The organism is Bacillus sp. SRB_331 (assembly GCF_003264175.1).
GTDB classification, from domain to species: Bacteria; Bacillota; Bacilli; order Bacillales; family Bacillaceae_G; genus Bacillus_A; species Bacillus_A mycoides.
Window position 1 is genome coordinate 1 of the sequence record NZ_NADV01000011.1, and the last position, 113,837, is coordinate 113,837.

The following is a 113,837-nucleotide window of genomic DNA, read 5'->3' on the forward strand; positions in this document are numbered from 1 at the left end:
TTTATAGGGTACAGTTCAAAAGGAGCAGTAGCTTTTTTATTTTAGGGAAATTTGGATCTAGACATTATTTCTTCAAAACCGGTATCCAAATTTCACTTTTGAAGTGTGGAGAAGTTACATCTTTCTGTTCATTCCACAATATTTCCGGTCCTTCTGCTAGTTCATAGTTCGAAGAAGGGAACCATTCAGAATAAATACGCCCCCATACATTTTGCAATGCATCAGGAAATGGACCGACAGCTTCAAATATAGCCCATGTCGAAGCAGCGACTTCAAGTTGTGTGAACTGCTCAGGGCAATCTTTCTTTGTTGCTACTCCAATATAATGATCGAGTTCGCCTTTTTCCTCCATTCTTCCTTCAGAAAAATTAGTAGAAGCACTAATGATTCCAGTTGGTTCCACATTTGAAAGCATTTTTAATGTTTGAATGGACTGTGGGTTTAAACTTTTCCACATAGAAGCAATTTCTTCATTTACACCATTGAAAACAATTGGTACTCGTTTTGTTATACCTATAATTCGAAATGAGTCTTTTTCTTCAATTCGATAGTTCATTTCACTTCCGTTGCCAAAAATTTATAAAAATCTATAAATCCTGTTTATTTCCCTGTTCTACGAGTCCAATTTTGCCGAAGCTACTTTTGTTTGCTATAACTCTCCGAGGGCTTAAATTCGGATACAACGAATCCTACACATTGACGATAACTTTTCGATGTTAATTCGCCAATTTATAATTTGCTAAATTGCGACTGGCATTTAAGTCTCTATCTTGCTTATATCCACAAGAACACTTATATACTCGGTCAGATAGTTTTAAATCTTTTTTTATATTGTCGCAGTTTGAACACATTTTAGAAGACGGATACCATTTGTCAGCTTCTACAAATTCAATTCCATATTTTTCACACTTATATTGAATTTGCCTTTTAAATTCATATAATCCTTGCTTCCCAATCGCTTTTGACAAGTGTTTGTTCTTCATCATACCTTTGATATTCAAGGTTTCCATCACAATTCTGAAAGGCTTGGTTTTCACGATTTCAGTTGTCGATTGATGAAGGTGATTATTCCTGATATTTGTTAACCGTCTATGTAGTTTTCGTATCTCCTTTTCAATTTTTATAACGTTACTTGTTTTGACAAATCGGACTTCCTCCTTATTCATTTCATATTTACGAGAAACTTGACGTTGTAACCTACATAGGCGTTTCTCTAACTTTTTTACTTCTTTTGTTTTGTTGATATTTAGATAAGTTTTTTCGTTGGAACATACCGCTAACTCCTTGACTCCAACATCAATTCCAATTGAAACATCCGTTAACTTTTCTTTCCGAAATTCCTGTTCAGCCCCAACAGATAAGTACCAATATTTTCCGTCAAAACTAACTCTTGGATTACTATATTTACAATTCATAAATAGTTGCTCAGAAGTTTTTACCCAACCAATCTTTTTAAGTAACACTTCATTCTTTTTCACTTTCATCTTCGCATTATCGTTGTAAAAAGAAGGTTTTGAATTTCTTCTACTCTTAAATCTTGGGAACTCAGAATATCCTTTAAAAAATCTCTTAAAAGAATCACAAGCGTCTTTTACCGCCTGTTTTGCTACATTATTAGACACATCACCCAACCATGATAGCTCGTTTGTCTTTTTGAGCTGGGTTAGTTCTTTTCTCAAGACTCCATTTGGGATGAATTTTTCGCCACTCTTATAGTTTTCTTGTTGACGATTTAAAGTCCAATTGTAGATGAATCTCGCAGTACCAACGGACTTCCATAACTTCTGTTCCTGTTCTTTGGTCGGTTTTAATCTTACTTTCTGCGCAAGAATCATCTACCATCACCTCAATGATATTGTAACCTGTTCTAATGGATGGATCTGTAAAATTTTTGTAAATTTATATAGATAATTGCAGATTTTATTCAACTGTTATACTCCTCCTTGAATGGATAGTTGGAAGGTCATTGGTGAATAAGCCTTCAAAGAACGAATTGTACTTCGAGCTTCTGAAGGCGTTATGCCGTGTAAATTTTGAAATGCACGTGTAAAAGCATCTGGTGAGTTGTATCCATATTTTATAGCGACATCAATGACTTTTGCATTGCTATCTTTTAGTTCAAAGGCAGCAAGGGTAAGACGTCTACAGCGAATATATTCTGATAGTGATATGCCAGCTAAAAAAGAAAACATTCTTTTGAAATGATATTCGGAGCAGAAAGCTATTTTTGCGACTTCTTTAAAATCAATTTTGTGTGTAAGGTTGTCTTCAATATACTGCATTGCCGCATTCATATTTTTAAGTGAATCCATTATATGACCTCCTCTATAAATAGAATATCAGGAACAAAATAGCTCCATCCGACATTTCATGCACAACTTTGTAGGGGGCACTTTTAACCTTACAAAATTGTAATGTTCCTGTAAGGAGAATGAATGGATGGCATGATATCCCAATGTTATAGTAACAAAGTACTTTAGTACATTAGGTTAAATTTTGATTTCTCCGCTTATGTGCCTTACATAACTGTCATGTTTGTGTAAGAAACATCGATAGTGGCAAGAGTAGAGAGTGTATATAGTTGAAAATAGAGAATAGAAGAAATGAGGGATGTCGAGATGAAAACAGTGTTAGAAGCAAAAAATATTGAAAAAGTATATGACACAGGTGGGAATAAATTTGCAGCTTTAAAAGGTATTAACTTACAAGTAAAAGAAGGTGAGTTCGTTGGAATTATGGGACCTTCTGGTTCTGGTAAGACGACGCTACTAAACGTTCTTTCTACAATTGATAATGCGACGAACGGTGAGATTTTAATTGATGGAAAAGACATCGTGAAGATGAACGATGATAAGCTAGCGTTATTCCGCCGTGATCATTTAGGGTTCATTTTCCAAGATTATAACTTATTAGATACGTTAACGGTGAAAGAGAATATTGCGTTACCTCTTGCGTTATCGAAGGTGAAAGCGAGTGAGATTGATCGCCGCGTTCTTGAAATCTCAAAGAAATTCGGTATTGATCATATTTTAAGTCAGTTCCCATATCAAGTATCCGGTGGACAGAAGCAGCGCTGCGCAGCATCGCGCGCGATTGTTACAAGTCCTAGTATGATATTTGGGGACGAGCCGACTGGAGCACTTGATTCTAAATCAGCGACAGATTTATTAGAAAGTATGAAGTCGTTAAATGAATATGATAACTCTACAATTTTAATGGTAACGCACGATGCATTTGCGGCGAGTTATTGTAAACGAGTTATTTTCATTAAAGATGGTGAGTTATATAAAGAATTACACCGTGGTGAATCAACACGTAAACAGTTCTTCCAAAAAGTCGTTGACGTAATGTCTTCTATTTCTGGAGGTATGGCTGATGACCTTATCTAGCATTGCCCTCCGCAACATACAGCGGAACTTTAAAGACTACTTTGTATATTTTGCATCTATGATATTTAGCATCGTCATCTATTTTACATTTAAGGCGTTGCAGTATAATTCACAAATGGAAAAAGCTGCGGAAGGTTCTAAAAAAATTAGCGGTGCATTTCAAGTTTCAAGTGTCATGCTAATCATCTTCGTAGCGGTGTTCATTATATATTCGAACGGTTTCTTTACACGAAAACGTAAAAAAGAAGTTGGGCTATATTCGTTACTCGGTATTCGTAAAAAACAAATCGGTAAAATGCTCTTTTATGAAAATATGTTAATGGGATTAATGTCTTTAATTATAGGGATTGCGATTGGTAGCGTCCTTTCGAAACTATTCCTTGAATTATTAGTAAGCATGATGGGATTAAACTTAAATGTTCATTTTGAAGTACCGATGGCTGCAATTGTGGATACAGCAATTATTTTCTTTGTGATTATATTGTATACATCACTTCAAGGGTATCGTTTAATTTATCGATTTAAGCTAATTGAACTTTTCCGCGCAGAACGTGAAGGAGAAGAAATGCCAAAAGGATCATTTATTATGGCATTAATTTCAGTTTTCTTAATCGGTTCAGGTTATTTCTTAGCATTAATGTATGTGAAGGCACTTAAGTATGCAGACTTTATGGTAGTCGCACTTTACATTTTACTTGCGACAGTAGTAGGTACGTACTTACTATTTATGTTCTTTACAGTATTCGTATTAAAACGTGCAAGAAATAATAAATCATCGTTTTATAACGGTATGAATATGGTAACGACGTCACAGTTACTATATCGTATTAAAGGAAATGCAAAGTCACTTGCGACAATTTCTATTTTAAGTGCAGTGACATTAACAGCGGTTGGTACGTCAGTTACGATGTATTACAACACATTTACGCAATCAAAAGTAGCTGCGCCGTACAGTTATTCTTATGAGAAAAAAGATGAAGAGCTTGATAAGAAAGTAAATGCGATTTTTGCTGAAGAGAAGGCGAATCACCCTGTCAAAGATCAATTTGAAATTGAGACGGTTCCTGTAAAAGGGAAGTTTGAAGGGGATAAAGTGGACTTCATTCTTAATCTAAACTACACGATTTCAGAGAAATATCAGTTTATGTCTCAGTCCGAATTTAATAAACTTGCTAAAAAAATCGATGCAGAAACAGTGAATGTAGCTACTGGTGAAGCATTTATATATGATAGCTCTTATATTGAAGGGTATGAGTTTAGCCCTCAATATAAAGGCAATAAAGCAGTATTCCAAATTGGCAATGAAACGAAGACATTAACGATTCAAGGTGCAAATAATACAGCAATTACGAACTTAGGTGAATTAGTGATTGTCGTTTCAGATGAAATGTATGAACAGGCGAAGCAAGCATTTGGAACACGTACTGTAAAAAATATTGATGTAAAAGATGAAAGAAACAGTAAAGTATTAACAGAAAAGTTAGCAAAAGTGATGCCAGCTGGTGAATCAGAAATGGTACCACTATTTAGAGATTTCTATACTGGTTTCCAGATGGGGCTTGAAGGAACGGGACTCATGATGTTCATCGGAATGTTCTTAGGACTTGTATTCTTACTAGCAACAGGCTCTATTATTTACTTTAAGCAATTAACTGAAGCAAATGCAGATCGTGAGCGTTACGTTGTACTTCGTAAAGTTGGTGTAACGAAACAAGAAATGAAAAAAGCTATTGCAAAACAAGTAAGCTTTATCTTTGCGATTCCGTTAGTAATTGGAATCCTGCACAGCTTATTTGCACTAAAAGGTTTAGCAAACTTATTACCATTCGAAATTATGATTCCGCTCCTAATTAGTATCGGAGTATATGGCGTCATTTATATCGGATATTACTTCTTAACAGTTCGATCTTATTATAAGATTGTGAGCGCGAAGTAATAGATGGTAGCTGTAAGGAAATAAGAACTATAAAATAGTGATTCACCTGATTTTTTAGTCAGGTGAATCACTATTTTTTGTTTTGATAAGTGCTAGTGAGAGATAAAGTTTCACTATATATATAGAAGAAATAAAGAGCGGAAAAAGTTTGAACAAGGGATTGAGTATACGGATATTATTAAAGGTTATCCCATTATTATGAAGTCTTTCGTAGAGATGGATCGAGAAGTTTCGAGGGTTTTATTGCCTGATGAAAGAGGGATTCTTCCTACTATGCTAGAGTGTGATGAATATTATAAGAATCAATTGGATGATATTGAGGAAAGTTGATAAAAAAGAGCTTGAAACCATTCAAACTCTTTTTTATTACTATTTATGTTCTAAAATATGCTCAACCTCATGCACACTTAATTTACTTGCCTTAGCAATCGTTCCAAGTGGTATACCAAGATCATACATATTTTTAATCATTTGAATTTTCACCTGCTGAACCCCTTCTTTTCGACCCTTTTCAATGCCTTTTTTAATCCCTTTTTTTATTCCTTGTTCCATTCCTCTTTTTATTCCTTCTGTCTCTGCGTGGGCGAATTTTGCTGCTTCATCCATTAAAACTTTCTCCCTTGCGTCATAGGCTTGTCGGAAAGAAGAATCTTGACTCATACGTTCCCATTTATTTATTGCTTTTTGTAAAATAGGATCTTGGTTCATAGCAATATCCTCCAATGTTTTAGTTAAGTGCTCATCCTCATTTGCTGAAAGTAATAAAAGCCAACGAACAAATGGATCTTTCCACGGATTTACTTTTTCTTCATGCCATTGTTCTGTTAACTTTGGAATTTCTACAATGTGAATTTCTATGTCGTGACTTAGGAGTTTCTGTTGTTGTGTATTCCATAATATACTCGTTGAATGGAAGGCGTTTTGTTCTGAAAACATTATGAAATTTAATAAATTTATGGTGATGGTTTTATGCAGTGAGCTATATGGCATGCCCTTTTGTAATTGGGATGTGTATAATTTTCCCCAATAATATAAACTACGTTTTATCATATCGTGATTATTATTGAGCTGTATTTCTACATTTATTTTTGTTCCTGTGTTTAATGTCGCTGAAATGTCTAAAATAGATAACTTATCCTCTTCATATTCCCGATGCAAATGTGGATCTTCTAGTTGTAGAGAAGCAATGGGCGACTCTAAAGACTCTTGTAACATAGCGTTTAAAAATGCAATTAGAATATCTTCACTACCATTCGTACCAAACAATTGTTTAAATGCAAAATCAATGCGTAAATTAACTAACTGTTGGTTGAACACAGCTTTTCCTCTCCCTTGTATCAGGTTGTTTCTTTCATTGTACCTAAAAAGAAATAGGCCATGCAAACAGGCCCTTCTGCTATTTTGTTAGTAGTATTATTAGAAAATGAAAGGCAAGTATGTCTATGTTATACTCTAGTGAAATTGGATGGATTTTGAGTGTGAATGAAATTTAAAGGATAGGAGAACTCATAATAGATGAAAAGAAGAAAAAAGTCCGGAGAAAAGATACAAATGAACCGATTTACATTCCCTTTATGTTACGGAAGTGAAGCACCATCTTATTACTACGAGGTAGCGGCTCATGAAAGAGAGGGACGCTTCCATTTAACATCAGATCTTTGTGTAATGGACGATGAACATTATTTTATTAGAGGCTGTTTAGAGATTCCTATAATTGATTACCACGAAAATTTCATCTGGACTGTGTGGGTATCACTTAGTAAAGAAAGTTATGATAAAGTACTAGAAGAGTGGGATGAGAGAGGACGAGAGAATAGTGATCCTCATTTTGGCTGGTTATCTGTAGAAATACCAGTTTATCCAGAAACACTAAATTTAAAGACAAATGTACATATAAGAGAAGTTGGAATGGCACCGTATGTTGAATTAGAGCCAACCGATCACCCTTTAGCGATAGAACAAAGAAATGGAATTACTTTAGAGAGAGTTAAAGAAATACAAGAAATTATACAACGACATAATTAGATTAGAAGAAAAAAACGAGTGATATCACTCGTTTTTTTCATTACACAACATTAGGATTATAAATCATCGTAAAGTGCGCTTGTAACAACTCAATATGACACGGTGTATGTAGAGAGCTTTCACCATCTGTATCTACTTCTTTTTCTTCTTCTGTTTCAATATGAATGGATTTAGCTTTGACGTGGAAGATGTCATTTTCATTTGAGTCTTCAAATAGTTTCTTTCCGATATAATCTTTAAACGCTTGAATGCCTGTTGATTTGACTACGAAAATATCAAGTGTTCCGTCATCACATTTTACGTTCGGAATAAAGGATGGGATACCCCCGAGATATTCACCGTTTCCAACCATAACAAGGACAGCTTCATCTTCATACACTTGTCCGTCGTAAGTAATTTTTACTGGGAATGGTTCAGCATTTTTTACAGTTCGAATGGTGCTTAAATAGTAACCAATTTTACCAAGCTTTGCTTTCTCTTCTGCATCAATATTGTTTGATACTTCAGATACGAGTCCAATGCCCCAGAAGTTTAAGAAGTGTTGTCCGTTTGCTTTTGCAACATCAATTGGTTTTACATGTCCTTTTGTAATGAGTTTCGCTGCTTCTGCAATATTTTGCGGAACACCAAGTGTGCGAGAGAAGTCGTTGCAAGTTCCACCTGGAATGATTGCAAGTGTAGGTCTAGTTTCAAGAGAGGCTAAGCCGTTTGTGCATTCAAATACAGTTCCATCACCACCAAAGACGATAATTAAATCTACTTTACTAGCAAACTCTTGGCAATATTTTGTTGCATCACCTTGTTTTTTCGTATGAAGGATATGTAGGTCAGGAAAAGCTGCGGCAAGTGGTGGTACGATTTTTGTTAAGTTCGTATGTAAATCGCCTTGTCCTGCTTTCGGATTTACGATGAGGAGTACTTTTTCAAATTTTGTTTTTGTCATTCTTCATCTCTCCCTTTGTTTTTATAAATTACGATAGAAATAAAACTTCCACCAATAATGCATGGAAGCTTATTTGATCCCGCTATTTGCGGGCCGATAATCATTGGGGATGGACAAAAACCCCACTGATTAAGGTTTCACTTTATTATATTATTCCGTTACAACTGAAGCGATAAATGGTAAGTTACGATATTTTTCTGCGCAGTCGATACCGTAGCCAACGATAAATTCGTCTGGAATTTGGAAGCCAACATACTCAGCTTTTAAGTCCACTTTACGGCGTTCAGGTTTATCAAGTAACGTACAGAATTTCAATGCTTTTGGTTTATGCATGAAGAAGTGATCTTTTAAGAAGTGAAGTGTTAAACCAGAATCGATAATGTCTTCTACGACAATTACGTTTTTTCCAGTAATGTTTACATCGATATCTTTTAATAGTTTTACTTTTCCAGTTGTTTCTGTTTGATTTCCGTAGCTAGATGCAGAGATAAAGTCGATAGTTACTTCGTTTTTAATATGACGAATTAAATCAGCAGCGAATACGAAAGATCCTTTTAATACAGCGATTACAACGATTTCTTCTCCTTCAAAATCACGTTCGATTTGAAGCGCTAGTTCTTTTACTTTTTCTTGTAATTGTTCTTCAGAAATTAAAGTGTCTTTTATTTCAATTTTCATTTGAATCCTCCTACAGTGTAAAACTTGTGAACATTTCGACTGTAAAGGATAGAAAGAAAAAAGTCAAAGAAGATATAAGGTTTTTACAGAAATCCCCACAAAATAGTCAGGTGATATGATATACTGATAATATTAAGAAAACGCTTCCAAAAAGGGTGATTATGATGAAAAAGAAACAGTATACAAGTGTAACATTTATAAAAGCATTGCTTTTAACAATTGTTCTTGGTATGTTGGCTTACATAATTGATGTACCTGCAATTCGCATTTCACTAATTGGAATGACTTTAGTATTAGGCGCAATTTCCCATGGTATGATGTCGCAGCTGCAAGAGGCTGGACTTGATGATATGAAAGATTCTATAGATAAGAAATGAGAAACCTTCACGTATATAGAGTGAAGGTTTTTTCGTTTCTTACAAAAATGTAAGGTGATTTGTAAGACAAATCGATAGTTGCATAGTAGTGTTTTGGATAAACTATAAGTGTAAGGTAAGAGGCAAGCATATTTTAGGTAAATTAAGTTTTAGGCACTCTATATGTGAAAAAGGAGTAGGAGGGCATGGAGAAACATTGGACGACCTTTTCTTTTTTAGCAACTAGTAACACCGTAATGCTAGCTGGAGAAATGGATTTTTTGCAGATGTTTGATCGAGAAGACGATCATTCTTCTTCTAAATTTACAATGAAATGGAGTAAGTGGAGCGATAGTTGTAAATTGGAAGAAGAGGCCCCTAACGAAAGGCAAAAAATTATTTTAACAAATCCTATTAAAGCATGGGTCGTTCAATGTCGTAAGTGTAACGTCAAAAATCACTTCAAGAAAACTGAGCCGAGACAATTAGTTATCACTCCGGCCTTTTCTACTTCTCACTCACGCGAAAGTAACAAATAAATATCGAGACACACACCCGAAAAAACATCGTATATATTACGGTGTTTTTTTATTTTTCTAAAATGAAATCTTTAAATGAAATATATTTCATCTGCATCTTATATTTACATCTGTTGTTTATTCTAGTAATACATCCGATGCGACGTGATGTAAAACGTATAAGAGGAGAGAATGAAAATGAAAAAAAAACTATTACCAATTTGTGCAATGGCACTTTTAACAGTAGGATATTCTTCAGTAGCGAGTGCTTCTACTGGAACGTTAACAAAAGAAGAAGCGGCGCAAGTGCAGCAAGATGCAGCTAAAAAAGAAGAAGCAATTAAGGTACAGCAAAAAAATGATGTAGAGAAAAAGGAAGCGGCACAAGTACAAGAAAAAAGTGATATGGCTAAAAAGGAGGAAGCAATAAAAGCCGGGCAAAAGAATGATACGGCTAAAAAAGAAGTAGCGCCACAAGTGCAAGAAAAGGAAGCTATTGCAAAAAAAGAAGCAGCAATTCAGGCCGGGCAAAAGAATGATGTAGCGAAAAAGGAAATAGCAAAACCAGCTGTAAAGGGAGAGAAATTACCAAATACAGCATCAAATAATGTAGCAATGATGGCATTAAGTGCATGTCTTGTAGCAATAGGCACATTATTTGGATTGAATCGTCGTAATAAAGTGAAGGCATAAAAATAAAATCTTTATTAGCCTATAAAGAATGGGATAATTTCATATATTAAAAATGGTAGGATGTCCCTACCATTTTTTGCATGGAGGGATTAACAGTGACGATTCTAAATCGTATTGGGTTTACGTTAATGATAGTAGGTCTATTAATGGGAGCTTTTTATTCTTTTGAATGGTATAAAGGAAAAAGTTCTGCACAAGATTTGACGACGGAAGAGATTGAAAATTTTGAACAGCAAACAGCCAAGCAGCATTCTAGCGAAGTACCAGTAAACGCGCAAATACCTTCTTCTCAAATACAACATAAAGAAGGAGAAAAGGTAGCAATGTTAAATATACCGAAAATAAAGAAGAAGTTTTCTATATATTGGGGAGCGAATGATGCAACTTTGAAAAAAGGAGTTGGTATGTTCGTTAGTGATTTAACGACAACGCCATCTGGAGGAGGACAAACTGTACTGAGTGGGCATCGAGATACTGTATTTACAGATTTAGGGGAGTTAAAAGAAAAGGATAACCTTATTTTGGAGTATGATAATAAAACTTACACATACGAAATTCAAAAGAAATGGATTACACATGCGGATGATCGCACTGTTATTGTTAAAAAAGAAGAACCGACATTAACATTGACGACTTGCTATCCATTTGATTATATAGGGGATGCACCGGATCGATATATTATCGAGGCAAAGTTAATTACGAGCAATTCAAAATAAAATTATAAAATGCTAGCTAATTAAAATGGGAGGGGAGGCATAGAGTATGTCAAAAAACATTCTAATTGTTGAAGATGAAGATATTTTACGTGAAATATTAAAGGATTACTTTTTGAGTGAACAATATAAAGTGCTTGAAGCGAGAGACGGAAAAGAAGCTTTAGTCTTATTTGAAGAAGAAGAGGTCGATTTAGTTATACTTGATATTATGTTGCCAGAACTTGATGGATGGTCCGTTTGCCGAAGGATTCGTAAGACGTCCGGGGTTCCAATTATTATGTTAACGGCACGTGTAGATGAAGATGATACGTTACTTGGGTTTGAGCTTGGGGCAGATGATTATGTTGCGAAACCATATAGTCCGCCTATTTTATTAGCGAGAGCGAAGCGATTATTAGAAAGTAGAAAAGTTATGCAAAAATCTACAGAGAATGAAGATGACACATTAGTTATTCGTGGAATTTGTGTCCACTTCCCATCGCGTACTGTCACTGTTGATGGAGCGCATATTACTTTAACACATACCGAGTTTGAAATATTAGGGTATTTCATGAAAAACCAAGGAATTGTTCTAACAAGAGAGCAATTAATTTCAAGAATTTGGGGATATGAGTTTGCTGGGGATGATCGCACAGTAAATAGTCATATTCGTAATTTGCGAAATAAATTAGGAGAGAAAGCAAAGTACATTATAACTGTAGTGCGAACCGGTTATAAATTCGAGGGGAACATATGAGAAAAGGGATTGTACTTAAATTATTTACCCTTACAACAGCTCTATGTATGTTGATTTTAGCGACGATATTTATTGGACAAACGATATTTTTTAAGCAATATTATGCGAATCGAAAAGTGGAAGATATTAAAGTGAATTTAAATTCTTTTGAAAAGAACTATTTAAATTATGCAGGAAGTGCAGATGGAATTCAGAAGCTGGAGCAAGACTTTTTAAGAGAAAATAATACGTGGATTACAACATTAGATCAGAATGGGAATTTAAAACATGCGGATGATTTTTATGTGGAGATTACTTTAGAGCGTTTGGCAGAGAAACAATTTGGACAAAAAACAATCACTATTCCTCTGTATAACCTCATGAATATAGATGAGATTGAAAGTAGGATACTACCTAGTTTGGTAGGAAAAAAGGTTTATTTTAGTGGTTTGCTAAGAAATGACAGTTTCATCACATCATATTTACAGTCAGCAGAGGGGAGTTTGAGTTGGGCTAATAAACCACTAAGTAAGAAGTTAGCTGAAAGAGAACTTAAGGCAAGTGAGGAAAAGCCAAAAGTAGCACAAGATTTAATCGGTGAGGAAAGAAAAAAAGTTGCTGGGAATTTGAGTGATTTGGAGAAGAAGAGGGTTGCTCAAAATTCCGATTTCAATATAAATGGGACAATTACGAAAGTGCAGCCTTCTGATGGAACAGTTCCCGTAAATCCAATTTATAAAAACAATTTATTTTTGGATAATATAAAAGAATTTCAAGCTGATTTATTACTAAAAGAAAGCAATCAAATAAAATATGCAACACAAACAATGGACTATGAAAAAAATGATATAAAATATAAATTATTAATCAAACCAATAAAAGAAAAAGATGGATCGGTGACATACATATACGCGATGGCTTCTTTACAGCCTGTCGATGAGGCTGTGCAAATGGTGCAAGATTATTACATTTACATTGTTGCGTTTGTAGTCGTTCTTATATTTCTAGCTTCGTTCTATTACTCAAAACAAATCGCAAAACCGTTATTAAAAATAAATGATACAACGAAGAAAATAGCGCATTTAGATTTTACAGAAAAAATTCCGATTACTTCAAAAGATGAAATTGGTGATTTATCGCAAAATATTAATACATTATCTAATAAACTACATTCACATATTGGACAGTTAGAACAAGATATTGAAAAAGAAAGAAAGTTAGAAAACACAAGGAAAGAATTTATTGCGGGTGTATCGCATGAACTAAAAACGCCGCTGAGTATTATGAAAAGCTGTATTTCTATTTTAAAAGATGGGGTAGCTGAACATAAAAAAGATTACTATTTTCAGGCGATGGAAAAAGAAGTAGACAAGATGGATATACTAATTTTGGATATGCTTGAATTAGCTAAATTTGAGTCTGGCACATACAACATGAAGATGGATTCTTTCTATATCGATGGAGTGATTGAAGAAATATGTGAACAGCTTTCATCAGAGATAGAGAAAAAAGAACTGAGTGTGCACAAGCATATATGTCCAGCTGAAGTGGTTGGGAATCAAAATAGAATTGAACAAGTCATCGTGAACTTCATTACGAATGCAATACGTTATACACCACATAAAGAAGATATTATTATTTCCGTAATAGATGAGAAGAATCATATAAAAATGTGTATTGAAAATAAAGGTGCTCACATTGAAGAAGAACAATTAGATAAAATTTGGGATCGTTTTTATCGTGTGGATGCGGCACGGAAACGTTCACAAGGTGGAACAGGGCTTGGCCTTGCAATTTCAAAAAATATTTTAGAACTACACAATGCTGAATATGGGGTGAAGAATACCGAAGATGGTGTGTTATTTTACTTCTATTTACCGAAAAAAGCGTAGACAATACTATCTACGCTTTTTTAATTTATTTTCATATTATCTTTACCTAATCTTTATTTCTAAACAGTATACTTTGAATAGAAAATGAGGTTATGTAAGGAGTCGATGAACCGTGCATAGCAATTGGCTAAGTATAATGGTATTTATTTTCTTTTGTGCATTTATTGTATTTTTAATTGATATTACGATGTGAAAAAAGAGCGCTAAGTTAAGCGCCCTTTTTTTGTGAATTTATTTGATAAGCACTCATGCTTTTGAATAATCTTGGTGAAGTGATAAATAAAAATATAAGTAAAACGGTACATAGAATATAGGAACCAATCATTGTGCTACCGTTAAATATTAAAGAATATAGAATAGCTGATTGACCTTTCGGTGCATATTGTCCCCAGAAAATAATACCGGCAATAAAGTGACAGAAGTAACGAGCTAGACTACCGATAAAAGTAGCAATGATAATGTATCCAATTACTTTCTTTCCTTGGTTTTGTTTTGATGAAGGCTTATCTTTACGGCTACTTAAGTTTGATTGTTCGTTTCCATTCTTATTAGATGCTAGAAGTGCTTTTTGAATTGGACGATAGAATAAACCAGCAAATCCAATGAATGCGAAAGCAACGAAGTATTCAATGATTACTTGAATTGGTGTGACGATAATGGCATCGCCTACGACAATTTGTAATAATCCCCAAATTAAGCCTCCTAAGAAAGCCATTTTGAAGCCCCAGCGGTATGCGATAATAAAAATAGGAATCATAGCGAATGAGATGGAACCGCCTGTTGCTGATATTTTGATTGAAAGTGGTAAAATATCGATGACCAAGGCGAAGGCTGCAAGAATAGCAGATTCGATCATCGCTTGTAAATTGGTGTTACGCATATTGTCTCCCCCTATATCCAAGTTGCACAAAAAAGAACATTATCATAGGAGGATACGAAATACGTAAATAAAAAAAGAGGTGTGTATTTCGGACGTTTGCACAATTCCTGCGTTAGCATTAACTAACAGGTTCAAAGGGTCGGAACGAATTGTTCCCTCTCAGCGGTAAGGCTCCCCCTGTGATAACGAGATTCTTTATTTGTTATTGTTTATTGTAAGTGAAATGGATGAGAATGGCAAACATACTTTGTATGACAATTATTGAAATATAATTGTATTGAAATGTTAATAAATATGAAGCAAAAAGATATAGTCCAAGTGAAATAGAGTATGATATAATTTTTTTGAAAATAATTATCATTCTCTTCTGAGGGGGAAGGTTATGAGCTTAGTAGATATTAAAATTGGTGAGAAAGTGTTAGTAAAAAGTATTCAATCGTTAGATCAGTTATTAAAGCGGAGACTAGCTGCTTTTGGTCTGGCGGAAGGAAGCGAGCTTCGCATAAAACAGAAGGCGATGTTTAAAGGTCCTTGTACATTGGAGTGTCGTGGGCAGTTAATTAGTATTCGTCATTGTGACGCGAAAATGATAAAGGTGGAATTAGCGTGAATAAGGTTGCTTTGCTAGGGAATCCGAATACAGGGAAAACATCATTATTTAATGCACTTACTGGTTCTTATGAATATGTAGGAAACTGGAGCGGTGTAACAGTAGAAAAGAAGGTTGGTAAATTAAAAGATAAGCAAGGAACATTAATTGATTTACCAGGCGTTTATGATTTGAATCCAGTTTCACGTGATGAAGGTGTCGTTACGAATTTTCTACTAACAGACGAATTTCATCATATGTTAAATATAGTGGATTCTTCGCAATTCGAGCGAAATATGCATTTAACATTGCAATTACTTGAATTTGGTAAGCACGTTTCAATTGGTTTAAATATGGTTGATGTGGCAAAGCAAAGAGGAATTGTAATTGACGTAAAACGATTATCAGAACTATTAGGTGTAACAGTCGTTCCTGTCATCGCAAGAACCGGAAAAGGCTGTGAAGAATTACTTACTACTCTTCATGAAGAGAAACAAAAAGAGAAAAAGCCATTCATTATTTCATATGGTTTACAAATGGATGAAGGGATTGGAGAGATAATCGCTCTTCTAGAGAAAGCGAATTACGAGCATCCGAGATGGTTAGCCCTTCAATTTTTAAGCAATAACGAAGTAGTAGAAAAAGAAATGAAAGCATTACCAATTTATAAGGAACTTATATCCATTCGATCTCGTTTAGGTGGAAAACTTGATTGTACGTTGGAAGAGCATATTTACAAGACTCGTGAAGCGTATATTGAAAAGTTAAAAACAAATGTTATGAAGCATGAGAAAGAAGGAAACATTCCTTTTTCGGAAAAAATTGATAGGTTAATTACACATAAAATTTTAGGACTTCCAATCTTTTTAGCAGTTATGTTTTTTATTTTTCAGGTTACGTTTACGTGGATTGGTACACCTTTATCGGATATGCTTGATGGATTTTTTGGCGGACAACTTACTGATTGGGTTACAGCTGGGCTCACAAGTGTTGGCGCTTCTGACTTTATTCAAGCACTCGTTACAGAAGGTATTATTGCCGGCGTTGGTGCGGTATTAGTATTCGTTCCACAAATCTTTGCACTATTCTTCTTCATTTCATTATTAGAAGACTCAGGATATATGGCACGAATTGCAGTTGTTATGGATAGAATTATGGAGTTTTTCGGTTTAAACGGAAAAGCATTCATTCCGATGATTATCGGCTTTGGGTGTAACGTTCCAGGTATTATGGCAGCGAGAACGATTGAACAGGAAAAAGAACGTTTACTTACAGTTTTAGTAACTCCATTTATGTCTTGTTCAGCACGTTTACCTGTATATGCATTATTTGCGGGAGTGTTCTTCCCTCATAGTCAGGCGACTGTTGTGTTCTCTTTATATATCGCAGGGATTGTTCTTGCATTACTCGTTACAAAAATTATGTCTCTTACTATTTTAAAAGCAGAAAAATCTATTTTTGTAATTGAGCTACCACCTTACCGTGTGCCGCAAGCGAAAACGTTATGGCTCAGCACGTGGGAGAAAGGTAAAGGATTTGTTCGTAAAGCGGGTACATTCATCTTCGGTGGTTCTGTTGTCATTTGGTTATTAAACTATGCAGGTCCATCAGGATTTGGTGTTGATATGGGAGACAGTTTCTTAGCGATGATTGGTGGATTTATTGCACCACTTTTTGCACCGCTCGGTTTTGGAACGTGGCAAGCTGCGGCATCCCTTTTAACAGGATTTTTAGCGAAAGAAGTTGTCGTTTCTACGATGGCAATTATTTATGCGGTTAAAGAAGATGTGCTAGGAAATGTAATGGGAGCACATTATACTGCGCTATCAGCCTATGCATTTATGTTCTTTATTTTATTATATGTTCCGTGCTTAGCGACAGTAGCTGTTATTAAACGTGAAACAGGATCGATGAAATGGACAGTTTTCTCTGTCGTTTATCCGCTCGTTGTTGCTTATGTATTAACGCTCATTATATACCAAGTTGGGTCCTTACTCGGATTCTAGAAGGAGATGTATTGCAATGATGGTCAATATTATAATTGGAGCTATCATTTTTGGTTATGCAGCATATACGTTAGTTAATTTTGTAAAGAGAAGTAAAAAAGGCAAATGCGCAGCATGCTCTATAAGTAAGTCATGTCAGTCACAAACTTGTAGTCCAGATATGGAGCAAATTGCTCACAAGTAGAAAAAAGCTTTGCGAATTTCGCAAAGCTTTTTTATTATTTCTTAATTTTTACAAGTTGTGCTCCTTCTACACCATTTTTTCCAGGGAATTCTTTACTAGGGTCTTTATCAAATTTTAATACACCCACAGATTTTTCTTCACCTTTTACATTGCCGTAAGTTGCATCATCAACAATCGCGAACATATCTGCATATGCACGGCCACTACCAATAATTGTGTTGCCTTCATATTTTAATTTCGCACCATCAATTGTAGCATTTTCTACTTTATTTTTTGCGAATAACACGCCTTGTTCTGTTGTTACAGCTGGTAATTTATCAAGTGGTTTCGTGTCGTCTTTTTCATCAACTTTTTGTAGTAATTCTTTTTTAACAAGTTCTTCACCAGTTTTCTTATCCATTACAAGAACTTTTTTACCCTCTAATGTTGTCATTTTCATTTTATAGAAGTCTTTTTCTTTCACTTCTTTTTTATTTTTATCTGCAATTTGCTGAACTTGCTCTTCTGTTCCGTATAATACAAAGCCGTTCGCTTTTTCTCCTAATAAAGAACAACCTGATAATGCTCCGAATGAAATTGCTGCTGCTAACCCGATTCCTACTAATTTTTTCATGATGATTTCTCCTTTTTATATGTTTTATAGTAAATACAGTTTTTGTATTAGTCCTTACAGTATGAGAAGCTTTTTTGCTATTCCGTTGCTTCTGGTATTAGTGTATAAGAAATATTGAAACGTAACTATCGAGTTAGCTTACAGTAACATTACAATTATGTAATTTAGTGAAATCGCGCAAAAATAAGTTAATTTTGGAGGCAGAAATAATAAGGATATAGTAGGAATACAATATTATATCTGGAATGTCATATTATATTAGTTGTATTTTGGAAATAACATGTAAGGACATCTTAGTTTTGTTATAATAAACACATAGGTTGTAAAAATGAATATTCTTACTGAAAAGGGAGATTTTTAATTTTCCAAGTAGTGAATTTGAAATATGAGGTATATCATAGGAGGAATTTGGATGTCTGTATTTAAACGATTAAGAGATTTAACAATGTCGAATGTGTATTCATTAATTGAAAAAGCTGAAGATCCAGTTAAGATGACGGATCAATATTTACGCGATATGCAAGCGGATGTACAAGAAGCTGAGAAAAGTGTAGCAGCTCAAATCGCACTTGAGAAGAAATTCAAAGTATTATTTGAAGAGCAAGAAGCACTTGTGAAAAAACGTGAAGAGCAAGCTCATATGGCTGTTCAAGCAAGCAATCTTGACCTTGCGCGTCGTGCTCTTGAAGAAAAACAAAATGCAGAGCAAAAGATGAATGAGTATAAAGCGAGCTATGAGCAAAACAAAGCAGCTGCTGATAACCTTCGTCTTAAGCTAGAAGAAATGCGTAAGCAATTAACAGAGCTGAAAAATAAACGTGAAACACTTGTTGCACGTGTAAATGCAGCGAAAGCACAAAAGAATATTAATCAGGCGATGTCTGGATTTGATTCAAATTCAGCAAAAGCTGGTTTAAGCCGTATGGAAGAGAAAGCACTTCAATTAGAGGCTGAAGCAGAAGCAAGCGGTGAAATTTACAAGAAAGAAAAGTCGTTAGATGATGAATTCGCAAGCTTAAACAAAAATTCTGTTGTTGACGATGAATTAGCTCGTATTATGAAGCAGTACGAGAAATAATATAGAATAGACAAAGAAACCGACATGTCTGAAGAGAATTCATGTCGGTTTTCTATTACTTTTTTAGAGGAGGTTTTGTAATGACGTGGATGAATGTTTTAGCTATGCTTGTATGGACTGGAGCGAGTGCGGTACTTTTATTTGCAATTATGTGGGTTGATTCGATTTTTACAAAATACAATGATTTAAAAGAAATGAAAAATGGAAATACAGCAGTGACAACGCGTTTCGTTATGAAATTATTTGCGCAAGGGTACATTTTATCTCAATCTATAACGAAAGCGAATGACTTATGGCAAGCGCTTCTTGCCTCAGCAGTTTCATTCGTTATTTTATTAATTGTAGAAATGTTCATTGAGTTTGTGTTAAAGAAAATGTCTGGTTTAGATTTAGAAGAAGGAACGAAAGAAGGCAGCTTAGCACATGCGTTGTTAGCTGGTTCATTACATATCGTTGGTGCACTTATTTTAGGTGCTTGTTTATAAAGAGAAAAGGAGGGGTAGATTGTGAGTTTATTTAAACGTATTAAAAATATAATGAAGAGTCCGGAGCCGCCGAAGCCAGAAAAGAGTCTTTTAACGTTGGCTCCTGGCGATATGATTGAAGTCTCGTTAGTCATGTACGAATTAACTGGGAAAACGAGCATGCATTCTCGCAAGGAGATTATTTTAACTTTGCAGGATGGGAAAGATATTCGTTATTTGAAAATTGAAGACCGTGAAAATACGTATTACAAATTGTATACACCGATTGATGGTCGTTTAGATTCAATCGATGAAATTCCGACGACGATTGAAATGGATGATATAGAGTATCATATGGAAGAACAATATAATGGACGTGTTGTTGTTATGGGTAAAACACCATTCGCTGCTTCAGAAGAACAGTACGTATGGGAATTCCAATCCGATAACCGCAAATTATTACGTGTTGAATGGCAAAATGGTCGCACAATGATGTATGAGGGAGAAGTAATTATTCCTGCTGATGTACAAATCATAAGAGCAACATAAGGGGGGCGTAATCATGTCAAACCGATTGTTTACCATGATTAAATCGTTCGTGATCCCTATACTTGCTATCGTTACATTACTTGTTATTGCCGGTTATGCTTTATCGGGCTGTCAAAGTGGTCAGGCGAAGTCAATTCAGGACCGTTACCCACTAGAGTCTGTCGCAAAGGATGGTAAACAAGAATCTTACGTGTATAGGGCCGCCAATCGGTCAGTTCCTGAAGTTGCAAAGGAACTTATAGCCGAAAGGAAACCGAAGCAAGCATCTAAAGAAGACGAAAATCAAATGTTCCTCGTTTATTCTGATAAAATGTATAATTTACAAAAGGATAAAGAGAAACCATCTGATACGTTAATTGAAATAAGCAATGAAGAATTTGTCCGTCAAAATTACCAACCATCCTTCTTACAAGGATATATCATGGGGAGTATATTAAACGATATATTCGGTTCACGCAAATCATCATACGGTGATTATCGCGGATATAATGACAGACAAAATCATAAACCGGTGATCCCGGAAAGACCACCTACGAAAGAGGAAAAGAAAACCCCGCCTCCAATTACGAAGGAAGGGAAAGGATCTATTATTAAGCGAGGCGATAATGTAGATCCGAAATCATCTGTAGGTGATAAAGGAAGTATTACGGAAAAAGGAAGTAAAACGACGCCACCGCCTTCTACCGGAAGCAAAGGGAAAATTACGAAAAACCCGGGTGGCTCGAGTGGATCTGATGTGAAGCCGAAATCATCCATTAAAACCCCACCAAAGAATACGTCGCCCCCGAAAACAAGGGTTGGCGGTTCAGGGAAAATTATGAAGAGAAGATAGTATAGAGACTGAAAAGTGGAATTTGCTTTTCGGTCTTTTTATTATGGGGATTAATTCCTTATAGCTGGTACAATTAAGTTATAAGGAGGAGATTATTATGAGTATATATAAAAGGTTTAGTTTGATTATGTTCCTCGTCTTATTCCTCAGTTTGTTTATTAGCACAACGATGAAATTTCACTTTATCCCGCATTAACGGGCAGTAAAACTCCCACCTCAAAATTCGGCTGGAGCAAAGAAGTTAGGTGGGAGATCAACTGCCCGTAAACGCCCGATTGGTTCAACTAATAATCAGTGGGGGATGAACAAAACCCCCACTGATTATAGTTTCACTTTATAGTAGGTATTCTATGGATACTGTGTACATGTACTCTCTTTCTATATGTTCCGCTTCGCTTTCAGCATGAAGTGCCCGCCTTTCAAAAGTACGTCGATTGGATTAAAAGCGGGGGAAGATGGGGGAGTAAAATATATCAACGGTTTTTCGATTATATCTATCGTAGCTCAAAATATATCAACGATTCGAAAAGGAATATCGATTTACCAACTTCATAATAAAAAGAGGCTGCACCAATATTTTGGCACACCCTCTTTTTTCATAATGATTAATGAATATCACGTTTCTTAAAGTTACCGCCTTTTACTTCAGCTACGTCATAAACTGTAATAAAGGCATTAGGATCGATTTCATTAATCAGGTCCTTCATTTTACTTTCTTCTAAACGGTTAATTACACAAGAAATTTCTTTGAATTTCTCTCTTGAATAACCACCGTATACTTCGTTATACGTTGCGCTTCGGCCTAAACGATCGCGAATTGTTTCTACCATTAATTCAGGCTCTTTCGTGATGATTTTAAATGTTTTCGAACCACTTAAACCAACTTCAACGATATGAATCACTTTCGAAGCGATAAAGTAAGCAATTGCCGAAAGGATAGCCCCTTGAAGACCAAATACTGTTGAAACAAAAATAAAGACAAACATATTTAAGAATAAAATAAGGTCACTTGTTCCAAATGGTAACTTTCTAGAAAGTAATACGGCTAGCATATCGATTCCATCTAATGCCCCGCCATTACGTAATGCTAGTCCCATACCAAAACCGATAATAATACCACCAACAACAGTAATTAAAAGTGTATCGCCCTCAATAATTGTTGGTACTCCGTGCATGAGAACGGTACCTACTGCTAGCGAAGCAATCCCGATAATAGAATAAATTGCAAAGCTTTTACCGATTTGTTTATATCCTAACCAAACGAAAGGGATGTTAACGACTGCGATTAGAAGTCCTAATGGTAACCCGAATAATCTTGAACTAACGATACTTAAACCAGTTACACCACCGTCTGATACGTTGTTTGGAATTAATACGGCTTCTAATCCGTACGCTGTGATAAATGCCCCAATAATAATCATCAAAGCTTTTGAAGCGATTTTCAGCTTATTGGGCTTGTTTTTCATAATTTTCTCCATATAATTTCCTCGTTTCAAACTAGTTTCGTATTTGTTACATAATTCACATCTAAATTTCATTCTAACATTTTATTTGAAAAAATTCTCCTTTAATGGATGTATGCAGGGAATATTATCACCATATTACCAGTAAAATATTTTTGGAATTCGTATGAAAAATCCCATCCGTTCAAAGGATGGGAGGTTGTTAAGAAAATATAAAACTAACTACTGTTAGCAATAAAGAGAATCCTAAAATAGTTCCGCACACTTTCATATGTCGTTTACGTCCCATAACGACGATTGCAACATATTCGCGAATCATTGCATTAGGCCAGTAATAAAATGCAGTTTTTGATCCAATTCCTTGGCTATTAAGACCAGCTTGTCTTGCATATATACCGGCGCGGAAAAGGTGGAAATTATTCGTTGTAAAAATACTTCTATACTTCCCTTCAGGTTTTAAAGAATCCATAATTTCTTTAGAGAACGACATATTTTGATATGTGTTTACAGAGCGATTTTCTTGCACTGTGTGTTCAAGCGGAATTCCTTTTTCAACCGCATAATTTTGCATCGCTTCTGCTTCAGGAAGCCCTTCATCTGGACCTTGTCCGCCAGAAAAAATGATTGTCGGCGGTATAGTAATAGCTGCTTGTTTCCAATAAAAGTCGATAGCTTTATTAATACGACTTGCAAGTAACGGCGGCACTTTGTCATTAATTAAGCCGCTACCAAGAACGATGATGAAATCTTGATTACGTCTCGGTCTATTGAATTGGTATAGAAAATAAGCGCTTAAGAAGTTAGATAAATGTATAAAGAAATACATAGTTATAAGAGAAATCGCAGCAAAAATAAATTGAAAGTGTGTTGAGACTAAACTTGCTGGATTTATGATAGGGAGTAGCATAAAGAATAAAATCCCTAAAGCTGCAATTAAAGTTAAAGAGTTTGTAAAGCGTCTTCCTTCACGCTGCATCAAGATTCTCGCATTAAGAAATAGCCCAAACATTAAAGCGACTATAGCAAAAGGTATCATTACAATTAGCGCTATCATGGGAATAATAACGATAAAATGTAAAGCGTTATTACCAGATACAAACGAGACGGCTGCACAAAATAATAGAAAAGAACAGAAAAAGGCATTAAATAAAAAGCCATTTATTATTTTCCGTGGATCTTTTAAGTAAGAGATAAGAAAAATAATAAACAATATAAGAGGAATAATTCCAAAATACATAAATATAATACACCTCAATTTTTATAATGTTTTATTGCACCCCTAATACTACATGATTTTGAAGTTATTAATAATAAAAATAACGATTTAGAATTTTCTTAATAAACGATATAGATAAATATAATAAAATGTATTCAAATCGATATATTAAAAGTAAGATGGTTGAAGAGGCACTCTGTAGAGTGTCTTTTTCTTTGAAATATGTAATTTTGCATATTTTGTTCCTTTTTAATGAAAGAGGATTAAAATATAAATTGTGGATACACGCTATAAAGCAGAATTGTATACAAACATTTACCTCTACTCTTTTTGTATCTAACAATCTTGTAACGATTCATGATTCTGTTTTCTAGTGTGTGTTTACGAAAAGTGGGATGGGCGTCTTATTAAAAGGCGCCTTTTTATTGTTTAGTATAGATAGTTATCACTGTTAATATAGTGGAAAATATCTATACTAAACATTAGCAATCTTCCGTATAAAGATTATCAATTTACTATATATTCCAGCGGTGTTAAGCTACATATGAAAGGCTTTCTTTTTCAAAATATTACCCCTAATAAATTTTGAAAGAGTCAACTGTCTCCAAAATTGCCATTTGTGCTTAGCAAAAAAAGAATCCTTCGGGGTTCTTTTTTTGTATTCGAAAGAATATGACAAAATGAATTTATATAATTTGTTATATTGTTAAATGGTTATTATGGAAAAGAGAAGGAGACTTAAGTATGGGATTTAAAAAATTACTTTTAACAGGTGCAATTGTTGCAACTACAGCATTTACTTCAATTGGGACAGCGCAGGCAAGTATAGAGTTTAAAGATGTTCCAAACAATCATTGGTCGTATAAGGCAATTATGGACTTAGCAAATAAAAACATTGTTGCTGGATATGGAAATGGGATTTTTGGATTTGGTGATGATGTAACTCGTGAGCAAGTTGCAGCCCTTATGTTCCGTCAATTAAAGCCAGCAGTAAAAGAACAGTATAATAATCCGTATAAAGATGTTACTGATCGTTCGACTCAGTTTAAAAAAGAGATTCTTGCTTTAACAGAGATCGGTGTATTCGCTGGAGATGACACAGGGAACTTTAGGCCGAAAGATTCGTTAACTCGCGATGAAATGGCACAAATTTTAACAAAAGGGTTTCAATTGCAAATTAGAGGGGATCATAATTTCCCGGATGTAGATAGAAATGGATGGGCGAATCCTGCGATTACTGCAGTTAAATCAAATTATATTACAGCTGGAACTGGTGATGGTAAATTCGCACCTAGAATGCATGTAAGTCGTGAGCAATATGTTCAGTTCTTATATAACGCGACATTACCACTTGAAGAAAGACCAGGAGCAAGACAAGAACAACCACAACCAGAGGTGAAGCCGGAACAAAAGCCAGAACCAAAACGCTTTGCTAACTGTAAAGAAGCAAATGATGCTGGAGTTTACGATATTACAAGAGATAGTCCGTATTACGGTAAGCATTTAGATCGTGATGGCGATGGAATTGCTTGTGAGAGAAAGAAGAGCGGTAAATAAGAAAAAAGCACTCAGCCTGAGTGCTTTTTTCTTATTCACACATGCTATTTTTTTAGGCGATTCTCATAGAATGGGAGTAACGAAATGAAAGTAGGTGATAAAATGCCAGCTATTGTGGAAGGGGTTATTATTGAGAACTGTAATGGGACAATTAACTTAGGTGATAAATATAACGTACATCCAATTGAAAAAACGAAAGCTTATAATGGATCGGGATCTTCAAATACCGGATTAAATGTGAGGACATTCAGTGGTATTAGTACGGCAGATGTAACGGATAACGATGTGTATGACCAAGTAATTCAATCTACGTTATAATTTTTATATGTAAAATTGCATAAAATGATGTGCTTGCCCTGTGATACAATTTAGTTGTGAGCTGTTAGTGATTCTTCTTTATCATAGTTGTTAGATTAGAAATGTAACATCTTATCGAAAATCATACGTAAAATAAAAAAGACACTTCGCTCGAAGTGTCTTTTTTATTTTAGTGATATCCTTTAGCAGAGTCTTTATGAATTTTATTTTTAAATATGCTGTAGCTCCAAAGCTGATATCCAATAACGATTGGTACCATGACGATTGCAACGAAGAACATAATTTTTAAGTTTAATTGACTACCAGCTGCGTTGTATAACGTTGTACTATAAGCGTCGTTAATACGAGATGGTAACATTCTTGGGAACATACCTGCAAAACCAGTTGTCATAAACATTGCGATTGTTAAGCAAACGAATGTGAATGCAAGGCCGATTTTATGTTTGTACACCATAATAAGTGTGAGTACACTCATTAACATTGCAAGTACTGGAAGAATGAATAGTACAGGATATTCCGTGAAGTTTTGGAATAAATTTGTACGATTTGCAGTTGCGACATAGAAGATAGCTAAAATGATAGCAGCTGCCATTGAAAATGGTCTTGCGATTTTATAAGCACGATCAGATACTTCGCCAGTTGTTTTAATCATAATCCAAAGGGCACCAGATACGACGAATATAGCAGTGAAGAAAAGACCACCTAAAATACCATAATGGTTTAGTAAGCTAAGTAAAGTTCCTTCATAACCATCTTTTCCGATTTGCAGCCCGTAATACAGGTTAGCGAATGTAACACCGAATAAGAAGGCGATTAGGAAACTACCAATTGTAAATGCCCATTTACAAGTTTTTTGCCAAATTGGTGAATCGTCTTTATGCATAAATTCAAGTCCAGCGGCACGAGCAAATAGTGCAAGTAATACTAAAAATAGTGGTGTATATAGGTAGCTAAACATATTTGCATATGTGACTGGGAAGGCAGCAAATGTTGCACCACCAGCTGTAATTAACCATACTTCATTACCACCCCAGAACGGGCCGATAGCTTCTTGTAATTGATTTCGTTCTTGTCGGTCTTTCGCAACGAATGGGAAAATCATTCCGTTACCGAGTGCGTAGCCATCAAGAATGAAGTACACTGTCCAAATTACACCCCATAAACCGAACCAGATAATTGCAAGCATATCATGAGACATGAGCTGTACCTCCTTCAGTAGCAGGTTCTTCTAATGCAGCGGGTCCTTTTTTCGCGAACTTCAGCATTAAGTATACGTCTGCAATTAAGAGTAAAGTGTAGAACAATATTAAACTAATTAATGAGAACCAAATTTGTGGAACTGATATAGGTGACACGGATTCTGCTGTACGCATTAGTTTATAAACTGTCCACGGTTGACGACCTACTTCAGCGACAATCCAGCCAGCATTAATTGCGATATATGGAAGTAAAACAGACCACATTGTAATTTTTAAATAACGTTTTGAGTTTTCTAGTTTTCCTTTTCGGTTTAAATAGAAACCGTACCAAGTTAATGCCATAAAGAACATGCCAAGTGCAACCATTAAGCGGAAGCTATAGTACACGAGGTTAACATTTGGACGTTCATCTTTCGGGATATCTTTTAAACCAACAATTTCGCCATCAAATGAGTTTGTATAGAAGAAGCTTCCTAGTTTCGGAATAGTAAGGAATTCAAAGTTTTTTTCGTTTTTTACATCAGGAATTTGAACAATCGAGAATCCTTGTCCTTTTCCAGTTTCCCAAACAGCTTCCATCGCAGCACCTTTAGCTGGCTGGTATTTAGCTGCTGATACACCAGACTGATGACCCATAAACGGTGTAACAGTTGCAGCGAATAAACCTAACATTAAACCAAACTTAAATGATTTTTTGAAGAATTCAACTTCGTTTTTACGTAATAAATGATAGGCACTAATCGCCATAACGAAGAAAGCACCAACGATATAACAACCAATTACCGTATGGAAGAACATGTTCCACGCATATGGATTTGTAACAAGTGCCCAGAAATCATTTAATTCAGCGCGGCCGTTACGTACGACGTAGCCAACTGGGTTTTGCATAAAGCCGTTTGCTGTAATAATCCAAAGGGCAGAAATATTTGTTCCAAGTGCAACCATCCACATACAGAAAGCACGGAACTTTGGTGAGATTTTGTCTTTACCGAATAACCATATTCCCATGAAAGTAGATTCTAAGAAGAAGGCAACGAGTGCTTCGATTGCGAGAGGTGATCCGAAAATATCTCCCATATATTTGGAGTACTCAGACCAGTTTGTTCCAAATTGGAATTCCATCGTAATTCCGGTTATAATCCCCATTACGAAGTTAATTGTAAATAATTTACCCCAGAAATTTGCCATTTTGCGGTATGTTGGATTCAATGTGCGGGCGTATTGAGTCTCCATACATGCTACTAAAATAACAAGTCCGATTGTCAAAGGTACAAATAAAAAGTGATAAAAAATAGTAATTGCAAATTGAAAACGACTTAGTAACAGAACGTCGGACATAATAAATATTCACTCCTTTTTTACATTATCTACAATCAGTTTATAGTGAAAAAACGTTTAAAGTATGTGAGACTTGTTACAAAGGTGTGTGTATATTTTGAAAGAATTATGTCGATTATCTGAAAATATCCTTTTTTTACTATAAAGCAATATCCTTTTTGAGTTTTTCAAATTTTGGTACACTATATATGTAATGTAAATGAGAGAAAAGAGGGTTCTTTACTATGAAGTCATTAGAAGAGATTTTACAATACAATGAAAAATTTGTTGAAGAGAAAAAATACGAAGAGTATGAAACAGGGAAATTTCCAAACAAAAAGATGGTAATTATCTCTTGTATGGATACTCGTCTTGTTGAATTATTACCGAAAGCAATGAATATGCGTAACGGTGATGTGAAAATTATTAAAGTAGCAGGTGCTGTTATTTCACATCCGTTTGGAAGTATTATGCGTAGTATTTTAGTCGCTGTATATGAGCTTGGAGCTGACGAAGTATGTGTTGTCGGTCATCATGATTGTGGTATGGCAAAAATTCAAGCAAGCAGTACAATTGAAAAAATGAAAGAGCGCGGCGTAACAGAAGAGAAATTAGATACACTTCGTTATTCTGGAATCGATTTAGAAAGATTCTTACAAGGGTTCTCTAGTGTAGAAGAAAGTGTAGAACATAGTGTGTCAATACTTCGCAACCATCCGTTACTTCCGGAAGAAGTACCTGTTCACGGTCTTGTTATAGATCCTGACACAGGAAAATTAGATTTAGTTGTAAATGGTTACGAAAATTAAGAATTTACTTTGTCATCCTTTTTATCTGGGACAGGATCAAATCCTCCTGGATGGAAAGGGTGACATTTTAATATACGCTTACATGTAAGCCAAAATCCTTTGAAGGCACCGTGTTTTTGAAACGCTTCTAATCCATAATGAGAGCAAGTCGGATGAAAGCGGCACGTTGGCGGTGTCATCGGAGAAATGAACTTTTGATAAAAGCGTATAATACCGATAAAAATCTGTTTCATAATAGTCTCCTTTTCAGCATAGTCTTAAAGTATTATAGCACGACAGTACATAATTCTTTACTAATGTCGATTTCCGTTATATCATATTGGATATAACGGAATTAAATTAAAAGCGGGAGAGATGTTGTATGCCATCAGTAGAAAGCTTTGAATTAGACCATACGATTGTAAAGGCGCCTTATGTAAGACATTGCGGAGTCCACAATGTAGGTAGTGACGGTATTGTAAATAAATTTGATATTCGTTTCTGCCAACCGAATAAACAAGCAATGAAACCAGATGTTATTCATACGTTAGAACATTTATTAGCATTTAATTTACGTAAATATATTGATCGTTATCCGCATTTTGATATTATCGATATTTCACCAATGGGTTGCCAAACAGGATATTATCTTGTAGTAAGCGGAACACCTACGGTTCGAGAAATCATTGATTTATTAGAACTAACATTAAAAGATGCGGTTCAAATTACAGAAATTCCAGCTGCAAATGAAACACAATGTGGCCAAGCGAAGCTTCACGACTTAGAAGGAGCACAACGCTTAATGAACTTCTGGCTAAGCCAAGATAAAGATGAACTTGAGAAAGTGTTTGGATAAAGAAAAACTGCCTGTGAAAGGGCAGTTTTTTTATTTTGTTAAGAGAAAACTTGCTCTTCTTTTATGAAAGTATACTAGACACTCCAACATATAAAATAAAGACAGAACCGAGAAAATAAACAAATGCTTTTGCTTTTTGCTGCTCTTTTATTTCATCAATTCCAAAAAGGATAAACATAATACTTAAAAGGATAAATACGAATGGTAAAAGCATAGGGAGGTTTGCAAAGAGGTTAAGTAGAGCGAGAATGAGGGCAATAGTAGCTATTATAATTCGAATGTTTTTTAACATATAATCCTCCTTTAAATAGACAAATTAACGAAGTATTTCTGAGATACCTAGACATAAAACTGCTGCACCGACTAAAAAAGCGAGCGTACTACTTACTTTTTTATGTTCCATCATTTCCTCTATACTTACAATGAAAGCCATACCGCCTAAAAAGATAAACATATAAGGCATAATTCCTCTATTTCCAGCAATAAAACCATAGATTGCTATAGATAAAGCGATAAGTGAAAAAGTAATTCGAACTCCTTTTAGCATAAAGAACCCTCCTTCTATTTTATGTAGGTAATGATGAGAACAATCCAAGAGAATGCTCCAGCAACAATGCAAATAAATCCGGTTCCTGAATCCTTCTTTTTTATTTGCTCAATTGCGATGAGAAACATTAAAGATCCTAATAGAAATTGTGAAAGTGGTAGAAAGTTATTTTGACCTGTATAGAGCCCAATTGTCGATATAATTATCACAGTGAGTGCGATTGCGATGCGAAGTATACGAAGCATACTATGATTTCTCCTTATTATTTTTCGAGTAAGGATTATCTTCGGGCTTATCAACAGAATGTTTATATGCGTAGCCTTTATTAATTGTCATGACGGAGAGTACTAATACGATCAGTACGATTATAATGCCGATAATTAATATTTTGAGCATGAAATCCCTCCTTTTCTTTATTTTACATAATTTTGTAATTGATGAAAACAATAGAAATTAAAAGGATGAAAGAAGGGTGTTACATGGAGAATAAAAAAACATATTATATATCAGTTGGAAATGGTCAAATTTCGCAAGTGAAGACGGCGGATACGTATAATTTTGAAATTTATGCAAATGACGAAGAGATTACGGAGTTAAGAGAGTATTTTGATCAAGCGTATGAAGAGGACTTAGGTTCGTATGTACGCTCCCACGTTCCATTCGTTGAGTATCATCACGATTCGAATAATGATCGATATGATGAGCAACTACAAAAAGCATATAAAATGATTTATGAACTAGGGAATCATGAAACGAAAGAATTAGTCGCACAAATGGGAATAATCAATGGATTGTAATTGGATAATATTATGCAGAAAAGCGAGAATATGCTACAATTTGTGTTAGGAAAAACTTGTAATCATCAATAGGGGAGTAATGGCATGTACAAATTTAAAGATTATTACCACAACACTGTACAATTATCGTTTGAACGTTACCCATTTTCTCCTGAGCCAAAGCATGTTTGGGTTGTATGCCGGTACGGGGATCAATGGTTATTAACGCATCATTTACGCCGTGGTCTTGAATTTCCAGGTGGTAAAGTAGAACTCGGGGAAACACCGGAAGAAGCGGCAGTTCGAGAAGTTCATGAGGAAACCGGCGGCATAGTTTCTGATTTAACTTACTTAGGGCAATACAAAGTATCCGGAAAAGACAAAATAATCATTAAAAACATTTATTTTGCAACAATTAGTGCGGTAGAGCAACATACGCATTACGAAGAAACGAAAGGGTCTGTTTTATTAAAAGACATTCCTGATAATATTAAAACTGATAGAAAATTTAGCTTTATTATGCGCGATGATGTATTAGCGCGTACGATGAAACATATAGAAGAAATCGGCTGTTTTACGAAGTAAAGTGGCCGGTTTCTTTTTTTGCGTTCAAGAATAAATGTAAATATATCTTTATATACATTTGGGTATATTATACAATTTTGTGAGGATATCTTTACTTGTTAGGAGGGGAAAAGATGGATAACAGAAAAGAAACAACAGTTTCTGTTTCAATGGTTAAATTAAATTTCTATTCATTTTTTATAATATTCGCTCTGGCGATTGGAATTAGTTATCTGCATACAATTCTTTCAGGCGGGTTTCAAATTGAAATTACGTTACCGATCATGTTTCTTTTTATTATCGCAATGCTTGTTCTCGTTTGTATTCATGAGGCATTACATTTAATAGGATTTCGCTATATCGGAGGTGTTCCGTGGAGTGAATTAAAATGGGGCGTCAATTGGAAATTGGGTGTGGCATATGCTCATTCTAAAAAAGAAATTACAGTAAAGCAAATGAAGAAAGTATTAATGTTGCCATTTTTACCAACTGGAATTTTACCAATTGTATTGGGATTAGCTATGAATCTGGAGCCACTCTCATTTCTAGGGATTCTACTAACAGCAGGCTGCATTGGTGACATTGCTTTATATCAAAAAGTTTCAAAATTTCCAGATGATGCGCTAGTGATAGATCATCCGAGTAAACCGCAGTTTACAGTTTATGAGTAAAGCAGTCCAAAGAACCTCTCTTCCGTAGAGTGGTTCTTTGGACTGCTTTATGTTTTTTTTATTTCCACCTCTAAAAACGAAAGCACCTCTAATAAATCATCCACGACACGTGAATGTTCAAAGTCACCCCAAAATGAATCTCTCTTCCAAACGCCAAGAATCCCTACTTGTTCAGAACCAAGCACATCATTTTCTGGATGGTCCCCAACGTAAAGGCATTCTTCTGCTTTTACGTTTAGCTTTTGTAAAGCCCGTTCGAAAATCTCAGGGTGAAGCTTTTTAATTCCTTCTGCTTCTGAAATGAAAATTGTGTTTGTATACGTATGTATGTTTAGTGCTCGAAGGTTGTTCATTTGAAAATCAGTAAAGCCGTTTGTAATAATACCAATTTTAATGTTTCGCTGTTTTAATTGTTGAAGTAGTTCATGCATGTTTTGGAAAGGAATACAATGATGTTGGAAGTTTGTAATGTAGTCGTGCAGCAGTTGCTCTTGCGTTAAAGTGGTAATGTTGTATTCGCAAAGGAGAGTGGAATATACCTTATCTTTCCACGTGTAACCATTACTGTCGAGTTCGAGAAAACGAGAGCAATACTCGAATTTTTCTATGTTTATCAAATGAAAGGCGAAGCGATTATATTGATCACGAATAAATTGCTCTAAAGATTGACGACGATCTAATAGTGTTCCATCTAAGTCAAATAAGACTGCTCGAATCATGGGAAACCTCCATACAGTTTTTATAATTAATTATCGCATATTCGTTAAAAAATGATTATGATATTTTTGTAGAATGGAATAATGGAGGGGCGTATGAAGAAACTGTATGGCAAGTTAATGTGTTTTATGATTTCAACGGGCTTAGTAGCTGGATGTGATATGTCGGAGCAAACTTCGAAAAGAGAGAAAAAAGATATGTGCGAAACGACAGAAGAATGCACACAAATAGGTGATAAAACACTTCAAAAAATATATAAAAAGATAGATGGGCTTTCAGAAATTGAAGTACTAGAGGATTATGATTTAGAAGGACATTCAAGTAACGATATGAAAGAAGCAGAAATGAAAAAAAAGGATGATGAAAATTATTTCTTTTTAGCTTCTTATTATATCGATGGTGATGAAATTGTAGATCCTTATTTCGATAAACTAGATCGCAAACGATTGAATAAGGCTTTTGCGGAGGATAAGGACGCGAAAGAAGAAGTATTAAAGCAACGTCAAGATAGGGATTATCATGAATCGTTATGGGAGATGTATAGCACGCTTATTCCTGCTAAGTATCGCACTGACATAAAAGAGTTTGATATGGTAACAGATGGATACGATGGAATTGTGGCTCATGTTATGCCGAGTATGGAGTATCCGAAAGAGTGGACCATTAGTTTAGATACGCTTGATTCTGCAGTAAATATCGATCAAGTGATGAAAACATTAATACATGAGACGGCTCACGTATTGACGCTGGGACATAAACAAATACCAGTAAATGAAAAGTACTTAAAGGCTTTTGAAGAAGATAAAGATATTTCATCATACCAAAATAAATGTAAATCTCTTTTCTTACAAGAAGGATGTGCGAAGGAGAGCTCTTATATAAATCAATTTTATAATTCTTTCTGGAAACCAATTAACCAGGAGTGGACAGAAAAGAAAGTGGAAGAAAGCGAAGAAGCTCAAATTGAATTTTTTAAGGAAAAGCATGGTGAGTTTGTTTCACTGTATGGGACGACGAATGTAGCAGAGGATATTGCGGATACATTTACAGCGTTTATTTTACAAGATTCAAAAAAGGTGAAAGAAGGAACAGAATTAAAATATAAAAAAATTGCTTTCTTCTATCAATTCCCCGAGCTTGTAAAAATGAGAGCGGAAGTGTTAGCGGGATTATATGATGTTTCGAAAACGATAGAACAACCAAGTGGACACTAATGCGAATTATGTGTTCGATATATTTTAGCCAAGGGAAAACGTGAAGAATTGTAGTTCTTTGCGTTTCTTTATGTTGATAAAATTGAAAATTCTGTCTTTTTTAAAAAAAGAAGAAGGAACTGAATCATTAAAATAGAATTAGTATAAAAACGTCACAAATTAGACACAATTATAATGCGCATAGTATAGGGGCTATAAGTTTACTCTCGAGGAGGTAATGAAACGTATGAAAACGATTCTTGCTGTTGCTGGTCTCATTTGGGTAATGTCTCACGGTTTTCCGATTTTTGAAGGGGAGCAAATTCGTAGTGCATTAAATAAAGAGTTTAATGATTATCATATTATTGATCGAAAAGATAATGTCGTTACGGTGCGTGTGAAAGATTGTTTCCATACAGTTACGGTTGCTAATGGGAATATTGCAGATGATTCGAAAATATGTGATAAAAGGTAGAAGAAAGAAGCTGACTCTAGCGTATCGCTCTAAGTCAGCTTTTTTTTCGTTTTCCAATAAGGAGTTTTTCAAATGCCTCGACAAATACATACATAAGAGTTGCGAGGACGCAAGTGAGCAATACACTGAGCAAGACGATTGTGAAGTTAAAGACTTGGAATCCGTAGCTAATTAAATAGCCAAGTCCTTGTTTAGAAACGAGGAGTTCCCCGAAAATAACACCGACCCATGATAAGCCAACATTCACTTTTAACGTTGAAATAATTGCAGGGAAAGATGAAGGGAGAATAACGTGCTTATAGCATTGCCATTTATTTGCGCCGAATGTGTCCATGACCTTAATATAGTTGGAATCGACTTCTTGAAATGCGCTGTAAATAACGAGAATGGTAATGATGATAGAGATGATTACCCCCATTGCGATAGAGGATGAAATATTTGGACCGAAAATAACAATGATGATTGGACCGAGTGCAACTTTTGGCATTGCATTTAGGACGACGAGATAAGGATCAAGTACGCGGGCCAAAAGTGGCATCCACCAAAGGAGAGTAGCAATAATAGCTCCAAGTACAGTTCCGAGAATGAAGCCTACTCCTGTTTCAAGTAATGTCGTCCATATGTGGGCCCAAAGTGAACCGTCAATCCATTTCGTTAAAAAGAGATCCCAAATACTTGAAGGAGAACTAAAGAGTAAAGGATCAATCCATTCTTTTTTACTAGCTATTTCCCATAGTGCAAAGAAAAGAACAAGAAGTACAAGCTGTAAAGAGCGAGCTAACCATGCATGTTGTCTTTCTTTTTTTCGAAACTGTTCATGTAGTTGTTTTATATTATCCAAGTCGTTCCAGCTCCTTCCATATTTCTTGGAAGAGGGATGGGAAGTCATGGTGGTGGCGTGCTTCTAACGGCGATAAGGAACGAATACTTTCTGGGACGATGAATGTTTTTGCGATTTTTCCAGGGTTCGCCTGCAGTAAATAAATACGATCACTCATCGCAATTGCTTCTTCAATATCATGTGTCACAAGTAGGGATGTTTTCTTATAGTTACGTAGTAATGTGAAGACGAGATCTTCTAGTTTTAATTTTGTTTGATAATCAAGAGCGGAAAATGGTTCATCTAACAATAAAATTTTTGGGTCGGTCGCTAATGTTCGAACGAGTGCAGCACGTTGGCGCATACCACCGGATAGTTCACGAGGGTATTGCTGTTCTATATCATATAGGCCGACTTGTTTTAAAAGCTTTAATGTATGTTCTTTCGTATTTTCATCATAAACCTTCCGAATATGAAGTCCGAGCATAATATTTTCTTCAATTGTTTTCCACGGAAACAAGTAATCTTGCTGGAGCATATAGCCCATAGAGGGGGTCTTACTTGTAATCGGTTCACCATCTAAAAATACGATACCTTCAATTGGATCAAGTAGACCTGCGATGATGGAGAGGAGCGTTGTTTTTCCGCAACCACTTGGACCAAGGATTGAAATAAATTCGCCTTCGTCTACTTGCAAACTCATATCTTCAAGAATAAGTTTGGCATTTTCTTTTGCAAAAAAGCAGTGAGAAACGTTACGTATTTGTAAAAAGCTCATACACTTCGCCTCTATTTCTTAATAACGCTTTCGGCAATTTTTGTATTGACGAGCGCTTCATGTGGAACTTCTTTTTGTAATTCACCAGATTCTTTCATAATCGTTTGGAGTTGTTTCCATTCTGCATCATCTAATAATGGATTGGTCGCATAAGAATGTTGTTTTTTGTAGCGCTCAATTACTTTTACTGAAATGTCTTTTGAAGTGTCTTTAAATAGTGGTGAAACGGCATCGGCAATCTCTTCTGGACTATGTGTATCAACCCATTGCTGCGCTTTATATAGTGCGCGCGTGAATTTTTCTGCAGCAGCTTTATCTTTCTTTAAGAAACTTTCTTTTGCCATAAACGTTGTATAAGGGACAGTACCAGATTCAGCTCCGAAAGACGCGACGATATAACCTTTTCCTTCTTTTTCAAGTATACTTGCAGTCGGTTCAAAGAGCTGTACAAATTCTCCCGTACCAGATGCAAAGGCATTTGCAATATTAGCAAACTCGATATTTTGAATTAAGTTCGTATCTTTGCGAGGGTCAATGCCATTTTTCTTTAAAACGTATTCACCAACCATTTGCGGCATGCCGCCTTTACGCTGTCCTAAAAACGTAACGCCTTTTACATCGTTCCAATTAAAAGAGTCTAATTTTTTACGGGAAACTAAAAATGTACCATCTGTTTGTGTAAGCTGCGCAAAATTAATGACAGGATCTTTTGCTCCTTGTTGATGAACATAAATAGACGTTTCTGAACCAACGAGAGCAATATCAATTCCGCCAGATAAAAGGGTGGTCATCGTTTTATCTCCGCCAGCTGTTGTTTGTAAGTCAATATTTAAGCCTTCATCTTTAAAAAATCCTTTTTCAATTCCAACATATAATGGTGCGTAGAAAAGAGAGTGTGTAACTTCGCCAACGCGAATTTTTTGAGCTTGTTCTTTCGTACTTTCCTTTGTACTACTACAAGCAGCGAATGTGAAAATAGCTAGTAACATGATGCAAAAAACGGTTATTAATTTTTTCACTATATGACACCTCCTAGAAGTCAATCTACAAGCATAATATGTAGGTAAGTGCCCATATGTGAGTATAGATAGCAGGAATTTTTCGGGTAATAAAGAAGTACAAATATAAGGGGTGATAAAATGGATTACGAATACGATGATAGCGTACATTTACATCTTGATTATTTCGGAACTGAATGTGATATGGAATCGATTGCTTATAAGAGGAAGCATGAAGACGTGTGGGATGTGTATTTTAATTTTGGAGTATACGGTCTTCAGAAAGAGGAGATAGAGACAGGTCGGTTTATGGACGAATATGCTGGTTATTACGTTTTTTCTGTACATGCTCGTGATTTGAGCTGGGAGTTTGGAAGTGCTCAGTTTGAGGAATGGGTTTTGAAGAACCATATAGTAGAAAGAACGCTTCAAAAATAGGGAGGAATTTTGTGTTTGAATTTCTCATCTTATTGCTTATTTGTGTAATTGGAATTTACATCATGCAAGTGCTCACTTACCGATTCGCAAAGAAAAATATTCATAAATATAAGGAAATGAAATGGATTCATATGTGGCTAGACATGACTATGAAAAAGGGTCCGAGATTAGATTTGTTTGATTTTGTACTTATAGTAATCGTAAGTATCATATGGAAAATATGGATGCTTCCTCTTGTATAGTAAACATGCTAATCATCGTATCCTAATAAATAACGAAAAGAACCTGTCATATGACAGGTTCTTTTCTATTTGTAGCATGTAGTGTTACATGGAAAATCCAATGTATACGACAAATTACGACAAAGGGGTTTATACATATTTGTTATTCTATTAAAGGTCATTATTTGTAATGTATATATAGGAGGATTTTTTAATGTTAAAAAAATTATTATTATTTTTACTTACGGGCTTATGTGTAGTTGTTTTAACAGCTTGTAAAGATGAAGAGGAAAAGCTGAAGGCAGCGGAAGAACAGAAAATAGATGAGAAGAAAGTTGAAGAAGATAAGAAGGTAGAAGAGCAGCAAAAAGTAGAGGAAGAAAAACGTAAGCAAGAAGAGCAACAAAAAGTAGAAGAAGAAAAACGTAAGCAAGAAGAGCAACAAAAAGTAGAAGAAGAAAAACGTAAGCAAGAAGAGCAACAAAGAGTAGAAGAAGAAAAACGTAAGCAAGAAGAGCAACAAAGAGTAGAGCAAGAAAAACGTAAGCAAGAAGAGCAACAAAGAGTAGAGCAAGAAAAACGTAAGCAAGAAGAGCAACAGAAGATTCAGCAACAGCAGTCTGCACAACAAGAGAGAACACAAAAACAAGAAAAAACAACAGAAGCAACAGGTGGGAAACCGACAAGATCACAAATTTCGGTTGGTTCACATGTAGTTATTCAATTAGGTAAAGATTATAGTAAAACAGTGAGTGGTGTTGTGAAAGATATTTTAACAAACACGGAAACACATACGTACGGAATTAAGGTTCGATTACAAGATGGACAAATTGGCCGTGTTCAAAGTGTTGGATAAATAAAAAAGAGGTCGTCCATCTTTGGACGACCTCTTTTTTATTATGCTTGGTTAGTGCGGAAAAATGGAAGCTTCTGCACAGCGTAAACTAACCCATATGCAAGAATTAAGCACATAAGAGGGTTAATGAAAAATCCGTAGCGATTAATCGCTAAGAATAAGTTTGAGAAGATGATGTAAATAACAGAACTTGCTACTAGCATCATAACGCGCTTATGCTTAAATGAATTTAGCATGAAACAGAAACTGCTCAAGAATGTGCCTATGATGAAGACTCTATGACACATTTGCATAAATTTATGAATATGGTATTGGTCTACAGCAGGAGCTGTTTTGAATAATTCAATTGTTTTACCAACAGTGAACCAAGAGAACCAATATGTGAAGTCCGTTTTAAATCCATTTTTGATTAAATCTTTTGCGTATGCATTTTTATCATCTAAGCCCTGGGCTTTCATTTGGTTAACTACATTTTCATAGCCAATTTTGTTAAATGGATCTGCACCGGCAATTAATGGGTCCGCACCTTGGGTTGAGAATAAGATAAATTGATTGAACGCTAAATAGTTACGAACAACCCAGGCACCGATAATAAAGAATGGGCCAATGATCCATAATAATCCAATTCGAATTGAGTCTTTAAATCCATATGTGAACAAGACGACAAGAACAGGAATGAGCATCATTGGAGCTGGATTTGGGCGGAACATAAGTAAAATGGAAACGACAATTCCAAACCATATATGGAATTTTGCTTTATTGTATTTCCATGCGAGAACAAATACATACACGCTTAACGATAATAAGAATATTGAAGGAACTTCTGTTAGTAATGTACGGAAGTATGTATAGTTACTCGGATACATAGCATATAAAATACTTGCGACAATTCCATAAATATTCTTTTCAAATAACTCTTTCCCTATTAAGAATACTAATAACACTGTGCCGAGGTTCAGTATCATATTAATAACAGTTGCCACGTAATAGTAAGGAAGTGATGTAACATCAGAAATAATCATAGCGCCAGCTAATAATAGCGGCTGACCTGGTGTGATGTATGCATTTTTTCCAGGAACTTCACTAGGCTCCAAATAAACATATCCGAAGACACCGTGTTTTAGTAACTGTTCAGCTGTTAACGAATAGTTGAACGCATCATTTGCACCATATGTTACTTTGACTACCTCTCCATTTAATCCTGGTTGTTTTACTAGACAAAAAACGTGCAACAGGAAAGAAAGCGCCAAAATTACATATACCGCTTTAGGCAAATTTTTAAACTTATTTAACAAAAATGAGCAGCTCCTTTTTTATTAATTCTTTCTTATTTTCATGATAAAACCCTAATAGCATTAAGGTTTTCCAAAACATAGTTATTATATCATAAAGTGGAATGAAGGAATTTAGTTTTTTAAGAATGGATAGTTGGTATTCCAAAATTAAACTGTTGATTAAGGGAGAATTAAGAAACTACAGTTATAGTAGAATCCAGTGTGAAGACGAAATGCATGAAGTATGTTATCTTAATAGAAACTGTTTTTACGGTGCGGGGTGAAATTAATAAACAGAAAAGAGGGAATGAATTGAGGTGTGATTTTTCATTTCATCAGCCAAGAAGAAGTATATTAATTTCAGCGATGTTAAGTGGCCTAGTAACCCTATATGTAATACCCACACTTTTCTTGATTTTAAAATATTTTAGTTTAGATACGATGAAAGATATGTTAAATCAAAAAATTGTCTTAAGTATAATGACAATTTTGATGTGGATTGTACTATTGTATGTTGCGCATTTGAATAAAGATATTGTTAATAAATTCAAACGGATTATTAGGATTTATATTAGAATGTTTTTAGTAGCGCATGTGGTTACTTTGCTTTTTATTTTCACGCAAAATAATATGAATCTCGTAAATACACTGAATTGGATTTACAATTATAATGCACAGTTTATATTTAGTTTAATTGTAATTTATGCGATATATGTTTTGGTGTATAACGTGCTTGGGAAAGTTTTTTTGAGTACTATTTTGACAAGCATTTTGCTAATCATTTTGGCTATTGTAAATCACTTCAAAATTGTTTTTAGGGGAGACCCACTATATCCTTCTGATTTTACACAGATTGGACATATGCAATCTGTTATACCAATGGTGATGGATTATTTTAGTTGGGGTTATATTCTTCTCGTTATTGTAAGTGTTGTTGTCTGTATTTTGGCGGGTATGTATGTGAGGAAGTATATTCAAAATGTAAAAGTTCATGCAGGCGTACGAGTTCTATTTATAATAGGATCCGTTTTTATTTTATATGTGTATGGTAATTTTACGAATACGTTTATGAATAAATGGTTTCAAAAGTCAGGTATAGAGTTCGTTTTGTGGAATCAAAATGAAAATTATGCTTCAAATGGTTTTGTGCTAGGATTTATAAGTAATTTAGATACGACAGTCATTGAAAAGCCGAAAGATTATTCAAAAGAAAATATGCTTCAAATAGCAAACCATATAAAGAAACAATATAGTAGCAATATAGGGGCGCAGAAGCAAAAAGAGAAACCGAATATTATTTTTGTAATGAGTGAATCGTTTTGGGATCCAACGAAGTTAACGAACCTGTCCTTTAGTGAAGATCCTTTACCTAATTTGCATCATTATATAGAAAGTTTTCCTGGTGGACAAACTATTTCTCCTGCATTTGGAGGAAATACTGCGAACGTTGAATTTGAGGTATTAACGAGTTATTCAATGAGTTTGTTAAAACCAGGATCTATACCGTATCAGCAAGTTGTTACAAATAAGAAAGAAATTCCATCAATTCCTCGAGCTTTGAAAAAAGAAGGGTATTATACAAGTGCAATTCATTCGTTCGGTCGCTCATTCTTTAAAAGGGATGATGTATATAAAGTGTTAGGGTTTGATAAGTTTAATGCACAAGATACGATGGAAAATGTAGAAGTTGATGGAGATTATATTAGCGATTTATCTATGAGTAAAGAGATAATAGCTGAATTAGAGAAGCAAAAGAAACCTACGTTTGTTCATGCAGTTACGATGCAAAATCATTTTCCATTTACAGAAGGAAGATTTGGTGAAAATCAAATAGAGATTAGTGGATTAGAAAATGAAGAGTCGAAGGCTGAATTAGAGACTTATACAGAAGGGTTAAGACGTTCAGATGAAGCTCTTCAATATTTAATAGAGGAGCTAGATAATTTAGATAGACCTACATTATTAGTATTCTTTGGGGACCATCTCCCATCACTAGGAACAAATAAATCTCTTTATAAAGAGACTGGTTATATAACAAATGAAAAAACGCCAAGTGAACGATTAGCGATGGCGCAAACGCCGTTATTAATGTATGCAAATTTTGATATGCCAAATGACAATTTAGGTTTAGTAAGTCCAATCTATTTTTCAAATCTTGTCTTTGATTATGTTGGATTAAATAAGGTACCGTTCTATCAATTTTTATCGAAGTTATATGGAGAAATTCCCGTACTTCGTGATGAATTGAAGATAGGAAAAGACGGAGAAGCAATAAAAAGTTTAACAGAAAAACAAAAAGAAATGTTAAAGCAATATGAGTTTATTCAATATGACTTACTCATCGGAAAGCAATATAGTAAGGATATATTATTTAAATAGGCGACAAAAAAGAACTTGTATACGATACAAGTTCTTTTTTCATAGTATTTAACGGGATAACCAGACAAGCTAGGTTTAGGGAGTATTACTTGTACATTTAGTATAAATTAAAATAGAGTCGTTTTAATAATTGATTTGTGAGAAGTGTGTGAATTTTTCATCTAGTATATAATTGGGCAATTTGTTTAATTTTAATAGAATCAGTTCCAGATTTGTTATTAATTTTTAGTTTGCAATTATTTGTTGTATGGATTTATAAACAGACAGGATTTCGAGTTGTTAGTATTTATGCGTTTAACGATGAGCGTGTTTATTTTTTATCTATTCTTTGTATGACAATTGTTCCAACTCTTCATTTTTTCCACATTATCGTTTTATTTTTAATGGAAGAGAAGAATAAGTCATATGTGGAATTTGCTCGTGCAAAAGGTAGTTAAGAAAAAAGAATTTGCCGTAAGGGCAAATTCTTTTTTTACTGTAAAGGAACTATGAATTTAAAAATTTTATTAGTCCCTTATTTAATTCATCCGCTTGATCGATTGGAGAGCCGTGGCCACTATTTGTAAGAGGATATAGTTCAGAGTTTTTAATTCGCTCTTTTGTTAGCTCAGCACTTTTATAAGGGATGAGTTGGTCGTGCACGCCGTGGAATATTTTTGTTGTGACATTAATTTTACTTAAGTCCTTCGTTACGTCTTCGTTTGCAGCAGCTTGCAAAATTTTGATGAGAGCATAAGAAGCGGACTGCATACCAAGATAAGAAAACCATTCTAACGTGGCAGCTCCTAAGTTTCTATTAAAAAATGATAAAGATACATCACTTAGAAACTTAGGTAAATTTACATAAATTTGAGCAATCAGAGCATCTGCTTGTTCTTTCGGTACGCCGTAAGGGGATTCTTGGTTTTTCACGAAAGAAGGAGAGACAGCATCCACTAATGCAAGTTTGGAAATACGACGTCCATTATATCGTGACATATACCGAATAGAGAGAGCGCCACCGACTGAGAAGCCGACTAACGTAGCATTTTCTATTTGAAGTGCATCTAATACAATTGCGATATCATCAGCTAAACGATCATAAGTGTAACCAGTCCATGGTTTATCAGACTGTCCGTTTCCTCGTATATCCATGGCGATGCAGCGGAAACCATGTTGTGGTAAGATATTAAATTGATATTGGTACATTTGATGATTTAAAGGCCAGCCATGAACGAAGAAGACAGGTTTACTTCCAGGGCCTGGGTTAATATCCTCAACAAAAATGTGTACATCTTTTTCCACTGTAACGAACATGATGTATCCTCCTCATGCATTTTAGTAGGCTCTCTCCCAAAATCGCTGTTTTGTCATTGCCTGAATAAATTCATTCGCAAGTAAGGTAGGATTTTGTTCTGTTATAACGCCAGGTTTTCCTTCGATGTTTAAAGATTGAACAATAGTAGTTCCATTTTGGAAAGCTCCAATTGGTTTAAAGTGATTATACGATTCTACGACGAATGAACTTGCCTTGTTAAGAAAATGATCATTAATATTTCCGCCAATAAGAAGTAGCCCATCATAAAGAAGTGGTGATCCTGTTAAGAAAGTATCATTCACTTCCCACTGTCCATTTTGAGAGCCTTGCACAAAACCTAATCGTTCGGAAATAATAACGGGCTGAAGACCGGCTTGTTTGAATTGATTTATAATATATTGTGCGTTTTGACCGTCATATCCGTTTGCGACAATGACGCCTACTCGTAATGTATTTGGGCTGAATGTTGTATGTTCCATACTTAGTGCTGGTGAGGATTTTGTAACATTTGATTCTTGAACATTTGGCACTGTTGCCCCGACTGCTTCAGCTACTAAAGTAGCTAATTCTGTACTTATATGACCAATCATACCTACGACTTGTTGGCGAACTGATTTACTTTTTACTTTTCCTAATTCAAAGGAAAAGGCCTGCATAATATGGATTTTTTCGACGTGGCTCATACTATTCCAAAATAAACGGGCTTGTGAGAAATGGTCTTTAAAACTAGCGGCTGTCTCTCTTGTTTTATGTCCAGAAACAGTAGAAGGATATGTAACGAAACCGCCTTTCGTACCAGGTACAGTAAAGGGAGAGTTATTAGCTAAAGAGTTATTATGGTAAGCGACTTTTCCTTTATCAATTATATATTTAGACGCACCATCTCTTTGATTGTTATGAAAAGGACATACCGGACGATTAATCGGTAACTCTTGATAGTTTGTACCGACGCGGGCTAATTGTGTATCTGTATAAGAAAAGAGTCTACCTTGTAAGAGAGGATCATTTGTAAAATCGATACCGCGGACGATGCTTCCAGGGTGCAATGCGACTTGTTCTGTTTCCGCAAATACGTTATCAACGTTTCGGTTTAACGTCATTTTTCCGATGATCTTAACAGGGAAGTCTTCTTCCGGCCAAATTTTTGTTGCATCTAATATATCGAAATCGTATTTAAATTCATCCTCTTCTTCTAAAATTTGAACGCCAAGTTCGTACTCAGGGTAGTTTCCGGCATTAATATTTTCCCATAAATCACGGCGATGATAATCTGGATCAGCGCCGCCTAGTTTTTGAGCTTCATCCCAAATTAACGAGTGAACGCCAAGCTTTGGCTTCCAGTGGAATTTTACGAATCGTGACTTCCCATGTTTATTAACTAAACGAAATGTATGAACGCCGAACCCTTGCATCATTCGAAAACTTCTCGGAATTGCGCGATCCGACATAATCCACATCATCATCGCAGCTGATTCTTGATTATTGGCGATAAAGTCCCAAAAAGTATCGTGTGCTGTTTGTCCTTGGGGAATCTCATTATGTGGCTCTGGTTTAAGAGCATGAATAAGATCCGGAAATTTAATACCATCTTGAATGAAGAAAATCGGAATGTTATTACCCACTAAATCGAAATTTCCTTCCTCTGTATAAAGCTTAACAGCGAATCCTCGTACATCTCGGTTCGTTTCATTTGCACCTTTTGATCCAGCAACTTCAGAAAAACGAATAAAAATAGGTGTCTTTTTAGATGGGTCTTGTAAAAAATGAGCCATTGTTAAGTCTTCTAAAGAATCATATAGCTCAAAAACACCATGTGCTCCGTAACCGCGGGCATGAACGACTCTTTCAGGAATTCGTTCACGGTCAAAATGAGCGAGTTTTTCTCGCATCAGGAAATCTTTTAAAAGTGTAGGACCACGATCGCCGGCGGTTAAAGAGTTTTCATCATTTGAAATTTTGACACCCGTATTCGTTGTCATCTCTTTTCCTTCATTGTTTTTCGTAAAGGATTGTAACTGTTCTATCTTCTTATTTTCACGACCGTCCATATAAAGCACCTCCCATATTATACGTATTATTGTTCATGGTTTTTATGCTTACATATGGTGTGGGGAAGTATATTATCTATGGATTGATTTTCCTCATTTGTTCAATTTATCTTTGTTTGTCTATGAAAATCATTTATTATAATAAATGGTATTCTTTTGAAGGGGTGTTGAAGTGGAAGAGAGTTTTCTATCAGCTAAAGAAGAAAAGAAAAACGCTAAGATTTTCTTATGGGTAATACATGTTATTTTAATTGTATACGAGGTTGCATACGCGATTATATTAGAAGATACAATGCCTTTAGCAAATTGGCATAAAGGGATATGGAAGCTTGCATATATTATGGCTATATTAGGTATTAGTGTTTACTTATTTGAGAGAGAAAAAGCATATTTAGTTAAATATACATATTTATTTGCATACATGATCGCAGAGACTTTTAATATTGGATGGTATGCTTTTCATAATACAATAGCATTTGATGAAGGGAATGTAATTGAATATATTTTCATTTTCTTCGTACCGATCTTTTTGAGTAAAAGATATTTATTTGTCTTAGCGCCATTCCTTATAGGGAAATATATGATATACCTATTTGTATTTGGAGAACTTAACCTGTTTATGTCTCTTGTTATAAATATGGTGTTACTTTTCGTGTCATTTATTATTTTAAATCGATTTTTACAATATCTTTCAGCAGTAAAGGGACGTATTGCAGAGGCAAGTCAGTCACAAAGATTGGCGGTTATCGGAAAAATGGCAGCGACAGTCGGACATGAAATTAAAAACCCACTTGCTTCATTAAAAGGGTTTACGCAATTACAAAAAGAGAAACACGAAAAAGATGCAACATATGAACAAATGATTCTCGAAATTGAAAATATGAATAATATGATTAGTGAATTAATGGAGGTTGCTACATGTAAACCTTCTGTTTATGAAAAACACATTGTAAGTGATGTTTTAGTACAAGCGGTAGAAAACATGCGCGGAAAAATGAACGAGTTAAATATAAATTGCACCTTTAATGAAGAGCAAAATAGAAGTGAAATTGAATGTGATAAACGCAAATTAAAAGGAGTATTTTTGTATGTTATTAAAAATGCTTTAGAGGCAATGGAACATGGCGGAACATTAAAAATACAAGTTGAAAATAAAAAAAGAGATTATGTAATAGTAAGTATAGTAGATAGTGGTTTTGGGATAAAAAAGGATAATTTAGGACGAGTTAAGGATGCTTTTTATACAACGAAGCAAGATAGAATTGGATTAGGTCTTACGGTAGCAGAGCGAATTGTGACAGATCATCTTGGAGAATTACACATTTCTAGTGAAGTAAAGAAAGGAACGAGAGTAGAAATACTGCTCCCGAAAAAATGTGAGCGCAATGTGACACAAGATTAAGAGGTGTTGTTAAAGGAGTTATCATATGGAAAAAGGCAATATATTTGAAAAAGAAGAGATAAAGGCATTAATAATATTTTTAAGCTTATTCTTCGTTATATTTTTTGCGTATGATTTTGCTGAAAAAGCTATTGTCCTTTTATCAGATAAAAATCAAAAACTAGCAGATGCTTTTGGAGAAGGATTAGGTTTATGGCTATATAGTTTGATGGTTGGATTATTCTTTATAGGACTTTATTTTATGAAATGGAAAAAGCCGTATATTGTGAAGTATATTATTTTAATTGGCTATAATATATTGGATTTTATTAATAACTTCATTATTTATTACGGAAGTGATGCGGAATTTGATGGCGGGAATATAGTAGAAGGATTCTTTATTTTATTTGCACCGATATTTGTGAATAAGAGGTACTTTTGGTTAGTTGCCGGAACTATTGTTGGAAAATATGCACTTATGGGATTCGTTGTTCAATCCTTTATTGTTCTTATCCCAATAGCATTATATAGCGTGTTTGTTATTATATGTTGGATTATATTTTTAAGATTCCAATCTTACGTTCGTACACTTGAAATGATGGATAAAGAAATACGAAATGTAGAGAAATTAGCAATGGTTGGAAAAATGGCGACAGTAATTGGCGATAAGATTAGAAGACCGTTAGAAAAATTGAAAAAACTTGTGAATAAGCAAGCGAAAAAATATCCAGAAGATAAAATTTATAGTGAAATTATGAGACAGGAAGTAGAGCGAATTCATACAATTGCTACAGAACTAAATGGGTTTGAGAAATCTAAATCGGTAGAATCCGAAACGCATAATATTAAAGAAATCATCTCTTATGTTATCAGGGTTATGGAAAAGCCAGCTTTAGAACAAGGGATAAAAATGCATGCTATTTATAGTAAAGATATACCATCAATTACATGTGAGGAAAAACGATTGAAACAAGTATTTTTTAATTTAATAAAAAATGCGATTGAAGCAATGTTAGTTGGCGGAACTATTACTGTAAAAGTTATAGTGGAAGATGTGATCATTGTTCAAATTATAGATGAGGGATGCGGCATTCCGAAAGATAAAATTCCGAAGCTAAATGAAGCTTTTTACACAACGAAAGAAACTGGAACAGGCTTAGGATTAGTAGTTACGGAAAAAATTATTAAAGATCACCACGGTAAATTGAACTTTGAAAGTGAAGTTGGAGTTGGAACGACTGTTGAGATTATGTTGCCGATTTAATTATAGTGGGATATTTTAAAAAGGGGAAATCACTTTCTTGAGAGTGATTCCCTTTTTCATTGTAGAGGGGATGTTTACAACATTGACAAATTGTACAAATTCATAATCCAAAATATGGGTGTTTTAAAGCGAGAGTATATAATGAATTTGTCTGTTATTTGTTTTCATTTATTTGTAATTTTTTTGCCTCGGTAGCGGGGTTTTTGTGAAATGAACGATTTGTAAGTGTGGGCTATATATCAGTGATTAGAAAAATAGAATATACAGCACTTGCCGTAATCCCGGGGTTAATATAAAGAGATATCGCATCCCCCCTCGAAACAGGGTTTCCGGTTGTAATACTAGTCCAAGTTACAGTGGCAGGTCCAGGTGCTGGAGTAGGGTTATACACTTGAGGTTGTCTAGAGCCAATATCCGTGGGTTTAATTGAAAATGTCGTAGTCCCCGTAATTTTATCTGTAGTAGTTAAAGTAATAGTAGATAGGATGTAACTAGAGGTAGGAGCAGAGAGGTTTGTTGGGACATCCTTGCAAATATCAATCGTATAAACAGCAGCGGGTAAGTTATTAACATTTATAGATGCCGCAAATCCAACTATATTTCCAGCTCCAGCAGTTACGTATGGAATAACGTTAGAATCAATTCCCGGAGAGCCTGCTATACGTTGAAACCCAGCATTCGTCCCTTGAAAAACAATACTTTTCGCTGATGAACTACCAGCAGTTCCAGTAGTTCCGGTTGCTCCGGTAGAACCAGTAGATCCGGTAGGACCACCTTCTACCAATACGATATAATCTTGAGACACATTCGGAAATCCTTGAGGTGCATCTTTTTTTACAACATAGCCGCTACTCGTGTAAGTGACAACTTGTCCCTTTTTATAGTTAGGAGCGGCTGCTAGACTAAAAGCGGTAGTACTTTGCAAACCGGCCCCTGCATTGCCAGTAGGTCCAGTAGCACCAGTAGCGCCGATAGAACCGCTGTTGCGTCTACCGTCACAACTAAAGCAATTGCGTTGGTACATATATTATCTCCTTTCTATATTTTTGAAAATCTAGTTTTAAAAGTAGAACTACTATATATATTGTAGATTCTATATTTTTGTGTGGTCGATCGTATTGTGTATATAGATTTTAAAAATAGGGGAGGTGTTATTAGTTTTATAACCACCAGGTCTCCTGCGGAATCAAAGTAACATCTACATCAAAATTCTCTTTAAACCAATCATACATCAATGTCTCTTTCACTAAATATTCAGAGGCAGAGTGTGACACACCGATGAGTGACATATTTGTTTCTTTCGCATAATCCATAATGAGTGAGTATTTATGCCTACCATAATCATTGTCGATATGGCAATGGATTTCTCCTGTAATAAATGATTAAGTTATTGTTCTATTTCTTTTAAGGCTGGCATGTTTGGTAATCCTCCTTAAGATAGTTCTTACTTTGTTAGTTGTTTTTGTTTTTTTATGGAAAAATAAGAAGCGGATAGGAAACAAATAAAACCTAGAATCCAGCCAATAGAAGGAGAATAGGGAAGTATATGTTGTAATACCATTCCGCTAGAAATAAAAAAGCTACCTAATAGACCTAAGAAAATGAGATATCGTTGTAGTTTGAATATCAGTGATACAACTTCCTTTATCACGCATTAACTGCCCGTAAAAGCCTGATTGGCGAGGGCTAATAATCAGAGGGGGATGGATACCCCCCTAATTAAAGTTTCACTTTATCACATATATTTTATAGTAGTCTTAATTTTCTGCATATAAGATTCAAGAAAAATGGTGGTACAATATATAAATGATACGAGAAGAGAGGATGTAGGTTAACACATGTACGTTACTGTAACAGAGGCAGCATATAAAAAGATTATGGATACGATTCCAAGTGAAACGAAATATATAAAGTTATTTTATGATAATGAAGGTTGCGGTTGTGTTATGAGCGGGATTATTGATTTAGTAGCCGTTTCAGAGAAAGATGAGCGCGATGTAGATATCGAATCAAGCGTACTAAACTTTATTGCAGATCGCACAAAGCTTGTATTTATGGATGATAAATTAACAGTTGATTGGCATGAAGTTGGAGGGACTTTCCAGCTGAAGAGCCCAAGCCAGTTTTATAATCCGAATATGAAGTTACATGTTCGAGTATAATGAAGAGAGAAGGAGTATATAATATGCTCCTTTTTCTTATGGATTTTTTCACATAATGAAATGTACATATAGTTGAATTTTCTGTATAATTCTCTTTGCGGAGGGGGTTGCGCATGAAAAGATGGGGAATTGAGTTATTAATTTTAAGTGTCGTTATTATTTGGGGGATTAACTATACGATTGCGAAATATGGACTTTTAGAATTTACAGCAATTGAGTTTACTGCAGTTCGAATGATGACAGCAGCACCACTACTGTTATTACTTACGTTCTTTATCGAAAAGTCACTTTATATGGAGCGAAAAGATATACCAAGATTAATCATCGTTAGCGTTGTAGGTATTGTACTGTATCAAACGTTATTTATGGAAACTGTAAAATACACATCCGCTACAAATGCTTCTTTACTCATATCTATTTCACCTATTTTTACAACTGTATTTGCGATTTTCTTGAAACAAGAAAAATTTTCTTCTCGAAAGTTAGTTGGTTCCATGATTGCCTTTATTGGTGCTACATTAGTTTTGGTAGCGGGGCATTCACTCGCTAGTTCTTTCTACGGAAATGGGATTGGACTTATTACATCAATATGTTGGGGACTTTATCCCGTTTTAGCAGGGCCGCTTATTAAAAAATACTCAGCATTACGTGTTACTGCATGGTCGACATTAGTTGGAGCGATTCCGCTCTTATTGTTAAGTGGTCCACATGTATTTGTCATGCCATTTCACATTACACACGGAATGACATTGTTTGCTTTACTATATTCTATTTTCTTTGTAACAGTATTCGGTTTAGTCATGTGGTATGTTGGTGTTCAAAAAATTGGTGCGTCACATACGATGGTATATATGTATATTACGCCGCTTGTAGCTGTTTTATTTGCAGCTGTATGGGCAAATGAATATGTATCGTTTCAACAAATAATTGGTGGAATCATCATTTTCTTCGGTCTATGGTTTGTGAAATCAGAGAAAGTAGAAGCTAATTCTATCGTGCAAGAACCTATATCAAAATAGGAAAACAGATCACCTATGATCTGCTTTCCTATTTTTTTATTTTTGGTAAAAATACGAGGAATAAAATGGCAGTAATAAGTGGGATTAAATTAAGAAAAGGAATGCGGAAGAGTGTAATTAGAATAATTCCTGGAAGAAGAACACCGAGGACAGCATAGAAAATACTATGTTTTTTCATGTACCAATATAATGAAAGTCCAATAAGTGCAGGAACAATGAGATGAATGAGAGCCATTAAAAAATAAATCATTAGACGCCCCCTTTATTTATGTGCTTATTACATCATATCCGTATGTTCATAGATTGATATCAATTTTTTCATAATTGGACGAAAATGTTTTGAAAAACGTCACATTTCCGAGGGATTCTATATTAGAAATCTTGTATAATATTATTTCCTAAAAGCATTTAAAAAACATAAACATACTGTTTATGTTTTTTAAATTTAAGTGAAATGAATTTTTAGTAGTATGGACTCGAAAGAAATGAGTTATATAGCTTTGGTTGGATAGATAAAAACTATTGAAGGGGAGTACAACATGATTAGTATGTCATTAAGGTCGTTTAAAATTCAATCGTATTATCTACTAGGTATTCTGTTATTAGGCTGGATGTTAACACCGTTTTCAGCACATTTTCTAGGTGCAGGAATTGGACTTATTGTAAGCATGTATTGTGTTTGGATTTTAGGAAGGCGTATCGAAAAGCTTGGAGATAGTATAGTAAAGAAGACGAAAGCGCCGACGCTTGGTATGTTTAATCGCTTTGCAGCTGCAATTTTGGGTGCTATTATTATGTACGAAATTGAGCATCATATGGTAATGTGGGCATTTGCAGTAGGTATTCTGGGTGGTTATTTCTTAATCGTTATTAATTTAGGGTATTATAGTATGAAGGATGAGGAAGAATTAACAAAGAGCTAAAAGAGCTTCTTTTTTAGATGGAACAGAGGATCCGGCGGTGGATAGAAGCGGTCAGAGCCTTTTTTAGCCCCATGCGGTGTGAAACCAGAGCGAGGTAGTGAGCAGGAATATAATTTATATGTTCGAAGCCGTAATTTGTACATATGAAAATCTGGTTATTTAAATCAAAAATTGGCTTACTCTGGAATAAGGGATCCGGCGATGGATAGTACAACAGGAAGCGTAACTTTGTATAAAATATAGGTTTCCGCTTCCAATAAGTTAATATGAAATCACTTAGTAGTATGACTCTTAGGTTCTTTAAAAAAGTTGGATACAATACAACAAACTATTCCGGTAATTAGAATAATGTATTTTATCGTTTCACTTGTATGCTCAAATAAATTAACGTTAAGCATCACAAGTCCCCAAAACATTTGAATCGCTCCATAACTGAATAAAATTTTTCCTGTACGAGAAAAATTTTTCATGGGCCTCACCCTTTCCTTTATATGTAAATTATATCATAGGAAACTACAAATGAATGATTATAAAATGAATTTTCTGTAAGTTTATGGGTAGTGGTATGCAATAGATGAAGAGATTAAAGTTTCACTTTATATAAGATATAGAAAGAAGCTTACGTTTTTAACGTAAGCTTCTTTTTTATGTAAGTGTGTGTAACCGTTAAGCCGCATTGGGTTTTGTCGGTGAGTACGCGGAACTTTACGGTTACACGACACTTATTCATATGAGTAAAAGGGTTATTCCAACAGAAAATTTGTAATTAAGCGATTGGACCGCCTAAGTTAATAATAGCTTCAGAAACGCTATCGAATTTTTTGAAGTTTTCTTTAAATTCGTTTGCAAGCTCAATTGCTTTCGCTTTGTAAGCATCTTTATCAGCCCAAGTTTGTTCAGGCATTAATACTTCATCAGGTACACCTGGAACATGACGAGGTACTTCAAGGCCAAAGATGTCGTGTTTTGCAGTTTCAGCTTTAGCAAGTTCACCGCTTAGTGCTGCTTGAATCATTGCACGAGTGTAACCTAAGTTCATACGTTTACCAACGCCGTATTCGCCACCAGTCCAGCCAGTGTTTACTAAGAATACTTTCGCATCATGTTTCTCGATTTTTTCACCAAGCATTTCAGCATAACGAGATGCATCAAGCGGTAAGAACGGTGAACCGAAGCAAGTAGAGAATGTAGCTTGCGGAGATGTAACACCGCGCTCTGTTCCTGCTAGCTTACTAGTGTAACCGCTTAAGAAATGGTACATAGCTTGCTCTTTTGATAACTTACTGATTGGAGGCAATACGCCAGATGCATCAGCAGTTAAGAAAATAATTGTATTTGGATGTCCTGCAACACTTGGCAGTACGATATTGTCAATCGCATGCATAGGGTATGCAGCACGTGTATTTTCTGTTAAAGTAGTATCGTTATAGTCAGCGATGCGTGTTTGACCATCAATGACAACGTTTTCTAAAACTGAACCAAATTTGATTGCATCGAAGATTTGTGGTTCTTTCTCATGAGAAAGGTTTACACATTTTGCATAGCAACCGCCTTCAATATTGAATACGCCGTTATCAGACCAACCGTGCTCATCGTCACCGATTAATTTACGGTTTGGATCAGCAGATAATGTTGTTTTGCCTGTTCCAGATAAACCGAAGAATAGTGCTACGTCGCCTTCTTCGCCTACGTTTGAAGAGCAGTGCATAGAAAGAATGTCTTGTTCAGGTAGTAAGAAGTTCATAATAGAGAAGATTGATTTTTTCATTTCTCCAGCGTATTCTGTACCACCGATTAGTACGATACGTTTTTCGAATGAAACCATAATGAATGCTTCAGAATTTGTACCGTCAATTGCTGGATCTGCTTTGAAGTTTGGTGCAGAAACAATTGTGAACTCTGATTCGTGAGTTGCTAATTCTTCTTCATTTGGACGAATAAATAATTGATGTACAAACAAATTATGCCATGCATATTCGTTAACAACTTGAATTGGTAGGCGATAGTTGCGATCAGCGCCAGCAAATCCTTTGAAGATGAATAACTCTTCTTTTTCTTTTAAGTATTCTAAAACTTTTATATATAATTTATTAAAATGTTCTTCAGAGATCGGTTGGTTCACGGCTCCCCAAGCAATTTTGTCAGCAACCGATGCTTCCTTCACAATAAATTTATCCTTAGGAGAACGTCCTGTGTATTTTCCTGTTGAAGCAGAAACGGCACCAGTAGAAGTTAATTTCCCTTCGTTTCGCATTAATACTTTTTCCACTAATTGCGGAACACTTAATTGAATCTGTGCATTGCTTCCGTTCAATAATTCATGTAAACCAATTTGGACATTCACAGTACTCATATTTATATACCATCCTTTTCATTTAATGAAATATTTCTCGTAATCCCCATCAATAGTATAACACAATTATATAAATAATGTATACTATTTATTTATTTTTGTTTGTGTGAATGTATCATTTCCCTATTAATATTTCATTCTATGGGTATTGAGAAAAACTTTCAGGAAAATGTGAATATTAATTGACAAATGAATATCATTTCTTTAGTATAGGTTGGGACGGATACTCTCTTATCCCGAGCTGGCGGAGGGACAGGCCCGATGAAGCCCAGCAACCTCACTTGTAGTGGTAAATACAGGTGAATAGGTGCTAAAACCTGTGCGAGGCTAACGGTCTCGAACGATAAGAGCAAAGGGCAAAAAGCAGTATGCAAGTAGCAAATTAAACCTTTCCTCTATGTTAAGTAGGAAAGGTTTTTCTGTATGCTTGTGTGGGAGAATAAATGTATGTCGCAGTTTGTGGCAAATTAAGGATGAGTTCCGTACAATATATACAATTACTGTAGGGAGGTTTACCACATGACAAAAAAACGTCATCTGTTCACATCTGAGTCTGTAACTGAAGGACATCCAGATAAAATTTGTGACCAAATTTCTGATTCAATTTTAGATGCGATCTTAGCAAAGGACGCAAATGCACGTGTAGCTTGTGAAACAACTGTAACAACTGGTTTAGTATTGGTAGCGGGGGAAATTACGACTTCTACTTACGTAGATATTCCAAAAATCGTTCGTGAAACAATTCAAGGCATTGGTTACACACGCGCAAAATACGGATTCGATGCAGAAACTTGTGCAGTTTTAACATCTATCGATGAGCAATCTGCTGACATCGCTATGGGTGTTGACCAAGCACTAGAAGCACGCGAAGGTCAAATGACTGACGCTGAGATTGAGGCAATTGGTGCGGGAGACCAAGGTTTAATGTTTGGCTTCGCATGTAATGAAACACAAGAATTAATGCCACTTCCAATCTCGCTTGCTCACAAATTAGCTCGTCGTTTAACTGAAGTACGTAAAGATGACACATTATCATACTTACGTCCGGATGGAAAAACGCAAGTTACAGTTGAGTATGATGAAAATGGTAAACCTGTACGTGTGGATACAATTGTAATTTCTACACAACATCATCCAGATGTTACGTGGGAAGAAATCGATCGCGATTTAAAAGAGCACGTAATTAAAGCTGTAGTTCCAGCAGAATTAATGGATGGAGAAACGAAATTCTTCATTAACCCAACTGGCCGCTTCGTAATTGGTGGACCACAAGGTGATGCTGGTTTAACAGGACGTAAAATCATCGTTGATACTTACGGTGGATACGCTCGCCATGGCGGTGGTGCATTCTCTGGTAAAGATGCAACGAAAGTTGACCGTTCTGCAGCATATGCAGCTCGTTATGTTGCGAAAAATATCGTAGCAGCTGGTCTTGCTGACAAAGCAGAAGTACAACTTGCATACGCAATTGGCGTGGCACAACCAGTATCAATTTCAGTTGATACATTAGGCACTGGTAAAGTATCTGAAGACGTATTAGTAGAACTAGTTCGTAACAACTTCGATCTTCGCCCAGCTGGTATTATTAAAATGCTAGACTTACGTCGCCCAATTTACAAACAAACAGCAGCTTACGGCCACTTCGGACGTACTGATGTAGATCTTACATGGGAACGTACAGACAAAGCAGCTACTTTAAAAGAGCAAGCTGGTCTATAATATATGAAAAAAAAGCTTTGCGCGTGTCGCAAAGCTTTTTTTATTTGGTTTTATCCCGCATTAACTGCCCGTAAAAGCCCGATTGGTTCAACTAATAATCAGTGGGGAAGAACAAAATCCCCACTGATTAAAGTTTCACTTTATTTACTACTTGAATGCAAGAACTACAATAAACTTCCCCGTCTAGCTCAATATACTTCTTCATATTTGTCATACCACTTGCCGGAAATGGCATATGAATCCACGCTTTTTCATACGTTTGTATTTCCTTTTCACATGATTTACAAAGGATTGGTTTCTTACGGAACATAGACGGTCACCCTTTCAGTTGGCGTACTTTTCCTGCGCAAAAAGCACTGCTCAGTAAAAATAGCGTTGCGAATATAATACTCACTAATGTGGCGTATGGAATTGCTCCTTTTAGAGAAAAACCGACAGTGATGGAAGCAACAAATAAGAGGATGAATGTTGTTGTTAATTTTTTGTAAAGTTCCATAGTGTGGGAACCTCCAAATTATTTTGTAATTTAAAATGAAATCTACTATGTAGAAAATATAAGGGGATTTAAAGAGTAGCTAATGGTGTGTAGTCCAGGCGTATAAGAAAGTATATTTTCCTTTTTGTGGTCGTATATACTTATATTGTATCACGGTGCATCATTGGCTTCATACATAATTGTGTAAAGATATGTATGATAAAATGAAGAAAAGTCTTTAGGAAAGGAAAGATGAAAAATGAGTGTAACTGAACATAAAAAACAAGCTCCAAAAGAAGTACGCTGTAAGATTGTAACGATTTCCGATACACGTACGGAAGAGACGGATAAGAGCGGACAACTATTACATGAATTATTAAAAGAAGCAGGACATAAAGTGACCTCTTATGAAATTGTGAAAGATGATAAAGAAAGTATTCAGCAGGCTGTGTTAGCTGGTTATCATAGGGAAGATGTTGATGTCGTGCTAACGAATGGCGGAACTGGTATTACGAAACGTGATGTAACGATTGAGGCAGTGTCAGTGTTATTAGATAAAGAAATTGTTGGATTTGGTGAGTTGTTCCGTATGATAAGTTACTTAGAAGATATCGGAAGTAGTGCGATGTTAAGTAGAGCAATCGGTGGTACAATCGGGCGTAAAGTTGTCTTTTCGATGCCAGGGTCTAGCGGAGCGGTTCGTCTTGCGATGAACAAGTTAATTTTACCGGAATTAGGTCATATTACATTTGAGTTGCATCGTCAATGAAAATTGCAGGAATTGTATTAGCTGGCGGACAGTCTAGTCGTTTCGGAGAACCGAAAGCATTGGCGATTTGGAAGGGAACTACTTTTGTTGAGCATATTGTGCAAGTAATGGAAAGTATTTTGCAAGATGTTGTTGTTATTAGTCATACTGATATAAAAGAGAGAGTAGAGCAATTAGTACAAGTTCCAGTTATAGAAGATATGTCGCACTATAAAGGAAATGGGCCACTTGCTGGAATAGTGTCAGGAATGGAATACATAGATTCAGATTGGTATATTATCATGCCTTGTGATGCACCGAACGTTTCAAATGAATGGATTACCATTTTATTAGAGCAAACGAGCGATGAATATGATGCTGTTGTCCCTATTATTAATGGAAGAAAACAACCGTTACTTGCAGCGTATAATAACCGCGTGAAAGAAAAGATTTATGCTTTGCTTCAAGAAGAAAAAAGAAGTATGGGCCAGCTTTTATCACAATGTAATGTGAAATATATTGCTGGTGAAGATGTACAAGCGAATGTAGATTGGTTTATAAATGTGAATACGAAAGAAGAATATGTGCAGGCTCAAAAAGACCTTTCAAATGAATGAAAGGTTTTTTGATATACAGAAATTGGAGAACAATTGCTGTATAAAGGTATGTGAGTAAGTTGATTTTAAGGGGATTTCTTAAAATCACCATACAGTAAAAAATACTGTATAACCATATATTAATTTTTATGGGTTTTTATTACAAGTCTGTTTAGTTATGTATCTTTTTGTTATAATGAATATAGGAATGAAATGATATTTCACCTTATGTATCATTTATTAAACTAAAATTTATAACTGTGTAATAAACTCCCTTCGTTTTTGGGAAGGGAGTTTTTCTGTTTAAGCGAGTAATTCTGATGCAGTGTGCTGAAGGACTTCTGCATATTGGTCAAGTAAGCCACGAAGGATCTCATCCCAGCTTTTTGATTTAGCATAAGACGAAGCTGCTATGCCCATTTGCATAAGTTGATCTTCATTTTGCAATAAAGAATGGATGGAGGATAGAAAGGAATCTATATCTTTTGGTGGACAAAGAATTCCCGTTTTTCCATCTGTAATAATATTTTTAACCCCGCCACTATTTGCTCCGATGACAGGTGTACCGCATGCAAATGATTCAAGTACGACATTTCCGAACGTTTCAGTAGCTGATGGAAATACCATCATATGAGAACAAGCATATGCTTCAGCTAAATCCGTGCCTTGTAAATATCCAGTAAAAGTGACATTTGTTTTCGGAACAGCTTCACGCAAATTTGTTGCTAGAGGCCCGTCTCCAGCGATGAGCCAATGAATGTCGTCACGTTCTTTGTTTGTCGTTTTAATAAGTGTTTGAAGAGTATCGATATCTTTTTCAGGAGCAAGGCGCCCGACGTAGGAAAGAATATATTTCGCTGTAATATTATATTTTTTTCGGAATAGGTCTTTATTGTAAGTTGGATGAAAGAGAGTACAATCTACACCACGTCCCCAAATATAGAGCTGTTGAAATCCTTTTTTCTTTAATTGATGTAATGTTTCAGGAGAAGGAACAAAGTTTTTTTGCATATGACTATGAAACCACCTTAAATAGTTCCATAGCATATTGGAGAGAAATTCGATTTTGTAATAGCGTAAATAGGCGTCAAAATCAGTATGATAAGAACCGACAACTGGGATATTTAACTTTTTGGCATAATATAACCCACAAAGTCCCATATTGAAAGGCGTAGCGATGTGAATGATATCAGGTTTAAAGGCAAGAAGTTCCCGCTTAATGCGCGGAGTAGGAAAGGCAAAGCGACATTCTGGATATAATATTGTTAACGGGATACTTCTCATTTTGTTCACATTCGCTACGAAATTATCTTCTGCCGTATGCTGAGGGGCGAAAACAGAATAGGCGATATTTTCTTTTTGAAAATATTTAGTTAAACGTTCCAAAGTTTTCGCCACACCGTTGACTTGTGGTGTAAATGTATCGGTAAATATGGCGACTCTCATCATATCGCTCCTTTACATGAGTGGAATGAGTTGATAAAAAGAGATGATGCCAGAGCAAGTGCCAAGGCACATGCCTACAAATACATCTGACGGATAATGAAGCCCTAAATAAATACGGGAAATACCGACGCATAATGCTAACGGTAATAGAAAAGCAAGCAAGTTTGGATTATAGCAAATAAATGGAATGAGGACAGAGAAAACAGCCGTTGTATGTCCGGATGGAAAAGAATGATCTTTTAAAGGCTGTACTGGATATTTCGCATCTTGAATTGTTAAATAAGGGCGTTTTCGTGGATACCATCTTTTTAATATTTGCACAGGAATATGGCTAATTGTTAAAGAAATAGCAGTTGCAATTGCAGCTTGATGCAAATTCCCTGTTGCGAAAATTAAAAAGAATAGGGTAAGTGCAATGGAAAAACTTGCACCACCGATATGGGTAATATTGCTGAAAAAGATGTTTAATGTTTTTTGATCAAAGTAGCGATTAATTCCTTTGAAGATGTAACATTCTATTTTATATAGTCCACTGACCTTCATGAGATTTTTCCTCCCTCATTTACATATATATGGAGTTATTAACTTCTATTTTAATAAGATTTTATTGAGGGGATAATAAGGTTTTGTAAAGAAAAAGTTAGATTTTTTCATAAAAAAAGCTGCCAGTCTTATGGCAGCGATAAAATCACTTTTGTAACGATTTATAATATTGTCCTTTTTCAACGTATTGTGTGCGGATACGTTCCATATCTTTACGGTCTTCTTCTGTTAATTCGCGAATGACCTTCGCAGGGCGACCGAAAGCTAACGTATTAGGAGGGATTTTCTTTCCTTGTGAAACGAGACTACCAGCACCGATAAAGGCTCCTTCACCAATTTCAGCACCATCTAATATAATAGATCCCATTCCAATTAAAGCATCGTTTTTAATATGACAGCTATGTAAAATAACTTGATGCCCAACTGTAACATCGTTTTCTAAAATAAGAGGGTACTGCGGGCTTTGATGAAGTGTACATTGGTCTTGTACATTTACTCGGTCTCCAATGATTGTTGGTGACACATCGCCGCGTATGACTGTATTAAACCAAATACTTGATTCCTCACCAATGGAAACATCGCCTGTAATGGTAACATAGTCAGCGATAAAAGAACTACTCGCAATTTTCGGATTTTTTTCTTTGTAAGGGTATATCATGTAAAGCCTTCCTTTCCTAGAGACTAGTTTTAGTGTATCAAATTATGAGAAAGAGTGAAATGGAGGAGGTCCGTATGTGGAATTATGAAGCAGAGGAAGCGAAAGCTGTAGTCGTTATCGTGCACGGCGCAATGGAATATCACGGACGTTACGAAGCTATAGCGGAAATGTGGAATCATATCGGCTACCACGTTGTGATGGGAGACCTTCCATCACATGGAACGACTTCGAGAAATAGAGGACATATTGATTCATTTGATGAATACATAGAGGAAGTTAAATTATGGGTGAAAGAGGCAAGGAAGTATCGATTACCTATTTTTATATTTGGTCATAGTATGGGTGGTCTTATTGTCATTCGTATGATGCAAGAAACGAAGAGAGAAGATGTAGATGGTATTATTTTAAGTTCACCATGTTTAGGTGTATTAACTGGACCTTCTGCTCCGCTTCGAGCTGCCTCAAAAATATTAAATGTTGTTACTCCAAAATTGCAATTTGCAACGAATCTTACAGTGGAAATGTCAACTCGTAATCATGAAGTAAGAGATGCGATGGAGAATGATTCATTGTTCTTGCGCAAAGTATCAGTACGTTGGTATAGTGAATTGATTAAGTCTATCGAAATTGCGCATAAAAAAATAGGCGATTTTCCAGACGTTCCACTCTTGCTAATGCAGGCTTGTGAGGATAAACTTGTAGATAAAACACGTGTCCGTACTTGGTTTGATAATGTTAAAATAAGTGATAAGGCTTTTAAAGAATGGCCGAATTGTTATCATGAGTTATTAAATGAGTATGAGCGTGATGAAATTTTGAATTATATTCAGTCATTTACTGAAATACGCATCAATAACATAATAGAAACAAATAAGTAAATTATTTGTACATTGAATAGAGGAGATGAAGGAAGAAGTGAACGTACCGAGTAATCCCATAACGCTCATGGCGAAAGTATACCGTGATGTGTTTCCGGTAGTACACCATGAGCTAGCGATGTGGAAAGAGCGTGCCTACCATATTCCGAATGACGAGCTTCATAGTCAGGCAATCGCAAGTATTGAGAATAAAACGTTTCATTGCGAGGGCGGTGGCATTTTAGCGCTACTAGCAAATGAACACCGAGAGGAATGTATTCGTTTTATCGTAGCTTATCAAACGATTAGCGACTATTTAGATAATTTATGTGATCGTAGTACATCACTTGACCCGAAAGACTTTGCGGCTCTTCATGAGTCGATGGTAATGGCATTAAGCCCTGAAGTTGAAGGGGGCGGTAACTATTATCGTTATCGTGATGATCAAGATGATGGTGGTTATTTAGATGAGCTTGTTGAAACATGTCAGGATGTTTTAAAGAAAACGAAGCATTATGATAAAATTGCTCCAATTCTTCATGAACTTGCTTGTTATTATTGTGATTTGCAAATTCATAAACACGTGAAGTTAGAAGAAAGAGAACCACGCTTAAAAACATGGTTTGAAGCGCATAAAGAAAATTTACCACCGATGAGTTGGTTTGAATTTTCAGCATGTGCGGGTTCGACGCTTGGAATTTTCTGTCTTGTCGCATATGCATTTCATGATGAATTACATGATGAAGATATTGTGAAAATTAGACAAGGGTATTTTCCATACGTACAAGGACTTCACATTTTACTTGATTATTTCATCGATCAAGAAGAAGACCGTATCGGCGGAGATTTGAATTTCTGTAGTTATTATGAAAACGAGCAAGCTATATTAGATCGTATGAAACATTTTGTAGAAGAAGCAGAGAAGAGCATTGGTGATTTACCTCATGCGAAGTTTCATCGTCTCATAAGCCGAGGGTTACTTGGTATTTATTTATCAGATCAAAAAGTATCAGCACAAAAGAATATGCACAAAATGGCACGGCGCATTGTAAAATACGGAGGGCTTACTTCACGATTCTTCTATTGGAACGGGAAGATGTACCGAAAGAAAATGGCGCAGTGATGAAGAGACCATCTCAAAAGGTATTTTGGGATGGTCTTTTCCTATTGTCGTATTTTGTAGTTAAGTCGATATAATTTCATGTGCTGTTGCAATTTTGCTCCATAATGAAAAAGGGACAGTCCAAAATTAGATTTTTTGGACTGTCCCTTTTTACTATGATCGTATTTTTAAAAATACATATATGAGAAGTTCAATCGCGAAAATAACTAAAACAGATAGTCCGAATAAAGGCATGACAGCGCCTAGTATAACCATCATGATAAAGAAAACGAATGTGCTTTTCTTATCTCTTTGCTTTGGCGGTGCTGCTAATTTTCCTTTTGGCTTTCTTGCTAACCACATTTTTATTCCGTAATAAATGAGAAGTAATAAAGATAACGTCGTTAGTAAGCATAATATTTTATTTGGCCATCCGAATAAATGTCCTTCGTGAAGCGGGATACCGTAAGTGAACCATTGTGCAAATAATCCATAATCACGATAGTCCGTTTTCGAAATGAGTTCTCCGCTATATTGATCAAAGTAAGCTGTTATTTCTTCATTTGGTGCCACATCCATACCCGTAATACCAGAACCACTTGATTTCGAAACAGTGAATACACCTTTCGGATCAGTCGGTAGTGAGATAACGTATGGCTTCTTTATTTCAATTCCTTTTTGTAATTCATCGACAGAAATTGCTTTTGGCTCATTTGAATTCGATTCAGGAGGAGCTTCTTTTCTTGTTGCCCAGGGTAATTCTTTTACCTTTGATTCAGGTGGTGCCATATACAATTTCGGATATCCGATTGATTCATTCGATGATGCGATTTTATAAATTTGGTTACCCATAAATCCTGACCACGGCAATCCAGATGCGACTAACAAAACGAGTGGAATTGTAAATATAATACCGATAATAGAATGACGTCGTTTTGCTTTTTCTCGCTTAGTGGATGCGGGTGTGTTTTTGAATTGGAGTATACTCATATACAATCCAGTCACAATTAAAAAGATTGTCCAGCATGCCGCAAGCTCTACAGTATAGTTGACGACAGTGCCACCAACTAAAAGAGAACTATGTAATTCCCGCATTATATTGGCAAAAGTTTCACTTGCATTTTGATCTCCAACAATTTGATTATTGCTATCTAAATACACATATTTTTGTTGCCCAGTATATTCATTTGCAATAGTAAGTCTCGTATTATAATCCCCATTAAACTCACTAATTTTCGCCACACTATAATGTGGATATTTTTTCTCTGTTAAGAAAAGCGAATCAGCCATCGAAATAGACTCTGTTTGGGCGCTCTTCCCAAAATATAAATCTTTATAGATGAAATCTTCAACTTCCTCCCGAAATAAATACCCAATTCCGCTCAGTGACAATGTAATAAGAAGCGGCGTAATAAAAAGCCCGGCGTAAAAATGCCACCTCCAAAAAATATAATGAAGCGAACGATTTTGTTTCATACTTCAGTTCCCCTAACCTTCCCTATATGAATAAACTACTTATTTAATATAGCGAGATTAAGTGTGATTACTTTGAAAGAATTGTGAAAAAAGTTAAAAGTTTTGGTTGTTTTTATCAAACATAAAACACATTTTAAAAAGGATGTGTTCTATGTTTATGAAGACTTTTTTATATTTGATGCATAGATCCTAACAACTGCTTTCGCAAGACATTGAGCGGAATCAACAAAGTCCTCACTCACCACCACATTCAAATCGGTACATGCGATAATAGCGGTATCTACTTCGTCTTTTAACTGTAAAACGAGCACACTCCATAATTTGCGAGCTTCTTCAACTTTTCCGCTTTTAATACAAGTAATAATTTGATTAATCATTGTCTGCCATTTTTCATGATGAATGTACTCTATATCACGTTTTGTAATTCCATCTTGATAAATACTTGCTTGAACAGTCGCTTCTGTTGCAAGAAGAGCGACTCTTTTTGTATTTTCAGGAATTGCTTTTAACGTCTCATCGACTATATTCAAAATAGGAATGGTAATAGAATGCTGTAATTCCTCGAAATAAAGATGCGCTGTATTACATGGCATTGCGATGAAATCTACACCAGTACTTTCAAGTTTTTGCGCTCCTTCAATAATCGCTTTTTTCATCGCCGCATGATCAATAGGGCGATCCATATAAAACGGTGTTGGGCACGAATAAATCATCATATGAGGAAAGTCCATATCATGCTTTGCTCCATATATTGTTTGGCACTTTGCTACAACTGTATCGACGAATGGTCCGGTTGATTTTGGACCCATTCCTGCTAGTATTCCAATCATTGTTTAGTCCCCTTTAATATGTAATCAAAAACGTTTTCTGCGAACGAGAAAAAGAAATAAAGTAAGTAATAAAAATGAATATACGATAGCCCAAGCTGTAAGCCATAGAGTATGAGTAAGTATATTATATTTGTATTGTCCAAGCATTATAAAGCTTTCGACAGGTGGTAAAAACCATAGTAACTCTTTTTTTAACCGGATTGAGGCAATCGTCATAAGTAATATAAATGTAAGACTAAGCCAAGCGGTGCTTGCTTTCTGAATAATATTTCTAGTAAATAATGTTGCGATTGAAATTCCTAGTATAGATAAAGACATGTGAGCGAGAAATCCGACTAGAAATAAAGAAGCTGTCATTTTTTCATTAAACATTTGCAAAATAATTGGATAGATTACGGATATAAAAGATAAAACAGTACAAATAAGAAGAGCCGTAATATATTTACCAACGTATAATGCCGAAATATTATTTGTATGTGAAATAGTGATTTGTTCTTGTACAGGATCTTCAGTATGAAAAATTGTGACTGTAATCCAGGCAGATAATAAATAAAGTGCGAGTGCTGTTTCTAAGTATGTCGGTACAATTGGAGTTGGTTTATATGTATATACAAAAAGTAAGCTTATGCAGTACATCGCAATAGGAGGAATGTACTTATACGATTTTGTGTAGTCGAGAAAATGGTAACGAATAAGCGCAAACATAATAAACCTTCTTTCGATTTAAAAATTAGGCTGTAGCAGTGTAATAGATGCTTTTTTATGTAATAAAAACTGAAGCATTTCGTTTGTATATTCCTTTTCGATTTGTAATTGAATGAGGTTTTGATTTGAATTGTGTGTAACTTGTATAAATCCTGATTGCTTTTGTAGTTCTATAGCTGAAAATGTTTCGTGAACAATTGCCTCAATATAGACCTGTTCTGTTGATTTTTGCACAGAGGTATCTTCCGCAATTGTATGATTTGCTAATGTCACAATTCTATCGGCGAAGTTTTCTAGTAGTTGTTTTTCGTGACATGTGAAGAGTATAGATATGCCTTGTTGTTTTAATGAGAGTAAAATATGCTCTAATTCTTGCTGAGAGTTAGGGTCGAGCCCAGAAAGAGGTTCATCTAGAATTAATAAATCGACGTCCGTAAGTAATGCTTGCATAATGCCTGTTTTTTGTTTCATACCTTTTGAAAAGTTTCGTACAACGTAATGCTTTGCATGATGCAGATGAAAAGATTCAAGGAGCATCGGAATTTTATTTCTTAAATATTTTGTTGATAAACCGTGAATGTGGCCGAGATGATATAAATAATCCTCTAATGTAAAACGAATTCCTTCAGGAAAATGTTCAGGGACATAACCGATTTGTATATGTTCTTTTCTTTGAAGTGTCCCTGCCGTAGGTGGAATAAAGCCTGCAATTATTTTGAGTAAAGTACTTTTTCCAGTCCCGTTCCCACCAATAATAGCGAGTGCTTCTCCTTCTGGAATGGATAAATCGATGTTGTCTAGTATAAGTGATTTGCCATACTTCTTTTGAATTCCCCTTAGTTCTACTAGCAAAGTTCTATCCTTCTTTCTTCAAATATTTTATACATCCATTATATAGGAGAATAAGAAAAAGACGTGCAATGAATGCACGTCTTTTTTTGTTATGTTTTGTCGAAGGATCGATATATCTGAAAAATCGTTGATATAATTATCCTGCTATTTGCCGGACAGTAAACCTCACTGATTAAAGTTTCACTTTATCGCTTCTCAATCGCCACAATAAATGGTGGGTTATTTTGCTGGTTAATGAAGCCGTATCGCAAAACGTGAGCTTGTTTTTGGTCGAGTTCTTCTGCAAATTTGAGAACAGCGTCGCGTTCTACTTGTCCTTCTGGATGTCCGTGGTAAATGACAAGGACGATGATACCTTCAGGTGCCATTACTTCTAATAATTGCTCGATCGCCGAGATTGTTGAGTTCGGTTTTGTAACGATATGCTTGTCACCACCAGGAAGGTAACCTAAGTTGAAAATAGCGCCTGTTACTTTTCCTTTTGCGTCTTCTGGTAATACGGATAAGAGTGTGTCGTGACTGTCGTGAACTAAAACAGTACGTTCGAAAAGTTCCTTTTCTTTTAGGTGGATAGTAGAGCTTTCAATTGCCTCTTTTTGAATATCAAATCCAAATACTTTTCCACTATCTCCAACGATTTCAGCTAGGAAGCAAGTATCATGTCCATTGCCGAGCGTTGCATCTACAGCGTAATCGCCTTCTTTTACTGCTGTTTGCAGCAGTGTGCGAGCAAACGGTAATACACGTTCTAATTTCATTTTTGTTTCTCCTCATTTGCATATTTTCCTTGCCAGCTTCCGCGGCGTACAAATTCTGCATCGATGGAATTTAATACTTCCCATTTATTTAAGCTCCACATTGGGCCAATCATTAAATCAGGCGGACCGTCACCTGTGATGCGGTGCACAATTACATCTTCTGGAATAATTTCAAGTTGGTCAACAACGAGACTTACGTAATCTTCAAGAGAAAGGAACTCGAGTTGTCCTTTTTCATATTGCTTCACCATTGGCGTTCCTTTTAATAAATGAAGTAAATGAATTTTAATTCCTTGTATGTCAAGCTTCGCTACTTCACGAGTTGTTTCCATCATCATGTCGTAATCTTCAAGTGGAAGACCGTTAATAATATGAGAGCAAACTCTAATGCCATGTTTGCGTAATTTATTTACGCCTTCCACATAAGATGGATAATCGTGAGCACGGTTAATAAGATTTGCAGTGCGTTCATGAACAGTTTGTAGTCCGAGTTCAACCCAAAGGTACGTACGTTTATTTAAGTCCGCTAAATATTCAACGACATCGTCTGGTAAACAATCTGGACGAGTTGCGATAGAAAGACCGACAACGTCTTTTTCTGCTAGAAGCGGTTCGAATTTTTCTTTTAACACTTCAAGTGGTGCATGTGTATTTGTGTAAGCCTGAAAATAAGCGATACATTTTCCGTCTTTCCACTTTGAGTGCATTTTTTCTTTCATTTCATGATATTGCGTTATAACATCATCGCGGCGATCGCCAGCGAAGTCACCAGATCCAGCAGCACTACAAAACGTGCAACCACCGTAAGCAACCGTACCGTCACGGTTCGGGCAATCGAAGCCAGCATCTAATGAAACTTTAAAGATTTTTTCACCAAATTCATTTCGTAAGTGGTAATTCCATGTATGATAACGTTTATTGTCGTTTGTATATGGAAAAGGGTTTTGAACCTTCATTACTTTCCCTCCTAAGACGAGTCAAAATAAAGTGAAACTTTAATCAGTGGGGGATGTTCCCCCCACTGATTATTAGCCCTCACGAATCGGGCGTTTACGGGCAGTTGAGCTCCCACCTACCTTTTTTATTTCATCCAAATTTTGAGGTAGAGGTCTTACTGCCCGTTAATGCGGGATGAAACAAAATCCATTATAACATACTCATAAGGTTCATATGGAAGGGACACACTAAAAGGGAATTGAAGCAAGGAGGGACAATTATGGCAGAGCGTCAATCACTTGAAGAGTATATTACACAGGCAGAACAAGCGGTGGAATATGCGAAAGAACAATTAGACCAAGGCATGAGACAGGAGCATTACAATACGATGGAGTATTCGGATGCTCAGTTGCAATTAGAACAAGCATATAATGAATTACAAACGATGCAGCAACATGCGAATGATGAGCAGCGTGAGCAGTTAAATAGAGCACGTATGGCAATTCGCCAATTGCAACATCAAATGATTATTACACCGCACTAATAAGGAGTGAATGTAATGGCGAAACGTTCAGATCAAAACAATCCAGAGCAAAAAACGCAAAACGGACATAACGCTGAGTTTTCGAATGAACTTGATCCAGTTGTTCAAGTGAAACAGCGTAATAGTAAAAAAGGACAACCTCAAAGATCAAAGCAATCAGAGTAAACCAGGTCGCATTATGACCTGGTTTTATTTTGCCTCGTGATTGGTGCGGGCTAATCAAGGGGCAAAATAATACTGATTAAAGCTTCAATTCATTATATAACAATAACGTAAGATTCCTGTAAGGTTTGCCGATAGTTACGATTGTCTTTTTCCAGTAGAGTAAGGGAGGATTTAATTTTGGACAAGGAGTTGTATTATGGGGAACAATATTACAAACAAACGAATTGATGAGTTAGATTACATTCGTGGCTTCGCATTACTGGGGATTATTTTAGTAAATATTCTTGCACTACTGAATATTAAAGTTCCAGATCCTAGTACAGTGGATGCAAGTTATCAAAGGTTTCTATACTTATTTGTAGAAGGTCGTTTCTTCTCAATCTTTTCATTCTTATTTGGAGTAGGATTCTATATCTTCATTACAAGAGCAATTGCGAAAGGGAAGAATGGATATGTTCTATTTCTACGCCGCTTAGTTGCACTATTTATTTTTGGTTTGATTCATCAAATGTTTCAGCCTGGGGAAGCACTAGCGTTATACGCAATTTGTGGATTAGTCACTTTACCATTTTATAAAGTGAAGAAGCAAATAAATTTAGTAATCGGTCTTATTCTTACGATAGTTTTTAGTATTATGGCAGCTAAGGAATTATTACCATTAGGTTTAATTTTATTAGGTCTTGCTGCAGGACAGTACAAAGTATTTGAAAATCTTTCAGCGAAAATAAAGCAAGTCGCTATTTTTACAGGAGTTATGTTTGTTTTAAGTGTGATAGCTTTATGGTATCAATATGGGCACGTTCCTGCTAATCCATTTGTAAATATGATACTTATGAATGAGGATGGGACAATGGATACTGCAAGCCAATTTTTAAAAATTGGTGTCACAGTTGGACCAGTAATTTCAGCTTTCTATGTTGGAGCATTAATTTTATTACTTCAACTAAAAACAGTTCAAACATTGTTAGCGCCGCTGAAATACTACGGTCGTATGGCTTTAACAAATTATATCGGACAAACTGCAATGATTTTAATTGCAGGCAGTGTATTTAACTTTGCAGGAAACTTAACGTACATGCAGACGTTATATGTATGTATTGCAATTTACGCAATTCAAATTGTGTTTAGCTTAATTTGGATGAAAATCTTTAAAATGGGTCCATTAGAATGGATTTGGCGTGTTATTACGTATTGGACGGTAACACCTTTAAAGAAATAAGAGTAGGAAGGGGCTGTTCCAAGTGGAACAGCCTTTTACTATTGCCAGTGAATCGATATATTTTGAAAATCGCCAATAGCATTTCATTTGCTAAGGGTAATAAAAAAACTGAGCTTACATGGTCAGTTTTTTTTCTTACAAAAGTGTAAGGTAATTGTAATGTTAATAAATAGCAGTTCACCTCCAAAAGGAGCAAAATAGGTAATGGAAAAACAAGTGTAGGAGGATATATATGACGAAACCAGTTGTAGACGTGAAAAACGTTCAAAAAGTGTACGGTAAAAAAGGTGAGAACCAATCATACGCGTTAAAGGGTGTGTCATTCTCAATTCAAGAGGGTGAGTTTGTTGGGATTATGGGGCCATCTGGTTCTGGTAAAACGACATTATTAAATGTAATTTCAACGCTTGATAAAGCAACGGGCGGCGTTGTTGAAATTGCGGGTACGGATATTACAAAAATGAAGCAAGGTGAGCTATCTGATTTTCGCTCACAAAAATTAGGATTCATCTTCCAAGATTTTAACTTATTAGAGAACCTATCTATTTATGAGAACATTGCACTTCCCCTTTCCCTTCAAGGTGTTCCATCACGTAATATTGGCCCGAAAGTAGAGAAGGTAGCGGATATGTTAGGGATTTCAGAAATACTTCAAAAGTATCCAACTGAAGTATCTGGTGGACAAAAACAGCGTTCAGCAGCAGCGCGTGCACTAGTACATGAACCAGCAATTATTTTAGGGGACGAGCCAACAGGAGCTCTTGATTCTAAAAATGCAGCAAGTTTACTTGATGCGATGACAAACTTAAATGAAGAACAAGGCGTATCTATTATGATGGTTACTCATGATCCGTACAGTGCAAGTTACTGTCAACGTATTTTATTCATTCAAGATGGTGAGCTGTATAAAGAAATCCACCGCGGTGGTACGCGTGAAGAGTTTTATAAAGAAATTTTAGATGTGCTTGCAGATTTAGGTACACAAAAAGCGTAAGAAAGGAGGTTCAGGCATGTTATTTAAACTTTCCATGTCAGGGCTGAAAAGTAAGCTAAAGGATTATATCGTCTTACTTGTCGGTCTTGTTATGTCTATTTCAATTTTTTATATGTTTCAAACGTTAGCGCTGAATAAAGCGTTTATCGAATCTAACTCAGTTATTCAATCAATTGGATTCGTATTCCAAGCGGGTTCATTTTTACTAGCTATTATAACGTTCTTCTATATTTTATATGCGAACTCTTTCTTATTATCTCTTCGTCAAAAAGAGTTTGGTATGTATATGATGTTAGGAGCAAAAAAGCATAAAGTTACATTACTTATGTTTATTGAAACGATTGTATTAGGGGCTGCGTCTCTTGTGATTGGACTTACAGTTGGTGTAGGACTTGCAGAAGGTATCGGACAGTTATTAATGAAACAATTAGAATTTGCTGGTGAAGGCTATAAAGCATTTTATCTACCATCTATGACTGTTACCTGCATCTTCTTCTTTGCACTATTTGTATTATCAGCAATTATGAACAGTATTAAGTTATCACGTATTTCTGTACTGCAACTTGTACATGCAGATGCACAAACAGAACGTGTTGCAGTAAAAGGAAAAATGACAGGTGTAGTTGCATTTCTTGCCGTTATTTTATTAGGTATTGGCTATGCATCTATGATTTATATGGACAAGTTAAGAGAAATGGGAATCCTTATTGCATTAATTACAACAACAGCTGGTACTTACATGCTATTTGGATCACTTCTCCCAGTTATTATTAAAAAGTTAAAGAGTAATAAAAAACGTAGTGAAAAAGGACTTAACGCTTTTACATTTGCACAATTAAACTTCCGTATTAATAGTTTAACGAAAGTGCTTGCAACAGTAGCGATGTTAGTTGCTCTTGGAGCGGGTGCAATTTCAGGTGGTATGGCGTTTAAAAATAACGTTATAAAAACGGTTGATGGATTTGAAATTTATGATTCAGTAGTTCATAATCCAACAGCTGAAGAAAAGAAAATTTTAGACGGCATATCATTTAAAAATAAAGCTGAATACCGATATAAAGTAGATGATAAGTACGTTTATTATGTAAAAGAAGATTTAGATAAAAATCGCCCACTTATTCAAGATGGAGTAGGAAAAGAAGGTTTCGGTAAAGTTAAAAAAATATCAGGTGAAGTTCCTGTAGATGTAATTTCACGATCAAACATAGAGAAAAATGAAAATGTAAAAGAGATGCCAGCAGAATGGGACGATGCATTCAGAGCAATCCAGCCATATTACTTATATACAGATCATGCAATTAAAATTGTAGATCAAAAAATGTACGATAGTGTAAATGGTAAAGATGGAATCGTATTTATTGGAAAGACAGATGATTTCGTAGCATACACAAAAGAATGGAAAAAAATTGACGAGTTGCAGCTAGATAAATATAAAAATGTAAAAGCTGAACAAATGAATAGTAAATATCAAATGTATGACATGTTCTATGGTGTTGCGAGCGGAACAGTGTTTATGGGCTTCTTCCTTGGAATTGCATTCTTAGCAATGATGGCAAGCTGTCTAATGTTTAAAATTCTTTCTGGTGCATCAAAAGATATTACGCGTTATCAAATGCTTCGCAAAATTGGTGTGCGTCGTGAGTTATTAACGAAATCGATTTATAAAGAATTATTCTTAGTATTCTTATTCCCAGCAATTGTGGGTATTACTCACGTATTAGTCGGTATGAATATTTTCGGGTTTATTTTAGTTGACCCGTACTTCCGTATTTGGTTACCGATTGTTATCTTCGTAGTTATTTATGCGATTTATTACTTCATTACAGTTCAATTGTATAAAGGAATTGTTCTTCCGAAAGAAGATTAATAAAAAACCGAGCGAAACTGCTCGGTTTTTATTATTTTCAGATAAAACACTTTTATGTTACTAAAATATATAATATAATGCAAGTAAGTAACATAATATAAAAGTATCAGCAGCTAAAAAATGAAAGGAGGAATCCAATCTGTAGAAAGAAGCTGAATCTTTATCCCCCTATTTCTTTTCTAACCACAACGTATTTGCACAATCATAAATTTCCAAAATAAAAATTGCTGGGACCAAAGAAGTATATTGTGAAAATAATGGATAATACATGGAAATCTCATAGCGTGATAAGGTAAAATGGACAGGATAATGAGAAAATTACTGTTCATAAGATGAGGAGAATACATGTATGGAAGTTGTAGAGGCATTAAAAGATATAAACCAAATTGAGGCTATGAAAAAATATTTAAAAGAGCACTCGCAGCGAGATTATCTTTTATTCGTTATTGGAATTAACACTGGATTAAAAATTACAGAACTACTGAACATTAAATTTGAAGATGTATTAAATGAAGATGGAACTGTTAAAGAATTTTATTCTCTTCCTGTGAAAGATGAAAAGTTTAAACAAGATATTTATTTAAATACAAAAATAAAAGAGGCGCTTTTAGCGTACGTACAATCTTTTGATATTCAAAGAGAAAATTACGTATTTCAATCTAATAAAACAACAAATTCAATTTCGCGCCAACAAGCTTATCGTGTTATTCATAGTGCAGCTGAAGCGGTTGGGATATTTGGTAAGATTGGAACGAATTCAATGCGAAAAACATTTGGATTTCATGCATATAAAAGAGGAATAGCAATCGCGTTGTTGCAAAAGCATTTTCATCACGCGACTCCGTCAGAGACGCTCAAGTATTTAGGGATATCAAAAGATGAAAAGTTTAAAACAGAGATTGATGTAGATTTGTAAAAGGAAAGAGCCGTAACTAAAAAATTTTAGGAGGCGGGAATATGAATATTAGAGAGAGTGAACTACCGGGCATTGGATGTAAATTTGAAGTGATAACAAAGGGTAATGAAAAAATGGTTATTGTTATTCATGATGATGGAAGAAGGGAAATGTACCATTTTGATGCGGATCATGATGAGAGTATTTCGAGCATTTCTCTTCGCGATTCTGAAGCAAGACAAATTGCGGCTATATTAGGCGGGATGGTATATAGGCCACAAGCTTTAGACACGATTGAGATGGCTTTTGAAGGATTATCAATTGAATGGTTTAAAGTAGAAAATAAGGCACCAGTAGTACAAAAAACAATTGGTAGCTTACACGTTAGAAAAACATATAACGTAACAATCATTGCTATTTTGAAAAAGAATATGAAGAAGTTCTTTAATCCAGGCCCAGATTCTATCATTGAAGCTGGCGATATGCTCGTATTATCGGGCGAAAGACATGAAGTGAAAAGAATCATTAAGGAATTACTTTCAGCAGGAGGTGATTCCTAATCGATGGATACTTTAATTTTTGAAGTTGGAACTGCGTTAGTATTAGTAGCTTTTGCAGCTATCCTCGCTGCAAAGTTAAAGTTTTCGATTATTCCGTTTCTCATTGTACTCGGTATGCTAGTGGGGCCTCATGCCCCAGATTTAGGACTTATCGATTTAAGGTTTATTGAAAGCGGAGAAGTTATTTCCTTCCTCGGTCGTGTTGGCGTCATATTCCTCCTATTCTACTTAGGCTTAGAATTCTCAATAAAAAAATTAATTAAATCAGGAAAGTCGATTGCTTTTGGGGGTAGTGTTCATATATCGCTTAATTTCATATTAGGTTTACTTTATGGATATGTTATGGGTTTCCCCTTATTAGAAACATTAATTATTGCTGGAATCATTACAATTTCATCGAGTGCAATTGTTGCAAAAGTAATTGTTGATTTAAGAAGATCTGGTAATAAAGAGACTGAATTAATATTAGGAATCATTATGTTTGATGATATCTTTTTAGCTGTATATTTATCAGTCGTTTCAGGGTTAGTACTCGGTGGTGCAACATCATTTGTAGGTGCTCTTACATCGGTGTTAATCGCGGTAGGGTATATGCTACTATTCTTTGTAATCGCTAGAAAAGCTACGCCGTTCCTAAATAAAGTATTAGATATTTCGTCAAACGAAATTTTTATTATCGTAATATTCGCTATTTTATTCTTTGTAGCAGGATTTTCAGAAACGATTCATGTTGCGGAAGCGATTGGGGCTTTATTGTTAGGACTCGTCTTTTCAGAAACAGAGCATAGTGACCGGATCGAGCATCTCGTCGTTCCATTTCGTGACTTCTTTGGAGCCATATTCTTTTTCAGTTTCGGTTTAAGTATAGATCCGTTTTCACTTGGAGGAGCAGTGTGGTTGGCATTAGGAGCAGTTTTCATTACGCTCATCGGTAATTTTACAGCTGGAATGATTGCAGGGCGTAAAGCCGGGTTATCGCATAAGGCTTCTGCGAATATCGGTTTAACACTTATATCACGTGGGGAATTCTCCATTATTGTCGCGAATCTCGGAATAGCGGGTGGCTTAATGGCAACGATTAAACCATTCTCAGCTTTATATGTTTTAATATTGGCGTCGTTAGGGCCATTATTAACGAAGGAGTCTGGGAGAATATACTCTCTACTAGACAAAATATTTAAATGGAGTGCTAAAGAAAGTGCAAAACGTAAAAAGGAAGTTGGATAACCTTCCGCGAGGGAACGATTCCATTATTTATAGATTAATATTTTACAAAGACGATTAGAATACATTCTAATCGTCTTTGTGCTATTATCTGAATTTCATCAACTATTAATCAGTTGCCTTCCTATTTAAAAACGACTACAATTTTACTGTTATATATATGAACGAAAAAAAGAGAATAGGAGGGGAGACTATGCCAAGGAAAGTATGGCTATTAGTAGCTGGGATGATTATTAATGTCACGGGTGCTTCTTTTTTATGGCCTTTTAATACAATTTACTTACATGATAGTTTAGGGAAATCTTTATCAGTAGCCGGAATGGTATTAATGATCAACTCGCTTACTGGTGTAATCGGAAACTTGCTCGGCGGTGTTTTATTTGATAAATGGGGCGGTTATAAATCAATTTTAGTAGGGATTGTCATTACACTTGTATCGATTTTAGGTCTTGTATTTTTCCATGGTTGGCCATTATATGTTGTGTGGCTAGCATTAATCGGATTCGGTTCTGGAATGGTGTTTCCATCGATGTATGCGATGGTCGGTACGGTTTGGCCAGAAGGCGGGAGACGAGCGTTCAATGCAATGTATGTTGGACAAAACGTTGGGATTGCGATTGGAACAGCGTGCGGTGGATTAGTTGCGTCTTATCGTTTTGATTATATTTTCTTAGCGAACTTTATTTTATATTTTATTTTCTTCTTAATTGCGTTTATTGGATTTCGTGGTATGGAAGCAAAAAAAGAGCAAGAGGTACAAACAGAAGCCGAAACGAAAAAAGGTTGGTCACTTACACCTGGCTTCAAAGCGCTTCTAATCGTATGTGTAGCATATGCTTTATGCTGGGTTACATACGTACAGTGGCAAGGGGCAATTGCGACTCATATGCGAGAATTAGATATTAGCCTCCGCCATTATAGTTTATTATGGACGATAAACGGAGCGATGATTGTTTGTGCACAGCCGCTTGTTAGTATGCTAATTCGCTGGATGAAGCGTTCTTTAAAACAACAAATTATGATTGGAATTATCATTTTTGCGGCGTCGTTTATTGTTTTAAGCCAAGCGCAGCAATTTACGATGTTTCTCGTTGCGATGGTGACATTAACAATTGGTGAATTATTCGTATGGCCGGCAGTTCCGACCATCGCAAATATACTTGCACCGAAAGATAAGCTAGGATTTTATCAAGGTGTTGTAAATAGCGCAGCGACTGTAGGGAAAATGTTCGGACCGGTCGTTGGCGGAGCGATTGTTGACTTATACAATATGGAAGTATTGTTTATTGCGATCATGGTAATGCTTGTAGTAGCGCTTATAGCAACGAGTATTTATGATAGACGAGTAAAAGTAGAAGAAACAGTTGAAGAAAAAATTGCAGTTTAGTTTGACGGAACATGCAACATGTTTTAGAATATATTTAAATAAATAGTAATAAAATATCCTTTGGAACAAGGGAGTTAGCTCGGCTGTCCTAAGACGAATTCGTTAGTTAGCAAGAGTAACGATTAACCGAGAAGCCCTCGCTTCAAGTAAGCTCTTAAGAGATACTAAGTGGTGGGTAGTTCACATTAACTCATATTTGTAATAACAGTGAGAAGGAGTAGTAGTAATAGAAGCTGGTTTAGAGAGTTGACGGTCGGTGCAAGTCAATCCACGTTTCGTTATGAACTCGCCTTTGAGTTGCAGTTGTGAAATCATTAGTAGCAATTGCCGTTAATCCACGTTACGGATCTAAGCGAATGTATTTATTACATTAATTTAGGGTGGTACCGCGGGAATCTATAACCTCTCGTCCCTTTCTAGGGATGAGAGGTTTTTTGTATTTTGGGCGGTGAAAATAAATAGAATTTCAAGGAGGGTATCTCATGAGCTTTAATCATCAAGAAATTGAGAAGAAGTGGCAAGGGCATTGGGAAGAGAATAAAACATTCCGTACGCCAGATGAAACAGAAAAACCAAAATTTTATGCACTAGATATGTTCCCATATCCATCAGGTGCAGGCTTACACGTAGGTCATCCAGAAGGTTATACAGCGACAGATATTTTATCTCGTATGAAGCGTATGCAAGGATATAACGTTCTTCATCCAATGGGATGGGATGCATTCGGTCTTCCAGCAGAGCAATATGCACTTGATACTGGGAACAGCCCGGCTGAATTTACAGAGCTTAATATTAATACGTTCCGTAATCAAATTAAAGCATTAGGCTTCTCCTACGATTGGGATCGTGAAGTAAATACAACAGATCCAACCTACTACAAGTGGACACAATGGATCTTCCTAAAACTATTTGAAAAAGGTTTAGCTTACGTTGATGAAGTACCTGTAAACTGGTGCCCAGCACTTGGTACAGTACTTGCAAACGAAGAAATCATTGACGGTAAGAGTGAGCGCGGTGGACATCCAGTTGAGCGTCGTCCGATGAGACAGTGGATGTTAAAAATTACAGCTTACGGAGATCGTCTATTAGAAGATCTAGATGAGCTTAATTGGCCAGAAAGCTTAAAAGACATGCAACGTAACTGGATCGGCCGTTCTGAAGGTGCAGAAGTACACTTCAACATCGACGGTACAGATGAGAAGTTCACAGTTTTCACAACGCGTCCTGATACACTATTTGGAGCAAGCTACTGTGTACTGGCTCCAGAGCATGCACTTGTTGCTAACATTACAATACCAGAACAAAAAGAAGCTGTAGAAGCTTACATTAACTCTGTTAAAATGAAGAGCGATTTAGAGCGTACAGAACTTGCGAAAGAAAAAACTGGTGTATTTACTGGTGCTTACGCAGTTAACCCAGTAAACGGTGAGAAATTACCAATCTGGATCGCTGATTATGTTCTTGCAACTTACGGAACAGGTGCTGTAATGGCAGTTCCAGCTCACGATGAGCGTGACTATGAATTCGCATCAACGTTCAATCTTCCAATGAAGGAAGTTGTAAAAGGCGGAGACATTTCGAAAGAAGCATATACAGGTGATGGTGCGCACGTAAACTCAGCATTCCTTGATGGTTTAAATAAAGAAGAAGCAATTGTAAAAATGATTGAGTGGCTTGAAGTAACAAGCGCAGGAAATCAAAAAGTAACGTACCGTCTACGTGACTGGTTATTTAGTCGCCAACGTTACTGGGGTGAGCCAATTCCAGTAATCCATTGGGAAGATGGTACAATGACAGCTGTGAAAGAAGAAGAATTACCATTAGTTCTTCCGAAAACAGAGAATATTCGTCCTTCAGGTACAGGTGAATCACCACTTGCAAACATTGAAGAGTGGGTAAATGTTGTTGATCCTGAAACTGGTAAAAAAGGTCGTCGTGAAACAAATACAATGCCACAATGGGCTGGTAGCTGCTGGTACTACCTACGCTACATCGATCCAAACAACAGCGAAGCACTTGTAGACCCTGAAAAAGTAAAACAATGGCTTCCAGTTGATATTTATATCGGTGGAGCAGAGCACGCTGTACTTCACTTACTATATGCTCGTTTCTGGCATAAAGTATTATATGATATCGGTGTAGTTCCAACGAAAGAACCGTTCCAACAATTATTCAACCAAGGTATGATCTTAGGTGAAAACAACGAGAAAATGAGTAAATCAAAAGGTAACGTTGTAAATCCTGATGATATCGTAGCAAGCCACGGTGCAGATACACTTCGTCTATACGAAATGTTCATGGGACCATTAGATGCTTCAATCGCTTGGTCTGAAAATGGTCTTGACGGAGCTCGTCGCTTCCTAGACCGCGTATGGCGCCTATTCATTCAAGAGAATGGTGAATTAAGTGAGAAAATTACTGATGCACCAAACAAAGATCTTGAAAAAGCTTACCACCAAACAGTGAAGAAAGTAACAGAAGACTATGCAGAGCTTCGCTTCAACACAGCGATTTCTCAAATGATGGTATTCATCAACGATGCATACAAAGCTGAAACACTTCCGAAAGAATATGTAGAAGGTTTCGTAAAAATGATTGCACCAGTTGCACCTCACATCGGGGAAGAACTATGGAGCAAACTTGGATACAGTGAAACAATCACATATGCAAGCTGGCCAACATTTGATGAGTCTAAACTTGTAGAAGATGAAGTTGAAATCGTTGTTCAAATTATGGGCAAAGTTCGCACAAAACTAACAATGAGTAAAGACGCATCAAAAGAAGAAATGGAACAACTTGCACTTGAGGCAATCAAAGAACAAATTGAAGGAAAAACAGTTCGTAAAGTAATTGTTGTTCCTGGAAAACTTGTTAACGTTGTTGCAAACTAATTAATTATTAATAAAAGCTCAGAGCGTTTATGCTCTGAGCTTTTTTGCGTGAAAAATAAGCTCAGGATCACCTTCATCTAAGTTTTCGATCATTCCACTACGCATAAATCCATTTGCTTTAAAAACTTTTTGCATATTTGTATTCGATTTGTTCGTTGAAGAAAATATTTTTTGAGTAGGAGAATGTCTTAACATATATGAGATTAATGAGCTTGCATGACCTTGTCTTCTTTTCGTTGGCGAAACAATGATTAATGAGAGGAAAGTATAACCAAAGAAATTTGTATCGTATGTTAGAAAACCAGAAATGGAATTGTCCTCTTTTGCAATGATGCAGGTTCCTTCATCAATAGCGTGTTTAATATAATCTCGTCTACTATCGTCTCCGATCACATCAACATCTATATGTAAGATTGAATCTAAATCATCGATGGAAGCTTTTGCTACGTTCTCCAACGAAAACGCCTCCTTTGAAAAAATAATCAGTTAATTTAGTTTATCATGAATGAAGAACGAAGAAAAAGGCGCGGAATTCCCATATAGACAAACACCTATTCTTCTATAGAAAATATGATAAAAAAGGTAGGTTAAATTGAACAGAAGAGGTGAAAGGAATGAAAGGGATGGACAATAATGCACCACATGGCTTCTTCGGAGGTGGATCGGATAGTTATGGACAAATGATGTTCATGGGAGGAGATGGTCAACACGGATATGGCGGAATTCCAAGTTGGATGGGAGGAGCAGCTGGAGGATTTCCGACGTCAGTGGCGGGTGTACAAACAGGATTCCCAACATCAGTAGCTGGAGTGCAAACAGGATTTCCGGTAGTAGTAGGAGGTACACAAGGAGGAGTGCCTGTAGGTATGCCAACTACATTTCCATCTTTCGTTGGCGGTGTACAAACAGGATTTCCTGTACCTGGCGTTGGTGTTGTAGCTGGTGGAATCGGCGGATTCCCTCAAGGTGTTCACGGTCATCATGAGCATCACGGCCATCATCATCAACAACACGGTCATCATCAGCACCACGGTCATCATCAACAACACGGCCATCATGGTCACCAAGGCCATCATCAGCACCACGGTCATCATCAACAACAAGTACATCATCATGGTCATCATCAAATTCATCCGCAGGCTGTCCTTTATCAAACACACCAAGGCCACCATCATCACCAAGGCCACCATCAGCACCAAGGTCATCAAGATCATCACGGCCACCATCAGCAACAAGTACATCACCAAGGCCACCACCAAATTCATCCGCAAGCTGTTCTTTTCCAAACACACCAAGGCCAACACCATCACCAAGGCCAACACCATCATCAAGGTCAACACCATCACCAAGGCCAACACCATCATCAAGGTCAACACCATCATCAAGGTCAACAGCATCATCAAGGTCAACAGCATCATCAAGGTCAACAACAATACCAACAGTATCAGCAGCAACAACAGCCTTGGGCAGGTGGAATTGGAGCAGGAACGGCAGCAGGAGCAGCAGCTGGTACTGCAGGAGCAGCAGGACACGCGGGACACGTGGGTCATTAATAGACCAAAGGAAAAAAGACATAATAAAAAACTGCTAGGAGATCCTAGCAGTTTTTTTCTGCCTCTTGACGTTGGCGTTCGATTTCCGCACGAAGTTGTGGTTCCGGTGCTTGCCATCCTTCTGGTTTCATAATTTTGCCGTCGCCCTCGCGGAATCGAGGCTTTCCATCAGGGAATAGTTTTGCCATGTTAGCATTGTTTACAATTTCGAATCCTTTATCTGGACGTACGCCCATTTCTGCAAACGTTCCGAATGCAAAGTAAATCAGGTCAATAAGTGCATCATATTGATCTTCAACAGTTGTTGCTTCTAGAAATTCTTCTAGCTCTTCTTGCATAAAGCTAGCACGAATTTTTGCACGCTCTTCTGTTAGTTTTGTTGGAGTACTTGTCACAGGATGTCCGAATTCTTCATGCATTTTTGCAACAAGTTCGTATCCTTTATCTAAACCTTTTTCGTTTGTCATGTTGTTTCATCCTTTCTTATGTTATGCCGAATTTTATTGTAACATAAGGTAGTTATTAAATAAAAAGAACATCTTATGAGAAATAAGATGTTCGCTCGTTATTCTTCTTTCTTAATTAAAACGGATAAAATAAGATCGATGCCAAACATACCAACGAGCAACATTGGTATAACGACAAGTAAATAACGTGTGAAGGAAACATTTTTTAAGTATGTATGAGCAAATAAAAAGACGCCGAGAAATAAAATACCGTTTAAAATAGGCTTTACTAATTTTTTGGACATAAGCTCCCCCGTAAATATCTTTTCTCTCTATATTTGGTAATGAAAAACTCCTCTCTCCGTTGTATCATGCCGGAGGGAGGAGTTCAATCATTATCATTCAATTACGCCAGAATTTGTAATGTTAACTGTGTATTTTATTGTAATGGGAACATCTTTGTACATCTTTCTCCACTCTTCTAATTTAAATGGACGATAATGTTCTTTATACCTTGCACCGAGGCCGAGTGGATCCACATTCAAAGATTTAAACTGTTTAATTAGTTTATTAGCTTTTGCATCTAATTGTTTTTCAATCGTTTTTTCTATTTTTTGTGTATTCTTTTTATTGTCTAAGTTGAACTGTTTAGATAGTTCTTGAATACGAGCTTCTAGTTTGACGTGTATGAAAAATGATGGTTTTCCGTCTTTTATATTTACTTGGTAAGTTGGGACGGATCGAATGTTATTAATGATTGTGTATCCGGAGTTTGCTTTAAATTCATGTGAATCTAATCGGTGTTTTTCCAATAAGCCTTTAAAGGCAAACATATCATGATAATTAATTTTCCCAACATATTTATCTTTTTTTAAAAGGCCGATGCCAGTAATTTTTATTTTATCTTTATCTTTTTTGAGGATTGGTAAATAGGAATCTTGGCCTTCACGATAATATCGATAGGCTCCTAGATGTAGATTGTCAGTAGGTAAAGGGCCTGTTTGCATATTATGGTCTAACATTTTCTTTATATAAATGGCAACGTTAGATGATGTTGTATATTTACCTTTTAGTAAGTCCATCCCAGTTCCTTCTAATAGACCGACATACATTGAGTTCCCGATGTTCACATCCCGAATTAATGTGTCAAAGGAAGTAGATAATCCTTTTTTAGCAATTCTTGTAGTAAATAGAGCAACCCGCATTTGTCCGCTGGCAAATGGTTGAGAAGACTCTAAAGATGTGTCTGCTTTTACTTGTTTTACCGCGTTTGCAGTTCCTTCGAAGACTTGAACTTTATTACCTTTTTTCTGAATGGGACAAACGAATGTCACTTTTACTTTATTATCCTTTGCTACATCAAATACAGTTCCTTGAATAAGTTGTACATCATCGATAATATTTTTTTGTAAACATCCAGTTAGACTGAAGAGTGTTATACAAGAAATAAGTATTAATTTACTTTTACTTTTGATTTTTTCCATTTTCTTTTCACCCACACAATAATAAATAGAATTGGGATGTATATGTAAATAAGCCAAAAACTAACCCTTGATGCATTACTAATAAAGTCATTAATATCATGTCTGTTCGTTAAAAGCTGTGAAGCAATGAGGGTAATGAGCAAAAAAGTAATTAAAACACCTCTTTGTTTTACACGAAATATTTCGTGTGTTCCTCTTGTCGCAGCCCATAAAGGAAGGATAGAGCTTGTAACAATAACGAGAGCGTAAGCCGAGATTGCAATGTACTCTAGCCTTTCTATGAAAGGAAGTTGGATTACTTGGGTCATGGAAAGTTGTGACCATATTGTTTTTGATAATTGTTTTTCACTAAAAAACGAAAAGGCTAAAAGTGTACTAAATAAATATAGAAGGTTTGAAAATAGTGCTCCGTATTGAGCGAATTTATGAGATTGCTTAGGATTTTTCACAAATGGATAAATCATAAGATAAATCTCAAACCCTGTCATACTGTAGATTGACAGCTGGGCGGCTTTTAAAATATCTGAAAAAGAATGTGTGAAAATAGGTAGTAAATTAGGCCAATGTGAGTATTTCAAAACGAATAGGCTAAGAAATAAATATCCCAATGTACCACCAATAGAGATGACGCAAATACCAGTAATTACACGAAATCCAGAAGAAATAATGTAATAGCTAACTAAGCATAAAAAGAGTGTTAACATCCAAGTTGAAGCGGTAGGAAACATCCACACTTGAATAATTTCAACGTATGTTCGAATGACAGAAATGCTGACGGTTAAAAAATAGGCTATAAAGATGAGATTAATGCCGTTTCCTAGCCATTTTCCAAACGTTTGTCGCTGTAAATCAATTAAATTTCCGTTTGTTTCTTTTAACAAGAAATACATCATCCATAGGAGAATATGAATGATGATTCCTGTGATGAAGACTCCTATCCAACCGTCATATCCAGCAGCCTTAGCAATAATACGGGCAAACCCAAGGACGCCGGCACCGAATTGTGCACCGTGAATTAAAAAGAAAACGAAGACGGGTGATATTTGGTGTTCTGCTTTAATTTTACTCATCGATGCACCTCATTTCTTAATCATCAAAATCTGACGTATGTTTCGTAGAAATTCCATTAGTTGCTTTCTTTACGTGTTGCGGTCTTGCTTGAACATCTCGTGTATCAATCATTGTTAATGGAAAACGAATCCAAGAATCTTTAAAGGATTGTTGTCTCGTTGGATAAAAGAGAGCGTACGGCTTACGTAAAGAAGTAAGTCTAAACAAATGGGTAAATAAAAAGATAAATCCAAGAGATATACCGAAAAGCCCACCTATTTCTGCAAATGCAAGAAATGGGAAACGTAGTAATCGAACAGCGTTACCCATTTTATAAATCGGTGTAATGAAGGAAGCGAGTGCTGATAGGGCAACGATAATTAATAAAATATTACTCGTTAAACCAGCTTGTACAGATGCTTGCCCAATTACAATACCGCCTACAATACCGAGCGTTTGTCCGACCTTCATAGGTAATCGAGCGCCAGCTTCTCTTAATAAATCAATAGCAAGTTCCAAGAAAAGTGCTTCTATTAAAGGTGGAAATGGTACTTGAGCCCTTGATAAAATTAATGTTTCAAGTAAGTCACTCGGAACTAATTCATAATGATAATTCAAAACTGCAACGTATAATGGAGTTGCACAAATTGAGAATAGAACAGCGAGCAATCTTAAAATCCTTGAGAATGTAGCGTATAACCAAGAAACGTTATAGTCTTCTGGTGAAATGAAAAAATCGAAATATGATACAGGAGTTAAAAGGACACTTGGAGAACCATCAACAAAAATAGCGATTTTGCCATCAATAAGTGCCTTTGTAACTCTGTCAGTACGCTCTGTATTTATATAGAGCGGGAAAATCGATTTTTCACCCATTAACTCTTGTATATAGGCACTGTCATTAATTTGATCGTATTCGAGAGCACGTAATGATTCTTCTAGAAACTCTACATTATCTTTTTCTGCAAGGTTGTCTAAATACATCATCACAACCTTTGTTTTTGAAAACTCTCCAATAATCATCTCTTTTGTTTGTAACTCTAAAACAGGAAGGCGTTTACGGACTAAATTAATATTTGTATCAATAGCTTCTACAAAACCTTCTTGCGGACCGATAACTGTTGATTCATTTAATGGAGGGCTTGGTGCCCGGTAAGTATCAATTGCAATATTTGCAAGCATACACTTTTGATCTTGCTGATTTAATTGAATAATTGCATGTCCTTTTAAAACCATGTCCTCAATTTTTTGTAAGTCGTTCGTAATTGTAATACCACTCATTGGAATATGTTCTTTTAATTCTTCTAATGAAGCGCAAGGACGTTCCATTAGAGTAGGCATTAAATACTTTTGCAATTTCTCACCATCAAGTGAAGGGCGATAGTAAGAAATCCAATAAGGCATCGTTTCATCGTCAGATGTATGGTAATTAACAAAATCACTAGACTGTTTCAGCTTCTCTATTAAATCTTGTAGAGAATGAATATGGTCATTTTCTGGTTTGCTAAAGTCATAAATGCTGTTACTTTCTGAGCTTTGTTGTTTGTTTTGAGAAGAATCCTCTTGTTTAGAGCTTTGCTGTTTGTTCTGAGAATGATCCTCTTGTTTAGAATTTTGCTGCTTGTCTTGAGAAGAATCCTCTTGCTTAGAATTTTGCTGTTTGTCTTGAGAATTATCGTCTTGTTTAGAGCTTTGCTGTTTGTTTTGAGAAGAATCCTCTTGCTTAGAATTTTGTTGTTTGTTTTGAGAAGAATCTTCTTGTTTAGAGCTTTGCTGTTTGTTTTGAGAAGAATCCTCTTGTTTAGAATTTTGCTGTTTGTTTTGAGAAGAATCCTCTTGCTTAGAATTTCGCTGTTTGTCTTGAGAATTATCGTCTTGTTTAGAGCTTTGCTGTTTGTTTTGAGAAGAATCCTGTTGCTTAGAATTTTGATGCTTGTCTTGAGAAGAAGCATCAGTTTGTTCCTTACTTTTTGGCTCGTCATTCTTATCTTTGTTATGTTCCTTTTGATCATCAGACTGTTGTTTCAAATCAGCTGTCTCTTTTGTATTTGAGTTTTTTTTCTTACGTAACCAATTCCAAATCATATGTATGCCCTCTTTGATTGTGTAATATAGTGCTATTTTGTGGCTAATTTTGTATATTATTCATTTATTTATGAAAAGAAAGAGGAGATTGGCTTGCATAGAAAAAACCCTTTAGTAAGCAGTTCATAAAATGACGGGAAGAAGGCGAGTCTGTGCAAATTGTAAAAAAGGAGAAGTTTGTTTTAAAAGAATTTGTGTTTGAAAATGGTAGGGAGATTCCTGTTCAAATGGGGTATGAGACGTATGGTGCTTTAAATAGAGAAAAATCAAATGGGATTTTGGTTTGTCACTATTTTAGTGCAACAAGTCATGCGGCAGGAAAATATACAGAGCATGATGAGGAAGCTGGTTGGTGGGATGGATTAATTGGACCTGGAAAAGCAATTGATACAAATAAATATTTCGTTATATGTACTGATAACCTTTGTAATGTACAGGTGAAGAACCCTTACGTGATTACAACGGGACCAAAATCGATAAATCCGATGACTGGTTTTGAGTATGCGATGGACTTTCCAGTTTTCACATTTTTAGATGTAGCACGTATGCAATATGAGTTAATAAAAGATATGGGGATTTCAAGATTACATGCTGTAATGGGACCTTCGGCAGGTGGGATGATTGCGCAGCAATGGGCTGTTCACTATCCTCATATGGTAGAGCGAGTGATTGGAGTTATTACGAATCCACAAAATCCAATTATAACGTCGGGAAATGTAGCGCAAAATGCGATTGAAGCAATTCAGCTTGATCCAAATTGGAAAGGTGGAAAGTACGGAGAGGAGCAACCAACGAAGGGGCTTCATTTAGCGAATAAAATGATGTTTATGAACGCATTTGATGAACATTTTTATGAAAAGGCATTCCCGCGGAACAGTATAGAAATGGTACCTTATCAACAATTTTCTGCATTAACATCATTTGAGAAAGAGATAAATAAAGTGACATGCAAAAGTATAGATTTAGTAGATGCAAATTCATGGATGTATACTACAAAAGCAGTCTTATTACATGATATTGCGCATGGATTTTCTTCTTTAGAAGAGGCTCTTTCTAATATAGAAGCGAATGTACTCATGATTCCGTGCAAACAAGATTTACTTCAGCCGCCTCGTTACAATTATAAAATGGTAGAAATATTGCAAAAGCAAGGGAAGTACGCAGAAGTATATGAGATAGAAAGTATAAATGGGCATATGGCAGGAGCGTTAGATATTCATTTATTTGAAAAGAAAGTTTATGAGTTTTTAAATCGGAAAGTATCTAGTTTAGTGTAGGAAATAATTAATGTGGAAAGGTGCATGATTTATAGTAGGCACCTTTTTTTACATGATTTGCAGACGGAAAATATATGAAGCGATTGATAAACCGAAGAAAGCTATACTAAGTAATAGAAATAAGAATGACATTTCTTGAGGGGATTTTATCTTTTTATTATTTTTCATACTAAGAGCAATAACTGCAAAAACTAAGAAAATGATGCCCATAATGAAAAGAAAAAGTGTCATTTTAACTGGCTCCTTTCATAAAACAAGTATATTGAGGATACAATGCGCCAGTTATGTTTGTAAAGAATAAGTTTTGCAGGGAAATTGAGAAATAAATGTTCCATTCTTTGCGTTCCTTCCTTCGCGTGCTAAAATTGATGAGAAATGTTTGTTTAAAGAAGAAACTGAAGGTTTTATTGTATATAAGGAGGAACTACATATGACAGAAGTAAAAACAATTACTACAGAAGAAGTGCAAAAGCGTTTAGAAAATGGAGAAACATTATTTTTAGTAGATGTAAGGGAAGATGAAGAAGTAGCGGCAGGGAAAATTCCGGAAGCTATACATATTAAAATGGGCGATATTCCAAATAAAGTAGATTTCTTTGAGAAAGAGAATGAATATATCTTTATTTGCCGTTCGGGAATGCGTAGTGAAAATGTATGCCATTATTTAAATGAGCAAGGATTTAAAACAGTGAATATGGTTGGCGGTATGCTTCAATATGAAGGCGAAACTAAATAAGTAGCTGCAAAAACTTGAAACGTGTTTGTTTCAAGTTTTTTTCTTTTGCATACAGTGTATAAAGTGAAACTTTAATCAGTAGGGGTTTTGTTCATCCCCCACTGATTATTAGCCTTCACCAATCGGGCGTTTACGGGCAGTTGATCTCTCACCTAACTTCTTTGTCCCAGCCAAATTTTGAGGTGGGAGTCTTACTGCTCGTAAATAGCGGGATAAAAGGGGGATAGGTAAATGGGAATTAACATGCGTAAAGTGAAAATTATAAATAATACAGGAGCTGTTAATGTTGGTGACTGTTATGATATCTCACCTTTAGCTGTGGCAAAAATATATGCGGGTGCTGGAGGGTCGAGTGCGGCTATTTTTTTAAATGGGAAAAGGCAGCCAGAAGCGGTGATTAGAACATCAGTATTCCTTCCGCCATTAGCAACAAGTACACGTACATTAGGTTCGTAAAGGAGAGGTAGAGTGTAAGTATGCCAGCACATATAAAAGAGTTTATTATCGTTAATAACACTGGGAATATATTTACGGGTGATAATTTGAGTGATACTTCGTTTACTGCCTCGAAATCGTATAGTGGTTCAATGGGTTGTACTTGGATTGATGTTGTTACGATAATAGGAACTGAAACGAAGCTTTGTTTACAACCGGGAGATAGTGTGACGACAACGTATACGAGAGGTACTCCTGCTAGTAATCTAACAGGAACAAATACGGATCAAGGTGCAAATGTATCAAATATAGTACAAAGTGTTCCTAATACAGATAATATGGATTCAACAGCTGGACTCCCCTAAGGAATTAAGGGAGTTTTTATTATTTAAAATAAAAAATAGTCTTGGAGATTATTTTTGTAAATAGATTAAGAAGCAGAGGTTTATCTAGTGTGAAAAAGATGGTTTGTAGGTGGTGAAAGTGTGAAAAATCGTGATAATAAAGGGAAACAACATTCGTTAAACTCTAATTTGAGAATTCCACCAGAACTTATTGGGCCTACTTTCCCTCCTGTTCCAACTGGATTTACGGGTATAGGGATTACAGGTCCAACAGGTCCACAAGGTCCGACTGGCCCTCAAGGACCGAGAGGGTTTCAAGGTCCGGTGGGAGAGATGGGACCGACAGGACCGCAAGGAGTGCAAGGGATTCAAGGACCAGCTGGACAAATAGGTGCAACAGGACCAGAAGGACAGCAGGGACCACAAGGATTAAGGGGACCACAGGGAGAAACAGGAGCGACAGGACCTCAAGGAGTGCAAGGGCTACAAGGTCCAATTGGTCCAACCGGAGCGACTGGGGCACAAGGTATACAGGGGATACAGGGATTACAGGGGCCGATTGGAGCTACCGGGCCAGAGGGACCTCAAGGAATTCAAGGAGTGCAAGGGGTACCGGGTGCAACAGGTTCACAAGGAATACAAGGAGCTCAAGGGATACAAGGCCCACAAGGACCGAGTGGAAATACGGGAGCAACAGGAGCGACTGGTCAGGGGATTAGTGGTCCGACTGGAATAACAGGTCCAACAGGGATAACTGGCCCATCTGGAGGACCTCCAGGTCCGACTGGAGCAACTGGTGCGACAGGGCCAGGAGGTGGACCGAGTGGAAGTACAGGTGCGACGGGAGCGACTGGAAATACTGGAGTAACTGGAAGTGCGGGAGTGACTGGAAATACAGGTCCGACTGGAAGTACAGGAGAAACAGGAGCACAGGGCCTGCAAGGAATACAAGGGGTTCAAGGGCGAATTGGACCAACGGGTCCAGAAGGTCCGCAAGGTATTCAAGGTATTCCAGGTCCGACAGGAGTAACTGGTGAACAAGGAATCCAAGGGGTTCAGGGAATTCAAGGGATAACGGGGGCAACTGGAGATCAAGGTCCGCAAGGTATACAAGGGGCCATAGGACCTCAAGGTATAACAGGAGCAACAGGAGATCAAGGCCCACAAGTAATACAAGGGGTACCTGGTCCAACCGGGGACACAGGCTCACAAGGAGTCCAAGGAATTCAAGGGCCAATGGGTGATATAGGACCAACAGGCCCAGAAGGCCCAGAAGGACTTCAGGGTCCGCAAGGAATACAAGGAGTGCCAGGACCAGCTGGAGCAACAGGTCCAGAGGGCCCACAAGGAATCCAAGGAATTCAAGGACCAATAGGAGTAACAGGTCCAGAAGGTCCACAAGGCATTCAGGGAATACAAGGGGTTCAAGGTATAACAGGAGCAACCGGAGCACAAGGAGCAACTGGAGTTCAAGGTGTTCAAGGGAATATAGGAGCAACAGGTCCAGAGGGCCCGCAAGGAGTGCAAGGTACTCAAGGGGATATAGGTCCAACAGGTCCAATGGGTCCACAGGGAATTCAAGGAATCCAAGGGCCGACAGGGGAAGGGACTACAGGAGCAACTGGAGTAACTGGTCCAACAGGTGTAACGGGTCCATCAGGAGGACCAGCCGGACCGACTGGCCCAACAGGTCCATCAGGTCCGACGGGAGTGACAGGTCCATCCGGTGGACCACCTGGCCCGACTGGAGCAACCGGTTCGACAGGAATAACAGGAGATACTGGGGCGACGGGCTCAACTGGAGTGACAGGAGCAACAGGAGAAACGGGAGCAACCGGAGTTACGGGTTTACAAGGACCACAAGGAATTCAAGGAGTGCAAGGAGACATAGGCCCAACCGGTCCGCAAGGTGTTCAAGGTCCACAAGGGATCCAAGGTATAACTGGAGCAACGGGAGATCAAGGGCCGCAAGGAATTCAAGGCCCGCAAGGAATCCAAGGTCCAACCGGTCCTCAAGGAATCCAAGGAGGTCAAGGCCCACAAGGGATACAAGGGGCAACAGGTGCAACCGGAGCACAAGGCCCACAGGGAATTCAAGGGATACAAGGAGTGCAAGGTCCGACTGGTCCACAAGGCCCAACCGGAATACAAGGTGTGCAAGGAGAAATAGGTCCAACTGGTCCGCAAGGTGTGCAAGGTTTACAAGGTCCACAAGGCCCAACCGGGGACACGGGTCCAACAGGAGCGCAAGGCCCACAAGGAATTCAAGGTCCAACGGGAGCAACAGGAGCGACAGGTTCACAAGGAATTCAAGGTCCAACGGGGGCAACAGGAGCGACAGGTTCACAAGGAATCCAAGGTCCAACGGGAGCAACAGGAGCTGGAGCAACAGGAGCCACTGGAGCGACCGGGGTGACGGGAGTTAGTACAACTGCAACGTATGCATTTGCGAATAATACATCAGGAACCGCTATTTCCGTTTTATTAGGCGGTACGAATATCCCATTACCGAACAATCAAAATATTGGACCAGGAATAACTGTTAGTGGTGGAAATACTGTATTTACAGTTGCGAATGCAGGGAATTATTATATAGCCTATACAATTAATTTAACGGCAGGATTACTTGTAAGTTCTCGTATAACTGTAAATGGCAGTCCGCTTGCGGGAACGATAAACTCCCCGGCAGTGGCTACTGGTTCATTTAGTGCACCAATAATTGCTAACTTGCCTGCTGGAGCTGCTATTAGTCTGCAGTTATTTGGATTAGTTGCAATAGCTACATTATCTACAACAACGCCAGGAGCTACTCTAACTATTATTAGATTAAGTTAATAAGCAAAAAAACCTTGGAACTTTTATGTTTCAAGGTTTTTTTATCTCGTTACTTGTAGATAGTCTAATTGGTTAGTAAAGTTTCACTTTATTCACCTTAGCAAAAACATCGCAGTTCGAAAATATATTATAATAGAATGAAAAGAGAGAAATTTGGCAGAAAGGGAGAGTGGCGATGCAGGAGAAGGTTAAAGATTTTTTCGGACGCCCACTTCAAGATTTACGCATCTCTGTCATTGATCGTTGTAATTTACGGTGTACGTATTGTATGCCAGCGGAAGTGTTTGGTCCTGATTATGCTTTTTTGAAAGATGAGTTTTTACTGACATTTGATGAAATAGAGCGATTAGCAAAAGTATTTGTTAGCATCGGTGTACGGAAAATTAGACTTACTGGTGGCGAACCCTTGCTCCGTAAGGACTTAACAAAACTTATCGAACGTCTCGTGAAAATTGACGGTTTAGTAGATATAGGATTAACGACAAATGCGATTCATTTAACGAAGCAAGCGAAGGCGTTAAAAGAAGCTGGGTTACACCGAGTAAATGTTAGTTTGGATGCGATAGATGATAATGTGTTCCGCGCAATTAATGGCCGGAATATGAATACGAAGCCAGTGTTAAAAGGAATTATGGCAGCGAAAGAAGCAGGCCTTGAAGTGAAAGTAAATATGGTTGTGAAAAAAGGAATGAATGATCATCAAGTACTTCCGGTTGCTACGTATTTTAAAGAACAAGGAATCACGCTTAGATTTATTGAGTTTATGGATGTTGGCAGTACGAATGGATGGAATTTTGATCAAGTTATTACGAAACGAGAATTAATTGATATGATTCATGGGGTGCATCCAATTGAGCCAGCTGAAGCTCATTATTTTGGTGAGGTTGCGAAGCGGTATCGATACGTTGGAACGAATGTAGAGGTTGGTTTTATTACCTCCGTTTCTGAGTCATTTTGTTCTTCTTGTACGAGAGCAAGAATTTCAGCAGATGGAAAGTTTTATACTTGCTTGTTTGCGACAGAAGGAATGGATTTAAGGAAACTTCTCAGGGAAAACCTTTCGGATAATGAGTTATTAAAAGCTATACAATATGTATGGGAGAATAGAAAAGATCGATATTCAGATGAACGGACAGAAGAAAGTGCGAAAAATCGTCCGAAAATTGAAATGTCTTATATAGGAGGATAAGAAAGGGGGATGTCGTATGCAAGAGCGATATTCAAGACAAATGTTATTTTCTGGTGTTGGGGAAGAAGGGCAACGGAAAATAAGAGGGAAGCACGTGCTCGTCATCGGTGCTGGTGCGCTCGGAGCAGCGAATGCAGAAGCAATTGTTAGAGCAGGTGTTGGAAAAATAACAATTGCGGATCGTGATTATGTAGAATGGAGTAATTTACAAAGGCAACAATTATATACAGAAGAAGATGCAAAGCATTATAAACCGAAAGCAATAGCGGCAGCAGAACATTTAAAGGCAATTAATTCCGAAGTAGAAATTGTACCGGTTGTGACTGATGTAACGGTGCAAGAAATGGAAGAGTTAATTAAAGGTGTAGATTTAATATTAGATGCGACAGATAATTTTGAAACGCGCCTTCTTATTAATGATATATCGCAGATGTATAACGTTCCGTGGATATACGGGGGATGCGTTGGAAGCTATGGAGTAACTTATACAATCTTGCCAGGAAAAACGCCTTGTTTTCGATGTTTAATGGAGCATCCAGCGAGCGGAGCGACATGTGATACGGCTGGTATTATACAGCCAGCAGTGCAATTAGTAGTTGCGCATCAAATAACGGAAGCTTTAAAAATATTAGTAGAAGATTTTGAGGCACTTCGTGAAACGATGCTATCATTTGATCTTTGGAATAATCAGCAGATGGCATTTAAAGTGAATAGACAGAAAAAGGATACATGTTTATCTTGTGGAAAGTTACGTACATATCCGAGTTTAACATTTGAAGCACAAACGAAAACAGAAGTATTATGTGGGCGAAATACAGTTCAAATCCGTCCAGGTGTGCGTCAGGGGTTTAATTTAGAAGAAATTAAAAAGCGCTTACAAAAAAGTGTGGATGTAAAAGCAACGCCGTATTTATTATCATTTCCAGTGGAAGAATATCGTTTTGTTTTATTTACAGATGGAAGGGCGTTTATTCATGGTACGAATGATATGAATGTTGCGAAACGACTATATGCAAGATATATAGGTTGAACCTAAAGGGGAATCCTTTAGGTTCAAATGGAAAAGGTAGGATTAAGAATTTCTAATATAATCTCCATTTTTTCCGCCCGTTTTTTCAAGTAAGTACGTTTCGCCAATAATCATACCCTTATCAACGGCTTTACACATGTCATATACAGTAAGAGCGGTAGCGGAAGCAGCTGTTAAAGCTTCCATCTCAACGCCGGTACTACCTTCTGTTTTAACTTTTACTTCAATAAGTAGCCGATATTGTTCTTCTGACTGTTTCCAATCAAAAGAGACATCAACACCTTTTAATAATAAAGGATGGCACATTGGGATAATATCAGAAGTACGTTTTGCAGCCATAATACCTGCGATTTGTGCGACAGCTAATACGTCACCTTTACCAATTTCATTGTGAGAGATTTTATCAAAAATTTCTTTTGTAACGAGAATGCTAGAGCATGCTATTGCTGTTCGAACGGTTATTTTTTTGTCACTTATATCAACCATTTTAGCGCGTCCTTGGTCGTTGAAATGTGTGAATGAAGACATGGAATTCCTCCTTGAAGTAATTGCGATTTAATATATAAAGTGTAATCGAGATTAGATATTTTGCAAATATGAGGTGAGAAACAATGGTAGAAAAACGAATCCCGATTCAAGTTGCTGAGGCAGTGGCGCGGGTTATGAAATATGCTAAGCATGGTGAAGTAGAAGAAGTTTCTATTACAGAAAGTTATGGGAGGATTCTTGGGGAGGATGTTGTCTCAGATCACGATGTTCCTCACTTTGATCGTTCTCCTTACGATGGTTTCGCAATTCGAGCAGAAGATACGAAGGAAGCGGGTCAAGAGCATCCGATTGAATTTGAAGTAATAGGAGAGATCGGAGCAGGATCTGTTTTTGCAGAAGAAGTAGGGGCTTTTCAGGCGGTTCGTATTATGACAGGAGCAGCTATTCCAGAAGATTGCAATGCAGTCGTAATGCTAGAACTGACGGAAGGATTCGAGAGGAACGAAAGTACATATATGAAGTTAAAACGTCCTTTCCAAAACGGTGACAATGTGTCATTTAAAGGAGAAGATATAAAACAAAATCAAGTCCTCGTTAAGAAAGGTTTTGTAATCAATCCAGGTGTTGCCGCATTATTAGCGACGTTTGGATATAGCACTGTGAAAGTTGTAAAACAGCCTGTTGTCGGTATTGTAACGACGGGCAGCGAATTACTAGAAGTGCATGAGGCGTTAGAACCAGGAAAAATTAGAAATAGTAACTCTTACATGATTGCCGCTCAAATTATGAAAGCTGGCGGAAAAGTGCGTTACTATGGACAACTTGCTGATGAGTTAGATGCATGTTTTACAGCCGTTAAATCAGCGATGGGTGAGGTTGATATTTTAATTACAACGGGCGGTGTTTCAGTAGGAGATTACGACTACTTACCGGCCATTTATGAAAAGTTACAGGCAAATGTGCTTTTTAATAAAATAGCGATGAGACCTGGAAGTGTAACGACAGTAGCTGAAGTTGATGGAAAGTTACTTTTCGGTTTATCAGGTAATCCGTCAGCTTGTTATGTAGGTTTCGAATTATTTGTACATCCAATTATGAAAACGTATTTGCATGCGAAGGAGCCTCACGTATATAGAACTGATGCTATTTTACAAAAAGATTTTCCGAAACCAAATCCGTTTACTCGTTTTGTAAGAGCGAAAGCGAGTATTGTTAATGGGGCACTACAAGCGATGCCAGTCGGTTTAGATAAATCGAGTGCGGTCTCTTCACTTGCGGATGCAAATGCTTTTATCGTGCTGCCTGGAGGAACGAGAGGATTTGAAGCAGGAATGAAAGTGTCTGTATTATTGTTAGAATGCTCTGAGGGAAGTGATTGGCCGTGGGCAAAGCCTCTTCAATCTTACAAATAGTAGGGTATCAAAATAGCGGGAAAACAACACTTGTAGAGAAGATGGTGCATGCATTAACTGAAAGAGAAATGAAGGTTGCTACAATTAAACATCATGGTCACGGGGGCTTTCCTGAAGTAGCGCAAAAAGATAGTGAAAGACACAGAAAAGCTGGTGCTGTAGTAAGTAGTGTAGAAGGTGCTGGATTACTATCTTTGTCCTCTTTGCGAGATGAATGGTCCTTGCAAGAAATTATCTGCTTGTACGAATTTTTTGAAGTAGATACGATTTTAATAGAGGGCTATAAAGCTGAGAACTATCCGAAAGTAGTGTTACTTCGTTCTGCGGAAGACGCTGAACTTTTACATAAAGTAGAAAATATAGCGGCAGTTATTACGTGGTATGATGCTTCGTCAAATGTACGAGAAGAATATAAAGTATTTCATATAACAGAAGAAAAATTGTATATAGACTGGTTTTTACAAACGGCTAGGGGTGCAAAATGATAAATACGTATTATGAAGTAATTGATACAGAAATCTCGATTGAAGAGGTGACAAAGAAAGTAGTTCGCCGTGAATGTGGTGCTGTTACAACATTTATCGGGACAGTTAGGGAGTTTACGAAAGGGCGTCGTACACTATACTTAGAGTATGTAGCTTATAAGACGATGGCAGAAAAGATGCTACAGAAAATTGGGTCAGAAGTGAAGGAGAAGTGGCCCGGTACACATGTTGCGATTACGCATCGCATCGGCACGCTGCAAATTTCTGATATAGCGGTTGTTGTTGCTGTATCAACGCCTCATCGCAAAGAGGCTTATGAAGCAAATGAATATATTATGGAGCGTATTAAGCAAATTGTTCCGATTTGGAAAAAGGAGTTTTGGGAAGATGGTGACTCATGGATTGGTGACCAATTAGAAAAAACACCATATCCAGCAGGAGAGCCTGGGAAGGAGTTATAAATATGATTCGAGTATTGTTATTTGCGAACTTGCAAGAAGAAGCAGGAACAAGTGAATTACAAATAGAGAAAGAAAATATTACGGTTGCAGAGTTAAAAGATATTGTTGCGAAAGAATATAATGTACCAGTGTCAGCGCCAATTATGGTTGCGATTAATGAAGAGTACGCAAATGAAGATGACACGATACACACTGGTGATGTAGTTGCACTAATACCACCAGTGAGTGGTGGTTAATATTGGATTTATGCTATAAAAAACGACTTTCCTAAATAGGGAAAGTCGTTTTTTTACGGCATTTTGGAGAACACTATCTTATAGGAAAAGGAGGAAGTTATGAAAAAGATATGTGTAATGATTGCAATGATATGTTCTGTTTTTTTCTTTTCTCCAAGCAATTCTTTGGCAAAAGAATCGACGGAACAGCTTTTAGAAAGTGCGTTACTGAATCGATATTACTCGGTTATAAGGCAAGTGACAGAAGATCAATATGAATGTGACTCAGTTACAAATATAAAGCGTCTAGGCAAGAAAGATGAGTTTGTTCCTAGGTTTGAAGTTACGATACAATTTCTTACATTTCAAGGGGCACATAATCCGCCGAATGATAAAGTTACACTTACTTTGGAAGACAATTTAGATCACATAAAGATAAAGAAAGTGGAGCGAGAAAAGAATGTTTCTGGTGCTATTGTAGAAAAGATTTGTGCACGAAAAAACGAAAAAATAAAAGCTCACTCTAATGATTTAGAGCGATAACCTATGACATTTTGTAGAGAAAGGTAATGAGCGATGGATATACTTTTAGCGATTTTACCAGCTATATTTTGGGGGAGTATTGTGCTATTTAACGTGAAACTGGGCGGGGGACCGTATAGTCAAACGCTCGGTACAACGTTCGGTGCACTTATCTTCTCAATTGTCGTTTATATTTTTATGAAGCCGGTATTAACTCCGACCGTTATTGGAGTTGGAATTGTATCTGGCTTATTTTGGGCACTTGGTCAAGCGAATCAATTAAAAAGTATTGATTTAATGGGTGTTTCTAGAACGATGCCGATTTCAACAGGGCTTCAATTAGTCGCGACAACATTATTTGGGGTTATCGTGTTTCATGAATGGTCAACGACGATATCGGTCGTTCTTGGAGTTTTGGCGCTCGTTTGTATTATTATCGGGGTTATTTTAACATCGCTTCAAAGTAAAGAAGAGAAGAATGCAGAGCAAGCAGGAAATTTTAAAAAAGGAATTATTATTTTATTAATTTCAACAGTCGGTTATTTAGTTTACGTAGTAGTTATCCGGTTATTTAACGTGAACGGTTGGTCGGCTTTATTACCACAAGCGGTCGGTATGGTATTAGGCGGGATTTTACTCACATTTAAACATCATCCATTCAATAAATATGCGATTCGAAATATTCTTCCAGGATTGATTTGGGCAGCTGGAAATATGTTTTTATTCATTTCGCAGCCAAGAGTTGGGGTCGCAACAAGTTTTTCCCTTTCACAAATGGGAATTATTATTTCGACGCTTGGCGGGATTTTTATATTAGGTGAAAGGAAAACGAAGCGTCAATTAATTGGGATTGTTATTGGTATCGTTTTTATCATTGCAGCTGGAATTATGCTGGGGATTGCGAAAAGTTAAGGAGGTATTAAAATGTATAGTGATTTAGAAGGGAAAGTCGTCGTTATTACAGGATCAGCAACTGGTCTTGGAAGAGCCATGGGAGTAAGATTTGCTAAAGAGAAGGCGAAAGTTGTTATTAACTATCGCTCCAGAGAGTCAGAAGCGAACGATGTATTAGAAGAAATAAAAAAGGTAGGTGGAGAAGCGGTTGCTGTAAAAGGTGATGTGACGGTCGAGGCAGATGTTGTGAATCTCATTCAATCTGCTGTGAAAGAGTTTGGTACGCTCGACGTTATGATTAATAATGCAGGGATAGAAAACGCGGTACCGTCGCATGAAATGCCGTTAGAGGATTGGAATAAAGTAATTCATACAAATTTAACAGGTGCTTTTTTAGGAAGTCGTGAAGCGATTAAATATTTTGTGGAACACGATATTAAAGGTTCGGTTATTAATATGTCTAGTGTTCATGAGAAAATCCCGTGGCCATTATTTGTGCATTATGCGGCTAGTAAGGGGGGGATTAAGCTTATGACAGAAACGTTAGCGTTAGAATATGCACCAAAAGGTATTCGGGTAAATAATATTGGGCCTGGTGCAATTAATACGCCAATTAATGCTGAAAAATTTGCTGACCCGAAAAAACGTGACGACGTAGAAAGTATGATTCCGATGGGTTACATTGGAAAACCTGAAGAAATCGCAGCAGTAGCAACGTGGCTCGCTTCAGCAGAAGCAAGTTACGTAACCGGAATTACGTTATTTGCAGATGGTGGAATGACTTTATACCCATCGTTTCAAGCGGGGCGTGGGTAATATGAAAGGCCAAAGAGATTTAACTCTTTGGCCTTTTTTAAGCAAAAAAAATAGCGGTCGGCTATTTTTAAAATTAATGATTGATTGTATCTTGAAGAAATTCTGTTGCTTGATGTTCTGAAACATTCTGTACGAGCGCAACTTCACTAATAACCATTTTACGCGCATTATCTAGCATTTGTTTTTCGCTCGCATTTAATGCTCTTTCTTTATTGCGACGAAGTAAATCACGAACAACTTCTGCACTAGCTTGAAGTTTGCCGTTCTTCATTTTTTCCATATTCATTGTATATCTTTGTTTCCAAGAGAGTGAGGGGTCTGATTCCCCATGATGAAATTCAAGAAGTATACCATCTAACGTACCTTTATCGACGATGTAACGTATACCGGATTTTTGTAATTGATTCATTGGAAGCATTACTTGCATATCTTTACTAATGATACGTATAACACAATATTGACGCGTAGTGCCTAATATTTCTTTCTCTTCAATTGCTTCGATGATTCCTGCACCGTGCATTGGATAAACGATTTTATCACCAATTTGAAACAAATCATCCACCTCCATATGTGGTAACCACTTTTAATGATAACATACGAGGATAAAAATGTCAAATTTTATATATTATCACATCTGATATGATGTAGTCAATATATAAAAGTCGTTTTTTTGCTCTTATAAGTTGAATAAATAGGGGGAATTTTTTTAGAAAAATAGTACAGGCGCAGAAAGAGGGCATATCCACTTATTTTTAAGCATAAAATATAAAATCGCTAATACAATATACCTAAATCCGTTCTTTGCAAGGGAGGGAGAGAAGGTGGGGCGCACAATTAGAATTGATATTACAAATAAAGTTGTAGCTAAATTTAGGCAAGATTATTTGGAATTATATACGAGTAAGTTTATGATAGGTAAGTTTTATGTCTATACTGAAGATAAACAATATGTGTTAGAAGACGGATATATATATGAAGATGGAAAGTTTTATCGCATCATAGATACGCACCGTGGCAATAAACAAGCGGCGGAGGGCTGCGATCTAGGATGGTGTTAACATGATTCGTGTGAAAGTGTTTGATGAAAGTCATGAAAAAGACTTAGAAGACGCTGTAAATGTATTTTTGAAAAAAATTGATGATGGAAATTTTGTAGATATAAAGTATCAAGTTGGTGTTTCAATTAACGATGATGAAAATCAAATTTATTGTTTTTCAGCGATGATTGTTTATAAAGCATAAAAAAGAGCTGGGGAGCCAGCTCTTTTTTATGCTTTACGTTGGGACAACATGTGTCGGTAAAATACTCATAATAGATTGTGTTGCGCCGATTTTCTTTTCCGTTAAAAGAACTTTTCCTGCTTCGTGCTCCTGAGCATCAGTGCACATACCGAGGTGATAACGATCACCTAAAAATGGATCAATATAAAAACCGTTTTTGAAAACTTTATCATTCGGGTGTTTTTCATGGTGAATTTCAGAACAGTTAATGCAATAGAACATAGCTTTCATCTCCTTTTTATTTTTGTTTAAAAAAGTGGGTCGGTAGTCATTTCGCTCCTAAGGAAATGTTGAGGAGAAGAGAAATAACTACCTACCCAAATGGCGGGCATACTCCTTCTGATTTTTACATATCTCGCGTATTGTCCCCGAGGGAAGGAGGAGAGACGAAGTACAGATGAGATAAGTTAGGCGCTTCTCTCAATAGGAGTGATAGAGTTTCATGTTGAGAGAAGTTTTTATTTTTTGTTGCCTTTGTGAGTATATTATGAAGGAATGGTGAGAGGGTGTTTGTCCTGTTGAAAAAATGTTGAGAATTTCTCAACAGTGAAAAAGAGTCTTTCTTGACATAAAACCAAAAGGTGTTATATTTTAATGCCGAATAAAGGAGATATAAAATGGAACAACAAAATACATTAAATGATATTAAACAAACAATCGTTTTTAACGCGCCTATTAAAAAAGTATGGGATGTAGTATCGACTGCAGAAGGAATTGCGTCATGGTTTATGCCAAATGATTTCGAATTGGCGGTAGGACATGAGTTTCATGTGCAATCACCTTTCGGACCATCACCATGTAAAGTGTTAGAGATTGATGAGCCAAATTATTTATCTTTCTCATGGGACACAGATGGCTGGGTTGTTTCATTTAATTTGAAAGACCTAGGAGATAATAAAACAGAATTTACGTTAATTCACGGCGGCTGGAAACATCCTGATGAAATCCTTCCGAAAGCGAATGCGAAGAGCTCTATTATTCGCGATAGAATGAATGGTGGCTGGGTAGCGATTGTAAATGAAAAACTGAAAAAGGTTGTCGAAGGTTAAGTGTCCTCGTCAGCAGCGAAATATGATGTGTTTCAAGCAATTGCTGATCCAACCCGCCGAGAAGTGTTACGGTTATTAAGTGATAAAGAGTTACCAATTTCAAAAATAACGGATCATTTTCCGATGAGCCGTACTGCAGTTGTAAAGCACCTTCATATTCTTTCAGAAGCGAATTTAGTGAGTGGAAGAAAGAGTGGAAGAGAGAAGATATATCGTTTGCATCCAGAACCATTAGAGGAATTACAGCAGTGGCTCTCGTACTATGAACGATTTTGGGATAATAAATTGTCCGTGCTTAAACATATTGTGGAGAATGAAGAGTAGATTTTATGCAAAAAGGATGACCAAAATGGTCATCCTTTTTTTATTGTTCACTTGTTTGTTTAGCTGGCTTTAATAGGATCCAAGCGATAATTAATGTGAATACCGCTAATACGAAAGTGCTCATATAAATGACGTGTACACTTGATGCTAATGCGGATTGTGACTCAGTTGCTACGTTTGCTGTAGCCCCTCCATGTCCCCCAGAAGAAACAAGATCAAGGTTTTTAATGCCACGTGCATGAATCATCGTATTGAAGATCGTTCCGAAGATTGCAGCTCCTAGTGTTTGACTAAATGTATTAATAAATGTATTTAAACCAACTGCCGTTCCGCGCGTATTCGCGGGTACAGCTGCTTGAATTGTTACCATGTAAATTGGTGTAACAAGCCCCATTCCTAAGCCGAATAATCCGACTGCAACATAAATAAGGAATGATGGTGAATCTGTTGATAATGTAAATAATAAGAAAGTAGCAACTGATAAAATGCTAGCTCCAAGTAAAATAATTTGTTTCGTTTGTAACTTGCCAACTAAGTTGCCGGAGAACATAGCACCGAATGTCCACATAACAGGAATCGGCATTAAAATGAGTCCAGCCTCTGTCGCATTTTTTCCTAAAACACCTTGGCTCCAAATTGGAAGATACACTGTAATACTAATAATCATTGCGCCAGCAATAAGTGTTAGTATGTTTATTGTAGATAATGTACGGTTAGAGAAAAGTGCTAGCGGAATTAATGGCTCCGGAGACTTTTTCTCGATGTATAAGAAAATAATGAATGAAACAGCGGCAAAGATTAATAGGCCGATAATTGAAATGTCTCCCCAGTTTTGCTTACTGCTACCTGTTAATAATGCGTATAGTAAAGCAATTGTACTTAATGAGAAAACTGTCGCACCAAGATAGTCGATATGTTGCTTAGCGGTGGACTTAACAGATTCCTTATAAGAAGTGGCAAACATTAAGCAAGCGATAATTCCAAAAGGAACGTTTAAGAAGAAAATATAGCGCCAAGAAAGAGAATCAACTAAAAATCCACCTACTAACGGCCCAATAACACCAGATACACCCCAAACGGCACTCATCCAGCCTTGTGCTTTCGCGCGGTCTTTAGCTTCGCTATATAGATCTCCAATAATCGTCATTGTGATCGGCATAACAGCACCAGCCCCTATACCTTGAAGAGCACGGAAGAAGATTAATTGTTCCATTGATGTAACGACTCCGCAAAGTGCAGAACCGATTAAGAAGATTGTTGCTCCGATGAGCAGAACTTTTTTACGGCCGAATAAATCAGCTAGCTTTCCGTATATTGGAGTCGAAACAGCTGTTGCAAGCATATAGATTGCATATACCCAACTAACAAGTTCGACACCTGACAAATCACTCGTTATACGAGGGATCGCTGTACTAACAATCGTTCCTTCTACCGCAGAAAGAAACGTCATTAGCATTAAAGACATCATGACTTTTTTTCTCATTTGTTTTCCCCTTACCCTTTTTCGAATATTCAACAATATAAAATATAAAGGTACTAAGGTATATAAAGCAACAAAAAAGCAATGGGAAGTTAGGAGGATGGGATATTTTTGAAGAAACGGTCGATATATTTAAAGTATCGCCAATATAATTTCGTGTACTGCTTTGCTATTTCAACATACTAAAAAAAGAAACAGGAGTCCCTGTTTCTTTTTTTAGTATTGCATTTTCGCATTTTGTCCTGCTGTTGTTCCGGCAATTCGGCCAGTAACAAGGGCAGATGTAATGTTATAGCCGCCAGTATAACCGTGAATATCAAGAACTTCTCCGCAGAAGTATAAACCATTCGTGAATTTCGAAGCCATTTCTTTCGGGTTAATTTCTTTAACGGATACCCCTCCGCCAGTAACGAATGCTTTTTCAATTGACTGCGTACCATTTACATGGACGGTAAATTCTTTAAAGTCTTTCACAAGTGCGCGAATCTTCTCATGAGAAACTTGTCCAGCTTGTTCGCTACCGTCAATTTCATTTTTTTCTAATAAGAATAGGAAGTAACGTTCAGGAACATAGCCTTTTAAAACGTTTTTAATTCCTTTTTTCGGATCTTCTTTCATTTGTTTCAGCATGCGCTGGAACAGTTGCTCACTATTTTCTTCTGGCAATGCATCGATACTCATGTGCACTGTGTTCGTTTTAAACTTTTTCATCGCTTTCACAACGAATTGGCTACAGCGAAGAGCAGCAGGACCAGATAGACCGAAGTGAGTGAAAAGCATGTCCATTTTATGAGAAATGATAACTTTTCCTTTCGGGTTTAATACACTTAAGTTTACATCTCGTAAAGCAAGACCTTGTAATGTGCGGTCACGAATAAACGGTTCGTTTGAAAGAATTGGTACTTCTGTTGGGAAAAGTTCTGTAATTGTATGCCCAGCTTTTTCAGCCCAAGCGTATCCGTCTCCAGTAGAACCAGTTTGAGGAACAGATTTTCCGCCAACAGCGATAACGACGTGATTCGTTTCTAACACTTCACCTGTTTGCAGAATAACAGCCTTCGTTTGACCGTTTTCATACTCAATCGTTTCGACAGGCGTATTCGTACGTATTTTCACACCTAAGTCTTTTAATCGTGTTAACAGTGCATCTACAACAGATTGCGCTTTATTTGATACTGGGAACATGCGGCCATGATCCTCTTCTTTCAGTTGTACACCGAGATTTTCGAAGAATGTAATAATATCTTCATTACTGAAAATAGAAAAAGCACTGTATAAGAAGCGACCATTTCCAGGTATATGTTTAACGATTTCATCAAGTGGTAGACGGTTCGTTACGTTACAACGACCACCACCAGAAATCGCAAGTTTACGTCCTAGTTTATTTCCTTTATCAAGAAGTAAGACGCTTGCGCCTTCTTCAGCAGCACCGATTGCAGCCATTAGCCCTGAAGGACCGCCGCCGATGACAATAACATCATAATGCATAATATATCGACCTCATTTTCTACATTTCCTGCCTAAAAGAATAGCATGTTTTCCCTTAAAAGAAAAATAGAGTGAAGTACTGCTTAAGAGGAGAATTGTGGTACAATACAAAAGTTAGAGTTCAGCATTATCCTGCTATTTATGGGCAATAAGACTACTATCTTAAGATTTATGAGAAGTAAAGAGGGAGTTAAAAAGGTCCGTAAATGCTCGAATGATTAGTAGGAGGGGAGTCTCCCACTAATTATAGTTTCACTTTATCCCGCATTAACGGGCAGTAAAACTCCCACCTCAAAATTCGGCTAGAGCAAAGAAGTTAGGTGGGAGATAAACTGCCCGTAAAAGCCCGATTGGTTCAACTAATAATCAGTGGGGGATGAAAAAAACCCCCACTAATTATAGTTTCACTTTATGTAGATGTAGGAGGATTTTCGTATGTCCGATTCAAAATTTCTGCGCGGAACGCTTATTGTGACGTTAGGGACATTTTTAGTAAAGTTCTTAGGCATGATTTACGTTTTTCCGTTTCATGCATTAGTAGGCACAGAAGGCGGAACGCTCTATACATATGGATACATTCCATATACGATATTTTTAAGTATCGCAACGGCAGGAGTGCCGCTTGCTGTTTCTAAGTTTGTTTCCAAATATAATGCCCTTGGAGATTATAAAACGAGCCGGAGAATGTTCCGCTCGGGAATGGTTATGATGATAGTAACAGGAGTTCTTTCCTTCTTAGTACTGTACATGACCGCACCATTATTTGCAGAAGCAATGCTTGGTAAACAAAGTTTACAAAATAAGATAGAAGAAGTTACGACGATTATTCGCCTCGTAAGTTTTGCGCTTATTGTTGTGCCGGCAGCAAGTTTGATTCGTGGTTATTTCCAAGGCCACCAATCGATGGGACCGACTACGGTTTCACAAATTATTGAGCAAATTATTCGTATCGTCTTTTTATTAGCGGGTAGTTTCATCGTTATTAAAGTACTTGGCGGTACAGTAGCAACGGCAGTTGGGGTTGCTACATTCGCTGCGTTCGTTTCAGCAGTTGGAGCACTTGGCGTATTAATTTGGTACTGGTTAAAACGTAAAAAATATTTGGATCAATATTTAATTGAGCAAACTGTACCAGAATCGACGGTAAGTACCGCTCAATTGTTTAAAGAGTTGTTTGCATATGCAATCCCTTACGTTGTAATTGGATTAACAATTCCTTTATATCAACAAATTGATACATTGACATTTAACTCTATTATGCAGGCGATTGGTCAAGGAGATATCGCAGAGCGAGCGCTCGGTATTTTCACGATGTGGACGCATAAATTAATTATGATTCCAGTATCACTTGCAACAGCGTTTAGTTTAACGCTCGTGCCAGCGATTACAAAGTCGTTTACTGAAAAGCAATACCGTTATTTGAAATTACAAATTACACAAACATTCCAGGCGAATATGTTTTTAACATTGCCAGCAGTTGTCGGTATTTCTACACTTGCATATCCGATTTACACTGCTTTCTACGATTCAGACCCACTAGGTGGACAAGTATTAATGTGGTATGCGCCAGTTGCATTGTTATTCGCTTTATTCACAGTAACAGCAGCAATTCTGCAAGGGATTAACCAGCAGAAACATGCGATTGTTGCGCTTGTGATGGGTGTTATTTTGAAATTTGCATGTAACGTAATCTTTATTCGTTATTTCGGTACAGTTGGGGCGATTTTGGCTACTGCAGTCGGCTTCTTAGCTTCCGTATGGTATACGAATAGACAAATTAAAAAACACGCACACTATTCATTTGGTGTTGTATATAAGAGAACATTCCAAATTGCAGTCTTAACACTTGTAATGGTTATTGCTGTAAAACTATCACAATGGCTTCTATCCTTCATGATTTCGCCTGATGGCCGTATTGGTGCTCTTATTACAGTTGCGATTTGTGCAGGTATTGGTGGTCTTGTTTACGGATTGGTGGCGATTCGCACAGGAGTACTAGAAAGAGTATTTGGCGGAGAAGCTTTAGAGAAAATCCAGCGTAAACTTGGTAGTAGATTCAAAATAAAGTTGAAATCAAAAGGGGCGTAAATACGTCCCCTTTTCTATGATAAATAAAGAAGGTGAAGAACATGAGATTAGATAAATTATTAGCGAATATGGGACACGGAAGTAGAAAAGAAGTAAAGAAATTACTGAAAGACGGCGTTGTGAAGATTGATGGAACGCCAGTGAAAGATGCGAAGTTTCATGTGAATGTAGAAGAGCAAGAGGTTATGATTCACGGTGAAGTTGTGGAATATAAAGAGTTTGTTTATTTAATGATGCATAAACCACAAGGTGTTATTTCAGCGACAGAAGATGATAACCACGAAACAGTAATAGATTTATTAGAATTAGAAGATGCGATTTTCGATCCATTCCCTGTTGGAAGGCTCGATATTGATACAGAAGGTTTCTTATTAATCACAAATGATGGGAAGTTAACGCATCAACTATTATCTCCGAAAAAGCATGTGCCGAAAAAATATTATGCACACATTTCAGGTGTTGTAACGGAAGAGGATGTAATAGAATTCGCTAAAGGTGTTATTTTAGAAGATGGCTATGAAACGAAGCCAGGCGAACTTACAATTTTAAAAAGTGATGATATTTCTGAGATTGAACTCGTTATTACAGAAGGAAAATTCCATCAAGTGAAGCGTATGTTTGAAGCGGTAGGGAAAAAAGTAGTTTATTTAAAGAGAACAGAGATGGGACCTTTAATGTTAGATGAAGAGTTAGAACTTGGGCAATATCGTGAATTAACAGATGAAGAAGTAGAAATGTTAAGGACGTATCAAGTAGATAACGAAAAGTAACGCCAATTTCAGAGCATAGAAAAGACCCCTTTCTAATGAGTTAGAAAGGGGTATGTATTTATTTACATACAATTATTTTTTATTATGAGGTCATTCTCACTTTCTTTCCTGTCGTTGTCCACTTGCCGCGGCAAGGGCTATACACGAGTTCATTAAACTGCAACACATTTAGATCACGTTGTATTGTTCGCGGTGTGATCCCGAACTCATCTACAAGGTCTTTCGTTGTTACCGTACCGTTTTCATTGATGTACATATAAATCGATTTAATGCGTGTTAGCATACGAGTAGTTGTAGGTTTCAAGAGAAAACCGCTCCTCTACTAGTTTTTTTGACCCCATTCAGGAAAGAAGGTCGTTACTACCATTGTACTCTACATGATAAAATTCATGCTTTAATCTACTTAAATTTTACAAAAGTTTAACAAATATTCATATAGAAAAATATTGGTAGTTGACATTATATATTTGGTCAGTCAACTAACTCATAAATTTCTACGTAAAACGCCAAATTCCTGCAAATTTTTTTGAGAAAATAAAATAAAAACTAATAAGAAATATCTGAAATATTACAATTGTTCGTCATTAGATTTTCATGTATGGCATAAGAGATTTTCGTTTGCTATGATGAAAGAGACAATATAGTGAAGGATGGATGCGTGATGTCAACGATTAATTGGACAGAAGAAGTTACAAAACGAAAAGATGATTTAATTCGTGATACACAACAATTTTTACAAATTAAAAGTGTATGGGAAGAAGAATCTGCGAAAGAGGGCGCACCATTCGGTGAAGGTGTAGAAGAAGCTTTATCTTTCATGTTACATAAAGGAGAAGCAGAAGGTTTCACTTCTAAAAATTTAGAAGGATATGCAGGTCATCTTGAAATGGGACAAGGAGAAGAGTTAGTAGGTATTCTTTGTCACGTTGATGTTGTACCAGAAGGAGACGGCTGGACAACTCCTGCGTATAGTGCGGATATTCGCGATGGAAAGATTTTTGCACGTGGTGCAATTGATGATAAAGGGCCGACGATGGCAGCTTATTATGCGATGAAAATCGTTAAAGAATTGGGCTTACCTCTTTCAAAACGTGTTCGTATGATTTTAGGAACAGATGAGGAAAGTAATTGGAAGTGTGTAGATCATTATTTTAAAAATGAAGAAATGCCAACAATCGGTTTTGCGCCGGATGCAGATTTTCCGATTATTAATGCGGAAAAAGGAATTTCTGACATACAAGTTGTGCAAAGTGGTGGCGAAGAGAAAGAAGGCACATTTAAGCTTATTTCATTTGAGTCAGGTCGTCGTTTAAATATGGTTCCTGATTTTGCAGAAGCAGTTATTACAGGAGAAGATGTAAATACACTTACAGTAGCATATGAAGAGTATTTACAAACTGCTAAAAAAATAGGTAAAGCAATTGTAGAAGGAAAGACGGTGACGTTGCAAATCAAAGGGATTTCAGCTCACGGATCTACTCCGGAAAAGGGAGAAAATGCAGGTTTATTATTGGTAAACTTCTTAACGAAAGTTTCTATTGATGGAAAAGGGGCTTCATTTGCCTCGTTTGTAACAGAAACATTTACAGGTGATATTATGGGAGAAAAAGCTGGTATTTCTTATAAAGACGATATTAGCGGGCCGTTAACAGTGAATGTTGGTCGCCTGTCTTACTCGCAAGAAAACGGTGGTAATTTAGGGTTAAATGTACGCTATCCAGTTACAACTAACTTTGAAGAAACGATTGCAAAGTTAAAAGAATATGTTGGTACTCATGGATTTGAAGTAGCGGATTATTCTAACTCTCGCCCGCATCACGTTGACAAAGATCATACGTTAATTCGTACTTTACAACGTGTATATGAAGAACAAACTGGTGAAAAAGCTGAATTGTTAGCAATTGGCGGTGGTACTTATGCTCGTTCATTGAAAGCTGGCGTTGCATTTGGCCCGTTATTCCCAGGAAAAGAAGAACTTGCGCATCAAAAAGACGAGTACATTGAAATTGAAGATTTATTAAAAGCGACAGCGATTTACGCTCAAGCAATTCATGAATTAGCGAAATAAAAGATATTTAAATAATGACCGCTCTCTACTTTAGAGGGCGGATTCTTTTTAGCTGAATGAGATAAGGAAGAAAAGCAACAATAACATAAAGGAGACGATGTAGATGGTGCCGCATTATTTTGTCGCAGTAACTTTACCACGTCATATAAAAGAAATTCTTTCTAATTATAAAGAGGAAATGAAGGATGAATTACCATTTCGCTCGTGGGTACATGAAGAAGACTATCATATTACCCTTTCATTTTTAGGAAGTGCGACAGAGGAACAGTTAGAAGGAATAAAGAATGGATTACAAACACTTACAGAAAAAACGGAATTATCGTTCACGTTACAAGGACTTTCTACATTCGGACAGGTGGACCAGCCGCGTATATTTTGGGCGGGGATAAGTGATAATCAAGATTTGTTTACTTTACAAAAGCAAGTGCATACAATTTGTGAAGAAAATGGCTTCTCTCTAGATACACGTCCTTATCATCCACATATTACTGTTGCGCGTAAATGGGTAGGAGAAAAAGTGTTTGATCTGACAAATGTAAAAGAGTTACCTGTAACATCATTTCAAGCAGATACGATTACTTTGTATGAATCTCACGTTAAGGAAACGCCGAAGTATAAATCGATTACTGAAATAAAACTACAAAAATAGAATGTATGAAAACGTTTTTTATACAGGTGAATATACTATAGGGAATAATGTGTTACTGTATAGAGCTTCGCTGATAAGAAAAACCTTATCATTTGCAGCTCGTTTCATTTTAACTTTAAGAATGATGGTGATTTTTTATGTTGAAAGTAAAACGTCCATTTGATGCCTATTTAGATGAAATGAATAAAATTACAATTTTGCTCCCGCATGCGTATGGAACAAGCCGGACATTTCGTTTACAAGAAGGAAGCAATGTGAAAGAGTTACCGATTGTTCATACTATTGCTCTTCCAGATGCAACGAAGTATGAATGCTTTATAGAAGAGCCGATAGATGTGGGGAAGTATTATACAGTACGGGATGAACGGAATGAAGAAACAGATTTACAAATAGGCGCTGTGATTCGAACAGTAGTTTTCGATGAAAAATATTATTACGAAGGTACCGACTTAGGTGCTGTGTATACAAAAGAAGAAACAATATTTAAAGTATGGGCTCCGACTGCAAGGCTTGCGAAAGTACGGATTTATAAAAGTGATAAAGAATATATTGATTATGAAATGTACAGAGAAGAAAACGGAGTATGGATTCATACATTACAAGGTGATCATGATGGAGCACGATATACATTCCTTGTTTGTATTAATTTAATATGGAACGAAGCGGTTGACCCTTATGCAAAGTCTGCGACGATAAATGGAAAATACGGCGTCGTTATCGATTTGGAAAAAACGAATGTGACAAAACGAGTAGAATTATCACCATTACAGTCAATGACAGATGCCATATTGTATGAACTGCATATTCGTGACGCTACTATTCACCCAAACAGTGGGGTGAATAAGAAAGGAACATATAAAGGGCTAATGGAAGAGGAGACAGTAGGGCGAAATGGGACATTAACAGGATTGTCTCATATAAAAGATTTAGGCGTTACACATGTTGAACTATTACCTTTACATTGTTTTGGTGGTATAGATGAAGTGAATCCTGCTTCCGCATATAATTGGGGCTATAATCCGTTATATTACAATATACCAACAGGATTTTATGTTACAAACCTTTCTGATCCATATAACAGGATAGTAGAGTGTAAACAACTAATTGAAACATTTCATGATCACGGTATTCGAGTGATTATAGATGTTGTATATAATCATGTTTATGAAAGAGAATTATCATCATTTGAGAAGCTTGTCCCGGGATATTATTTTCGTCATGGGGAAGACGGTATGCCTTCTAATGGGACGGGAGTTGGAAATGATATAGCATCTGAACGGAAAATGATGAGGAAATTTATTATAGAATCTGTTTTATATTGGCTTACTGAATACAATGTTGATGGATTCCGATTTGATTTAATGGGAATTTTAGATGTTGAAACGATGAATGAATTACAAAAAGAAGTACGAAAAATAAAGCAGGATGCGCTGTTATTAGGTGAAGGATGGGATTTGCAAACACCGCTTCCTCTTGAAGAGAAAGCGACGTTAAATAATGCGAATAAAATGCCATGTATCGCACAGTTTAATGATCAATTTCGTGATGGAATAAAAGGAAGTACTTTTAATATAAATAAACGTGGCTTTGCATTTGGTGGGCATGTAGACTGTAATCATTTGCAGTATATAGTAGCTGGTAGCCTTTTAAGTATGAAAGAAACAGGATTGTTCCTAGAGCCAGTACAAAGCATCAACTATGTAGAATGTCATGACAATATGACGATGTGGGATAAACTAGTGCAAAGTAATCCAGAATCAGAAGAAATTTTGAAAAGGCGTCATCGTTTAGCAACTGCAATGGTTATTCTTTCACAAGGGATTCCTTTCTTACATGCGGGGCAAGAGTTTTATCGTACGAAGCAAGGGAACGAAAATAGCTATAATGCAAATGATGAAATTAATCAATTAGATTGGGATCAAAAAGAGAAAGAGATGGAGACCGTTAACTATATAAAAGGGTTAATTGCGATTCGCAAAGGGCACGGGGCATTCCGATTACAAAATGCGGACCTTATAAAAAAGCATATGACTTTTTTGCAAACATCTACAGAAGTACTGGCATACCACCTAGAGCATGTAGAATTATTTGGACCGTGGAAAGAGATTGTAGTTTTATTTAATAGCGGTTTGGAAGCTAAAACGGTGCAGCTTCCAAAAGAAGAAACGTGGCATGTGTTAGTAAACGAAAAGCAAGCGAAAATAGAGCCAATTTCTTCATTTAGAGGAAAGGAACTTCAATTGGCTCCAATTAGCACGTATATATTGACGATAATGTGACAAATCGCTACTTGACGATGAGAATGTAATAAATGTAGAATTGACAAAGGTGACGATTTTCATAAGTTGTCATTCTATGATTGATTTTGTAAAATAAACTAGAAGAACAGGTGATTTATCCTGTTTTCGGCTTATGCCAAGTTTTTTCATTCAAATACAGTAAAATATATGAATCCACAACATGTGTAGAAATGTTGCGGTTTTTCTTTTCATAACTATAAAAGATAAGGAT

125 protein-coding genes, 4 pseudogenes, 2 riboswitches and 1 other annotated feature are annotated in these 113,837 nt (G+C 36.5%); of the genes and pseudogenes, 75 read left to right on the forward strand and 54 right to left on the reverse strand.

Annotated features, from left to right (window positions below; all coding sequences use genetic code 11):
• Positions 1–64: 64 nt before the first annotated feature.
• The 3 genes and pseudogenes from B5P42_RS08515 to B5P42_RS08525 all read right to left on the reverse strand — a co-directional run.
• Positions 65–565 (reverse strand): annotated as a pseudogene (locus B5P42_RS08515) (GyrI-like domain-containing protein); the annotation flags it as partial.
• Between the two features lie 151 nt (positions 566–716).
• Entirely contained in the window at positions 717–1,835 is a 1,119-nt protein-coding gene (locus B5P42_RS08520) for an RNA-guided endonuclease InsQ/TnpB family protein (protein ID WP_113734027.1), read from the reverse strand.
• 102 nt (positions 1,836–1,937) lie between these two features.
• Positions 1,938–2,312 (reverse strand): annotated as a pseudogene (locus tag B5P42_RS08525) (helix-turn-helix transcriptional regulator); the annotation flags it as partial.
• A gap of 306 nt (positions 2,313–2,618) precedes the next feature.
• Here B5P42_RS08525 and B5P42_RS08530 point away from each other — a divergent pair.
• From B5P42_RS08530 to B5P42_RS08540, 3 genes and pseudogenes are all read left to right on the forward strand, one after another.
• Positions 2,619–3,389 carry an ABC transporter ATP-binding protein gene (locus B5P42_RS08530; RefSeq protein ID WP_000859659.1) on the forward strand — a complete coding sequence of 257 codons (771 nt, stop codon included), beginning with the start codon at positions 2,619–2,621 and terminating at the stop codon, positions 3,387–3,389.
• Entirely contained in the window at positions 3,376–5,325 is a 1,950-nt protein-coding gene (locus tag B5P42_RS08535) for an ABC transporter permease (RefSeq protein WP_088031455.1), read from the forward strand. Before B5P42_RS08530 ends, B5P42_RS08535 begins: the two co-directional genes overlap by 14 nt.
• A 109-nt stretch (positions 5,326–5,434) precedes the next feature.
• Positions 5,435–5,655, forward strand: a pseudogene (locus tag B5P42_RS08540) (DUF4262 domain-containing protein); the annotation flags it as partial.
• A gap of 39 nt (positions 5,656–5,694) precedes the next feature.
• Here B5P42_RS08540 and B5P42_RS08545 read toward each other — a convergent pair.
• Complete coding sequence (locus tag B5P42_RS08545; RefSeq protein ID WP_113734029.1) at positions 5,695–6,642, reverse strand: Rpn family recombination-promoting nuclease/putative transposase; 948 nt, start codon at positions 6,640–6,642, stop codon at positions 5,695–5,697.
• 198 nt (positions 6,643–6,840) lie between these two features.
• Between B5P42_RS08545 and B5P42_RS08550 the strand changes: the two genes are divergently transcribed.
• Entirely contained in the window at positions 6,841–7,350 is a 510-nt protein-coding gene (locus B5P42_RS08550; RefSeq protein WP_113734030.1) for a DUF2199 domain-containing protein, read from the forward strand.
• A 40-nt stretch (positions 7,351–7,390) separates the two neighbouring features.
• Here B5P42_RS08550 and B5P42_RS08555 read toward each other — a convergent pair whose 3' ends face one another.
• Both B5P42_RS08555 and hpt read right to left on the reverse strand, forming a co-directional pair.
• Complete coding sequence (locus B5P42_RS08555) at positions 7,391–8,293, reverse strand: diacylglycerol/lipid kinase family protein (RefSeq protein ID WP_113734031.1); 903 nt, start codon at positions 8,291–8,293, stop codon at positions 7,391–7,393.
• 150 nt (positions 8,294–8,443) lie between these two features.
• A complete protein-coding gene (hpt, locus tag B5P42_RS08560; RefSeq protein ID WP_000687586.1) occupies positions 8,444–8,971 on the reverse strand; it encodes a hypoxanthine phosphoribosyltransferase in 528 nt (175 codons plus the stop codon).
• A 161-nt stretch (positions 8,972–9,132) separates the two neighbouring features.
• Here hpt and B5P42_RS08565 point away from each other — a divergent pair, with 161 nt between their 5' ends.
• The 6 genes from B5P42_RS08565 to B5P42_RS08590 all read left to right on the forward strand — a co-directional run bounded on the left by B5P42_RS08565 (position 9,133) and on the right by B5P42_RS08590 (position 13,861).
• A complete protein-coding gene (locus B5P42_RS08565) occupies positions 9,133–9,348 on the forward strand; it encodes a hypothetical protein (RefSeq protein ID WP_000976189.1) in 216 nt (71 codons plus the stop codon).
• 185 nt (positions 9,349–9,533) lie between these two features.
• Complete coding sequence (locus tag B5P42_RS08570) at positions 9,534–9,866, forward strand: hypothetical protein (RefSeq protein ID WP_088031457.1); 333 nt, start codon at positions 9,534–9,536, stop codon at positions 9,864–9,866.
• A gap of 177 nt (positions 9,867–10,043) precedes the next feature.
• Positions 10,044–10,538 carry an LPXTG cell wall anchor domain-containing protein gene (locus tag B5P42_RS08575; protein WP_088031458.1) on the forward strand — a complete coding sequence of 165 codons (495 nt, stop codon included), beginning with the start codon at positions 10,044–10,046 and terminating at the stop codon, positions 10,536–10,538.
• 95 nt (positions 10,539–10,633) lie between these two features.
• On the forward strand, positions 10,634–11,254 hold the full coding sequence (locus B5P42_RS08580; protein ID WP_113734032.1) for a class D sortase: 621 nt from the start codon (positions 10,634–10,636) through the stop codon (positions 11,252–11,254).
• Between the two features lie 46 nt (positions 11,255–11,300).
• Positions 11,301–11,990 (forward strand): response regulator transcription factor, encoded by a 690-nt coding sequence (locus B5P42_RS08585; RefSeq protein WP_113734033.1) that lies wholly within the window; start codon positions 11,301–11,303, stop codon positions 11,988–11,990.
• Entirely contained in the window at positions 11,987–13,861 is a 1,875-nt protein-coding gene (locus B5P42_RS08590; protein ID WP_113734034.1) for a sensor histidine kinase, read from the forward strand. Before B5P42_RS08585 ends, B5P42_RS08590 begins: the two co-directional genes overlap by 4 nt.
• A 208-nt stretch (positions 13,862–14,069) precedes the next feature.
• On the opposite strand, the gene B5P42_RS08595 is transcribed toward B5P42_RS08590, so the two are convergent.
• Positions 14,070–14,741, reverse strand: coding sequence for an energy-coupled thiamine transporter ThiT (locus tag B5P42_RS08595; protein ID WP_002015759.1), 672 nt, complete (start codon positions 14,739–14,741; stop codon positions 14,070–14,072).
• Between the two features lie 86 nt (positions 14,742–14,827).
• Positions 14,828–14,929: riboswitch (TPP riboswitch) on the reverse strand.
• A gap of 194 nt (positions 14,930–15,123) precedes the next feature.
• On the opposite strand from B5P42_RS08595, the gene B5P42_RS08600 reads away from it, so the two are divergent.
• From B5P42_RS08600 to B5P42_RS08610, 3 genes are read left to right on the forward strand one after another with little or no spacing between them, the layout of a single operon-like run.
• Positions 15,124–15,351 (forward strand): FeoA family protein, encoded by a 228-nt coding sequence (locus tag B5P42_RS08600; RefSeq protein ID WP_000060510.1) that lies wholly within the window; start codon positions 15,124–15,126, stop codon positions 15,349–15,351.
• Positions 15,348–17,336, forward strand: coding sequence for a ferrous iron transport protein B (feoB, locus tag B5P42_RS08605; RefSeq protein WP_113734035.1), 1,989 nt, complete (start codon positions 15,348–15,350; stop codon positions 17,334–17,336). Before B5P42_RS08600 ends, feoB begins: the two co-directional genes overlap by 4 nt.
• 16 nt (positions 17,337–17,352) lie before the next feature.
• Positions 17,353–17,520, forward strand: a complete 168-nt coding sequence (locus B5P42_RS08610; RefSeq protein WP_113734036.1) for a FeoB-associated Cys-rich membrane protein — start codon at positions 17,353–17,355, stop codon at positions 17,518–17,520.
• A gap of 34 nt (positions 17,521–17,554) precedes the next feature.
• Here the strand turns inward: B5P42_RS08610 and B5P42_RS08615 are convergent, their stop codons facing one another.
• Positions 17,555–18,133: a lipoprotein BA_5634 family protein gene (locus tag B5P42_RS08615; RefSeq protein ID WP_113734037.1), complete on the reverse strand. Its 579-nt coding sequence runs from the start codon at positions 18,131–18,133 to the stop codon at positions 17,555–17,557.
• Positions 18,134–18,545: 412 nt separating this feature from the next.
• Between B5P42_RS08615 and B5P42_RS08620 the strand changes: the two genes are divergently transcribed.
• The 4 genes from B5P42_RS08620 (at position 18,546) to B5P42_RS08635 (ending at position 21,056) form a co-directional block, all read left to right on the forward strand.
• The gene (locus B5P42_RS08620; RefSeq protein WP_060750099.1) at positions 18,546–19,211 is read left to right on the forward strand and encodes a PspA/IM30 family protein; all 666 of its coding nucleotides are present in this window, start codon (positions 18,546–18,548) and stop codon (positions 19,209–19,211) included.
• An 80-nt stretch (positions 19,212–19,291) separates the two neighbouring features.
• Complete coding sequence (locus B5P42_RS08625; protein ID WP_002015753.1) at positions 19,292–19,696, forward strand: DUF350 domain-containing protein; 405 nt, start codon at positions 19,292–19,294, stop codon at positions 19,694–19,696.
• Between the two features lie 21 nt (positions 19,697–19,717).
• Positions 19,718–20,224 carry a DUF4178 domain-containing protein gene (locus B5P42_RS08630; protein ID WP_002015752.1) on the forward strand — a complete coding sequence of 169 codons (507 nt, stop codon included), beginning with the start codon at positions 19,718–19,720 and terminating at the stop codon, positions 20,222–20,224.
• Between the two features lie 13 nt (positions 20,225–20,237).
• Positions 20,238–21,056: a DUF4247 domain-containing protein gene (locus B5P42_RS08635; RefSeq protein WP_002129590.1), complete on the forward strand. Its 819-nt coding sequence runs from the start codon at positions 20,238–20,240 to the stop codon at positions 21,054–21,056.
• A gap of 605 nt (positions 21,057–21,661) precedes the next feature.
• Here the strand turns inward: B5P42_RS08635 and B5P42_RS08640 are convergent.
• A complete protein-coding gene (locus B5P42_RS08640) occupies positions 21,662–22,534 on the reverse strand; it encodes a YitT family protein (protein WP_088032155.1) in 873 nt (290 codons plus the stop codon).
• Between the two features lie 187 nt (positions 22,535–22,721).
• Positions 22,722–23,756: a YdcF family protein gene (locus tag B5P42_RS08645; protein ID WP_113734038.1), complete on the reverse strand. Its 1,035-nt coding sequence runs from the start codon at positions 23,754–23,756 to the stop codon at positions 22,722–22,724.
• A gap of 723 nt (positions 23,757–24,479) precedes the next feature.
• On the opposite strand from B5P42_RS08645, the gene B5P42_RS08650 reads away from it, so the two are divergent.
• The gene (locus B5P42_RS08650; RefSeq protein ID WP_113734039.1) at positions 24,480–25,292 is read left to right on the forward strand and encodes an S-layer homology domain-containing protein; all 813 of its coding nucleotides are present in this window, start codon (positions 24,480–24,482) and stop codon (positions 25,290–25,292) included.
• 84 nt (positions 25,293–25,376) lie between these two features.
• The gene (locus B5P42_RS08655; protein WP_002015747.1) at positions 25,377–25,610 is read left to right on the forward strand and encodes a spore germination protein; all 234 of its coding nucleotides are present in this window, start codon (positions 25,377–25,379) and stop codon (positions 25,608–25,610) included.
• 169 nt (positions 25,611–25,779) lie between these two features.
• Here B5P42_RS08655 and cydB read toward each other — a convergent pair whose 3' ends face one another.
• Together cydB and cydA are read right to left on the reverse strand one after the other, a co-directional pair.
• Positions 25,780–26,808 (reverse strand): cytochrome d ubiquinol oxidase subunit II, encoded by a 1,029-nt coding sequence (gene cydB / locus B5P42_RS08660; RefSeq protein WP_002129586.1) that lies wholly within the window; start codon positions 26,806–26,808, stop codon positions 25,780–25,782.
• Positions 26,798–28,147, reverse strand: coding sequence for a cytochrome ubiquinol oxidase subunit I (cydA, locus tag B5P42_RS08665; protein ID WP_107887316.1), 1,350 nt, complete (start codon positions 28,145–28,147; stop codon positions 26,798–26,800). The genes cydB and cydA overlap by 11 nt, the downstream gene beginning before the upstream one ends.
• A 224-nt stretch (positions 28,148–28,371) precedes the next feature.
• Between cydA and B5P42_RS08670 the strand changes: the two genes are divergently transcribed.
• Entirely contained in the window at positions 28,372–28,935 is a 564-nt protein-coding gene (locus B5P42_RS08670) for a beta-class carbonic anhydrase (RefSeq protein WP_002089163.1), read from the forward strand.
• On the opposite strand, the gene yidD is transcribed toward B5P42_RS08670, so the two are convergent.
• On the reverse strand, positions 28,932–29,168 hold the full coding sequence (gene yidD, locus B5P42_RS08675; RefSeq protein WP_002112460.1) for a membrane protein insertion efficiency factor YidD: 237 nt from the start codon (positions 29,166–29,168) through the stop codon (positions 28,932–28,934). The genes B5P42_RS08670 and yidD overlap by 4 nt on opposite strands.
• A 128-nt stretch (positions 29,169–29,296) precedes the next feature.
• Here yidD and luxS point away from each other — a divergent pair, with 128 nt between their 5' ends.
• Entirely contained in the window at positions 29,297–29,770 is a 474-nt protein-coding gene (luxS, locus tag B5P42_RS08680) for an S-ribosylhomocysteine lyase LuxS (RefSeq protein ID WP_001141371.1), read from the forward strand.
• A 61-nt stretch (positions 29,771–29,831) separates the two neighbouring features.
• On the opposite strand, the gene B5P42_RS08685 is transcribed toward luxS, so the two are convergent.
• The 4 genes from B5P42_RS08685 to ytzI are packed head-to-tail and all read right to left on the reverse strand — an operon-like array spanning position 29,832 to position 30,713.
• Positions 29,832–30,062: a YczI family protein gene (locus tag B5P42_RS08685; RefSeq protein ID WP_016092495.1), complete on the reverse strand. Its 231-nt coding sequence runs from the start codon at positions 30,060–30,062 to the stop codon at positions 29,832–29,834.
• A 24-nt stretch (positions 30,063–30,086) separates the two neighbouring features.
• Complete coding sequence (locus B5P42_RS08690; RefSeq protein WP_016120949.1) at positions 30,087–30,317, reverse strand: DUF3953 domain-containing protein; 231 nt, start codon at positions 30,315–30,317, stop codon at positions 30,087–30,089.
• Positions 30,318–30,331: 14 nt separating this feature from the next.
• A complete protein-coding gene (locus B5P42_RS08695) occupies positions 30,332–30,562 on the reverse strand; it encodes a DUF3953 domain-containing protein (RefSeq protein WP_113734040.1) in 231 nt (76 codons plus the stop codon).
• 1 nt (position 30,563) lies between these two features.
• The gene (gene ytzI, locus B5P42_RS08700; RefSeq protein ID WP_016120947.1) at positions 30,564–30,713 is read right to left on the reverse strand and encodes a YtzI protein; all 150 of its coding nucleotides are present in this window, start codon (positions 30,711–30,713) and stop codon (positions 30,564–30,566) included.
• Between the two features lie 83 nt (positions 30,714–30,796).
• Between ytzI and B5P42_RS08705 the strand changes: the two genes are divergently transcribed.
• The 3 genes from B5P42_RS08705 to B5P42_RS08715 all read left to right on the forward strand — a co-directional run bounded on the left by B5P42_RS08705 (position 30,797) and on the right by B5P42_RS08715 (position 32,328).
• Positions 30,797–31,114, forward strand: coding sequence for a hydrolase (locus tag B5P42_RS08705; protein WP_113734041.1), 318 nt, complete (start codon positions 30,797–30,799; stop codon positions 31,112–31,114).
• A gap of 84 nt (positions 31,115–31,198) precedes the next feature.
• Positions 31,199–31,678, forward strand: a complete 480-nt coding sequence (mutTA, locus tag B5P42_RS08710) for an antimutator 8-oxo-(dGTP/GTP)ase (protein WP_002015736.1) — start codon at positions 31,199–31,201, stop codon at positions 31,676–31,678.
• A gap of 113 nt (positions 31,679–31,791) precedes the next feature.
• Positions 31,792–32,328: a DUF3267 domain-containing protein gene (locus B5P42_RS08715; protein WP_107887320.1), complete on the forward strand. Its 537-nt coding sequence runs from the start codon at positions 31,792–31,794 to the stop codon at positions 32,326–32,328.
• Positions 32,329–32,375: 47 nt separating this feature from the next.
• On the opposite strand, the gene B5P42_RS08720 is transcribed toward B5P42_RS08715, so the two are convergent.
• Positions 32,376–33,047 carry an HAD family hydrolase gene (locus tag B5P42_RS08720; protein WP_113734042.1) on the reverse strand — a complete coding sequence of 224 codons (672 nt, stop codon included), beginning with the start codon at positions 33,045–33,047 and terminating at the stop codon, positions 32,376–32,378.
• A 93-nt stretch (positions 33,048–33,140) separates the two neighbouring features.
• On the opposite strand from B5P42_RS08720, the gene B5P42_RS08725 reads away from it, so the two are divergent.
• Together B5P42_RS08725 and B5P42_RS08730 are read left to right on the forward strand one after the other, a co-directional pair.
• Positions 33,141–34,259 (forward strand): recombinase family protein, encoded by a 1,119-nt coding sequence (locus tag B5P42_RS08725; RefSeq protein WP_113734043.1) that lies wholly within the window; start codon positions 33,141–33,143, stop codon positions 34,257–34,259.
• A 226-nt stretch (positions 34,260–34,485) separates the two neighbouring features.
• A complete protein-coding gene (locus B5P42_RS08730; RefSeq protein WP_060750083.1) occupies positions 34,486–34,713 on the forward strand; it encodes a hypothetical protein in 228 nt (75 codons plus the stop codon).
• Positions 34,714–34,747: 34 nt separating this feature from the next.
• Here the strand turns inward: B5P42_RS08730 and B5P42_RS08735 are convergent, their stop codons facing one another.
• The 3 genes from B5P42_RS08735 to B5P42_RS08745 are packed head-to-tail and all read right to left on the reverse strand — an operon-like array spanning position 34,748 to position 37,330.
• Positions 34,748–35,554, reverse strand: coding sequence for an ABC transporter permease (locus tag B5P42_RS08735; protein WP_113734044.1), 807 nt, complete (start codon positions 35,552–35,554; stop codon positions 34,748–34,750).
• Entirely contained in the window at positions 35,547–36,311 is a 765-nt protein-coding gene (locus B5P42_RS08740) for an ABC transporter ATP-binding protein (RefSeq protein ID WP_002015726.1), read from the reverse strand. The genes B5P42_RS08735 and B5P42_RS08740 overlap by 8 nt, the downstream gene beginning before the upstream one ends.
• 11 nt (positions 36,312–36,322) lie before the next feature.
• Positions 36,323–37,330, reverse strand: coding sequence for an ABC transporter substrate-binding protein (locus tag B5P42_RS08745; protein WP_113734045.1), 1,008 nt, complete (start codon positions 37,328–37,330; stop codon positions 36,323–36,325).
• Positions 37,331–37,450: 120 nt separating this feature from the next.
• On the opposite strand from B5P42_RS08745, the gene B5P42_RS08750 reads away from it, so the two are divergent.
• The 3 genes from B5P42_RS08750 (at position 37,451) to B5P42_RS08760 (ending at position 38,824) form a co-directional block, all read left to right on the forward strand.
• The gene (locus tag B5P42_RS08750; protein WP_002034469.1) at positions 37,451–37,747 is read left to right on the forward strand and encodes a DUF3986 family protein; all 297 of its coding nucleotides are present in this window, start codon (positions 37,451–37,453) and stop codon (positions 37,745–37,747) included.
• An 11-nt stretch (positions 37,748–37,758) separates the two neighbouring features.
• Positions 37,759–37,989: a hypothetical protein gene (locus B5P42_RS08755; RefSeq protein WP_002034470.1), complete on the forward strand. Its 231-nt coding sequence runs from the start codon at positions 37,759–37,761 to the stop codon at positions 37,987–37,989.
• A 193-nt stretch (positions 37,990–38,182) separates the two neighbouring features.
• Positions 38,183–38,824, forward strand: a complete 642-nt coding sequence (locus B5P42_RS08760) for a YwbE family protein (protein WP_113734046.1) — start codon at positions 38,183–38,185, stop codon at positions 38,822–38,824.
• 41 nt (positions 38,825–38,865) lie between these two features.
• On the opposite strand, the gene B5P42_RS08765 is transcribed toward B5P42_RS08760, so the two are convergent.
• Positions 38,866–40,119 carry a glycosyltransferase family 39 protein gene (locus B5P42_RS08765; protein ID WP_113734047.1) on the reverse strand — a complete coding sequence of 418 codons (1,254 nt, stop codon included), beginning with the start codon at positions 40,117–40,119 and terminating at the stop codon, positions 38,866–38,868.
• Between the two features lie 291 nt (positions 40,120–40,410).
• Here B5P42_RS08765 and B5P42_RS08770 point away from each other — a divergent pair, with 291 nt between their 5' ends.
• A complete protein-coding gene (locus tag B5P42_RS08770; RefSeq protein ID WP_113734267.1) occupies positions 40,411–42,477 on the forward strand; it encodes an LTA synthase family protein in 2,067 nt (688 codons plus the stop codon).
• A 212-nt stretch (positions 42,478–42,689) separates the two neighbouring features.
• Positions 42,690–42,914, forward strand: coding sequence for a peptide ABC transporter permease (locus B5P42_RS08775; RefSeq protein ID WP_258397453.1), 225 nt, complete (start codon positions 42,690–42,692; stop codon positions 42,912–42,914).
• Positions 42,915–42,963: 49 nt separating this feature from the next.
• On the opposite strand, the gene B5P42_RS08780 is transcribed toward B5P42_RS08775, so the two are convergent.
• Both B5P42_RS08780 and B5P42_RS08785 read right to left on the reverse strand, forming a co-directional pair.
• Positions 42,964–43,773: an alpha/beta fold hydrolase gene (locus B5P42_RS08780; RefSeq protein WP_113734048.1), complete on the reverse strand. Its 810-nt coding sequence runs from the start codon at positions 43,771–43,773 to the stop codon at positions 42,964–42,966.
• Positions 43,774–43,794: 21 nt separating this feature from the next.
• On the reverse strand, positions 43,795–45,822 hold the full coding sequence (locus B5P42_RS08785) for a catalase (protein ID WP_113734049.1): 2,028 nt from the start codon (positions 45,820–45,822) through the stop codon (positions 43,795–43,797).
• A gap of 172 nt (positions 45,823–45,994) precedes the next feature.
• Between B5P42_RS08785 and B5P42_RS08790 the strand changes: the two genes are divergently transcribed.
• Positions 45,995–47,224, forward strand: coding sequence for an ATP-binding protein (locus B5P42_RS08790; RefSeq protein WP_113734050.1), 1,230 nt, complete (start codon positions 45,995–45,997; stop codon positions 47,222–47,224).
• A 25-nt stretch (positions 47,225–47,249) separates the two neighbouring features.
• Positions 47,250–48,467: an ATP-binding protein gene (locus B5P42_RS08795; protein ID WP_113734051.1), complete on the forward strand. Its 1,218-nt coding sequence runs from the start codon at positions 47,250–47,252 to the stop codon at positions 48,465–48,467.
• 232 nt (positions 48,468–48,699) lie between these two features.
• On the opposite strand, the gene B5P42_RS08800 is transcribed toward B5P42_RS08795, so the two are convergent.
• The 3 genes and pseudogenes from B5P42_RS08800 to B5P42_RS08810 form a co-directional block, all read right to left on the reverse strand.
• Entirely contained in the window at positions 48,700–49,491 is a 792-nt protein-coding gene (locus B5P42_RS08800; RefSeq protein WP_113734052.1) for a collagen-like protein, read from the reverse strand.
• A gap of 136 nt (positions 49,492–49,627) precedes the next feature.
• Positions 49,628–49,849 (reverse strand): annotated as a pseudogene (locus tag B5P42_RS08805) (Nif3-like dinuclear metal center hexameric protein); the annotation flags it as partial.
• Positions 49,850–49,911: 62 nt separating this feature from the next.
• A complete protein-coding gene (locus B5P42_RS08810; RefSeq protein ID WP_002034443.1) occupies positions 49,912–50,094 on the reverse strand; it encodes a hypothetical protein in 183 nt (60 codons plus the stop codon).
• Between the two features lie 211 nt (positions 50,095–50,305).
• Between B5P42_RS08810 and B5P42_RS08815 the strand changes: the two genes are divergently transcribed.
• Together B5P42_RS08815 and B5P42_RS08820 are read left to right on the forward strand one after the other, a co-directional pair.
• Complete coding sequence (locus tag B5P42_RS08815) at positions 50,306–50,629, forward strand: iron-sulfur cluster biosynthesis family protein (RefSeq protein ID WP_002089124.1); 324 nt, start codon at positions 50,306–50,308, stop codon at positions 50,627–50,629.
• Positions 50,630–50,742: 113 nt separating this feature from the next.
• A complete protein-coding gene (locus B5P42_RS08820; protein ID WP_061688343.1) occupies positions 50,743–51,648 on the forward strand; it encodes a DMT family transporter in 906 nt (301 codons plus the stop codon).
• 28 nt (positions 51,649–51,676) lie between these two features.
• Here B5P42_RS08820 and B5P42_RS08825 read toward each other — a convergent pair whose 3' ends face one another.
• Entirely contained in the window at positions 51,677–51,898 is a 222-nt protein-coding gene (locus B5P42_RS08825) for a hypothetical protein (RefSeq protein WP_002015710.1), read from the reverse strand.
• Positions 51,899–52,187: 289 nt separating this feature from the next.
• Between B5P42_RS08825 and B5P42_RS08830 the strand changes: the two genes are divergently transcribed.
• Positions 52,188–52,571: an ATP synthase subunit I gene (locus B5P42_RS08830; RefSeq protein WP_098779661.1), complete on the forward strand. Its 384-nt coding sequence runs from the start codon at positions 52,188–52,190 to the stop codon at positions 52,569–52,571.
• A 272-nt stretch (positions 52,572–52,843) separates the two neighbouring features.
• Here the strand turns inward: B5P42_RS08830 and B5P42_RS08835 are convergent, their stop codons facing one another.
• Positions 52,844–53,041 carry a hypothetical protein gene (locus B5P42_RS08835; protein ID WP_002089120.1) on the reverse strand — a complete coding sequence of 66 codons (198 nt, stop codon included), beginning with the start codon at positions 53,039–53,041 and terminating at the stop codon, positions 52,844–52,846.
• A gap of 296 nt (positions 53,042–53,337) precedes the next feature.
• Positions 53,338–54,924, reverse strand: a complete 1,587-nt coding sequence (gene pckA / locus B5P42_RS08840) for a phosphoenolpyruvate carboxykinase (ATP) (RefSeq protein WP_002089118.1) — start codon at positions 54,922–54,924, stop codon at positions 53,338–53,340.
• A 228-nt stretch (positions 54,925–55,152) separates the two neighbouring features.
• A riboswitch (SAM riboswitch) is annotated at positions 55,153–55,274 on the forward strand.
• Positions 55,275–55,443: 169 nt separating this feature from the next.
• Between pckA and metK the strand changes: the two genes are divergently transcribed.
• The gene (gene metK / locus B5P42_RS08845) at positions 55,444–56,643 is read left to right on the forward strand and encodes a methionine adenosyltransferase (protein ID WP_002015707.1); all 1,200 of its coding nucleotides are present in this window, start codon (positions 55,444–55,446) and stop codon (positions 56,641–56,643) included.
• Between the two features lie 127 nt (positions 56,644–56,770).
• Here metK and B5P42_RS08850 read toward each other — a convergent pair whose 3' ends face one another.
• Complete coding sequence (locus B5P42_RS08850) at positions 56,771–56,953, reverse strand: hypothetical protein (RefSeq protein ID WP_002067721.1); 183 nt, start codon at positions 56,951–56,953, stop codon at positions 56,771–56,773.
• A gap of 6 nt (positions 56,954–56,959) precedes the next feature.
• Positions 56,960–57,139: a hypothetical protein gene (locus B5P42_RS08855; protein WP_113734053.1), complete on the reverse strand. Its 180-nt coding sequence runs from the start codon at positions 57,137–57,139 to the stop codon at positions 56,960–56,962.
• 238 nt (positions 57,140–57,377) lie between these two features.
• Here B5P42_RS08855 and B5P42_RS08860 point away from each other — a divergent pair, with 238 nt between their 5' ends.
• Positions 57,378–57,887: a MogA/MoaB family molybdenum cofactor biosynthesis protein gene (locus tag B5P42_RS08860; RefSeq protein ID WP_002034407.1), complete on the forward strand. Its 510-nt coding sequence runs from the start codon at positions 57,378–57,380 to the stop codon at positions 57,885–57,887.
• Complete coding sequence (locus B5P42_RS08865) at positions 57,884–58,483, forward strand: molybdenum cofactor guanylyltransferase (protein ID WP_113734054.1); 600 nt, start codon at positions 57,884–57,886, stop codon at positions 58,481–58,483. The genes B5P42_RS08860 and B5P42_RS08865 overlap by 4 nt, the downstream gene beginning before the upstream one ends.
• Positions 58,484–58,765: 282 nt before the next feature.
• On the opposite strand, the gene B5P42_RS08870 is transcribed toward B5P42_RS08865, so the two are convergent.
• From B5P42_RS08870 to B5P42_RS08880, 3 genes are all read right to left on the reverse strand, one after another.
• Positions 58,766–59,908, reverse strand: coding sequence for a glycosyltransferase family 4 protein (locus B5P42_RS08870; protein ID WP_113734055.1), 1,143 nt, complete (start codon positions 59,906–59,908; stop codon positions 58,766–58,768).
• 12 nt (positions 59,909–59,920) lie between these two features.
• Positions 59,921–60,451, reverse strand: coding sequence for a phosphatase PAP2 family protein (locus B5P42_RS08875; RefSeq protein ID WP_002167520.1), 531 nt, complete (start codon positions 60,449–60,451; stop codon positions 59,921–59,923).
• A gap of 145 nt (positions 60,452–60,596) precedes the next feature.
• Complete coding sequence (locus B5P42_RS08880) at positions 60,597–61,109, reverse strand: gamma carbonic anhydrase (protein ID WP_113734056.1); 513 nt, start codon at positions 61,107–61,109, stop codon at positions 60,597–60,599.
• Positions 61,110–61,183: 74 nt separating this feature from the next.
• Between B5P42_RS08880 and B5P42_RS08885 the strand changes: the two genes are divergently transcribed.
• Together B5P42_RS08885 and B5P42_RS08890 are read left to right on the forward strand one after the other, a co-directional pair.
• Positions 61,184–61,987: an alpha/beta hydrolase gene (locus tag B5P42_RS08885; RefSeq protein WP_088032211.1), complete on the forward strand. Its 804-nt coding sequence runs from the start codon at positions 61,184–61,186 to the stop codon at positions 61,985–61,987.
• A gap of 37 nt (positions 61,988–62,024) precedes the next feature.
• Complete coding sequence (locus B5P42_RS08890) at positions 62,025–63,089, forward strand: tetraprenyl-beta-curcumene synthase family protein (RefSeq protein ID WP_113734057.1); 1,065 nt, start codon at positions 62,025–62,027, stop codon at positions 63,087–63,089.
• Positions 63,090–63,242: 153 nt separating this feature from the next.
• On the opposite strand, the gene B5P42_RS08895 is transcribed toward B5P42_RS08890, so the two are convergent.
• From B5P42_RS08895 to mnmL, 6 genes are all read right to left on the reverse strand, one after another.
• Positions 63,243–64,544: a PepSY-associated TM helix domain-containing protein gene (locus B5P42_RS08895; protein WP_113734058.1), complete on the reverse strand. Its 1,302-nt coding sequence runs from the start codon at positions 64,542–64,544 to the stop codon at positions 63,243–63,245.
• Positions 64,545–64,699: 155 nt separating this feature from the next.
• On the reverse strand, positions 64,700–65,374 hold the full coding sequence (locus B5P42_RS08905) for an aspartate/glutamate racemase family protein (protein WP_113734059.1): 675 nt from the start codon (positions 65,372–65,374) through the stop codon (positions 64,700–64,702).
• A 24-nt stretch (positions 65,375–65,398) separates the two neighbouring features.
• Positions 65,399–66,079: a hypothetical protein gene (locus tag B5P42_RS08910; RefSeq protein WP_002067629.1), complete on the reverse strand. Its 681-nt coding sequence runs from the start codon at positions 66,077–66,079 to the stop codon at positions 65,399–65,401.
• Positions 66,080–66,097: 18 nt separating this feature from the next.
• Complete coding sequence (locus B5P42_RS08915; RefSeq protein WP_113734060.1) at positions 66,098–66,931, reverse strand: ABC transporter ATP-binding protein; 834 nt, start codon at positions 66,929–66,931, stop codon at positions 66,098–66,100.
• Between the two features lie 185 nt (positions 66,932–67,116).
• A complete protein-coding gene (mnmM, locus tag B5P42_RS08925) occupies positions 67,117–67,689 on the reverse strand; it encodes a tRNA 5-(aminomethyl)-2-thiouridylate-methyltransferase MnmM (RefSeq protein ID WP_113734061.1) in 573 nt (190 codons plus the stop codon).
• Entirely contained in the window at positions 67,686–68,645 is a 960-nt protein-coding gene (gene mnmL, locus B5P42_RS08930; RefSeq protein ID WP_113734062.1) for a tRNA modification radical SAM protein MnmL/YtqA, read from the reverse strand. The genes mnmM and mnmL overlap by 4 nt, the downstream gene beginning before the upstream one ends.
• A gap of 260 nt (positions 68,646–68,905) precedes the next feature.
• Between mnmL and B5P42_RS08935 the strand changes: the two genes are divergently transcribed.
• The 10 genes from B5P42_RS08935 to leuS all read left to right on the forward strand — a co-directional run bounded on the left by B5P42_RS08935 (position 68,906) and on the right by leuS (position 80,371).
• Positions 68,906–69,169, forward strand: coding sequence for a YtzC family protein (locus tag B5P42_RS08935; protein WP_088032225.1), 264 nt, complete (start codon positions 68,906–68,908; stop codon positions 69,167–69,169).
• 15 nt (positions 69,170–69,184) lie between these two features.
• Complete coding sequence (locus B5P42_RS08940) at positions 69,185–69,334, forward strand: hypothetical protein (protein WP_001129345.1); 150 nt, start codon at positions 69,185–69,187, stop codon at positions 69,332–69,334.
• A 196-nt stretch (positions 69,335–69,530) separates the two neighbouring features.
• On the forward strand, positions 69,531–70,553 hold the full coding sequence (locus B5P42_RS08945) for a DUF418 domain-containing protein (RefSeq protein WP_113734063.1): 1,023 nt from the start codon (positions 69,531–69,533) through the stop codon (positions 70,551–70,553).
• A 232-nt stretch (positions 70,554–70,785) separates the two neighbouring features.
• Complete coding sequence (locus B5P42_RS08950) at positions 70,786–71,547, forward strand: ABC transporter ATP-binding protein (RefSeq protein ID WP_088293064.1); 762 nt, start codon at positions 70,786–70,788, stop codon at positions 71,545–71,547.
• A gap of 16 nt (positions 71,548–71,563) precedes the next feature.
• The gene (locus B5P42_RS08955) at positions 71,564–73,414 is read left to right on the forward strand and encodes an FtsX-like permease family protein (RefSeq protein WP_113734064.1); all 1,851 of its coding nucleotides are present in this window, start codon (positions 71,564–71,566) and stop codon (positions 73,412–73,414) included.
• A 349-nt stretch (positions 73,415–73,763) separates the two neighbouring features.
• Positions 73,764–74,330, forward strand: a complete 567-nt coding sequence (locus B5P42_RS08960; protein ID WP_113734065.1) for a tyrosine-type recombinase/integrase — start codon at positions 73,764–73,766, stop codon at positions 74,328–74,330.
• A 41-nt stretch (positions 74,331–74,371) separates the two neighbouring features.
• Positions 74,372–74,869, forward strand: a complete 498-nt coding sequence (locus tag B5P42_RS08965; RefSeq protein WP_113734066.1) for a cation:proton antiporter regulatory subunit — start codon at positions 74,372–74,374, stop codon at positions 74,867–74,869.
• 3 nt (positions 74,870–74,872) lie between these two features.
• A complete protein-coding gene (locus B5P42_RS08970; protein WP_113734067.1) occupies positions 74,873–76,096 on the forward strand; it encodes a cation:proton antiporter in 1,224 nt (407 codons plus the stop codon).
• A gap of 190 nt (positions 76,097–76,286) precedes the next feature.
• Entirely contained in the window at positions 76,287–77,480 is a 1,194-nt protein-coding gene (locus B5P42_RS08975) for an MDR family MFS transporter (protein ID WP_113734068.1), read from the forward strand.
• 198 nt (positions 77,481–77,678) lie between these two features.
• Positions 77,679–77,897, forward strand: a binding site (T-box leader).
• Between the two features lie 65 nt (positions 77,898–77,962).
• Entirely contained in the window at positions 77,963–80,371 is a 2,409-nt protein-coding gene (gene leuS, locus B5P42_RS08980) for a leucine--tRNA ligase (RefSeq protein ID WP_016102930.1), read from the forward strand.
• 27 nt (positions 80,372–80,398) lie between these two features.
• On the opposite strand, the gene B5P42_RS08985 is transcribed toward leuS, so the two are convergent.
• Entirely contained in the window at positions 80,399–80,827 is a 429-nt protein-coding gene (locus tag B5P42_RS08985) for a GNAT family N-acetyltransferase (protein ID WP_002015699.1), read from the reverse strand.
• Positions 80,828–80,985: 158 nt separating this feature from the next.
• Between B5P42_RS08985 and B5P42_RS08990 the strand changes: the two genes are divergently transcribed.
• Positions 80,986–81,924, forward strand: a complete 939-nt coding sequence (locus B5P42_RS08990) for a VrrB protein (protein ID WP_113734069.1) — start codon at positions 80,986–80,988, stop codon at positions 81,922–81,924.
• A gap of 44 nt (positions 81,925–81,968) precedes the next feature.
• Here B5P42_RS08990 and B5P42_RS08995 read toward each other — a convergent pair whose 3' ends face one another.
• The 5 genes from B5P42_RS08995 to B5P42_RS09015 form a co-directional block, all read right to left on the reverse strand.
• Complete coding sequence (locus tag B5P42_RS08995; RefSeq protein WP_002034433.1) at positions 81,969–82,391, reverse strand: pyrophosphohydrolase domain-containing protein; 423 nt, start codon at positions 82,389–82,391, stop codon at positions 81,969–81,971.
• 98 nt (positions 82,392–82,489) lie between these two features.
• A complete protein-coding gene (locus tag B5P42_RS09000; protein ID WP_113734070.1) occupies positions 82,490–82,675 on the reverse strand; it encodes a hypothetical protein in 186 nt (61 codons plus the stop codon).
• Between the two features lie 93 nt (positions 82,676–82,768).
• On the reverse strand, positions 82,769–83,854 hold the full coding sequence (locus B5P42_RS09005; protein WP_113734071.1) for a Ger(x)C family spore germination protein: 1,086 nt from the start codon (positions 83,852–83,854) through the stop codon (positions 82,769–82,771).
• Positions 83,824–84,924 (reverse strand): spore germination protein, encoded by a 1,101-nt coding sequence (locus tag B5P42_RS09010; protein WP_113734072.1) that lies wholly within the window; start codon positions 84,922–84,924, stop codon positions 83,824–83,826. Before B5P42_RS09010 ends, B5P42_RS09005 begins: the two co-directional genes overlap by 31 nt.
• Positions 84,925–84,940: 16 nt before the next feature.
• Positions 84,941–86,989: a spore germination protein gene (locus B5P42_RS09015; protein WP_113734073.1), complete on the reverse strand. Its 2,049-nt coding sequence runs from the start codon at positions 86,987–86,989 to the stop codon at positions 84,941–84,943.
• A gap of 152 nt (positions 86,990–87,141) precedes the next feature.
• Between B5P42_RS09015 and B5P42_RS09020 the strand changes: the two genes are divergently transcribed.
• Complete coding sequence (locus tag B5P42_RS09020; protein WP_113734074.1) at positions 87,142–88,266, forward strand: homoserine O-acetyltransferase family protein; 1,125 nt, start codon at positions 87,142–87,144, stop codon at positions 88,264–88,266.
• Between the two features lie 48 nt (positions 88,267–88,314).
• On the opposite strand, the gene B5P42_RS09025 is transcribed toward B5P42_RS09020, so the two are convergent.
• Complete coding sequence (locus tag B5P42_RS09025; protein ID WP_002129493.1) at positions 88,315–88,497, reverse strand: hypothetical protein; 183 nt, start codon at positions 88,495–88,497, stop codon at positions 88,315–88,317.
• Positions 88,498–88,696: 199 nt separating this feature from the next.
• On the opposite strand from B5P42_RS09025, the gene B5P42_RS09030 reads away from it, so the two are divergent.
• From B5P42_RS09030 to B5P42_RS09055, 6 genes are all read left to right on the forward strand, one after another.
• Entirely contained in the window at positions 88,697–89,002 is a 306-nt protein-coding gene (locus tag B5P42_RS09030) for a rhodanese-like domain-containing protein (protein ID WP_113734075.1), read from the forward strand.
• Positions 89,003–89,233: 231 nt separating this feature from the next.
• Positions 89,234–89,458, forward strand: coding sequence for a spore germination protein (locus B5P42_RS09035; RefSeq protein WP_016106394.1), 225 nt, complete (start codon positions 89,234–89,236; stop codon positions 89,456–89,458).
• A 20-nt stretch (positions 89,459–89,478) separates the two neighbouring features.
• Positions 89,479–89,802, forward strand: a complete 324-nt coding sequence (locus tag B5P42_RS09040; RefSeq protein WP_113734076.1) for a hypothetical protein — start codon at positions 89,479–89,481, stop codon at positions 89,800–89,802.
• Positions 89,803–89,922: 120 nt separating this feature from the next.
• Positions 89,923–92,616, forward strand: coding sequence for a BclA-related collagen-like exosporium protein (locus tag B5P42_RS09045; RefSeq protein ID WP_113734077.1), 2,694 nt, complete (start codon positions 89,923–89,925; stop codon positions 92,614–92,616).
• A 175-nt stretch (positions 92,617–92,791) separates the two neighbouring features.
• Positions 92,792–93,805, forward strand: a complete 1,014-nt coding sequence (gene moaA, locus B5P42_RS09050; protein ID WP_060750864.1) for a GTP 3',8-cyclase MoaA — start codon at positions 92,792–92,794, stop codon at positions 93,803–93,805.
• Between the two features lie 16 nt (positions 93,806–93,821).
• Positions 93,822–94,835, forward strand: coding sequence for a molybdopterin-synthase adenylyltransferase MoeB (locus tag B5P42_RS09055; RefSeq protein ID WP_002067678.1), 1,014 nt, complete (start codon positions 93,822–93,824; stop codon positions 94,833–94,835).
• A gap of 42 nt (positions 94,836–94,877) precedes the next feature.
• Here the strand turns inward: B5P42_RS09055 and moaC are convergent, their stop codons facing one another.
• Positions 94,878–95,363 (reverse strand): cyclic pyranopterin monophosphate synthase MoaC, encoded by a 486-nt coding sequence (moaC, locus tag B5P42_RS09060; RefSeq protein ID WP_002112363.1) that lies wholly within the window; start codon positions 95,361–95,363, stop codon positions 94,878–94,880.
• Between the two features lie 83 nt (positions 95,364–95,446).
• Here moaC and B5P42_RS09065 point away from each other — a divergent pair, with 83 nt between their 5' ends.
• The 7 genes from B5P42_RS09065 to B5P42_RS09095 all read left to right on the forward strand — a co-directional run bounded on the left by B5P42_RS09065 (position 95,447) and on the right by B5P42_RS09095 (position 100,129).
• Complete coding sequence (locus tag B5P42_RS09065; protein ID WP_113734078.1) at positions 95,447–96,736, forward strand: molybdopterin molybdotransferase MoeA; 1,290 nt, start codon at positions 95,447–95,449, stop codon at positions 96,734–96,736.
• On the forward strand, positions 96,700–97,221 hold the full coding sequence (gene mobB, locus B5P42_RS09070; RefSeq protein WP_113734079.1) for a molybdopterin-guanine dinucleotide biosynthesis protein B: 522 nt from the start codon (positions 96,700–96,702) through the stop codon (positions 97,219–97,221). The genes B5P42_RS09065 and mobB overlap by 37 nt, the downstream gene beginning before the upstream one ends.
• Positions 97,218–97,682 carry a molybdopterin synthase catalytic subunit MoaE gene (gene moaE / locus B5P42_RS09075; protein WP_002129479.1) on the forward strand — a complete coding sequence of 155 codons (465 nt, stop codon included), beginning with the start codon at positions 97,218–97,220 and terminating at the stop codon, positions 97,680–97,682. Before mobB ends, moaE begins: the two co-directional genes overlap by 4 nt.
• A gap of 2 nt (positions 97,683–97,684) precedes the next feature.
• A complete protein-coding gene (moaD, locus tag B5P42_RS09080; protein ID WP_002089064.1) occupies positions 97,685–97,918 on the forward strand; it encodes a molybdopterin converting factor subunit 1 in 234 nt (77 codons plus the stop codon).
• Positions 97,919–98,017: 99 nt separating this feature from the next.
• Positions 98,018–98,440, forward strand: a complete 423-nt coding sequence (locus B5P42_RS09085; RefSeq protein WP_002089063.1) for a DUF3888 domain-containing protein — start codon at positions 98,018–98,020, stop codon at positions 98,438–98,440.
• Positions 98,441–98,473: 33 nt separating this feature from the next.
• A complete protein-coding gene (gene glcU / locus B5P42_RS09090; RefSeq protein WP_002015656.1) occupies positions 98,474–99,331 on the forward strand; it encodes a glucose uptake protein GlcU in 858 nt (285 codons plus the stop codon).
• A 12-nt stretch (positions 99,332–99,343) separates the two neighbouring features.
• Entirely contained in the window at positions 99,344–100,129 is a 786-nt protein-coding gene (locus tag B5P42_RS09095; protein ID WP_113734080.1) for a glucose 1-dehydrogenase, read from the forward strand.
• A 73-nt stretch (positions 100,130–100,202) separates the two neighbouring features.
• On the opposite strand, the gene B5P42_RS09100 is transcribed toward B5P42_RS09095, so the two are convergent.
• On the reverse strand, positions 100,203–100,697 hold the full coding sequence (locus B5P42_RS09100; RefSeq protein WP_088032244.1) for a CarD family transcriptional regulator: 495 nt from the start codon (positions 100,695–100,697) through the stop codon (positions 100,203–100,205).
• Between the two features lie 253 nt (positions 100,698–100,950).
• Between B5P42_RS09100 and B5P42_RS09105 the strand changes: the two genes are divergently transcribed.
• Together B5P42_RS09105 and B5P42_RS09110 are read left to right on the forward strand one after the other, a co-directional pair.
• Positions 100,951–101,187 carry a DUF2553 family protein gene (locus tag B5P42_RS09105; RefSeq protein ID WP_002089059.1) on the forward strand — a complete coding sequence of 79 codons (237 nt, stop codon included), beginning with the start codon at positions 100,951–100,953 and terminating at the stop codon, positions 101,185–101,187.
• Between the two features lies 1 nt (position 101,188).
• Entirely contained in the window at positions 101,189–101,371 is a 183-nt protein-coding gene (locus tag B5P42_RS09110; RefSeq protein ID WP_000621746.1) for a sporulation protein Cse60, read from the forward strand.
• 33 nt (positions 101,372–101,404) lie between these two features.
• Here B5P42_RS09110 and B5P42_RS09115 read toward each other — a convergent pair whose 3' ends face one another.
• Positions 101,405–101,632: a DUF3973 domain-containing protein gene (locus B5P42_RS09115; protein ID WP_088032246.1), complete on the reverse strand. Its 228-nt coding sequence runs from the start codon at positions 101,630–101,632 to the stop codon at positions 101,405–101,407.
• A gap of 395 nt (positions 101,633–102,027) precedes the next feature.
• Between B5P42_RS09115 and B5P42_RS09120 the strand changes: the two genes are divergently transcribed.
• Complete coding sequence (locus tag B5P42_RS09120; protein WP_113734081.1) at positions 102,028–102,459, forward strand: SRPBCC family protein; 432 nt, start codon at positions 102,028–102,030, stop codon at positions 102,457–102,459.
• On the forward strand, positions 102,460–102,783 hold the full coding sequence (locus B5P42_RS09125) for an ArsR/SmtB family transcription factor (RefSeq protein WP_002015665.1): 324 nt from the start codon (positions 102,460–102,462) through the stop codon (positions 102,781–102,783).
• 40 nt (positions 102,784–102,823) lie between these two features.
• On the opposite strand, the gene B5P42_RS09130 is transcribed toward B5P42_RS09125, so the two are convergent.
• Positions 102,824–104,266, reverse strand: coding sequence for an MDR family MFS transporter (locus tag B5P42_RS09130; protein ID WP_113734082.1), 1,443 nt, complete (start codon positions 104,264–104,266; stop codon positions 102,824–102,826).
• A 213-nt stretch (positions 104,267–104,479) separates the two neighbouring features.
• Positions 104,480–105,751: a BaiN/RdsA family NAD(P)/FAD-dependent oxidoreductase gene (locus B5P42_RS09135; protein WP_002034390.1), complete on the reverse strand. Its 1,272-nt coding sequence runs from the start codon at positions 105,749–105,751 to the stop codon at positions 104,480–104,482.
• Between the two features lie 435 nt (positions 105,752–106,186).
• Between B5P42_RS09135 and B5P42_RS09140 the strand changes: the two genes are divergently transcribed.
• Entirely contained in the window at positions 106,187–107,839 is a 1,653-nt protein-coding gene (locus B5P42_RS09140; protein WP_044444004.1) for a putative polysaccharide biosynthesis protein, read from the forward strand.
• A gap of 41 nt (positions 107,840–107,880) precedes the next feature.
• Positions 107,881–108,609: a pseudouridine synthase gene (locus B5P42_RS09145; RefSeq protein ID WP_113734083.1), complete on the forward strand. Its 729-nt coding sequence runs from the start codon at positions 107,881–107,883 to the stop codon at positions 108,607–108,609.
• Between the two features lie 82 nt (positions 108,610–108,691).
• On the opposite strand, the gene B5P42_RS09150 is transcribed toward B5P42_RS09145, so the two are convergent.
• Positions 108,692–108,913 carry a DeoR family transcriptional regulator gene (locus B5P42_RS09150; RefSeq protein WP_000805512.1) on the reverse strand — a complete coding sequence of 74 codons (222 nt, stop codon included), beginning with the start codon at positions 108,911–108,913 and terminating at the stop codon, positions 108,692–108,694.
• A gap of 357 nt (positions 108,914–109,270) precedes the next feature.
• Between B5P42_RS09150 and pepV the strand changes: the two genes are divergently transcribed.
• The 3 genes from pepV to pulA all read left to right on the forward strand — a co-directional run bounded on the left by pepV (position 109,271) and on the right by pulA (position 113,605).
• The gene (gene pepV, locus B5P42_RS09155) at positions 109,271–110,677 is read left to right on the forward strand and encodes a dipeptidase PepV (protein WP_113734084.1); all 1,407 of its coding nucleotides are present in this window, start codon (positions 109,271–109,273) and stop codon (positions 110,675–110,677) included.
• 103 nt (positions 110,678–110,780) lie between these two features.
• Positions 110,781–111,326, forward strand: coding sequence for an RNA 2',3'-cyclic phosphodiesterase (gene thpR / locus B5P42_RS09160; protein ID WP_002067707.1), 546 nt, complete (start codon positions 110,781–110,783; stop codon positions 111,324–111,326).
• A 137-nt stretch (positions 111,327–111,463) separates the two neighbouring features.
• Entirely contained in the window at positions 111,464–113,605 is a 2,142-nt protein-coding gene (gene pulA / locus B5P42_RS09165; RefSeq protein WP_258397455.1) for a type I pullulanase, read from the forward strand.
• Positions 113,606–113,837 lie beyond the last annotated feature (232 nt).

Excerpts from the sequence above, each read along its gene's own strand:
- hpt (WP_000687586.1), bottom strand. The coding sequence starts at position 8,971 with ATGAAAATTGAAATAAAAGACACTTTAATTTCTGAAGAACAATTACAA.
- B5P42_RS08895 (WP_113734058.1), bottom strand. The coding sequence starts at position 64,544 with ATGAAACAAAATCGTTCGCTTCATTATATTTTTTGGAGGTGGCATTTT.
- B5P42_RS08695 (WP_113734040.1), bottom strand. The coding sequence starts at position 30,562 with ATGCTTCGTATACTTCGCATCGCAATCGCACTCACTGTGATAATTATA.
- glcU (WP_002015656.1), top strand. The coding sequence starts at position 98,474 with ATGGATATACTTTTAGCGATTTTACCAGCTATATTTTGGGGGAGTATT.
- B5P42_RS08955 (WP_113734064.1), top strand. The coding sequence starts at position 71,564 with ATGTTATTTAAACTTTCCATGTCAGGGCTGAAAAGTAAGCTAAAGGAT.
- B5P42_RS08885 (WP_088032211.1), top strand. The coding sequence starts at position 61,184 with ATGTGGAATTATGAAGCAGAGGAAGCGAAAGCTGTAGTCGTTATCGTG.
- B5P42_RS09055 (WP_002067678.1), top strand. The coding sequence starts at position 93,822 with ATGCAAGAGCGATATTCAAGACAAATGTTATTTTCTGGTGTTGGGGAA.
- B5P42_RS08690 (WP_016120949.1), bottom strand. The coding sequence starts at position 30,317 with ATGCTAAAAGGAGTTCGAATTACTTTTTCACTTATCGCTTTATCTATA.
- B5P42_RS08625 (WP_002015753.1), top strand. The coding sequence starts at position 19,292 with ATGACGTGGATGAATGTTTTAGCTATGCTTGTATGGACTGGAGCGAGT.
- B5P42_RS08590 (WP_113734034.1), top strand. The coding sequence starts at position 11,987 with ATGAGAAAAGGGATTGTACTTAAATTATTTACCCTTACAACAGCTCTA.
- B5P42_RS09085 (WP_002089063.1), top strand. The coding sequence starts at position 98,018 with ATGAAAAAGATATGTGTAATGATTGCAATGATATGTTCTGTTTTTTTC.
- moaA (WP_060750864.1), top strand. The coding sequence starts at position 92,792 with ATGCAGGAGAAGGTTAAAGATTTTTTCGGACGCCCACTTCAAGATTTA.
- B5P42_RS08575 (WP_088031458.1), top strand. The coding sequence starts at position 10,044 with ATGAAAAAAAAACTATTACCAATTTGTGCAATGGCACTTTTAACAGTA.
- B5P42_RS08650 (WP_113734039.1), top strand. The coding sequence starts at position 24,480 with ATGGGATTTAAAAAATTACTTTTAACAGGTGCAATTGTTGCAACTACA.
- B5P42_RS08635 (WP_002129590.1), top strand. The coding sequence starts at position 20,238 with ATGTCAAACCGATTGTTTACCATGATTAAATCGTTCGTGATCCCTATA.
- B5P42_RS09000 (WP_113734070.1), bottom strand. The coding sequence starts at position 82,675 with ATGTCCAAAAAATTAGTAAAGCCTATTTTAAACGGTATTTTATTTCTC.
- B5P42_RS08970 (WP_113734067.1), top strand. The coding sequence starts at position 74,873 with ATGGATACTTTAATTTTTGAAGTTGGAACTGCGTTAGTATTAGTAGCT.
- thpR (WP_002067707.1), top strand. The coding sequence starts at position 110,781 with ATGGTGCCGCATTATTTTGTCGCAGTAACTTTACCACGTCATATAAAA.
- B5P42_RS08995 (WP_002034433.1), bottom strand. The coding sequence starts at position 82,391 with ATGACAAACGAAAAAGGTTTAGATAAAGGATACGAACTTGTTGCAAAA.
- B5P42_RS08615 (WP_113734037.1), bottom strand. The coding sequence starts at position 18,133 with ATGAAAAAATTAGTAGGAATCGGGTTAGCAGCAGCAATTTCATTCGGA.
- pepV (WP_113734084.1), top strand. The coding sequence starts at position 109,271 with ATGTCAACGATTAATTGGACAGAAGAAGTTACAAAACGAAAAGATGAT.
- B5P42_RS08730 (WP_060750083.1), top strand. The coding sequence starts at position 34,486 with ATGAAAACGATTCTTGCTGTTGCTGGTCTCATTTGGGTAATGTCTCAC.
- B5P42_RS08570 (WP_088031457.1), top strand. The coding sequence starts at position 9,534 with ATGGAGAAACATTGGACGACCTTTTCTTTTTTAGCAACTAGTAACACC.
- B5P42_RS08875 (WP_002167520.1), bottom strand. The coding sequence starts at position 60,451 with ATGAAGGTCAGTGGACTATATAAAATAGAATGTTACATCTTCAAAGGA.
- B5P42_RS08535 (WP_088031455.1), top strand. The coding sequence starts at position 3,376 with ATGACCTTATCTAGCATTGCCCTCCGCAACATACAGCGGAACTTTAAA.
- B5P42_RS08780 (WP_113734048.1), bottom strand. The coding sequence starts at position 43,773 with ATGTTCGTTACAGTGGAAAAAGATGTACACATTTTTGTTGAGGATATT.
- luxS (WP_001141371.1), top strand. The coding sequence starts at position 29,297 with ATGCCATCAGTAGAAAGCTTTGAATTAGACCATACGATTGTAAAGGCG.
- B5P42_RS08795 (WP_113734051.1), top strand. The coding sequence starts at position 47,250 with ATGGAAAAAGGCAATATATTTGAAAAAGAAGAGATAAAGGCATTAATA.
- B5P42_RS08855 (WP_113734053.1), bottom strand. The coding sequence starts at position 57,139 with ATGGAACTTTACAAAAAATTAACAACAACATTCATCCTCTTATTTGTT.
- cydB (WP_002129586.1), bottom strand. The coding sequence starts at position 26,808 with ATGTCTCATGATATGCTTGCAATTATCTGGTTCGGTTTATGGGGTGTA.
- B5P42_RS08705 (WP_113734041.1), top strand. The coding sequence starts at position 30,797 with ATGGAGAATAAAAAAACATATTATATATCAGTTGGAAATGGTCAAATT.
- B5P42_RS09110 (WP_000621746.1), top strand. The coding sequence starts at position 101,189 with ATGATTCGTGTGAAAGTGTTTGATGAAAGTCATGAAAAAGACTTAGAA.
- B5P42_RS08785 (WP_113734049.1), bottom strand. The coding sequence starts at position 45,822 with ATGGACGGTCGTGAAAATAAGAAGATAGAACAGTTACAATCCTTTACG.
- metK (WP_002015707.1), top strand. The coding sequence starts at position 55,444 with ATGACAAAAAAACGTCATCTGTTCACATCTGAGTCTGTAACTGAAGGA.
- B5P42_RS08880 (WP_113734056.1), bottom strand. The coding sequence starts at position 61,109 with ATGATATACCCTTACAAAGAAAAAAATCCGAAAATTGCGAGTAGTTCT.
- B5P42_RS08870 (WP_113734055.1), bottom strand. The coding sequence starts at position 59,908 with ATGAGAGTCGCCATATTTACCGATACATTTACACCACAAGTCAACGGT.
- pulA (WP_258397455.1), top strand. The coding sequence starts at position 111,464 with ATGTTGAAAGTAAAACGTCCATTTGATGCCTATTTAGATGAAATGAAT.
- B5P42_RS09065 (WP_113734078.1), top strand. The coding sequence starts at position 95,447 with ATGGTAGAAAAACGAATCCCGATTCAAGTTGCTGAGGCAGTGGCGCGG.
- B5P42_RS08670 (WP_002089163.1), top strand. The coding sequence starts at position 28,372 with ATGAAGTCATTAGAAGAGATTTTACAATACAATGAAAAATTTGTTGAA.
- moaE (WP_002129479.1), top strand. The coding sequence starts at position 97,218 with ATGATAAATACGTATTATGAAGTAATTGATACAGAAATCTCGATTGAA.
- B5P42_RS08800 (WP_113734052.1), bottom strand. The coding sequence starts at position 49,491 with ATGTACCAACGCAATTGCTTTAGTTGTGACGGTAGACGCAACAGCGGT.
- cydA (WP_107887316.1), bottom strand. The coding sequence starts at position 28,147 with ATGTCCGACGTTCTGTTACTAAGTCGTTTTCAATTTGCAATTACTATT.
- B5P42_RS08850 (WP_002067721.1), bottom strand. The coding sequence starts at position 56,953 with ATGTTCCGTAAGAAACCAATCCTTTGTAAATCATGTGAAAAGGAAATA.
- B5P42_RS08610 (WP_113734036.1), top strand. The coding sequence starts at position 17,353 with ATGATGGTCAATATTATAATTGGAGCTATCATTTTTGGTTATGCAGCA.
- B5P42_RS08835 (WP_002089120.1), bottom strand. The coding sequence starts at position 53,041 with ATGAAAAATTTTTCTCGTACAGGAAAAATTTTATTCAGTTATGGAGCG.
- B5P42_RS09135 (WP_002034390.1), bottom strand. The coding sequence starts at position 105,751 with ATGCATTATGATGTTATTGTCATCGGCGGCGGTCCTTCAGGGCTAATG.
- B5P42_RS08645 (WP_113734038.1), bottom strand. The coding sequence starts at position 23,756 with ATGTATTTTGGAATTATTCCTCTTATATTGTTTATTATTTTTCTTATC.
- mnmL (WP_113734062.1), bottom strand. The coding sequence starts at position 68,645 with ATGAAGGTTCAAAACCCTTTTCCATATACAAACGACAATAAACGTTAT.
- B5P42_RS08965 (WP_113734066.1), top strand. The coding sequence starts at position 74,372 with ATGAATATTAGAGAGAGTGAACTACCGGGCATTGGATGTAAATTTGAA.
- B5P42_RS08860 (WP_002034407.1), top strand. The coding sequence starts at position 57,378 with ATGAGTGTAACTGAACATAAAAAACAAGCTCCAAAAGAAGTACGCTGT.
- yidD (WP_002112460.1), bottom strand. The coding sequence starts at position 29,168 with ATGAAACAGATTTTTATCGGTATTATACGCTTTTATCAAAAGTTCATT.
- mnmM (WP_113734061.1), bottom strand. The coding sequence starts at position 67,689 with ATGAAATTAGAACGTGTATTACCGTTTGCTCGCACACTGCTGCAAACA.
- B5P42_RS08720 (WP_113734042.1), bottom strand. The coding sequence starts at position 33,047 with ATGATTCGAGCAGTCTTATTTGACTTAGATGGAACACTATTAGATCGT.
- B5P42_RS08740 (WP_002015726.1), bottom strand. The coding sequence starts at position 36,311 with ATGAGCTTTTTACAAATACGTAACGTTTCTCACTGCTTTTTTGCAAAA.
- B5P42_RS08715 (WP_107887320.1), top strand. The coding sequence starts at position 31,792 with ATGGATAACAGAAAAGAAACAACAGTTTCTGTTTCAATGGTTAAATTA.
- B5P42_RS08905 (WP_113734059.1), bottom strand. The coding sequence starts at position 65,374 with ATGATTGGAATACTAGCAGGAATGGGTCCAAAATCAACCGGACCATTC.
- B5P42_RS09145 (WP_113734083.1), top strand. The coding sequence starts at position 107,881 with ATGAGATTAGATAAATTATTAGCGAATATGGGACACGGAAGTAGAAAA.
- B5P42_RS09030 (WP_113734075.1), top strand. The coding sequence starts at position 88,697 with ATGACAGAAGTAAAAACAATTACTACAGAAGAAGTGCAAAAGCGTTTA.
- B5P42_RS08830 (WP_098779661.1), top strand. The coding sequence starts at position 52,188 with ATGATTAGTATGTCATTAAGGTCGTTTAAAATTCAATCGTATTATCTA.
- B5P42_RS09005 (WP_113734071.1), bottom strand. The coding sequence starts at position 83,854 with ATGGAAAAAATCAAAAGTAAAAGTAAATTAATACTTATTTCTTGTATA.
- B5P42_RS08760 (WP_113734046.1), top strand. The coding sequence starts at position 38,183 with ATGTTAAAAAAATTATTATTATTTTTACTTACGGGCTTATGTGTAGTT.
- B5P42_RS08600 (WP_000060510.1), top strand. The coding sequence starts at position 15,124 with ATGAGCTTAGTAGATATTAAAATTGGTGAGAAAGTGTTAGTAAAAAGT.
- B5P42_RS08960 (WP_113734065.1), top strand. The coding sequence starts at position 73,764 with ATGGAAGTTGTAGAGGCATTAAAAGATATAAACCAAATTGAGGCTATG.
- B5P42_RS08725 (WP_113734043.1), top strand. The coding sequence starts at position 33,141 with ATGAAGAAACTGTATGGCAAGTTAATGTGTTTTATGATTTCAACGGGC.
- B5P42_RS08685 (WP_016092495.1), bottom strand. The coding sequence starts at position 30,062 with ATGTTAAAAAACATTCGAATTATAATAGCTACTATTGCCCTCATTCTC.
- B5P42_RS08865 (WP_113734054.1), top strand. The coding sequence starts at position 57,884 with ATGAAAATTGCAGGAATTGTATTAGCTGGCGGACAGTCTAGTCGTTTC.
- B5P42_RS08935 (WP_088032225.1), top strand. The coding sequence starts at position 68,906 with ATGGCAGAGCGTCAATCACTTGAAGAGTATATTACACAGGCAGAACAA.
- B5P42_RS08910 (WP_002067629.1), bottom strand. The coding sequence starts at position 66,079 with ATGTTTGCGCTTATTCGTTACCATTTTCTCGACTACACAAAATCGTAT.
- B5P42_RS08530 (WP_000859659.1), top strand. The coding sequence starts at position 2,619 with ATGAAAACAGTGTTAGAAGCAAAAAATATTGAAAAAGTATATGACACA.
- B5P42_RS08520 (WP_113734027.1), bottom strand. The coding sequence starts at position 1,835 with ATGATTCTTGCGCAGAAAGTAAGATTAAAACCGACCAAAGAACAGGAA.
- moaD (WP_002089064.1), top strand. The coding sequence starts at position 97,685 with ATGATTCGAGTATTGTTATTTGCGAACTTGCAAGAAGAAGCAGGAACA.
- moaC (WP_002112363.1), bottom strand. The coding sequence starts at position 95,363 with ATGTCTTCATTCACACATTTCAACGACCAAGGACGCGCTAAAATGGTT.
- B5P42_RS09120 (WP_113734081.1), top strand. The coding sequence starts at position 102,028 with ATGGAACAACAAAATACATTAAATGATATTAAACAAACAATCGTTTTT.
- B5P42_RS09010 (WP_113734072.1), bottom strand. The coding sequence starts at position 84,924 with ATGAGTAAAATTAAAGCAGAACACCAAATATCACCCGTCTTCGTTTTC.
- pckA (WP_002089118.1), bottom strand. The coding sequence starts at position 54,924 with ATGAGTACTGTGAATGTCCAAATTGGTTTACATGAATTATTGAACGGA.
- B5P42_RS08825 (WP_002015710.1), bottom strand. The coding sequence starts at position 51,898 with ATGATTTATTTTTTAATGGCTCTCATTCATCTCATTGTTCCTGCACTT.
- B5P42_RS08990 (WP_113734069.1), top strand. The coding sequence starts at position 80,986 with ATGAAAGGGATGGACAATAATGCACCACATGGCTTCTTCGGAGGTGGA.
- B5P42_RS09115 (WP_088032246.1), bottom strand. The coding sequence starts at position 101,632 with ATGTTCTATTGCATTAACTGTTCTGAAATTCACCATGAAAAACACCCG.
- B5P42_RS08945 (WP_113734063.1), top strand. The coding sequence starts at position 69,531 with ATGGGGAACAATATTACAAACAAACGAATTGATGAGTTAGATTACATT.
- B5P42_RS09095 (WP_113734080.1), top strand. The coding sequence starts at position 99,344 with ATGTATAGTGATTTAGAAGGGAAAGTCGTCGTTATTACAGGATCAGCA.
- B5P42_RS08620 (WP_060750099.1), top strand. The coding sequence starts at position 18,546 with ATGTCTGTATTTAAACGATTAAGAGATTTAACAATGTCGAATGTGTAT.
- B5P42_RS09040 (WP_113734076.1), top strand. The coding sequence starts at position 89,479 with ATGCCAGCACATATAAAAGAGTTTATTATCGTTAATAACACTGGGAAT.
- B5P42_RS09130 (WP_113734082.1), bottom strand. The coding sequence starts at position 104,266 with ATGAGAAAAAAAGTCATGATGTCTTTAATGCTAATGACGTTTCTTTCT.
- B5P42_RS09015 (WP_113734073.1), bottom strand. The coding sequence starts at position 86,989 with ATGATTTGGAATTGGTTACGTAAGAAAAAAAACTCAAATACAAAAGAG.
- B5P42_RS08655 (WP_002015747.1), top strand. The coding sequence starts at position 25,377 with ATGAAAGTAGGTGATAAAATGCCAGCTATTGTGGAAGGGGTTATTATT.
- mutTA (WP_002015736.1), top strand. The coding sequence starts at position 31,199 with ATGTACAAATTTAAAGATTATTACCACAACACTGTACAATTATCGTTT.
- leuS (WP_016102930.1), top strand. The coding sequence starts at position 77,963 with ATGAGCTTTAATCATCAAGAAATTGAGAAGAAGTGGCAAGGGCATTGG.
- ytzI (WP_016120947.1), bottom strand. The coding sequence starts at position 30,713 with ATGCTCAAAATATTAATTATCGGCATTATAATCGTACTGATCGTATTA.
- B5P42_RS08550 (WP_113734030.1), top strand. The coding sequence starts at position 6,841 with ATGAAAAGAAGAAAAAAGTCCGGAGAAAAGATACAAATGAACCGATTT.
- B5P42_RS08750 (WP_002034469.1), top strand. The coding sequence starts at position 37,451 with ATGGATTACGAATACGATGATAGCGTACATTTACATCTTGATTATTTC.
- B5P42_RS08565 (WP_000976189.1), top strand. The coding sequence starts at position 9,133 with ATGATGAAAAAGAAACAGTATACAAGTGTAACATTTATAAAAGCATTG.
- B5P42_RS09100 (WP_088032244.1), bottom strand. The coding sequence starts at position 100,697 with ATGGAGGTGGATGATTTGTTTCAAATTGGTGATAAAATCGTTTATCCA.
- B5P42_RS09025 (WP_002129493.1), bottom strand. The coding sequence starts at position 88,497 with ATGACACTTTTTCTTTTCATTATGGGCATCATTTTCTTAGTTTTTGCA.
- B5P42_RS08940 (WP_001129345.1), top strand. The coding sequence starts at position 69,185 with ATGGCGAAACGTTCAGATCAAAACAATCCAGAGCAAAAAACGCAAAAC.
- B5P42_RS08950 (WP_088293064.1), top strand. The coding sequence starts at position 70,786 with ATGACGAAACCAGTTGTAGACGTGAAAAACGTTCAAAAAGTGTACGGT.
- B5P42_RS08585 (WP_113734033.1), top strand. The coding sequence starts at position 11,301 with ATGTCAAAAAACATTCTAATTGTTGAAGATGAAGATATTTTACGTGAA.
- B5P42_RS08815 (WP_002089124.1), top strand. The coding sequence starts at position 50,306 with ATGTACGTTACTGTAACAGAGGCAGCATATAAAAAGATTATGGATACG.
- B5P42_RS08555 (WP_113734031.1), bottom strand. The coding sequence starts at position 8,293 with ATGACAAAAACAAAATTTGAAAAAGTACTCCTCATCGTAAATCCGAAA.
- B5P42_RS09035 (WP_016106394.1), top strand. The coding sequence starts at position 89,234 with ATGGGAATTAACATGCGTAAAGTGAAAATTATAAATAATACAGGAGCT.
- B5P42_RS08595 (WP_002015759.1), bottom strand. The coding sequence starts at position 14,741 with ATGCGTAACACCAATTTACAAGCGATGATCGAATCTGCTATTCTTGCA.
- B5P42_RS09140 (WP_044444004.1), top strand. The coding sequence starts at position 106,187 with ATGTCCGATTCAAAATTTCTGCGCGGAACGCTTATTGTGACGTTAGGG.
- B5P42_RS08975 (WP_113734068.1), top strand. The coding sequence starts at position 76,287 with ATGCCAAGGAAAGTATGGCTATTAGTAGCTGGGATGATTATTAATGTC.
- B5P42_RS08820 (WP_061688343.1), top strand. The coding sequence starts at position 50,743 with ATGAAAAGATGGGGAATTGAGTTATTAATTTTAAGTGTCGTTATTATT.
- B5P42_RS08640 (WP_088032155.1), bottom strand. The coding sequence starts at position 22,534 with ATGGAGAAAATTATGAAAAACAAGCCCAATAAGCTGAAAATCGCTTCA.